The 112,720-nt window shown below is 69.7% G+C and carries 107 protein-coding genes, 1 tRNA gene and 1 riboswitch (1 of these 109 cut by a window edge); of the genes, 49 read left to right on the top strand and 59 right to left on the bottom strand.

Translation table 11 applies throughout. The annotated features are described in order from the left end of the window. A protein-coding gene (locus GXW71_RS04530; RefSeq protein ID WP_211851210.1) for a protein-L-isoaspartate O-methyltransferase family protein crosses the window boundary here: on the top strand, positions 1-158 show its final stretch. It extends 829 nt beyond the left edge of the window; the window shows 158 of its 987 coding nt (coding positions 830-987); its start codon lies beyond the left edge, outside the window; the stop codon is at positions 156-158. Positions 159-364: 206 nt separating this feature from the next. Here the strand turns inward: GXW71_RS04530 and GXW71_RS04525 are convergent, their stop codons facing one another. Together GXW71_RS04525 and GXW71_RS04520 are read right to left on the bottom strand one after the other, a co-directional pair. Further along, complete coding sequence (locus GXW71_RS04525; protein WP_211851209.1) at positions 365-1,009, bottom strand: S24 family peptidase; 645 nt, start codon at positions 1,007-1,009, stop codon at positions 365-367. A 53-nt stretch (positions 1,010-1,062) separates the two neighbouring features. Beyond that, the gene (locus tag GXW71_RS04520) at positions 1,063-1,287 is read right to left on the bottom strand and encodes a hypothetical protein (protein ID WP_211851208.1); all 225 of its coding nucleotides are present in this window, start codon (positions 1,285-1,287) and stop codon (positions 1,063-1,065) included. A 222-nt stretch (positions 1,288-1,509) separates the two neighbouring features. Here GXW71_RS04520 and GXW71_RS04515 point away from each other — a divergent pair, with 222 nt between their 5' ends. Beyond that, positions 1,510-1,917 carry a methylglyoxal synthase gene (locus GXW71_RS04515; RefSeq protein WP_211851207.1) on the top strand — a complete coding sequence of 136 codons (408 nt, stop codon included), beginning with the start codon at positions 1,510-1,512 and terminating at the stop codon, positions 1,915-1,917. 22 nt (positions 1,918-1,939) lie between these two features. Then, complete coding sequence (locus tag GXW71_RS04510) at positions 1,940-3,013, top strand: tartrate dehydrogenase (RefSeq protein WP_211851206.1); 1,074 nt, start codon at positions 1,940-1,942, stop codon at positions 3,011-3,013. Positions 3,014-3,161: 148 nt separating this feature from the next. Here the strand turns inward: GXW71_RS04510 and GXW71_RS04505 are convergent, their stop codons facing one another. The 11 genes from GXW71_RS04505 to GXW71_RS04455 all read right to left on the bottom strand — a co-directional run bounded on the left by GXW71_RS04505 (position 3,162) and on the right by GXW71_RS04455 (position 16,758). After that, a complete protein-coding gene (locus GXW71_RS04505) occupies positions 3,162-4,031 on the bottom strand; it encodes an ABC transporter permease (RefSeq protein WP_211851205.1) in 870 nt (289 codons plus the stop codon). Positions 4,032-4,034: 3 nt separating this feature from the next. Next, positions 4,035-4,970, bottom strand: coding sequence for an ABC transporter permease (locus GXW71_RS04500; protein WP_211851204.1), 936 nt, complete (start codon positions 4,968-4,970; stop codon positions 4,035-4,037). 18 nt (positions 4,971-4,988) lie between these two features. Continuing rightward, positions 4,989-5,987: an ABC transporter ATP-binding protein gene (locus tag GXW71_RS04495; protein ID WP_246526272.1), complete on the bottom strand. Its 999-nt coding sequence runs from the start codon at positions 5,985-5,987 to the stop codon at positions 4,989-4,991. After that, positions 5,984-6,949 (bottom strand): ABC transporter ATP-binding protein, encoded by a 966-nt coding sequence (locus GXW71_RS04490; RefSeq protein WP_211851203.1) that lies wholly within the window; start codon positions 6,947-6,949, stop codon positions 5,984-5,986. Before GXW71_RS04490 ends, GXW71_RS04495 begins: the two co-directional genes overlap by 4 nt. Then, a complete protein-coding gene (locus GXW71_RS04485; RefSeq protein ID WP_211851202.1) occupies positions 6,946-8,565 on the bottom strand; it encodes an ABC transporter substrate-binding protein in 1,620 nt (539 codons plus the stop codon). The genes GXW71_RS04490 and GXW71_RS04485 overlap by 4 nt, the downstream gene beginning before the upstream one ends. A 4-nt stretch (positions 8,566-8,569) precedes the next feature. Continuing rightward, complete coding sequence (locus GXW71_RS04480; protein WP_211851201.1) at positions 8,570-10,192, bottom strand: ABC transporter substrate-binding protein; 1,623 nt, start codon at positions 10,190-10,192, stop codon at positions 8,570-8,572. Next, complete coding sequence (pehA, locus tag GXW71_RS04475; protein WP_211851200.1) at positions 10,192-11,745, bottom strand: phosphoric/sulfuric ester hydrolase PehA; 1,554 nt, start codon at positions 11,743-11,745, stop codon at positions 10,192-10,194. The genes GXW71_RS04480 and pehA overlap by 1 nt, the downstream gene beginning before the upstream one ends. Positions 11,746-11,882: 137 nt before the next feature. After that, entirely contained in the window at positions 11,883-13,082 is a 1,200-nt protein-coding gene (locus tag GXW71_RS04470) for an LLM class flavin-dependent oxidoreductase (protein ID WP_211851199.1), read from the bottom strand. A gap of 37 nt (positions 13,083-13,119) precedes the next feature. Further along, positions 13,120-14,790 (bottom strand): M3 family oligoendopeptidase, encoded by a 1,671-nt coding sequence (locus GXW71_RS04465; protein WP_211851198.1) that lies wholly within the window; start codon positions 14,788-14,790, stop codon positions 13,120-13,122. A gap of 47 nt (positions 14,791-14,837) precedes the next feature. Further along, complete coding sequence (locus tag GXW71_RS04460; RefSeq protein WP_246526271.1) at positions 14,838-16,016, bottom strand: DUF3734 domain-containing protein; 1,179 nt, start codon at positions 16,014-16,016, stop codon at positions 14,838-14,840. Between the two features lie 202 nt (positions 16,017-16,218). Next, the gene (locus GXW71_RS04455; RefSeq protein WP_211851197.1) at positions 16,219-16,758 is read right to left on the bottom strand and encodes a hypothetical protein; all 540 of its coding nucleotides are present in this window, start codon (positions 16,756-16,758) and stop codon (positions 16,219-16,221) included. 109 nt (positions 16,759-16,867) lie between these two features. Here GXW71_RS04455 and GXW71_RS04450 point away from each other — a divergent pair, with 109 nt between their 5' ends. Continuing rightward, on the top strand, positions 16,868-17,098 hold the full coding sequence (locus tag GXW71_RS04450; RefSeq protein WP_211851196.1) for a hypothetical protein: 231 nt from the start codon (positions 16,868-16,870) through the stop codon (positions 17,096-17,098). A 15-nt stretch (positions 17,099-17,113) separates the two neighbouring features. On the opposite strand, the gene GXW71_RS04445 is transcribed toward GXW71_RS04450, so the two are convergent. Genes GXW71_RS04445 through GXW71_RS04435 form a run of 3 tightly spaced genes read right to left on the bottom strand, consistent with a single transcriptional unit; the run spans position 17,114 to position 19,607 of the window. Then, positions 17,114-17,785, bottom strand: coding sequence for a DsbA family oxidoreductase (locus GXW71_RS04445; protein WP_211851195.1), 672 nt, complete (start codon positions 17,783-17,785; stop codon positions 17,114-17,116). A 19-nt stretch (positions 17,786-17,804) separates the two neighbouring features. Next, the gene (locus GXW71_RS04440) at positions 17,805-18,389 is read right to left on the bottom strand and encodes an amino acid synthesis family protein (RefSeq protein WP_211851194.1); all 585 of its coding nucleotides are present in this window, start codon (positions 18,387-18,389) and stop codon (positions 17,805-17,807) included. 21 nt (positions 18,390-18,410) lie between these two features. Next, positions 18,411-19,607, bottom strand: a complete 1,197-nt coding sequence (locus GXW71_RS04435) for an amidohydrolase family protein (protein ID WP_211851193.1) — start codon at positions 19,605-19,607, stop codon at positions 18,411-18,413. Positions 19,608-19,694: 87 nt separating this feature from the next. Between GXW71_RS04435 and GXW71_RS04430 the strand changes: the two genes are divergently transcribed. From GXW71_RS04430 to GXW71_RS04400, 7 genes are all read left to right on the top strand, one after another. After that, positions 19,695-20,138, top strand: coding sequence for a MarR family winged helix-turn-helix transcriptional regulator (locus tag GXW71_RS04430; protein WP_211851192.1), 444 nt, complete (start codon positions 19,695-19,697; stop codon positions 20,136-20,138). A 67-nt stretch (positions 20,139-20,205) separates the two neighbouring features. Next, a complete protein-coding gene (locus GXW71_RS04425) occupies positions 20,206-21,069 on the top strand; it encodes an FAD binding domain-containing protein (protein ID WP_211851191.1) in 864 nt (287 codons plus the stop codon). Continuing rightward, a complete protein-coding gene (locus GXW71_RS04420; RefSeq protein ID WP_211851190.1) occupies positions 21,066-23,741 on the top strand; it encodes a molybdopterin-dependent oxidoreductase in 2,676 nt (891 codons plus the stop codon). Before GXW71_RS04425 ends, GXW71_RS04420 begins: the two co-directional genes overlap by 4 nt. Further along, positions 23,738-25,216 (top strand): 6-hydroxynicotinate reductase, encoded by a 1,479-nt coding sequence (locus GXW71_RS04415; protein ID WP_211851189.1) that lies wholly within the window; start codon positions 23,738-23,740, stop codon positions 25,214-25,216. The genes GXW71_RS04420 and GXW71_RS04415 overlap by 4 nt, the downstream gene beginning before the upstream one ends. Further along, positions 25,201-26,073, top strand: coding sequence for a UPF0280 family protein (locus GXW71_RS04410; RefSeq protein WP_367617248.1), 873 nt, complete (start codon positions 25,201-25,203; stop codon positions 26,071-26,073). Before GXW71_RS04415 ends, GXW71_RS04410 begins: the two co-directional genes overlap by 16 nt. A gap of 1,567 nt (positions 26,074-27,640) precedes the next feature. Further along, positions 27,641-28,741 (top strand): DUF3658 domain-containing protein, encoded by a 1,101-nt coding sequence (locus GXW71_RS04405; protein ID WP_211851188.1) that lies wholly within the window; start codon positions 27,641-27,643, stop codon positions 28,739-28,741. 153 nt (positions 28,742-28,894) lie between these two features. Next, positions 28,895-29,986 carry a DUF3658 domain-containing protein gene (locus tag GXW71_RS04400; protein WP_211851187.1) on the top strand — a complete coding sequence of 364 codons (1,092 nt, stop codon included), beginning with the start codon at positions 28,895-28,897 and terminating at the stop codon, positions 29,984-29,986. A gap of 53 nt (positions 29,987-30,039) precedes the next feature. Here GXW71_RS04400 and GXW71_RS04395 read toward each other — a convergent pair whose 3' ends face one another. The 8 genes from GXW71_RS04395 to GXW71_RS04360 form a co-directional block, all read right to left on the bottom strand. Beyond that, positions 30,040-30,177, bottom strand: coding sequence for a hypothetical protein (locus GXW71_RS04395; RefSeq protein ID WP_211851186.1), 138 nt, complete (start codon positions 30,175-30,177; stop codon positions 30,040-30,042). A gap of 2 nt (positions 30,178-30,179) precedes the next feature. After that, positions 30,180-30,320, bottom strand: a complete 141-nt coding sequence (locus tag GXW71_RS04390) for a hypothetical protein (protein ID WP_211851185.1) — start codon at positions 30,318-30,320, stop codon at positions 30,180-30,182. Positions 30,321-30,576: 256 nt separating this feature from the next. Continuing rightward, entirely contained in the window at positions 30,577-31,278 is a 702-nt protein-coding gene (locus tag GXW71_RS04385; protein ID WP_211851184.1) for an ABC transporter ATP-binding protein, read from the bottom strand. Next, a complete protein-coding gene (locus tag GXW71_RS04380) occupies positions 31,278-32,033 on the bottom strand; it encodes an ABC transporter ATP-binding protein (RefSeq protein ID WP_211851183.1) in 756 nt (251 codons plus the stop codon). The genes GXW71_RS04385 and GXW71_RS04380 overlap by 1 nt, the downstream gene beginning before the upstream one ends. Beyond that, positions 32,030-33,883, bottom strand: coding sequence for an ABC transporter permease (locus tag GXW71_RS04375; RefSeq protein WP_211851182.1), 1,854 nt, complete (start codon positions 33,881-33,883; stop codon positions 32,030-32,032). The genes GXW71_RS04380 and GXW71_RS04375 overlap by 4 nt, the downstream gene beginning before the upstream one ends. Positions 33,884-33,932: 49 nt before the next feature. Then, positions 33,933-35,150 (bottom strand): ABC transporter substrate-binding protein, encoded by a 1,218-nt coding sequence (locus GXW71_RS04370; RefSeq protein WP_211851181.1) that lies wholly within the window; start codon positions 35,148-35,150, stop codon positions 33,933-33,935. A 57-nt stretch (positions 35,151-35,207) separates the two neighbouring features. Then, positions 35,208-36,134, bottom strand: coding sequence for an allantoinase PuuE (locus tag GXW71_RS04365; protein ID WP_211851180.1), 927 nt, complete (start codon positions 36,132-36,134; stop codon positions 35,208-35,210). 11 nt (positions 36,135-36,145) lie between these two features. Next, positions 36,146-36,619 carry an ureidoglycolate lyase gene (locus GXW71_RS04360; protein ID WP_211851179.1) on the bottom strand — a complete coding sequence of 158 codons (474 nt, stop codon included), beginning with the start codon at positions 36,617-36,619 and terminating at the stop codon, positions 36,146-36,148. Positions 36,620-36,801: 182 nt separating this feature from the next. Here GXW71_RS04360 and GXW71_RS04355 point away from each other — a divergent pair, with 182 nt between their 5' ends. The 9 genes from GXW71_RS04355 (at position 36,802) to pcaF (ending at position 44,634) form a co-directional block, all read left to right on the top strand. Further along, positions 36,802-37,617, top strand: a complete 816-nt coding sequence (locus GXW71_RS04355; protein WP_211851178.1) for an urease accessory protein UreD — start codon at positions 36,802-36,804, stop codon at positions 37,615-37,617. Positions 37,618-37,867: 250 nt separating this feature from the next. After that, positions 37,868-38,170, top strand: coding sequence for an urease subunit gamma (locus tag GXW71_RS04350; RefSeq protein WP_211851177.1), 303 nt, complete (start codon positions 37,868-37,870; stop codon positions 38,168-38,170). Between the two features lie 84 nt (positions 38,171-38,254). After that, positions 38,255-38,560 (top strand): urease subunit beta, encoded by a 306-nt coding sequence (locus GXW71_RS04345; protein ID WP_211851176.1) that lies wholly within the window; start codon positions 38,255-38,257, stop codon positions 38,558-38,560. Then, the gene (gene ureC, locus GXW71_RS04340) at positions 38,560-40,272 is read left to right on the top strand and encodes an urease subunit alpha (RefSeq protein WP_211851175.1); all 1,713 of its coding nucleotides are present in this window, start codon (positions 38,560-38,562) and stop codon (positions 40,270-40,272) included. The genes GXW71_RS04345 and ureC overlap by 1 nt, the downstream gene beginning before the upstream one ends. 9 nt (positions 40,273-40,281) lie before the next feature. Further along, entirely contained in the window at positions 40,282-40,836 is a 555-nt protein-coding gene (locus GXW71_RS04335; protein WP_211851174.1) for an urease accessory protein UreE, read from the top strand. Beyond that, positions 40,775-41,506 carry an urease accessory protein UreF gene (locus GXW71_RS04330; protein WP_408901987.1) on the top strand — a complete coding sequence of 244 codons (732 nt, stop codon included), beginning with the start codon at positions 40,775-40,777 and terminating at the stop codon, positions 41,504-41,506. The genes GXW71_RS04335 and GXW71_RS04330 overlap by 62 nt, the downstream gene beginning before the upstream one ends. Continuing rightward, positions 41,503-42,177 (top strand): urease accessory protein UreG, encoded by a 675-nt coding sequence (gene ureG / locus GXW71_RS04325; RefSeq protein WP_211851173.1) that lies wholly within the window; start codon positions 41,503-41,505, stop codon positions 42,175-42,177. Before GXW71_RS04330 ends, ureG begins: the two co-directional genes overlap by 4 nt. Before the next feature lie 58 nt (positions 42,178-42,235). After that, positions 42,236-43,345: a serine hydrolase domain-containing protein gene (locus GXW71_RS04320; protein ID WP_211851172.1), complete on the top strand. Its 1,110-nt coding sequence runs from the start codon at positions 42,236-42,238 to the stop codon at positions 43,343-43,345. Between the two features lie 80 nt (positions 43,346-43,425). Beyond that, complete coding sequence (gene pcaF / locus GXW71_RS04315) at positions 43,426-44,634, top strand: 3-oxoadipyl-CoA thiolase (protein ID WP_211851171.1); 1,209 nt, start codon at positions 43,426-43,428, stop codon at positions 44,632-44,634. An 83-nt stretch (positions 44,635-44,717) separates the two neighbouring features. Here the strand turns inward: pcaF and GXW71_RS04310 are convergent, their stop codons facing one another. Next, positions 44,718-44,942 (bottom strand): DUF1127 domain-containing protein, encoded by a 225-nt coding sequence (locus GXW71_RS04310; RefSeq protein ID WP_211851170.1) that lies wholly within the window; start codon positions 44,940-44,942, stop codon positions 44,718-44,720. A 105-nt stretch (positions 44,943-45,047) separates the two neighbouring features. Between GXW71_RS04310 and GXW71_RS04305 the strand changes: the two genes are divergently transcribed. Next, positions 45,048-45,929 (top strand): LysR substrate-binding domain-containing protein, encoded by an 882-nt coding sequence (locus GXW71_RS04305; protein WP_211851169.1) that lies wholly within the window; start codon positions 45,048-45,050, stop codon positions 45,927-45,929. Positions 45,930-45,938: 9 nt separating this feature from the next. On the opposite strand, the gene GXW71_RS04300 is transcribed toward GXW71_RS04305, so the two are convergent. After that, positions 45,939-47,183: a serine hydrolase domain-containing protein gene (locus tag GXW71_RS04300; RefSeq protein ID WP_211851168.1), complete on the bottom strand. Its 1,245-nt coding sequence runs from the start codon at positions 47,181-47,183 to the stop codon at positions 45,939-45,941. Between the two features lie 418 nt (positions 47,184-47,601). On the opposite strand from GXW71_RS04300, the gene GXW71_RS04295 reads away from it, so the two are divergent. Then, the gene (locus GXW71_RS04295; RefSeq protein ID WP_211851167.1) at positions 47,602-48,405 is read left to right on the top strand and encodes an amidohydrolase family protein; all 804 of its coding nucleotides are present in this window, start codon (positions 47,602-47,604) and stop codon (positions 48,403-48,405) included. Between the two features lie 178 nt (positions 48,406-48,583). Here GXW71_RS04295 and GXW71_RS04290 read toward each other — a convergent pair whose 3' ends face one another. Genes GXW71_RS04290 through GXW71_RS04270 form a run of 5 tightly spaced genes read right to left on the bottom strand, consistent with a single transcriptional unit; the run spans position 48,584 to position 53,236 of the window. Further along, entirely contained in the window at positions 48,584-49,480 is an 897-nt protein-coding gene (locus GXW71_RS04290; protein ID WP_211851166.1) for an amidohydrolase family protein, read from the bottom strand. Positions 49,481-49,484: 4 nt separating this feature from the next. Next, entirely contained in the window at positions 49,485-50,459 is a 975-nt protein-coding gene (locus tag GXW71_RS04285) for a Bug family tripartite tricarboxylate transporter substrate binding protein (RefSeq protein WP_211851165.1), read from the bottom strand. A 28-nt stretch (positions 50,460-50,487) separates the two neighbouring features. Further along, a complete protein-coding gene (locus tag GXW71_RS04280; RefSeq protein ID WP_211851164.1) occupies positions 50,488-51,495 on the bottom strand; it encodes a Bug family tripartite tricarboxylate transporter substrate binding protein in 1,008 nt (335 codons plus the stop codon). Between the two features lie 56 nt (positions 51,496-51,551). Beyond that, on the bottom strand, positions 51,552-52,559 hold the full coding sequence (locus GXW71_RS04275) for a LysR substrate-binding domain-containing protein (protein ID WP_211851163.1): 1,008 nt from the start codon (positions 52,557-52,559) through the stop codon (positions 51,552-51,554). A 23-nt stretch (positions 52,560-52,582) separates the two neighbouring features. Next, a complete protein-coding gene (locus GXW71_RS04270; protein ID WP_211851162.1) occupies positions 52,583-53,236 on the bottom strand; it encodes an MBL fold metallo-hydrolase in 654 nt (217 codons plus the stop codon). Between the two features lie 162 nt (positions 53,237-53,398). Between GXW71_RS04270 and msrA the strand changes: the two genes are divergently transcribed. From msrA to GXW71_RS04235, 7 genes are all read left to right on the top strand, one after another. Then, positions 53,399-53,959 carry a peptide-methionine (S)-S-oxide reductase MsrA gene (gene msrA / locus GXW71_RS04265; RefSeq protein WP_211851161.1) on the top strand — a complete coding sequence of 187 codons (561 nt, stop codon included), beginning with the start codon at positions 53,399-53,401 and terminating at the stop codon, positions 53,957-53,959. Between the two features lie 20 nt (positions 53,960-53,979). Next, positions 53,980-54,396 carry a peptide-methionine (R)-S-oxide reductase MsrB gene (gene msrB / locus GXW71_RS04260; protein WP_211851160.1) on the top strand — a complete coding sequence of 139 codons (417 nt, stop codon included), beginning with the start codon at positions 53,980-53,982 and terminating at the stop codon, positions 54,394-54,396. Positions 54,397-54,520: 124 nt separating this feature from the next. Then, positions 54,521-55,528, top strand: coding sequence for a YncE family protein (locus GXW71_RS04255; RefSeq protein WP_246526269.1), 1,008 nt, complete (start codon positions 54,521-54,523; stop codon positions 55,526-55,528). Beyond that, the gene (locus tag GXW71_RS04250; RefSeq protein ID WP_367617243.1) at positions 55,521-56,276 is read left to right on the top strand and encodes a polysaccharide deacetylase family protein; all 756 of its coding nucleotides are present in this window, start codon (positions 55,521-55,523) and stop codon (positions 56,274-56,276) included. The genes GXW71_RS04255 and GXW71_RS04250 overlap by 8 nt, the downstream gene beginning before the upstream one ends. Before the next feature lie 9 nt (positions 56,277-56,285). Beyond that, positions 56,286-57,230 carry a sterol desaturase family protein gene (locus GXW71_RS04245; RefSeq protein ID WP_211851158.1) on the top strand — a complete coding sequence of 315 codons (945 nt, stop codon included), beginning with the start codon at positions 56,286-56,288 and terminating at the stop codon, positions 57,228-57,230. Between the two features lie 548 nt (positions 57,231-57,778). Beyond that, a complete protein-coding gene (locus GXW71_RS04240) occupies positions 57,779-58,570 on the top strand; it encodes a lysozyme family protein (RefSeq protein ID WP_246526268.1) in 792 nt (263 codons plus the stop codon). 99 nt (positions 58,571-58,669) lie between these two features. Further along, positions 58,670-59,635 carry a Bug family tripartite tricarboxylate transporter substrate binding protein gene (locus GXW71_RS04235; RefSeq protein WP_211851157.1) on the top strand — a complete coding sequence of 322 codons (966 nt, stop codon included), beginning with the start codon at positions 58,670-58,672 and terminating at the stop codon, positions 59,633-59,635. Between the two features lie 94 nt (positions 59,636-59,729). Here the strand turns inward: GXW71_RS04235 and GXW71_RS04230 are convergent, their stop codons facing one another. Further along, complete coding sequence (locus tag GXW71_RS04230) at positions 59,730-60,842, bottom strand: S-(hydroxymethyl)glutathione dehydrogenase/class III alcohol dehydrogenase (protein WP_211851156.1); 1,113 nt, start codon at positions 60,840-60,842, stop codon at positions 59,730-59,732. A gap of 230 nt (positions 60,843-61,072) precedes the next feature. Between GXW71_RS04230 and GXW71_RS04225 the strand changes: the two genes are divergently transcribed. Further along, positions 61,073-61,432: a hypothetical protein gene (locus GXW71_RS04225; RefSeq protein ID WP_211851155.1), complete on the top strand. Its 360-nt coding sequence runs from the start codon at positions 61,073-61,075 to the stop codon at positions 61,430-61,432. Between the two features lie 264 nt (positions 61,433-61,696). On the opposite strand, the gene GXW71_RS04220 is transcribed toward GXW71_RS04225, so the two are convergent. The 12 genes from GXW71_RS04220 to GXW71_RS04165 form a co-directional block, all read right to left on the bottom strand. After that, positions 61,697-63,019 carry a TRAP transporter large permease gene (locus GXW71_RS04220; RefSeq protein ID WP_211851154.1) on the bottom strand — a complete coding sequence of 441 codons (1,323 nt, stop codon included), beginning with the start codon at positions 63,017-63,019 and terminating at the stop codon, positions 61,697-61,699. After that, positions 63,019-63,495 (bottom strand): TRAP transporter small permease, encoded by a 477-nt coding sequence (locus GXW71_RS04215; protein WP_211851153.1) that lies wholly within the window; start codon positions 63,493-63,495, stop codon positions 63,019-63,021. The genes GXW71_RS04220 and GXW71_RS04215 overlap by 1 nt, the downstream gene beginning before the upstream one ends. Next, positions 63,492-64,517, bottom strand: coding sequence for a TRAP transporter substrate-binding protein (locus tag GXW71_RS04210; RefSeq protein WP_246526267.1), 1,026 nt, complete (start codon positions 64,515-64,517; stop codon positions 63,492-63,494). Before GXW71_RS04210 ends, GXW71_RS04215 begins: the two co-directional genes overlap by 4 nt. A gap of 116 nt (positions 64,518-64,633) precedes the next feature. Then, complete coding sequence (locus GXW71_RS04205; protein ID WP_211851151.1) at positions 64,634-65,248, bottom strand: 2-dehydro-3-deoxy-6-phosphogalactonate aldolase; 615 nt, start codon at positions 65,246-65,248, stop codon at positions 64,634-64,636. Further along, positions 65,245-66,147, bottom strand: a complete 903-nt coding sequence (locus GXW71_RS04200) for a 2-dehydro-3-deoxygalactonokinase (protein WP_211851150.1) — start codon at positions 66,145-66,147, stop codon at positions 65,245-65,247. Before GXW71_RS04200 ends, GXW71_RS04205 begins: the two co-directional genes overlap by 4 nt. Before the next feature lie 121 nt (positions 66,148-66,268). Then, a complete protein-coding gene (gene hisD, locus GXW71_RS04195; protein WP_211851149.1) occupies positions 66,269-67,558 on the bottom strand; it encodes a histidinol dehydrogenase in 1,290 nt (429 codons plus the stop codon). Next, positions 67,555-68,259, bottom strand: a complete 705-nt coding sequence (gene hisG, locus GXW71_RS04190; RefSeq protein WP_211851148.1) for an ATP phosphoribosyltransferase — start codon at positions 68,257-68,259, stop codon at positions 67,555-67,557. Before hisG ends, hisD begins: the two co-directional genes overlap by 4 nt. A gap of 3 nt (positions 68,260-68,262) precedes the next feature. Beyond that, a complete protein-coding gene (gene murA, locus GXW71_RS04185) occupies positions 68,263-69,525 on the bottom strand; it encodes a UDP-N-acetylglucosamine 1-carboxyvinyltransferase (protein WP_211851147.1) in 1,263 nt (420 codons plus the stop codon). Between the two features lie 9 nt (positions 69,526-69,534). Next, positions 69,535-70,089 carry a dCTP deaminase gene (dcd, locus tag GXW71_RS04180; RefSeq protein WP_211851146.1) on the bottom strand — a complete coding sequence of 185 codons (555 nt, stop codon included), beginning with the start codon at positions 70,087-70,089 and terminating at the stop codon, positions 69,535-69,537. Between the two features lie 39 nt (positions 70,090-70,128). Continuing rightward, positions 70,129-70,317 carry a hypothetical protein gene (locus tag GXW71_RS04175; protein ID WP_211851145.1) on the bottom strand — a complete coding sequence of 63 codons (189 nt, stop codon included), beginning with the start codon at positions 70,315-70,317 and terminating at the stop codon, positions 70,129-70,131. A gap of 79 nt (positions 70,318-70,396) precedes the next feature. Further along, positions 70,397-70,807, bottom strand: coding sequence for a hypothetical protein (locus GXW71_RS04170; protein WP_211851144.1), 411 nt, complete (start codon positions 70,805-70,807; stop codon positions 70,397-70,399). Positions 70,808-71,067: 260 nt separating this feature from the next. After that, positions 71,068-71,142 (bottom strand) — tRNA-Thr (locus tag GXW71_RS04165). 387 nt (positions 71,143-71,529) lie between these two features. Between GXW71_RS04165 and GXW71_RS04160 the strand changes: the two genes are divergently transcribed. From GXW71_RS04160 to GXW71_RS04135, 6 genes are all read left to right on the top strand, one after another. Then, positions 71,530-71,808, top strand: coding sequence for a hypothetical protein (locus tag GXW71_RS04160; RefSeq protein ID WP_211851143.1), 279 nt, complete (start codon positions 71,530-71,532; stop codon positions 71,806-71,808). A 150-nt stretch (positions 71,809-71,958) separates the two neighbouring features. Beyond that, positions 71,959-72,252: a FeoA family protein gene (locus GXW71_RS04155; protein ID WP_246526266.1), complete on the top strand. Its 294-nt coding sequence runs from the start codon at positions 71,959-71,961 to the stop codon at positions 72,250-72,252. Further along, positions 72,252-74,129 (top strand): ferrous iron transport protein B, encoded by a 1,878-nt coding sequence (feoB, locus tag GXW71_RS04150; RefSeq protein WP_211851142.1) that lies wholly within the window; start codon positions 72,252-72,254, stop codon positions 74,127-74,129. Before GXW71_RS04155 ends, feoB begins: the two co-directional genes overlap by 1 nt. Positions 74,130-74,131: 2 nt before the next feature. Next, positions 74,132-74,281, top strand: a complete 150-nt coding sequence (locus GXW71_RS04145; RefSeq protein WP_211851141.1) for a hypothetical protein — start codon at positions 74,132-74,134, stop codon at positions 74,279-74,281. Positions 74,282-74,519: 238 nt separating this feature from the next. Continuing rightward, positions 74,520-75,215, top strand: coding sequence for a CBS domain-containing protein (locus GXW71_RS04140; protein ID WP_211851140.1), 696 nt, complete (start codon positions 74,520-74,522; stop codon positions 75,213-75,215). Positions 75,216-75,273: 58 nt separating this feature from the next. Further along, positions 75,274-75,819 (top strand): ImmA/IrrE family metallo-endopeptidase, encoded by a 546-nt coding sequence (locus GXW71_RS04135; protein WP_211851139.1) that lies wholly within the window; start codon positions 75,274-75,276, stop codon positions 75,817-75,819. Positions 75,820-76,015: 196 nt separating this feature from the next. Here the strand turns inward: GXW71_RS04135 and GXW71_RS04130 are convergent, their stop codons facing one another. The 10 genes from GXW71_RS04130 to GXW71_RS04085 form a co-directional block, all read right to left on the bottom strand. Then, complete coding sequence (locus GXW71_RS04130) at positions 76,016-78,037, bottom strand: ABC transporter substrate-binding protein (protein WP_211851138.1); 2,022 nt, start codon at positions 78,035-78,037, stop codon at positions 76,016-76,018. A 27-nt stretch (positions 78,038-78,064) separates the two neighbouring features. Then, on the bottom strand, positions 78,065-79,066 hold the full coding sequence (locus GXW71_RS04125; RefSeq protein ID WP_211851137.1) for an ABC transporter ATP-binding protein: 1,002 nt from the start codon (positions 79,064-79,066) through the stop codon (positions 78,065-78,067). After that, positions 79,063-80,073: an ABC transporter ATP-binding protein gene (locus GXW71_RS04120; protein WP_246526265.1), complete on the bottom strand. Its 1,011-nt coding sequence runs from the start codon at positions 80,071-80,073 to the stop codon at positions 79,063-79,065. Before GXW71_RS04120 ends, GXW71_RS04125 begins: the two co-directional genes overlap by 4 nt. Beyond that, on the bottom strand, positions 80,066-81,223 hold the full coding sequence (locus GXW71_RS04115) for an ABC transporter permease (RefSeq protein ID WP_211851135.1): 1,158 nt from the start codon (positions 81,221-81,223) through the stop codon (positions 80,066-80,068). Before GXW71_RS04115 ends, GXW71_RS04120 begins: the two co-directional genes overlap by 8 nt. Positions 81,224-81,226: 3 nt before the next feature. Next, entirely contained in the window at positions 81,227-82,216 is a 990-nt protein-coding gene (locus tag GXW71_RS04110) for an ABC transporter permease (protein WP_211851134.1), read from the bottom strand. A 176-nt stretch (positions 82,217-82,392) separates the two neighbouring features. Further along, a complete protein-coding gene (locus tag GXW71_RS04105; protein ID WP_211851133.1) occupies positions 82,393-83,019 on the bottom strand; it encodes a hypothetical protein in 627 nt (208 codons plus the stop codon). Positions 83,020-83,044: 25 nt separating this feature from the next. Then, positions 83,045-84,439 (bottom strand): selenium-binding family protein, encoded by a 1,395-nt coding sequence (locus GXW71_RS04100; protein WP_211851132.1) that lies wholly within the window; start codon positions 84,437-84,439, stop codon positions 83,045-83,047. A gap of 191 nt (positions 84,440-84,630) precedes the next feature. Further along, entirely contained in the window at positions 84,631-85,191 is a 561-nt protein-coding gene (locus tag GXW71_RS04095) for a peptidoglycan-binding domain-containing protein (protein WP_211851131.1), read from the bottom strand. A 204-nt stretch (positions 85,192-85,395) separates the two neighbouring features. Continuing rightward, positions 85,396-86,976, bottom strand: coding sequence for an ABC transporter substrate-binding protein (locus GXW71_RS04090; protein WP_211851130.1), 1,581 nt, complete (start codon positions 86,974-86,976; stop codon positions 85,396-85,398). A gap of 132 nt (positions 86,977-87,108) precedes the next feature. After that, complete coding sequence (locus tag GXW71_RS04085; protein ID WP_211851129.1) at positions 87,109-87,552, bottom strand: nuclear transport factor 2 family protein; 444 nt, start codon at positions 87,550-87,552, stop codon at positions 87,109-87,111. 497 nt (positions 87,553-88,049) lie between these two features. On the opposite strand from GXW71_RS04085, the gene GXW71_RS04080 reads away from it, so the two are divergent. From GXW71_RS04080 to GXW71_RS04070, 3 genes are all read left to right on the top strand, one after another. Then, a complete protein-coding gene (locus GXW71_RS04080) occupies positions 88,050-88,187 on the top strand; it encodes a hypothetical protein (protein ID WP_211851128.1) in 138 nt (45 codons plus the stop codon). Between the two features lie 208 nt (positions 88,188-88,395). After that, complete coding sequence (locus tag GXW71_RS04075) at positions 88,396-88,590, top strand: hypothetical protein (RefSeq protein ID WP_211851127.1); 195 nt, start codon at positions 88,396-88,398, stop codon at positions 88,588-88,590. A 143-nt stretch (positions 88,591-88,733) separates the two neighbouring features. Then, complete coding sequence (locus GXW71_RS04070; RefSeq protein ID WP_211851126.1) at positions 88,734-89,654, top strand: homoserine O-succinyltransferase; 921 nt, start codon at positions 88,734-88,736, stop codon at positions 89,652-89,654. A 39-nt stretch (positions 89,655-89,693) separates the two neighbouring features. Here the strand turns inward: GXW71_RS04070 and GXW71_RS04065 are convergent, their stop codons facing one another. Both GXW71_RS04065 and GXW71_RS04060 read right to left on the bottom strand, forming a co-directional pair. After that, positions 89,694-91,892, bottom strand: a complete 2,199-nt coding sequence (locus GXW71_RS04065; protein ID WP_211851125.1) for a xanthine dehydrogenase family protein molybdopterin-binding subunit — start codon at positions 91,890-91,892, stop codon at positions 89,694-89,696. An 11-nt stretch (positions 91,893-91,903) separates the two neighbouring features. Further along, positions 91,904-92,368 (bottom strand): (2Fe-2S)-binding protein, encoded by a 465-nt coding sequence (locus GXW71_RS04060; RefSeq protein ID WP_211851124.1) that lies wholly within the window; start codon positions 92,366-92,368, stop codon positions 91,904-91,906. Positions 92,369-92,489: 121 nt separating this feature from the next. Beyond that, positions 92,490-92,630, top strand: a riboswitch (TPP riboswitch). Between the two features lie 59 nt (positions 92,631-92,689). On the opposite strand from GXW71_RS04060, the gene thiC reads away from it, so the two are divergent. Both thiC and GXW71_RS04050 read left to right on the top strand, forming a co-directional pair. Continuing rightward, positions 92,690-94,522 carry a phosphomethylpyrimidine synthase ThiC gene (gene thiC / locus GXW71_RS04055; protein ID WP_246526264.1) on the top strand — a complete coding sequence of 611 codons (1,833 nt, stop codon included), beginning with the start codon at positions 92,690-92,692 and terminating at the stop codon, positions 94,520-94,522. A gap of 130 nt (positions 94,523-94,652) precedes the next feature. Continuing rightward, positions 94,653-95,849 (top strand): M20 aminoacylase family protein, encoded by a 1,197-nt coding sequence (locus GXW71_RS04050; RefSeq protein ID WP_211851123.1) that lies wholly within the window; start codon positions 94,653-94,655, stop codon positions 95,847-95,849. Between the two features lie 175 nt (positions 95,850-96,024). On the opposite strand, the gene GXW71_RS04045 is transcribed toward GXW71_RS04050, so the two are convergent. The 3 genes from GXW71_RS04045 to GXW71_RS04035 form a co-directional block, all read right to left on the bottom strand. After that, positions 96,025-97,608, bottom strand: a complete 1,584-nt coding sequence (locus tag GXW71_RS04045; protein ID WP_211851122.1) for an ABC transporter substrate-binding protein — start codon at positions 97,606-97,608, stop codon at positions 96,025-96,027. A 93-nt stretch (positions 97,609-97,701) separates the two neighbouring features. After that, the gene (gene dapA, locus GXW71_RS04040) at positions 97,702-99,117 is read right to left on the bottom strand and encodes a 4-hydroxy-tetrahydrodipicolinate synthase (protein WP_211851121.1); all 1,416 of its coding nucleotides are present in this window, start codon (positions 99,115-99,117) and stop codon (positions 97,702-97,704) included. A gap of 204 nt (positions 99,118-99,321) precedes the next feature. Continuing rightward, the gene (locus GXW71_RS04035; protein WP_211851120.1) at positions 99,322-100,851 is read right to left on the bottom strand and encodes a bifunctional metallophosphatase/5'-nucleotidase; all 1,530 of its coding nucleotides are present in this window, start codon (positions 100,849-100,851) and stop codon (positions 99,322-99,324) included. A gap of 100 nt (positions 100,852-100,951) precedes the next feature. Between GXW71_RS04035 and GXW71_RS04030 the strand changes: the two genes are divergently transcribed. The 8 genes from GXW71_RS04030 (at position 100,952) to tssK (ending at position 112,560) form a co-directional block, all read left to right on the top strand. Next, on the top strand, positions 100,952-101,812 hold the full coding sequence (locus GXW71_RS04030) for an isocitrate lyase/PEP mutase family protein (protein ID WP_211851119.1): 861 nt from the start codon (positions 100,952-100,954) through the stop codon (positions 101,810-101,812). A gap of 62 nt (positions 101,813-101,874) precedes the next feature. Then, the gene (locus tag GXW71_RS04025) at positions 101,875-102,966 is read left to right on the top strand and encodes an alpha-hydroxy acid oxidase (RefSeq protein WP_211851118.1); all 1,092 of its coding nucleotides are present in this window, start codon (positions 101,875-101,877) and stop codon (positions 102,964-102,966) included. Positions 102,967-103,443: 477 nt separating this feature from the next. Then, positions 103,444-105,999, top strand: coding sequence for an HWE histidine kinase domain-containing protein (locus tag GXW71_RS04020; protein ID WP_211851117.1), 2,556 nt, complete (start codon positions 103,444-103,446; stop codon positions 105,997-105,999). After that, on the top strand, positions 105,996-106,373 hold the full coding sequence (locus tag GXW71_RS04015; protein ID WP_367615817.1) for a response regulator: 378 nt from the start codon (positions 105,996-105,998) through the stop codon (positions 106,371-106,373). The genes GXW71_RS04020 and GXW71_RS04015 overlap by 4 nt, the downstream gene beginning before the upstream one ends. A 290-nt stretch (positions 106,374-106,663) precedes the next feature. After that, positions 106,664-108,769 carry a type VI secretion system Vgr family protein gene (locus GXW71_RS04010; protein WP_211851116.1) on the top strand — a complete coding sequence of 702 codons (2,106 nt, stop codon included), beginning with the start codon at positions 106,664-106,666 and terminating at the stop codon, positions 108,767-108,769. Position 108,770: 1 nt separating this feature from the next. Continuing rightward, a complete protein-coding gene (locus GXW71_RS04005; RefSeq protein ID WP_211851115.1) occupies positions 108,771-109,361 on the top strand; it encodes a DUF6931 family protein in 591 nt (196 codons plus the stop codon). 45 nt (positions 109,362-109,406) lie between these two features. After that, positions 109,407-111,176, top strand: coding sequence for a type VI secretion system-associated FHA domain protein TagH (gene tagH, locus GXW71_RS04000; protein ID WP_211851114.1), 1,770 nt, complete (start codon positions 109,407-109,409; stop codon positions 111,174-111,176). A 46-nt stretch (positions 111,177-111,222) separates the two neighbouring features. Then, positions 111,223-112,560: a type VI secretion system baseplate subunit TssK gene (tssK, locus tag GXW71_RS03995; RefSeq protein ID WP_211851113.1), complete on the top strand. Its 1,338-nt coding sequence runs from the start codon at positions 111,223-111,225 to the stop codon at positions 112,558-112,560. The last annotated feature ends 160 nt before the right edge of the window (positions 112,561-112,720 follow it).

Genomic DNA, 112,720 nt, shown 5'->3' with positions numbered 1-112,720 from the left:
TGCAGCGCCGCCCGGCCCCGCCGGCCCCCCAGACCCCAACCGCCGCGCGCCCGCAGCCGGGCGCCACGCCGGCCTCCACCAGCACGGCACCGGCGCCTGCCGCGGCCGACCCGACGCCCGCCGCGGAGCCGGCGGCCGAGACCGCGCCACCGACCTGATCGGAAAGGAGTGCGGCCGAAGGCCGCCGTTGGTTTCTGCGGAGCGAGGCGGAGCCGATGCTCCGGGGCCGCGAATGCGGCCCCGCGCGCGACCGACAGATGTCGCCAATGCCGCCCTGACAGCGTGTAAGCCAAGGCCGCGGATGCGGCCGCCGGCGTCTGAGGACAATGAAAGCTAACGCGCCGGCACTTGAGGCCTCAAAAAACTACTGACTCAACCACACCACCCGGTGCATCCAGGTGATGTCCCCGAGGTCGAAGGTGTAGTTCGGATGCGCCGGGTTGAGGCTCTTCAGCTCGATCCGGCGAGCGGATTGCCGCGCCAACTCCTTGGCCATCACCTCACTCTTGGCGGTGCGCACCACCACGCGGTCGCCGCGGCGGACCGGGGCGGCGGGGGAGACGATGATGGTGTCGCCGTCGCGCAGCACCGGCTCCATGGAATCGCCGGAGATCTCGAGCGCGTAGGCATGAGGGTCGGCGACCTCGGGCATCGAGATCTCGTCCCAGCCGCCGCCGACGGGAAAGCCGCCTTCGTCGAAATAGCCGTCGCTACTGGCCTGCGCGAAGCCGATCAGGGGGAGGTGCCGCCGTGCCGGCGCGCGGCCGCTGGGCAGCGCCCGCTGGCCGGTGACGAGGTCGGCGAAGGCTTCGATACCGGTGCTGGTGGCGTCGAGGACCTTGGCGATGCTTTCGGTCGAAGGCCAGCGGGCGCGGCCGTCAGCCCCGGCACGCTTGGACGGGTTGAAGGCGGTGGGATCGAGCCCCGCTTTGCGGGCGAGGCCGGAGGCCGAAAGCCCATTCTCGGCCGCCAAGGCGTCGAGGGCCCGCCAGATGTCGTCATGGCGCATGGGTATAATATCCTAGGTTCGCGGGCCGAGCACAATGGGAGGGCCTGGATGTCCTAGGCGGCGCTGCTCCGGCGCAGGATCTCAATGGCGTGCCGTGCGCGGCCGGCATCGGTGATCTCGAAGCGGCCATCCGCGCGGGGACGCGCCAGGCCCATGCCGGTCAGCCGATCCAGGCAGGGGCCGTCCTTCAGCCCGGGCGGCCTGCCATGCGTCGCGACCAGGGTCAGCCGGTGCAGCGCCGAGCGGCAGCAGGTCTCGAGATAGGGCTCGTTCCACATTGTCCGCGTCAGCCTTTCACCAGGGCGCATCCCGTCCGGATGGCATCACCCGAGTGGGTGAAGATGCCCCCCAGAACGAAGGACGACCTGGCCACTCAGGGTGGGGCCAAGGGCGTTCCGCTTCAAGCCTTTCGGGCAGGGCGGCGCCGATCAGCCCTGCACCCTTGGCCGCCCACCGCTCCGCCTGCTACCCCTCCCGGTGCAATGCAGCGGGAGGCGAGGATGGCCAGTCAGGCGAAAGGCGGCGCACGGGTCGCGCTCGTCGCGCATGATCGGCTGAAACCCGCCATGACCGTCTGGGTGGCGCGCCATCGCGCGACGCTCACCACCTGCGAGGTCGTCGCCACCGCGACCACCGGCAGCATGGTCCAGCGCGAATGTCCCGATGTCGCGGTATGCACGGTGCTGAGCGGCCCGCTCGGCGGTGACCAGCAGATCGGCGCGCTGATCGCGGAAGGGCGCATCGACGCGCTGATCTTCTTCGTCGACCCGCTGACGCCGATGCCCCACGACGTCGATGTGAAGGCCTTGCTGCGCGTCGCGCTGGTGCATGACGTCGCCTGCGCCTTCAGCGAGCGTTCCGCCGATTTCCTCGTGGCCGGTGGCGCGCTTGCCAGCCGGCGTTCCTGACCCACTGCCAGAGGCCATCTCCATGCGTCGCCATCGTATCGCCGCCATTCCCGCCGACGGCATCGGCAAGGAAGTGATTCCCGCCGGGCTCGAAGTCTTGCGCGCGCTCGCCGAACGCGACGGCGGCTTCGCGCTGGATGTCGAGGATTTCCCCTGGGGCAGCGACTACTACCGTGCCACTGGCCGGATGATGCCGGAGGATGGGCTGGAGACGTTGAAGGGGTTCGATGCGATCTTCTTCGGCGCGGTCGGCGACAAGGACCTGCCGGACGACATCACCCTCTGGGGCCTCAGGCTGAAGATCTGCCAGGGCTTCGACCAATACGCGAATATCCGCCCGACCCGCGTGTTGCCGGGCCTCACCAGCCCGCTGCGCGCCGTGAACCCGGGCGATATCGACTGGGTGATCGTGCGCGAGAACAGCGAGGGGGAATATGCCGGCCATGGCGGTCGCGCCCATCGCGGTCACCCCGAGGAGATCGCGACCGAGACCGCGATCTTCACCCGCGTCGGCGTCACCCGCATTATGCGCACCGCCTTCCGCATCGCGGCCTCCCGCCCGCGCAAGCTGCTGACCGTCGTCACAAAGTCCAATGCCCAGCGCCATGGCATGGTGTTCTGGGACGAGATCGCCGCCGAGGTCGCGCGCGACTTCCCTGACGTGACCTGGGACAAGGAACTGGTGGACGCCATGGCCGCACGCATGGTGCGCAAGCCCGGCAGCATCGACACGGTCGTCGCGACCAACCTGCACGCTGATATCCTGAGCGACCTGGCAGGCGCGGTCGCCGGCTCGCTCGGCGTCGCGCCGACCGCCAATCTCGACCCCGAGCGCCGGCACCCTTCGATGTTCGAGCCGATCCATGGCTCGGCCTTCGACATCGCGGGCAAAGGGATCGCCAATCCAGTCGCCACCTTCTGGACGGCGGCGATGATGCTGGAGCATTTGGGCGAGGCGCCGGCGGCGCGGCGTCTGATGACCGCGGTGGAGCAGGTCTGCGCCGATGGCGTGCTGACCGCCGATGTGGGCGGAAAGGCCATGACGGCGGAGGTAACCGCGGCGGTTGTTGCGGCGATCAAGGGCGCGAACGCCTGAAGAGCTGGGGAAATGAATTTCCCCGCCGGACGTATACGTCCGACCCCCATTCTTTCCTTTTTATCAATTGGTGCTGGCCGCCGTGGCCGGCGCCAATTGGCAAAAATAGAAGAAGGGGGTGCGGGGGAATTCATTCCCCCGTAGTCCGTCAACGCAAGGTCGGATCCAGCCTGTCCCGCAGCCAATCCCCCAGCACCGACACCGAGAAGGTGGTGAACACGATTACCGCCGCCGGCGACAGCAGGATCCAGGGCGCGCGGGTCAGGTATTCGCGCCCGTAGCCGACCATGGAGCCGAGCGAGGTCTCCGGCGGCTGCACGCCGAGGCCGAGGAAGGACAGGCCGCTTTCCAACAGGATGATCTCCGGGAAGGCGAGGGTCATCGAGACGATGAGCGTGGAGGCAATGTTCGGCAGGACGTGGCGGCCATAGATGCGCCAGGGCGTGGCACCGAGCTGGCGCACCGCCGCCGCATAGCCCTGGGATCCCGCGCTGATCGCGAGGCCGCGGGCAATGCGGGCATAGCGCTCCCAGGCGTGCAGCCCGAGCAGGCAGATGAAGAGCGTCAGGGAGTTGCCGAAGAAGGCGAGCACGGCAAGGGCCAGGATCAAGAAGGGGATCGAGGCCGAGAAATCGACCAGCGCCATCACTGCCTGTTCGACGATGCCGCGGAAATGCGCCGCCAGGAAGCCGAGCGAGGTACCGAGCGCGGCGCCGATGATGGTGGCGCCGAAAGCGATCAGCAACGACATGCGGATGGAATAGATCAGTCGCGACAGCACATCGCGCCCGAGCTCGTCGGTGCCGAGGCCATGGATCCAGACGCCGCCGAAGCCGATCGGCGGCGACAGGCGGTTGCGCAGGTCGAGTGCGGTGTAGCTATAGGGCGCGATGACGTCGGCCAGCAGCGCGATGCCGAGCATCAGCACCACCCAGCCGATCGCGAACATCACCAATGGCGGCGGCAGGCGCGGCGTCGCATGGCGGCGGGTGGGCGTGGCGAGGGCGGCGTCACTCATCGTTCAACCTCCCGCGCCGCGCGGCGCGTTGCGCAGCCGCGGATCGAGCAGGCCATAGAGCAGATCCACGATCATGTTGGCGGTCACCATGGTCGCAGCCACCAGCAGCAGGATGCATTGCACGACGGCCAGGTCGCGGTTGGCGACGGCGACCACCAGCAGCCGGCCGACACCGGGCCAGGAGAAGACGCTCTCCACCACCACCGCGCCGGCGATCAGGCTGCCGACCATGAAGCCGATGATGGTGACCGTCGGGATCGCGGCGTTCGGCAGTGCATGGCCGCGCACCACTTGGCGCCAGGGCACACCCTTGGCACTGGCGGTGCGAATATAGGGCTGGCCCAGCACCTCCAGCATCGCGCTGCGGGTGAAGCGCGCCAGCACCGCAGCGCCGCCGATGCCGAGCGTGACCACCGGCAGGATGGCATGCCGCCAGCTCTCCTGCCCGCCCGAGGGCAGCCAGCCGAGCTGCACGGCAAAGAGCAGCACCAGCAGCAGCCCGAGCACGAAGGACGGCACCGTGAAGCCGGCGACGGCCAGCGCCATTACGGTACGATCGAGCAGCGAGTTCCGGTGCAGCGCCGCGGTGATGCCGGCAGGGATGCCGAGGCCGAGCTTGATGAAAAGTGCCGGGATGGTGAGTGCGAGCGTCGCCGGGATGCGCTCCACCACCAGATCGAGCGCCGGCCGGCCATCGCGCATCGAACGGCCGAGATCGCCTTCGAAGATTGCCGCGAAATACCTCACATATTGCACCCAGAGCGGCTCATCGAGGCCCCAGGAGGTGCGGAAGGCCGCGACCGCCTCCGGCGGCGCATCGACCGACATGATGAGCAGCGCCGGATCGCCGGAGAGGCGGAGCACGACGAAGGCGAAGGTCACGACCATCACGATGGTGATCGCGGCGCGCAGCGCGCGGAAGCCGAAGAAGCGGAACATCAGAGATAGGCTCTCATCTCAGGCAGCCTTCGCGAGTGGCGTGTCATGCGCCAGGTGGCACGCGACCAGGCGGCCATCGCCGCGCCTCTTCAGCTCGGGCGCCTCCCGTGCGCAGAGGGCGGTGGCGACCGGGCAGCGCGGATGGAAGGCGCAGCCGGAGGGGCGGTCGGCCGGGTTCGGCGGATCGCCCTGCAGCAGGACGCGGTTGCCGCGGCGCCCGGGATGCGGAATGGCGGAGACCAGCGCCTGCGCATAGGGGTGCGCCGGCGCGTGCAGCACCTCGTCCGGCTCGCCCTCCTCGACGATGCGGCCGAGATACATGACCGCCACGCGGTGGCTGACCTGGCGCACCGCGCGCAGGTCGTGGCTGATGAACAGGATGGCGGTGCCGAAGCGCTGCTGCAGCTCGACCAGCAGGTTCATCACCTGCGCCTGGATGGAGACGTCGAGCGCGCTGATCGGCTCGTCGCAGACCAGCAGCGCGGGGTCGGTGGCGAGCGCACGCGCCAGCACCGCGCGCTGGCGCTGGCCGCCGGAGAGCTCATGCGGATAGCGCTCGGCATGCTCCGGGCGCAGGCCGGTGGCGCGCAGCAGTTCCATCACCCGGGCGTCCCGCGCGCCGGCGTCGCCGACGGCATGGATGTCGAGCGGTTCCCGTACCTGGGCGCCGATTGGCAGGCGACGGTCCAGCGCGCCGAGCGGATCCTGGAACACCATCTGCATGCGCGCGCGTTGCGCCCGCCAGGCGCGGCTGCCGGGTGCCGGCAGGGCGCTGCCCTGGAAGGCGACACGACCTTCGTCCGGCGTCTCCAGCCCCAGCACCAGCCGCCCGGTGGTCGACTTGCCGCAGCCGGATTCGCCGACCAGGCCCAGCGTGCGGCCACGTTCCAGGGTCAGCGATACCCCATCGACCGCGCGCACCTCGGCGGGACGGCCGAAGAGGCCGCGGCGCATCCAGTAGCGGCGGACCAGCCCTTCGGCTTGAAGCAGCGGCGCATCCATGGGGCCGGCCCTCATGCCAATACCCTTTCCATGGCGCCCGCCCTGAGGCAGGCGGCGCGATGGCCCTCGGCGACGGCGCGGCCTTCGGGCATGGCCGCTGCGCAGGCGTCGAGGCGCACCGCGCAGCGCGGCGCGAAGGCGCAGCCGGGCGGCATGGCGCGGGGATCCGGCACCTGGCCGGGGATTGCGGCCAGCGGCTGCCGCTCGCCATCGATCGGCGGCAGCGCACCCAGCAGCCCCTGGGTATAGGGATGCGCCGGTGCCGCGAAGATGCGCGCGATCGGTGCCTCCTCCACGATGCGGCCGGCATACATCACGGCGACCCGCTCACAGGCTTCCGCGATCACGCCGAGATCGTGCGAGATCAGCACCAGCGCCATGTTCATCTCCCGCCGCAGGGTGCCGAGCAGGTCGAGGATCTGCGCCTGGATCGTCACGTCCAGCGCCGTCGTCGGCTCGTCCGCCACCAGCAGCTCCGGCTGGCCGGCAAGCGCGATCGCGATCATCACGCGCTGGTTCTGCCCGCCCGAGAGCTCGTGCGGATAGGCGTCCAGCCGCCGCGCCGCGTCGGGAATGCCGACCAGGTCCAGCAGCCGCCTGGCCTCCGCCCGCGCCGCCGCGCCGCGCAGCCCGCGGTGCAGGCTCAGCGCCTCGCTCACCTGCTTGCCGATGCGGTGCACCGGGTTGAGGCTGCTGGCCGGGTCCTGGAAGATCATGGCGACGCGGCCGCCGCGCACCCGGTCGAGCGTCGCGGGTGTCGCACCCAGGATCTCCTGCCCCTCCAGCCGCACGCTGCCGGAAATGCGGGCCTTGCCCGGCAATAGGCCGAGGGCGGCGAGCCAGGTCACCGACTTGCCGCAGCCGGATTCACCGACCATGCCGAGGGCTTCGCCGCTGTTGATCTCGACATCGATGCCGCGCAATGCCGGCGCGCCGTCGAAGCTGACGGCGAGATCGCGGATGGCAACCAGACTCACGCCGCACCACCCCAGTTGCGGGCGCGGAAATCCATGCTGAAGGACTGGCCCGGCGCCCAGCGCAGGTCGCGGCGCTTCGCGGTCAGGTTCACGGTCTGGTGCAGCACCGTATAGGCCGGGTCCTCACGCTCCGCGATCTCCAGCATGCGGCGGAAGGCGCGACGGCGCTCCTCGAGGTCGACGCTCGATTCCAGCAGGCGGGAGAGAGAGCCGAACTCCTCGTTCCGCCATTCGTTGATCTGCCACTGCTGGCCGTCCGGCCCGTGCTGGGCGGAGAGCGAGGCGACCGGGTCGTTGTAGGCGGCACTGTTCGACCAGTCGCGCACGCCGCGCTGGCCATCGCGGGACAGCACCTGCGGGAAGTTCTCCCGCATCTCGATCTGCACGTTGAGCCCGGCGGCGCGCCAGCCCTCGACCAGGATCTGCGCGGTCGGCGTCTGGTTGGTGTAGTAGTTGTTCAGCAAGCGATAGGGGATGGGCGCACCGCGATAGCCGGCCTCGCGCAGCAGGCGGCGGGCTTCGGCGAGGTCGAAGCGCGGTGCTTCCCAGTCCTGCTGCAGCATGGCGCCGTAGAAGTCGAACTGCAGGCCCTTCGGCACCCGTGTGCGGCCGCCCCAGAGCGCATCGACGATCGCCTGCCGGTCGATCGCGTGGGTGAAGGCGCGGCGGATCAGCGGGTTCGCGAGCTGCGGGTGGTTCTTGTCGAACACCGTCAGCCGGTGGTTCATGATGTGGCCGCCGACCACCTGGTGCCGCGCCGAGCGCTCCACCGTGCTGACCTGGTCGGGCGGCATGTCACAGGCGAAGTCCACCTCGCCGGAGAGCAGCGCGTTGATGCGGGACGCGACTTCCGGCACTTCGATGAAGCGGATGCGGCGGAGCGGCGGCCGCCCGCCCCAGTAGTCGTCGAAGGCTTCGAGGGTCAGCGACTGGTCGGGCCGGAACTCCGCCACGCGATAGGGACCGGTGCCGACGGGTTTGCGCGCGTGATCGAGCCAGGTGGCCGCGTTGCCGAAAGCGGCCTGGCTCAGGATCATGCCGGTGTTGCGGGTCAGCCGGCCTTCCAGGGTCGCGTCCGGCGTGCGGTTGACGAAGCGCACCGTGCACGCGTCCACGATCTCGATCTTCTCGAAGCCCGGATAGGTGCGGCGCGCGATGGCGAGCACCTCGGGCGGTGCGGCGCGGCCCTGGCCCTGGCCGGGCACGCCGCCGAACAGGTTGCGCGCCTGCTCGGTCGACATCTCCCAGCCCATGCGTTCCGGGCCGAAGGAAAAGGCGACATCTTCCGCCGTCATGCGGCGGCCGTCATGGAACAGCACGCCGTCGCGCAAGGTCAGTTCCAGCGACCGCGCATCGATCCGCCGCCAGCTCTCGGCCAACGACGGCAGCAGACCGAGATCGCCGAGCCAGTCGACGTCGATCAGCGTCTCGGCATAGCTGTTCCAGGTGCGGGAGCCGACATTGGATTGCTCGCGCAGCGTCTCCAGCGTGTTGGTGTTGGCGATCTTCTGCACGGCGATGGTGACGCTCGGCCGCTGGTCGGCCTGGGCGATGGCGAAACGGGGCAGGGCGCCCGCCGCGGCGGCGGTGGCGAGCAATGCGCGGCGGGCGATCATCCGCTCAGGCTCCCCAGTTCTGGGCGCGGAAATCCATTGCGAAGGCCGGCGCCGCCTGCCAGCGGATCTCTTTGCGCTTCGCGGTGAAGGTCGCGTTCTGGTGCAGCACGGTGTAGGCGGGGTCCTCGCGCTCGCCGATCTCCAGCAGGCGGCGGAAGGCGGCGCGGCGCCGGGCACGGTCGGTGCTGGTCTCCAGCTCGACGCAGAGGCGGTTGTATTCCTCGTTGGCGTATTCGCCGACCTGCTGCTGCTGGCCGTTTGGACCATGCTGGTTGACCAGCGAGGAGACGGGGTCGCTGAACAGGCCGGAATTCGACCAGTCGCGCACCGCGCGGGTCGGCGAACGCTCCAGGATCTGCGACCAGTTTTCCTTCATCTCGATCTGGACGTTGAGCCCGACGGCGCGCCACATCTCGACCAGCACCTGTGCGGTCGGTGTCTGGTTGGTGTAGTAGTTGTTCAGCAGGCGATAGGGGATCGGCTCCCCGCGATAGCCGGCCTCGCGCAGCAGTCGGCGGGCTTCGGCCTGGTCGAAGCGCGGCACCGCCCAATCGGCGATGTACATGTCGCCGTAGAATTCCCACTGCAACCCCTTCGGGATCACGGTGCGCCCTGCCCAGAGGCTGTCGACGATCGCCTGGCGGTCGATCGAATGCGTGAAGGCACGGCGCACCAGCGGGTTGCGCAGCACGGCATGGGTCTTGTCGAAGACCGTCAGGCGGTGGTTCGGGATGGTGCCGCCCACCACCTCGAAGGCGCTGTTGCGCTCGACGCCGGTGATCTGGTCGGGCGGGATGTCGCAGGCGAAGTGGTATTCGCCGGAGAGCAGACCGTTGATACGCGACGACACCTCCGGCACCTCGACGAAGCGGAGCTGGCGCAGCGGCGGGCGGCCGCCCCAGTACTCGTCATGTGCGGCCAAGGTCAGCGAGGTGTCGGGGCGGAACTCCAGCACCTTGTAGGGGCCGGTGGTGACGGGCTTGCGCGCCCAGTCGAGCCAGGTCGCGGCCTCGGCATAACCGCGGCGACTGCCGATCTCGCTGGCGTAGCGCGCGAGGCGGCCCTCCAGGGTCACGTCCGGGGTGCGGTTGATCCAGCGCACCGTGTGACGGTCGACGATCTCGATCCGCTCGAGCCCCGGGAAGGAGCGGTTGGCGACGGCGGGCACCTCGGCCGGCAGCTCCTTGCCGCCGCGGGTCGGGTTCGCCTCGCCGACGCGGATGGTGCCGCTGCTGTTCGGGCCGCCGGGGCCGAACATGCGGTCATTGCCGAAGGAGAAGGCGACGTCCTCGGCGGTGAACTCGTCGCCATTGTGGAACTTCACGCCCTGGCGGAGCTTGAATTCGACCACGCTGTCGCTGATGCGGCGCACCTCGGTCGCCAGCACCGGCACGGTCTGGAGCTGCCCCTGGTAGTTGCGGCCGAGCAGGCCCTCCCAGAGCGAGGTCAGGCAAACGCGCTCGCCGACATTGGACTGTTCGCGCAGCGGCTCCAGCACATTGGCATTGCTGATCTTCTGCACCGCGACAGTGATGGACGGCCGCTGGTCGGCCTGGGCGATCGCGAAGCGCGGCAGCGCCAGCGCGGCGCCCGCCGCAAACGTGGCACGGCGGGTGATCCGGGTCATCATTCGCTCTCCTCGGGCGCGCGGACGCTGCGGGTCTCAAGCCCCTGCGGCGTCGCGCGGTGATGCGTCAGGGTGCGTTCCGCATGGCGCAGCCGCCAGGACAGCGCCTTCTGCGCGTAATTCTTCACGAGCCCTGCATAGGCGGGTTCTTCGGCCAGGTTGCGGAACTGGTGCGGGTCGTCGCGCAGGTCGAAGAACAGCGGCGGCAGGGCCGCGAAGTGCACGTACTTGTAGTGCTCGTCCTGGATGACGCAGAGGCTGCTCTCATCCATGCCGAGGCCGATCGTGCTTTCCGGCCGACTGTAGTGCACGTCGCGGAAGTCGTATTCGTAGTGCAGCGCATCGCGCCAATCGGCGGGCTTCGACCCATGCACCAGCGGCAGCAGGGACGCGCCGTCGGCGGCGCGCGGGATCTCGCCGCCGAGCCAGTCGAGGATGGTCGGCATCACGTCGACGCTTTCGGTGAAGGCGCTCTCGATGCTGCCGGCGCGGGCCGGCGCGTTCGGGTCCTTCACTACCAGCGGGATGCGGAAGCTCTCGTCGTGGTAGCCGATCTTGCCGAGCAGGTAATGGTCGCCGAGCTGCTCGCCATGGTCGCTGGTGAAGACCACGAGCGTGTCCTCCCATTGCTTGGTCTCGTCGAGGTAGTCGAAGACGCGGCCGAGACAGTCGTCGATCTCGGTGATCAGGCCGGCATAGGTGGCCCGCATCTGCAGGATCGCAGCTTCGTCGAGCGACGCCGCGTCGCCATCGGCGCCGTGGAAGAAGCTGCCGCGGCGGATGTTGCGCAGATAGAAATCGAGCAGCGGGTGCTGCGCCGCCTCCTGCTCCCAGCTCGGCGCGCGCACCGGGCGGGGCATGTCCTCCGGCCGATACATGGCGTGGTAAGGCGCCGGCGCCACGAAGGGCGGATGCGGGCGGTAGTAGCCGAGATGCAGGAACCAGCTCTTGTCACCCTTGCCCTTCAGATAGGTCAGGGCGCGTTCGGTGAAGAAGCTGCTGTCGGAGAATTCCTTCGGGATGCGGGACGGGCGGTCGGTGGCGCCGGGCACCGCGTCGACGCCTTCCGGCAGCCAGATATCCTCGCGCTTCGGCGGCAGGGTGAAGCCGTTCTGCGCGATCCAGCCGAAATACCCGTCCATATTCGGCTCGAAAGCGCCGACCGAGCGGAAGCCCTCCATGATGTCGCCGAGCACCAGGAAGCGCGGGTCGCGCGGGCCGGTGGTGCGCGGGTCGGGCGTCGTCGTGGTGTAGCCGATCAGCGCCGGGTCATAGCCGATCAGCCGCAGCGCCTTGGCCAGGTTGAAGTGGCGCTGATCCAGCGGGATGGTGTTCTGCACCGCCCGGTGATTCATCAGATAGAGGCCGGTCAGCAGGCTGGCGCGCGCCGGGCCGCAGGGGACCGTGGTGGTGACGTGGTGGCGGAAGGTCACGCCTTCGCGGCAGAGCCGGTCCAGGTTCGGCGTGCGGATGAAGCCCGCCCCCAGCGCCGGCACGAAATCCGCGCGCCACTGGTCCACCACGATCAACAGCACGTTGCGGCGTTTGCCCATCAACCCCTCCATCGTCGGGTCGAGGGGTTAAGCACGCTGCGATGCAGCGGGATGACGGGTCAGTGACGAAACGATGACATGGGCAGACCGTCAGGCTGCGGCGCTGCGCAAACTCGCGACTTGTCTGTCGGGGCTGCTCAGTCCTTCGGCGTCTGTCCCGCATGCAGGCGCAGCCGCACGCTATCCGGCACCGATTGGCCGGCATCGACGAAGGCCTGCTTCAGCGCCGCGATGTTCGGCGCGAAGATGGTGCCCCTGTTCTCGCTGACCCATTCGCGGGAGGCGTGGGTGGTGACGGTCGAGCCCTGGAAGCGCGGCATCACCCAGCGCGCGAACAGCTCGTAGCTGCGGAGCGTCTGCTCCCGGTTCGCCCAATCATGGCTGCGGAACAGCACGCAGCCGGCGCCGCCCTCGGTGAAGGCCAGCAGCCGCTCGATGCCCTTTGCGACCGTCTCCGGCGAACCTACCAGGGTGGTGCCGGCCTCCAGCCCTTCCTTCAGCGGGTTCTCGGAGCGCATCGGCGGCCGGCCCAGCACCTCGGAGAAATAGTCGTTGGTCTCCAGCCGTTCGCCCAGGCGCACCTCGCGCATCGCCTGCTCGTCGTCTTCGGCGACATGCAAGTTCACGACCAGGCGCCAATTGGCGCGGTCCATGGTCTTGCCGTGCTCGGCCGCCGTCGCTTCGCCGAGGCGCCATTGCTCCGCGAGCTTCGTCGGTCCGCCCGGCAGCCCGGCGCCGAGCGAGATCAGCCCGACGCCGTGCTTCGCCGCCGCCAGCACGCCCGATGGCGTGGTGCTGCTGGCGACCGCGATCGGGAAGCAGGGATGGGTATAGGGTGCGAGGTGCAGCCGCGCCTCGCGCAGCTCGAACCAATCGGTCTTCATGGTCACCGGCTCTTCGCAGGCGAGCAGGCGCATGATGGCCGAGAGGCTTTCTTCCATGCGGCGGCGCTGGTCGCCGGCCTCGATCCCCATCATCCAGGCATCCGAGACCAGCGCGCCCGGCCCGCAGCCCAGCATGGTGCGCCCGCGCGTCATGTGGTCGAGTTGGACGAAGCGCTGCGCGACCAGCAGCGGATGGTGATAGGGCAGGCTGGTGACGCCGGAGCCGAGGCGGATGTGACGGGTGCGCTCGGCGGCGGCGGCGATGAAGATCTCGGGGGAAGCGATGGTCTCCCAGCCCGCCGAGTGATGCTCCCCGATCCAGGCCTCGTCGAAGCCGAGCTGGTCGATCCAGGCGACCAGCTCCAGGTCGCGCTGGAAGGCGAGCGTCGGGTTGTCACCCACGCGATGGAAGGGGGCCAGGAAGATGCCGAAGCGCAAGCCGGCATGGGCCATGGTCGTGTCTCTCCCGTTTCGCGGTGAGCTTGGCCTATCAGCCCGCGCCTAGGAAGCCCTCCGCCTCGCGCACCACCTCGGCGAGGGCGCCTTCCGCGAAGGGCGAGATCAGCCCGGCGGAGGCGACGAGACCGCTGAAGGGCATCGACCCGCCGCGGCCGCAGAGCGCGACATAGGCATCGAGCGCCGCTTTCGGATCGTGGCGGCTCTTCACCCAGAACTGCAGCGCGCAGCAGAGCGCCAGCGTGTAGTCGATGTAGTAGAAGGGGCTGGCGTAGATGTGCTGCTTCGCCTGCCAGCGGCCGCCGGTCGCGACATGCGGCAGGTCGCCGTAGTCGGTCCAGGGCATGTAGAGGCGTTCCAGCCGCTGCCAGATCGCGTGCCGCTCAGCCGGCGTTGCGCCCGGATTGGCGTAGACCTCGTGCTGGAAGTGATCGACGCAGACGCCATAGGGCAGGAAAGCGAGCGAGCCGATCAGGTGCATGCGCCGGAAGCGGTCGGCGGCGGCGTCGCCGACCAGGAGCCCCATCTGCGGATGGGTCAGGAATTCGAGGCCCATGGAATGGATCTCGGCCGCTTCCATCGTCGGCCAAAGCTGGTCGATGCCGGGCAGCGCGCGGCTTTCCCAGCACTGGAAGGCATGCCCCATCTCGTGGGTGAAGACGCCGATGTCGTGATGCGTGCCGTTGAAATTGGCGAAGATGAAGGGCACCCCCTGCTTCGGGAAGGCGGTGCAGAAGCCGCCGCCCGCCTTGGAGGGGCGGTTCTTCAGGTCCATGAAGCCGCCATCGCGCAGCATCCGGTAGAAATCCGCGAGCCGCGGATCCATGCGGTCGAACATGGTCTCGGCCGCGGCGACCAGGGTGTCGTGGTCGCCGACCGGCTTTGGATTGCCGGCGGGGTCGATCAACGCCTCATCCCAATAGCGCAGCCGGTCCCAACCCTGCTCGGTGCGCCGCTGTTCCAGCAGCCTGGCGACCAGCGGCACGACATGGCGCAGCACCTGCTCGCGATAGCGCGCGACCTCCTGCGGGCCATAGTCCAGCCGCCGCAGGCGGCGGTAGCCGAGGGTGGTGAAGTCGCGGTCGCCGAGCTTCACCGCCATGCCGTGGCGCAGCTTCACCAGCGCATCGTAGATGCCGTCGAGGGCTTCGCGGTTCGCGGCGAAGAAGCTCCAGCGCAGCCTCTCCGCCTCATGGCGCAGCGCACGGTCCGCATCCTCGGCGAAAGGCGCGAGGCCCGAGAGGTTCACGCTCTCGCCGCCGATCGTGAAGTGCGCCGAGGCGAGCAGCTCTGTGTAGCGCGCCGAGAGCTTCGACTCCTCCTCGAGATCGGCTGATATCGCCGGGTCGAAGGTGGTGACGTCGTTTTCCCAGAGCCGCACCGTATGGGCGCCGACCAGGGCTTCCAGCCCGGCGCGATCGGGGTCGGCGAGCAGGCGCTGCTTGATCGCGGTTTCGTGCTGCGTCGCCTCCGGCGCCAGCGCATCGGCATATTCGCGCGCCGCCTTGGCGGCGGGATCGGCGGTGTCCTGGGAGAAGCGCAGATGCACCAGTGCGCTCCAGCCCTCGTAATCGCGCCGCGCCTTGTCCCAGGCGGCGATCGCCGCCGATCGGTCGGCCAGCTTGGCCTCGATGGCGGCATGGCCCTGGGCCAGGCTTTCCCGGCTGGGCGTGGGATAGGCGATGTCGGCGAAGCGAAGGGTCATGCGGGAAGCAGACGCCGCTCCCTTTGGAGCGTCAAGCGTCGGCCGGATCAGACATGCGCGCCCACGGCCGCAGCCTTCTTGCGCGCCAGCAGGTCGAAACGCCGCACGCCGACACCGGGCGGGAAGGGCGCGGTCCAGGGCGCCTGGTGCAGCACGAAGGCGGCATCCTCCCGGCCCTGGACCCAGCGTTCCCGCATGGTGCCGCGGCTGAAGGCGTAGTCCTTGCTCTGCCCCTGGACCTCGGCGGGGCGGTAGATCAGCTCCACCACATCCATGGTGGTGGCACAGCCGAGGCTGCGCAGGTACTGCGCCTCCGGCGTCGCGCGCAGTTCTTCCGGCAGCTTTTCCCAGAGTGCGCTGATGTTCACGCGGACGTCGTGCATGCGCTTGAAGCTGTCAACGCCGGCGCGGGTGCGGCTGGAATAACGGATGTCCTTCTCGCGCTCCTGCGATTCCGGCAGCGTGGCCGGCACCGGGCCGCGCGCCGGGAACAGGTCGACCTCGAAGGCGATCCGGCTCTCGCGCGGCTCCGTGTCCAGCACGTATTGCAGCGGAGTGTTGGAGACGAGACCGCCATCCCAATAGTGCTGCCCATCGATCTCGATCGGCGGGAAACCCGGTGGCAGCGCACCCGAGGCCATCACGTGCTCGGCGCGGATATGCGTCGCCGGCTTCGCCTGCGCCGGGGTGTTGTCGAAATAGATGAAGTTGCCGCTGCGCACGTTGACCGCGCCGACGCTGAAGCGCGTCTCCCGGGCATTGATGCGGTCGAAATCGACCAGCCGCTCCAGCGTGCTCTTCAGTGCGGCGGTGTCGTAGAAGCTCACCGGCAGCGGGCGCCGGAACCATTCCAGCAGCGGGCGCGGGGCGAAGAAGCCGGGCTGGCCGAAGAGCAGGGCGGAAAGCGCGCCGGCTTCCCGGCTTTCCGGGAAGAAGGGCGCGAGGCCGCCTTCGGCCACCGGCCAGAAGGCGGGCGGATCGGTGATCCCTTCCCAGAAGGCGGTCAGGCGCTCGACCCGGCGCTCCCGCGCATTGCCGGCGATAATCGCGGCGTTGATGGCACCGATTGAAATCCCCGCCACCCAGTCCGGCTGCCAGGGGGTGTCCGCCAGCGCCTCATAGACCCCGGCCTGGTAGCTGCCGAGCGCTCCACCGCCCTGCAGCAGCAGCGCCACGGATCGCCGCCCCGATGGCTGCGGGCGTGGCATCGAGGTCATGTCGTCCATGAAGCAGCATCTCCACCGGAGCCGAGGGGTCGGTAGCGCCGATGGGGCGCGCCGCGCAATCCTCCGCGCCGGGACTGCGGAGGTGGCGTGCCTTGCTCAACTGCCGGCGGCCACGTCGCGTGGCCGCGCGGCGAGATATGGGAACGCGCGCTCGCGGCGGTAAGCGAGCCACCGTGGAGGAACGGCGCCGCCTGCGCGCCGTTCAGGTCTTGGTCGGCCGGCCGCTGCGGCTGCCGCGGCCCTGGCCGGGCGGGTCGTTCGGGTCGTTGTCGCTCGGGCCACTCGGCTGCACCGGATTGCGGCCGGTGCCGCTGCCCGGCGGGTCGTTCGGGTCGGCATCGGTCGGCCCGCGCCCGAAGGTGCCGCGGCCCTGGCCCGGCGGATCATTCGGGTCGGAATCGGAGACCCCGCCGCCGCCCTGGCGCGGTCCGCGGCCGGGGCCGCCGCGGCCCTGGCCGGGTGGGTCATTGGGATCGGAATCGGAGACGCCGGTGCCCTGCCCGCGTCCACCACCACTGCCGCCACGGCCTTGGCCGGGCTGGTCGCCGGGATCGGAATCGGTCAGGCCGGAGCGCGGCGGCGGCGGTGCCGGCGCAGGGCCGGGGCCGCCACCCCCTTTCACCCCTTGCGCCCCGGCGATGCCGGGCAGGGCCGTCGCGCCGCCCGCGGCGCCGACGCGAAGGATCATCAGGCGCCGGGACAGGCGGGGCTTGGCTGGCGTGTCGGCTGGCTCGTCGCTCATCGCGGGGCTCCGTGAATGGACCTGCATCTTCGGACGTTACGCACCCGGCGACAAGCGTGGCCGCGCTTTTTAGCTTGCATGCATGTTCGCTATTTGTTCTTATCCTCGCATGAGCCGCTTCGACCCCGACCTGCCCCGTCATCTGCTGGATGCGCGCCACGGCCTGGCCGGTTGCGCGAGTTCCTGGGGGGATGACATCGCCATCCCACCGCCGCCGGCCCGGCCTCGGCCGCAGCCTCGGCGCCCTTCCGCGCTCCGCATCGTGATGCGCGACTTCGCCTGGGGCCTGGTGCTGGCCTGGGCGACGGTCGAGGTGCTGCTCTGGTTCGGCGGCGCCTGACGCGCCAAGCGGCGCTCAGCCGGCGGCGCGTTCCGTCAGCACCTGATGGGCGTGGCGGAAGGCGGCCGCCATCCGTTCTGCCGGCATGGCGCCGGAGAACAGCAGGTGCCGGTCCATGACGAAGCTCGGCACGCCGGAAAGACCGGCGCCGCGCAGCGCGGCATCCTCGGCCTGTACCTCCTTCCGCGCCGCGTCGCCCGCCTCGAATTCTGCGATGACGGGTTCCGGCAGGCCGGCGGCGCGGCCGATCGCTGCCAGCGCCTCCGGTCGCGCCACATCCACGCCCTCCTGGAAATAGGCGCGGAAGATCGCCTCGACGACGGCGTCCTGCAGCCCGGCCGGCGTCGCCAGCCGCACCAGCCGGTGTGCCTCGAGCGTGTTCGGCGTGCGCTGCATCAGGTCATGGCGGAAGCTCAGCCCCGCCGCTTTCCCCGCTGCCGCGACCTCTGCGTCACGCTGGCGGGACCGCTCGAGGGAGCCAAACTTGGCGGCCCGGTACGCGTCCCGCGCCACGCCCTCGGGCGGGAGGTCGGGGTTGAGCTGGTAGGGCCGCCAGCCCCGGGTGAAATGCAGCCCCTCCTCGGCCAGCATCGCCAGCGCGGTATCGGCGTGACGCTTGCCGATCCAGCACCAGGGGCAGATGGCGTCGGAGACGATGTCGATATGGCCGGCAATGGCGTTGGTCATCGCGTTTCTCCTACCGTGCTCAGCGGAGCCCGTCCTTGCCTTCGATCTGTTCGAGCGTCAGCCCGCCGATGCGCGGCAGCGGCCGGCCGCCGGCGGTGACCGCGACGAAGACCGCGATTTCCCCGGCGCGCGGGGCGTCGGGCACCCGCGCCTCGACGGCATCGAAATGGCTGCGCACGAAGGCCGCGTCCTTGTGGCCGAGCGGCACGTCGATCGCGGTGCCGGGGCCGCCGGATTTCTTGGCGGACGGGATCAGCGCCGCGCCGGTGCCGAGCACCCGGCGGATCGGCGCGCCCATCTTCGGGTGCAGCAGGGCGGCGGCGTGCTCCAGCTCGCCGGCCTCGCCGACGATCGCCGCCTTGCCGTAGGAATGCGTCTCCGGCCCCGAGATGCCGAGGGCGGCGACGCAGCGTTCCGCCAAAACTCCGCCGAGTGTCTCGCCCTCCGCGATCAGCTCGGCGAGGTCTTCCACATAGCGGCCTGCGAAGGGGTTCTCGATCACCGCGCCAGCGACCACGCGGCGGATCGGCGGCGCGACCGGCCGCCCCATCTCGCGATGCGTCTCGTCCAGCAGCAGCACGAATTTGCGGATGACGGCGGGCATGGCGGTCTCCTCAATGGCCGATCAATGTCCCAGCAATTCGGGAACGCGCTCGGCCGGTGGGGTGTTGCGGCTGCGGCCGGCGCGGATGGCGCCGTCGATCATCACCATGCCGATGCCGGGGATGTCACCGAGCTCCACCGAATGCAGCAGGTCCCGTCCGGCACTGTGCTGGGCGCGGTCGAGGAAGACCAGGTCGGCGGCGCGCCCCACCTCGACGATGCCGCTGTCGAGGCCGCGCAGCCGCGCCGTGTTGCCGGTCGCCATGCAGAAGGCGAGCTCCGGGCGTATGCCGCCGAGGGAGGCCAGCAGCGAGATCATGCGCAGGATGCCAAGTGGCTGCACCCCCGATCCCGCCGGGCTGTCGGTGCCGAGGATGAGGCGGTGGAGCTGGCCGAGGTCGCGCGCCGCCTGGGCGGCGGCGATCGCCACGCGCTCATTGCCGTTGTGCACCAGCTCGATGGCGCGGCTGCTGCGCTCGCAGAGCTCGCAGACATGCGCCTCCGGCAGCGCGGTGTGGCCGCCATTGATATGGCCGATGATGTCGGCATCCGCCTCCAGCACCGTGTCCTTGTCGATCAAGCCGCTGCCGGGAATGGACGGGCCGCCGGTATGGATCGTGCTCTGGATGCCGTGCTTGCGCGCCCATGCGACCATCTCCCGCGCCTCGTAGCCGGCCTTCACCGAGCCGAGGCCGACCTCGCCCAGCAGGGTCACGCCGGCGGCGGCGAGCTCGGCGAAGTCGCTTTCGACCATGCCCTTCTCCAGCACCGGCGCGCCGGCCAGCACCTTCACCCCGGCGGGGCGCGCATTGGCGAAGCTCCGCTGCGCGGCGATCGCCAGCGCCTTGAGGCCGACGATGTCCTTGGGGCGGCCGGGCAGATGCACCTCGCCCGCCGAGATCATGGTGGTGACGCCGCCATGGAGGAAGCTCTCCACCCAGCCAATCTGGTTCTGGCGCGGCGTCCAGTCGCCGAAGACCGGGTGGACATGGCTGTCGATCAGCCCGGGCGCCACGGCGCCGCCGCCGGCGTCGATCACCGCGGCGCCGGGCGCCTCGGGCAGATCCTTGAGGCGTCCGACCGCGGCGATGCGGCCATCGGTGACCAGGATCGCATCCGCCGCCAGCACCGGCTGCGCGAGGTCGCCCGAGAGCAGCAGGCCGATATTGCGGATGATGGTGCTGCCCTGCGTGGGGCCTGAAGCTGCCTCGACCGCCATCGCGATGCTCCCTCTGCTCACCGAAGCCTAGCGCCGCTCCCGCTCGTGAGCCTAGAAACGAATTACGGCGCCAGGAAAGGGCAGGGGATGTCGCGGCGTAAGCAGCCGGAGCCGCCGGAGGATTACGTGCTGGAGGACCAAGCCGGCCATCTGCTGCGCCGCGCCCAGCAGCGGCATCTGGCGCTGTTCCAGGGCATCTTCGGCGAGGACCAGCCGACCGCCATGCAGTTCGCCGCCCTCTTCACGCTGTGGCGGAACGGGCCCCTGTCGCAGAACCTGCTCGGGCGCCTGCTGGCCATGGATCCGCCAACGGTGAAGGGCGTCGTCGCCCGGCTGGAAGCGCGCGGCTATGTCACGCGCAAGCGCGATGCCGGCGATGCCCGGCTGCTGCGCATCACGCTCACGCCGGCGGCATTGCACGACCTGCCGGGGCTGGTCGAGCGCGCCCGCGCGGTGACCGCGGCGACCCTCGCACCGCTCTCGCGGGAGGAGCAGGCGCGCTTCGTCGCCCTGCTGCGGCGGCTTGGTTGACGATTGGCGTTGAACCGGGCGCTGGCAGTCCCTAGCATCGTTAGCCTGACAACGATCGAGGCGGGTCATGGGACGCTGGCTGCGGCCGCGAAGCATGCAGGAGGCGCTGGCGCTGCTGGCCGCCGATCCGGCCCTGATGCCCTTCGCCGGCGGCACCGACCTCTACCCCACCCAGGCCGCCCGCTTCGCCTGGGGGCAGGAATTCCCGGATGCGATGCTGGATCTCGGCGCCCTGCCGGGCCTCGCGGCGATCGAGGAGGCATCGGACCACTGGCGCATCGGCGCCCGTGTCACCTGGGCGGCGCTGCGCGACGCCGCGCTGCCGCCGGAATTCGACGCGCTCCGCGCCGCGGCGCGGGAGGTGGGCGGGGCGCAGATCCAGAACCGCGGCACCATCGCCGGCAACCTCTGCAATGCGAGCCCAGCCGCCGACGGCGTGCCGCCGCTGCTGGCGCTCGATGCCGAGGTCGAGCTGGCGAGCCTGCGCGGCCTGCGGCGTCTCTGCCTTCCGGACTTCATCCTTGGCAACCGCCGCACCGCCCGCGCGGCGGATGAGCTGGTGACGGCGGTGCTGGTGCCAAAGCAGGGCGACGCGCGCCGCAGCGGCTTCGAGAAGCTGGGGGCGCGGCGCTACCTCGTCATTTCCATCGTCATGGCAGCGGCCACGCTGCGGCTGGAGCAGGGCCGCATCGCGGCGGCGGCGGTCGCGGTCGGTGCCTGCTCCCCGGTCGCGCGGCGGCTGCCGGCCCTGGAAGCGGCGCTGCGCGGCACCCGGCCCGGCGAGCTCGTGGTGACACCGACGCATCTCGCGGGCCTGGCGCCGATCGACGACCCACGCGCCTCGGCTGCCTATCGGGAGGAGGCGGCGCTGGTCGTGCTGCAGCGCCTGCTGGCTCGGCTCGGCGATGCAGCAGGGGTACAGGCGGCATGATCCTCACTGTCAACGGCGTCGAGACGCGCTGCGACAGCCCGCCCGAGACGCGGCTCTCCGCGGTGCTGCGCGACACGCTGGGCCTGACGGGGACCAAAATCGGCTGCGATGCCGGCGATTGCGGCGCCTGCACCGTGCTGCTCGACGGCGCCCAGGTCTGCGCCTGCCTGGTGCCCGCGGCGCAGGCGGAAGGCTGCGCGGTCCGGACCGTGGAGGGGCTGGCGGAGGATCCGCTTGGTGCCGCCCTGCAGCGCGCCTTCCTCCATCACGGCGCGGCGCAATGCGGCATCTGCACGCCCGGCATGCTGATGGCGGCAATGGAATTGCTGGCGCGCGATCCCACGCCGTCCCGGGCGGCGGTGCAGGATGCGATCGGTGGCGTGCTCTGCCGCTGCACCGGCTACCTCAAGATCATCGATGCGATCTGCGACGCGCATCGCTTCCGCGCGCCCGTCGCGGCGCCGGGGGACGCGGTCGGGGCGCGGCTGCCGCGGCTGGATGGTGCCGCCAAGGTCGCGGGCTTCGACCGCTACGGCGCCGATGCCGCGCCAGCGGATGCGCTCTGGCTGCGGCCGGTGCGCTCCCCGCATGCGCATGCGCGCTTCACGCTCGGCGATGTGACGCCGCTGCTCGCCGCCCATCCCGGGCTGCTCCGCGTGCTGACCGCGCGCGACGTGCCGGGCGCCAACAGCTTCGGCATCTACCCTGATATCAAGGACCAGCCGGTCTTCGCCGATGGCTATGTGCGCTATCGCGGCGACTGCCTGCTGGCGTTGCTCGGCACGCGGGAGGCGGTGGAAGCAGTGCGCTTCAACGCGCTGCCGATCGCCTGGGAAATGCTGCCGCCGCTCGATGTCGCCGCGGCGCTGGCACCGGGGGCGCCGGACCTGCACGGCTTCCGCCCCGGCAATGTGCTGACCACCGGCCGCCTCCATTGCGAGCGCGCGGCGCCGGCGGAGGTGCATGTCGCGGCCGGCGCTTTCGAGACCGGCTTCGTCGAGCATGCCTATATCGAGCCTGAGGCCGGCTATGCCGCGCGCATCGGCGATGCCATCGAGGTCTTCGCCTGCACCCAGGCGCCCTATATGGACCGGGAGGAAGTGGCGCGCGTGCTCGGCCTGCCGCAGGAGAGCGTACGCATCATCCCCTCGGCCTGCGGTGGCGGCTTCGGCGGCAAGCTCGATGTCTCGATCCAGCCGATGATTGCGATTGCCGCCTGGATCACCGGGCAGCCGGTGCGCGCTATCTGGACCCGCACCGAGAGCATGGCGAGCAGCACCAAACGCCACCCTGCACGCATCGCGGCACGCGCCGCCTGCGATGCGGAGGGGCGGCTGGTCAGCCTCGATTTCGATGGTGACTTCGACACCGGGGCCTATGCGAGCTGGGGCCCGACCGTCGCCGGCCGCGTGCCGGTGCATGCGAGCGGCCCCTATCGCGTGCCGCGCGTCCGCGCCGTCGCGCGGGCGGTCTATACCAACAACCCGCCCTCCGGCGCCTTCCGCGGCTTCGGCGTGCCGCAGGCGGCGATCGCGCAGGAAGCGCTCTATGACGCGCTGGCCGACCAGGCCGGCATCGACAGGCTGGAGTTCCGGGCGCTGAACGCGCTTCGCGCCGGCGACACGACCGCGACCGGCCAGGTGATCGCGCATTCGGCAGGGCTGTCCGCCTGCCTCGATGCGCTGCGGCCGCATTGGCGTACGCTGCGGACGGAAGCGGCGGCGTTCAACGCGCAGGGTGGCGCCATCCGCCGCGGCACCGGCATTGCCTGCATGTGGTACGGCATCGGCAATACCGGCATGTCGAACCCGTCCACCATGCGTATCAGCCTCGACCCCGACGGGCGGCTCACCTTCTGGAACGGCGCCGTCGATATCGGCCAGGGCAGTACCACGGTGTTGGCGCAGATCGCGGCGGAGGCGCTCGGCCTGCCGGTCGCGGTTTTCGCCCTGGTGCTCGGCGACACCGCGCTGACCGCGGATGCCGGCAAGACCAGCGCCAGCCGGCAGACCTTTGTGAGTGGCCGCGCAGCGCAGGAAGCCGGCGCCGCGCTCCGCGCCACCATCCTGCGGCTGACCAATGCGGGGGCCGATGCAAGGCTGGCGCTGGAGGGCGGGCAGCTCTTCGTCGATGGCGCGCCGGTGGTGCTGAAGGAAGCCTTGGAGGGCATCGGGCAGTTCGATCCGCCGACCGTGCCGCTCGACGCCGATGGGCAGGGCATCCCCTACGCCACCTATGGCTTCGCGGCGCAGATCGCCTCCCTCGATGTCGACACCCGGCTCGGCACTGTGGCGCTGCGGCGGATCGTCGCTGCGCATGATGTGGGACGGGCGGTGAACCCGACCCTGGTCGAAGGCCAGATCCATGGCGGTATCGCCCAGGGCATCGGGCTCGCGCTCATGGAGGAATACATCCCCGGCCGCACCGAGAATCTGCATGACTACCTGATTCCGACCGCCGGCGACGTGCCGCCGATCGACTGCATCCTGATCGAAGATCCGGAGCCGCTCGGCCCCTTCGGCGCCAAGGGCATCGGCGAGCCGGCGCTGGTGCCGACTGCGCCCGCCATCCTCTCCGCGATCCATGACGCGACCGGCGCCCGGCTGCACCGCGTGCCGGCCCTGCCGCACCGTGTGCTGGAGGCGCTGAACCGGCGGGAGATGGACCGATGAACGACCGCACCAGCGTCTTCGGTGCGCGGGAGGAGAACGGCATCGTCCGCTGCGATGCCTGTCCCGTGCTCTGCCGCATCCGCCCCGGCCGCAGCGGCGCCTGCAGCCGCTATGCGAATGAGAACGGCACCCTGGTGCGCACCGATCCGTTGGTGCTGGTGACCCGGACGGCGGAGGCCGGCGGCGCGCTGGTGCCCTTCGCCGCCGGGGCGGAGGATTGGGCTGGCAGCCTGGCGCCAGCGGAGGAGACCTTCGTCACCGCGATCGGCGCCGGCACCACCTATCCGGACTACAAGCCGGCGCCCTTCATCGTGGCGTCGGAGCATGAAGGCGTCGACACCGTCACCGTGGTGACCGAGGGGATCTTCAGCTATTGCGGCCTCAAGGTGAAGATTGACACCGACCGGCATCTGGGGCCGGAGACCGCTGCGGTGCGCCACCACGGCGAGCAGATCGGCCATGTCACCACCGCCGAATACGGCAGCCAGATGCTGAGCCTCGGCGGCGTCAGGCACCTGACCGGCGGATCGAAGAAGGAAGGCAGCACCACCTGCGCGGCGATGCTGGCGCTCTGCGACAAGCAGGCGATCGAGGTGACGATCGATGGCGGCGCGACGCTGACGATCCAGGCCGGTGCCGCGCCGATCGTGAACGGAAGGCCGGAGGAGCGGATGCGGGTCGGCTGCGGCAGCGCGACCGTCGGTATTTTTGCCCAGCAGTGGCAGGGGCATGTGGATGAGGTGATCGTGGTCGACGACCATATCACCGGTGTGCTGAGCGAGCACCAGGCCGGCGCCTGCCTCGACATGCGCCGCACCGGCATCAGGGTGCGTGGCCGCCGCTCCACCCCCGGCCGCTATTTCCAGGTGGCGCATCCCGGCACCGGCTGGGGCGGCACCGACATCAGTGACCCGCTCTCGATCATCGAGAGTGTCGACCCCAAGCTCGCCTGGCCTGGGCTCCGGCTGCTGCTGACCAGCACGACGGGGGAGGACGCGCTCTATTGCGTACTGGACGAGGAACTGCGGCCAGTCCCGGTGCCGATGCCGGCGGCGGTCGCCGCGACCATTGCCCGCATCGGGGAGAATTGTGAGCCGGCGCTGACCTCCATCCTGTTCATGGCCGGCGCCGGCGGGTCCTTGCGCGCCGGCGTTACCGAGAACCCGATTCTGCTGACCCGCGGCGTGCGCGACGCGCTGGTGCGGGTGACCATGGGCGGCGCGCCCTGCATGCTCTGGCCAGGCGGGGGCATCACCATCATGGCCGATGTGCTGCGCCTGCCGGCGCGCGCTTTCGGTTATGTGCCGACGCCGGCGCTGGTGGCGCCGATCGAATTCACCATGCGCGCCGATCTCTATGCTATGCTCGGCGGGCATGTGGAGCAGGCGATTCCGCTGGCGCGGCTCTTGGCTGAGCATGGCGGCGGCGCCCGGCGAGAGGCTCCGCATCCGGAGAACCCCTGGCCCAGGCCCTGATCCTTTCCGACGGCCGGCTGCACCTGAGCGACGGGCCGAGTGATCTGGTCATCGGCGTCGATGCACCGGAGGCGGCGCGGCAGGCTGCCTATGCGCGGGCGGAGCGCGCCTTCACCGGCCTGATCGCGGCCCTGGCGGAGGAGTTACCGGCGCTCCGCGCGCCGGCGGGCACCGCCGAGCTGCAGCACCCGGTGGCGCAGCGCATGGCGCAGGCGGTGCGGCCGCATGCGTCCGTCTTCATCACGCCCATGGCCGCCGTGGCCGGCGCGGTCGCGGAACATGTGCTGGCCGCCATCGCGGAGGATCCGGCGATCCGACGCGCGCATGTGAACAATGGCGGCGACATCGCCCTGCATCTCGCGGAGGGCGAGAGCCTGCGGATCGGGCTGGTGCGTTCCCTTTCGCGCGCCACGCCGGAGGGCAGCGTGACCATCGCCAGCCACATGCCGGTGCGCGGCATCGCGACCAGCGGCTGGCCGGGGCGCAGCTTCTCCCGCGGCATTGCCGATGCGGTGACGGTGTTGGCGGCACGCGCCGCCGACGCCGATGCGGCGGCGACCGTCATCGCCAATGCCGTGGATGTGGATCATCCCGCGATCCGGCGCGCCCCGGCGCGCAGCCTCGATCCCGACAGCGACCTCGGCGACATCCTGGTCACGACCGGTGTCGGGCCGCTGCCGGATGCGGTGGTGGCGGAGGCGCTGAAGGCGGGCGCGGCGGTCGCGGCGCGGCTCCGGCGGGAAGGGCTGATCACCGCGGCGCTGCTGGCGATAGGGGATGAGATCCGCGTGGTGTCAGACGGAAAGATATTGCTCCCGCATTTCGGCCGCCCCCATCAGCGCGGCGAGGGTGCCTGACCCGCGGATCCGCCCCTTCTCGATAATCACGGCGCCAGCCCTTCCGAGGGCTCGCATGATCCGTAGCGAATAACCTGCACAATCTCCGCACCACGCCTGCACCTTTCGGCTTGCATGCCTTCCATCAGCTCTGGATAGCCGCTGACATGAAGGGCCCGAAGGTAGGCGCTGCCGACAGTCTCTCTACGGATACCGAGGTCGTCGGTGCACCGAACTGCATCGGTGCAGTGCGGCGGATTCCTGCCTGACACCCGGACCCTTCGCCACAATTCGGAGTCCGGAGATGCGCATTCCCAGTGAACCCGCCGGCCTGCCGTCCGGCGAGGACGACGACGCTCGCCTGTTGCGTCGAATAGAGCAGGAAGCGGACGCGAGTAGCGGCGCGAGCGCCCGCTTGCTGCGAAGGGCCAGGTCGCATGCGCTGCACCAAATCTCCGGCCTGAGTGAACCATCCTCATTCTTCTTGAGTCAGCCTACCCAACGGCGCGAGACCGAATGGGAGTTGGGCCAATGAAGGGCCTGCTGTCGGAGGACGCCTTCGAAGAGCCGCGCCGCACCCCCTTCGATGATTGGGATGATGGGCTGCTGGCGCGATGGTTGCCAAGGCCAGCGGTATACCTCACTCCGATGATCGGGCGTCTCGGTAGCTCCGCTATGCAGGTGCTGCTCGAGCCCCCCTCTTCGCCTGTCAGTCAGGTCAATGGCCGACGCCGTCTGCCGCAAGGACCGGGCGGGGCCATCGTCGGGGGAGGCGAGGCCGCCGCGACGCAAGCTGGAGACGCGGCGACGTCTGCGGCGGGCAGGGTGCCAGCCGCACTCCAGCAGGCAGGCGAGGCTGCAACGGAACTGGCGCGGGCGGCTCCTGCCGGAGCCAGAGCAACGGTGCCCACGGAAGCGGTGCGATTTACCGGATGGCAGCCGGCGGAGGCGGCACCTCAGAGAGTCCAGCAAAGTGGCAATGAAGACATCATCCCCGCCGCAGCGGGGGAACTGAGATGTCAGGGATGTGGTGCCAGTCGTCATCGTAACGGTATGACGGGAGCGTTCTCTGTGGAAGGCAGAACACTTTGCCGGGATTGTGCTGTAAAAGCGTTGGAAATCCTAGGTCGGCCGGGGGCTGTGCAGGCTCGTCGTCTCCGGGAGCACGAGCTGGAGCCACTGCGGCCACTGCGGTGACAATAGCCGCCGTCTCATGATCGCCGCCTCGCGCGGAGGTTCGGCCGCGTAAGCCGTCTGCCGCGGCCGATCGAGCGGCTCGGCGACAACAGCAGCCCTATGTCGCCTCCAATACAAGGACCTTCGCCCAGACTATCGGCTTGCTGTCGAAGCCCGCTCCGCTCGAGGCCCGCGAAGCAATGGCATGGCCGAGGCGTTCCAAGCACGGCTATGTCCGCCTCCGCGGGGCTGCGCCCGGACTGTGCTCCGCCCATAGCCACCTGGTTCACCCACGACAATAAGGTCCGCCCCATCGCGCCGCGGGATACAGGCCCCTCCGGCAATTCTTCCGTGCTATACTGCCAGTCTGACTTGCCCGATTTTCGGGGGCAAGAACAACGGGATCAAGGGCATGCCGAGAGAGGATTTCGTCGGTCGCTGGATTGCCGGAAGCGACTGGAACTGGGGCGAAACAGAAACGATTGAGATCGAGATCGTCGGCGGGCTCCTGGTCGTCCGTGCCATCGACGACTCCAATGGCGAGTTGGCCGATATCCGGGATCTGCAATATGGCGAGGACGAGGTCCGTTTCGCTGCCCATTGGCTATCCAGGCAACCCACCCTCTATCACCTGTTGCGGTCCGACGAACGGCTCGTCGTCCATCGCAAGTTTTCCGAGACCGAGTGTCTCACGCGGGATGTGAACGCCGACGGGACGCAGAAATGGTGCAGCGGCGTGCTGCATATCGCGCCCGGCCCCTCGGCCGCCGGGGCGCTGCGCGCGGCGGTTCGTTCGAGCGGACGCACTGATCGGGTGCTCGGCTTCCAGGACGACCTCAGCTGCGGCCCCATCGATTCCGAGGATGACTCGCAGCGGGCGCGCTGGTGGGCGTCGGTACACGATGACCCCGACATCGAAAGCGATATCGACGACTTCTGGGGGCGGGTTGCGTCGACCCCCGACCGGCTCATCGTCTGGTTCGCACGCCACAGCGCCTCCGAGCACGCCTTCTTCCTGGCGCTGGCGGATCGGCTCGGCGACCGCCCCTACGACATCATCGACGTCACCGGGCTGCGGATACCCATAACGCGACCCGGCAGCGAACCGGAATTGTCACCCCCGAAACAGGCCGTCGCCCTCATGGCCGTGGAGGAGCTTGCTTCGCTTTTCGGCACGGAACGCGCGATGACGAGCGAGGATCGGGAAGACGCCGCGCAGCGCTGGCGCCGGCTGCAATCCGAGAACGCGCCGTTCCGCATCGTCACGGATGCAGGTCTCGCATCGGCACCTGCGGATGTCTTCGATGCGTGGATTCTGGAGCAGGCGACCAAGGATTGGCGCGGATCTCTGCGGGTCGTTCACGACGCCATGGGGTACAATGCGGAGCCATATTTCCAGGTCGGAGACGTCATGCTGAGGCGCCGGCTCGCCGCCCTTTGCGAACAGGGCAGGCTCCTGGCCCATGGTGATACCTCGAACATGTGGAGTTGCGAGGTGAGGCTGCCGGATTAGGCAAGGCCGGGCCGCAGAGTCCAACGACATCAGGCTTGCACACGGACAGGGACTGCGCCCGCACCTCGGCGGCCTCCATACCAGGCATCGCAGGCTAGATTGGTAACGGGGCCACATGAACCCGTGACGGGCAACAACAGTGGGATCGAGGGCATGCCGAGAGAGGATTTCGTCGGCCGTTGGATTGCCGAAGACAAATGGCCGAGGACGGCGACGATCGAGATCGAGATCGAGATCGCCGGCGGGCTCCTCGTCGTCCGTGCCATCGATGATTCCACCGGCGAGTTGGCCGATATCCGGGATCTGCAATATGGCGAGGACGGGGTCCGTTTCGCCGCCCATTGGCCATCCAGGCAAGCCACCCTCTATCACCTGCTGCGGTCGGACGAAGGGCTCGCCGTCCATCGCACGCTTTCCGACACCAACTATCTCAGGCGGGATGTGAACGCGGACGGGACGCAGAAATGGCGCAGCGGCGTGCTGCATATCGTGCCCGGCCATGCGGCGACCTGGAGGCTGCGCGCTGCGGTTCGTTCGAGCGGACGCACCGACCAGGTGCTCGGCTTCCTGGACGACCTGAGCGGTGGCCCCATCGATTCCGAAGATGGATCGCAGCGGGCACGCTGGTGGGCGTCGATGCATGATGAGAGCGACATCGATATCGACGATTTCTGGCGGCAGGTTGCGTCGACCCCCGACCGGCTCATCGTCTGGTTCGGGCGCCACAGCGCCTCCGAGCACGCCTTCTTCCTGGCGCTGGCAGACCGGCTCGGCGACCGTCCCTACGACGTCATCGACGTCACCGGGCTGCGGATACCCATGACGCGACCCGGCAGCGAACCGGAATTGTCGCCCCCGGAGCGAGCCGTTTCGCGGATGGGCGGGGAGGCGCTTGCTTCGCTTTTCGGCACGGAACGCGCGATGACGCGCGAGGACCGGAAAGACGCCGCGCAGCGCTGGCGCCGGCTGAAATCCGAGAACGCGCCGTTCCGTATCGTCACGGATGCAGGTCTTGTGTCGGCGCCTGCTGATGTCTTCGATGCGTGGATTCTGGAGCGGGTGACCAAGGATTGGCGTAGATCTGCGCTGGTCGTTTCCGACACCATGTCACACGACGCGGAGCCTTACATCCAGGCTGGAGACGTCATGCTGAGGAGTCGGATCGCTGCCCTTTGCGAACAGGGCAGGCTCCTGGCCCATGGTGACCCCCGCCGGTGGAATTGCGACGTGAGGCTGCCGGATTAGGTGGGCTTCTTCGATGCGGAGGCGCGTCAGTGCGGCCTATTGGCGCCCCCCCCTCAGCCCTTCTTCTTCCTGGCCTCGGCCTGGCTCTGCGCATCCGCCAGCCCCTTGCCCATCATCAGCCCCAACTCGCCCGGGCGGTCGCTGTAGCTGCGCATGGTGCGGTAGGGGATGGCGGTGATCTCGGCGATCACGTTCAGCTTCGAGGCGACGTCGAGTCCGCTGAACCGGCCGGCGCCGGCCGGCGCTCGAACAGCGCGGCGACCGCCTGCACGGTGCGCGGCGGGATGACGCCCAGCACCCGGACATGCTCCGGGGTGATCTCGGTGGCGCGCAACGCCCGCTCCGCCATCGGATCGGGGCTTGCCGCCGCAGCCTGCGCGACGTCGCGGTCAGGTCGCGGGCATCGAAATCCAGCTCGGCGCCATTGTCCTGCTCGATGAAGACCCGGTCGCCGTCGCATTCCACGACCCGGCCGCTGCGGCGGCCATCCCGGTGGTAAACCCGCTGCCCGACCGAAAACATGGGCCTGGCCCTCCATCCGGGGCCTCTATGGCACGAAAGCCCGGCGGCGGATGTGACATCGCGTGGACTCAAACGGAGAGGTACTGCTCTCGCACTTCGGCTGCGTCCATCAACGCCGCCAGGCTGCCGGACCAGCGGATGCGGCCCTTTTCGATAATCACGGCGCGGTCGGAGACCAGGCGCGCGAAGTGCAGGTTCTGCTCCGACAGCAGGATGGAGAGACCCTCCGACTTCAGGGCGCGGATCGCATGCGCCATGCGTTCGATGATCACCGGCGCCAGCCCCTCGGAGGGCTCGTCGAGCAGCACCAGGCGCGGATTGCCCATCAGGGTGCGCGCGATGGTCAGCATCTGCTGTTCGCCGCCGCTCATGCGCCCGCCCGGCCGGTCGCGCATCGCACCGAGGCTCGGGAAGAGCTCGAACAGCCGCTCCGGTGTCCAGGGTGCCAGGCCCTCCCGCGGCTTCTGCCGCCCGACCTCGAGATTCTCCAAGACCGTCAGCTCGGTGAAGATCCGCCGCTCCTCCGGCACATAGCCGAGGCCCGCGCGGGCGATGCGGAAGGGCGGCTGTCCCACGACCTCGGCGTCGAGGAAGCGCACGCTGCCGGCGCTGGGCGGCACCAGCCCCATCACCGCCTTCATCGTCGTGCTCTTGCCGGCGCCATTGCGCCCGAGCAGCACCACCACCTCGCCGGCCCCGACCGTGAAGCCGACATCGTCGAGGATATGCGCGCGGCCGTAATGCGCGGAGAGGCCGGCGACCTGCAGCATCACCCGTGCACCAGCCCGGCGCCGAGATAGACCGCCTGAACCTCCGGATTGGCGCGCACCGCGGGTGGGGCGCCCTCGGCGATCAGCCGGCCACGGTCGAGCACGATGATGCGGTCGGCATGGGCGAAGACCACGTCCATGTCATGCTCCGTGAACAGCACCGCAATGCCGCTCTCCCGCGCGATGCCTGCGGTGAGTTCCATCAGTGCCACGCGCTCGCGCGGCGCCATGCCGGCGGTCGGCTCATCCATCAACAGCAGCCGCGGCGCGTTGGCGAGCGCGATCGCGAGCTCCAGCCGCTTGAGGTCGCCATAGGCGAGGATGGCCGAGACGCGGTCGGCCTGCTCCGCCATGCCGACCCGGGCGAGCAGCGCATCGGCCTCGGCCACGAAAGCATCGGTCGCGGGGCGCCAGAGGTGCAGCAGGCGGCCCGCGTGGGAGAGCAGCGCCATCTGCACATTCTCCCGCACCGTCATCGATCCGAAGGTCGCGGTGATCTGGAAGGTCCGCCCGACGCCCAGGCGCCAGACGCGGCGCGGGACCATGCCGGTGATGTCCCGCCCCAGCAGCCGGACCCGTCCGGCATCGGGGCGGAGCTGGCCGTTCAGCATGTTGAAGCAGGTGCTCTTGCCGGCGCCGTTCGGGCCGATCAGTGCCAGCATTTCCCCGGCATCGACCGCGAAACCCACCCCCTGCACGGCGCGCACGCCACCGAAGGATTTGGCCAGCCCTTCGACCTCCAGCACCACGCTCATGCGCGGCGCCCTTCCCAGAGGCGGCGCACCGCGCCGGCGAGCCCCTGCGGGAAGAACAGCACCAGCGCGATGATCACGCCGCCCATGATCAGCCGCCAGAGATCGCTCGCGCGCATGAGCTGTTCCTGCATGCCGGCGAAGCCGATGGCGCCGAGGATCGGGCCGCTCAACGTCTGCACGCCGCCGAGGAGGACCATCAGCAGCGCGTCGACGCTGCGCGAGATCGCGAGATAGGTCGGGAAGACGCTGCCCTTGGCATAGGCAAAAAGGCCGCCGGCGATCCCTGCCATTGCTGCGGCGAGGGCGAAGGCCAGCCAGCGGATGCGGAAGCCGTCGATGCCGATCGCTTCCGCGCGCAGCGTCGAATCCCGCTGCGCGCGCAGCGCCATGCCGAAGGGCGCCCGCACCACGCGGCGGAGCAGCAAGGTGCCGCCGAGACAGAGCGCGAGCGTCAGGTAGAAATACACCAGCTTCGTATTGGCCCAGGCTGCGGGCCAGACACCGAGGATCCCGTTGTCGCCGCCCGTCACCTCCACCCATTGGAAAGCGACCGACCAGGCGATCTGCGCGAAGGCCAAGGTCAGCATGGCGGCATAGACGCCGGAGAGCCGGACGCAGAACCAGCCGAAAGCGAGGCCGAGCAGCCCGGCGGCCAGCGGCGCGGCCGCGAGCCCGATCCCCATCGGCGCCGCGAGATGCTTGACCAGCAGCGCCGCGCCATAGGCGCCGGCGCCGAAATAGGCGGCGTGCCCGAAGCTCGCCATGCCACCCGGGCCCATGATGAAATGGAGGCTCGCCGCGAAGAGTACGAAGACCGCGAGGTCGACCAGGATCGAGACCTCGTAATCCCGCAGGAAGGGGGGCACCACGATCAGCAGCGCGAGCGCGGCGAAGCCGGCGATGACGAGTGGCCTCGGCGTTGGGCCGACCGGCGGATCGGGCGCGGCGGCGGCCCCGCGCACCGGCGCAGAAGCGCGGCCGAGCAGCCCGTGCGGGCGCACCACCAGCACCACCGCCATCACCAGGAAGACCAGCACCAGGGTGATCTTGGGCAGGATCAGGATGCCGAAGGCGTGCAGCTCCCCGATCAGCAGCGCCGCGAGGAAGGCGCCGCCGAGGGAACCGAGGCCGCCCACCACCACCACCACAAAGGCTTCGGTGATGATCGCGAGGTCCATGTGCAGGTTCACGCTCTCGCGCGGCAATTGCAGCGCGCCGCCGAGGCCGGCGAGCAGGGAGCCCAGGAAGAACACGCCGGTGAACAGCCGCCGCTGGTCGATGCCGAGCGCGCTCACCATTTCCCGATCCTGAGTCGCGGCGCGCACCAGCCTTCCCCAGCGGGTGCGGTGGAACAGCAGCCAGAGCAGGCCGAGCACGACGGGACCGACGCAGATCAGGAACAGCTCGTAGCGCGGGAAGCGCAGGCCCAGCAGGTCCGTGCTGCCGCGCAGCAGCGGTGCGCGGGGACCGAGCAGATCCTGCGGCCCCCAGGCCATCAGCGCCAGGTCCTGCACCACCAGCACGACGCCGAAGGTCGCCAGCAACTGGAACAGCTCCGGCGAGCCGTAGATGCGGCGCAGCAGCAGCATCTCCACGACCATGCCGATCAAGCCGGTGATCAGCGCCGCCAGCAGCACGCCGCCCCAGAAGCCGAACGGCGTGCCCGCCAGCCCTTCCGGCAGCCGCGTCACCAGCGTCCAGCCGAGATAGGCGCCCAGCATGTAGAAGCTGCCATGGGCGAAGTTGACGATGCGGCTGACACCGAAGATCACAGTCAGCCCCGACGCCACCAGGAACAGGGAGGACGCGCTCGCCAGGCCGTTGAGGGCCTGGATCAGCAGATCTTCCATCAGGTCCGCGCGCCCATCTGGCTCGAACCTTCGTCAGTCCGTGCATCCGTCACCCTTGCGGACGCAGGCCCCGCACCACCTCGTCGGCGGGCAGGTAGCGCGCGCCGTCGGCATAGCGCCAGTCGACCATCGTGCCGCGGCCGTTGCGCAGCGCGGTGCGGCCGACATAGGCGCCGAGCGTCGACTGGTGATCGACTGCGCGGAAGGTCACGTCGCCGGTGCCGAAGGCAGTCGGGAAGGAGAGGCCGCGCATCGCCTCCACCATGCCCTCGGTCTCGGTATTCGCGCCGGTCTTGCGCAGCATCGCGGCAATCGCCGAGACCGTGTCATAGGCGACGACGGAGCCGAGGCGCGGCGCCTCGTTCCAGCGTTGGCGGTAGGCGTCGCGGAAGGTGACATGGCCCGGGGTGTTCAGGTCCTCCCAGGGATAGCCGGTGACGATCCAGTTCTCCGGCGCCTCGTCGCCGAGCGGCAGCAGGTACTCCGGCTCCCCGGTCAGCACGGACACCACGCGGCGGCGTTCGAACAGCCCGCGGGTATTGCCCTGGCGCACGAAATTCGTGAGGTCGGCGCCGAAGGTCACGTTGAAGATCGCATCCGGCGTGGTGCTGGCCAGCGCCTGCACGGTGGCGCCGGCATCGATGCGGCCGAGGGCCGGGAACTGATCGCCGACGAACTGCACATCCGGCTTGGCGCGGGTCAGCAGCTCCTTGAACCAGCGCACGGCGCTCTGGCCGTATTCGTAGTTGGGGGCGACGGTCGCCCAGCGCCGTGCCGGGAGCTTGGCCGCCTCCTCCACCAGCATCGCCGCCTGCATGTAGGTCGAGGGGCGGAGGCGGAAGGTGTAGCGGTTGCCCTGCGCCCAGACGAGCGCATCGGTCAGCGGTTCGGACGCGACAAACAGGCGCCGGTTCTGCCTTGCGAAATCGCCGATCGCGAGGCCGACATTGGACAGGAAGCCGCCGGCCAGCAGATGCACGCGTTCGGCGTTCACCAGTTCCCCGGCGTGGCGCACCGCATCCTCGGGACGGCCGGCATCGTCGCGGAACACCGTCTCCAGCCGCCGCCCGTTGATGCCGCCGGCGGCGTTGACCTGCTCGACCGCCAGCACCCAGGCATTGCGGTAGGGCGCGAGGAAGGCCGGCTGCGCGGTGTAGGAGTTGATCTCGCCGATGCGGATCGCCTCGCCCTGCGCGCGGACCAGGCCTGGCGTCGCGAGCAGCGTCGCCCCTGCCAGAATGCCGCGCCGCCCGATCTCCGTCGCCATGAAAGCCCCCGACTGTTGACGCCGCATCGAAACCCGACGCGGCGCAGCATGCAACGCCTATTCGTTGAGTCCAGCGCCGGGATAGGGATGTGTCGCCATCCAGTGCCGTGCGATCTGGGCGCGGCGGCAGATCCAGACATCCTTCTGCGCCATGACATGGTCCAGCAGGCGCTTCAGCCCCATCGCCCGCGCCGGGTGACCGATCAGGCGCATATGCAATCCGACCGACATCATCTTCGGCCGTCCGCGCCGCCCTTCCTCGAGCAACATGTCGAAGGCGTCGCGGATGAAGGAGAACCACTGGTCAGCGGTGCCCATCCATCCCGCATACTTCCCGTCATTGTTGGTCAGGGAATAGGGGATGACGAGTTGCTTCCTGCCCTCGACCGTCAGCCAGAAGGGCAGCTCATCGCCGTAATAGTCGCTGTCGTAGAGGAAGCCGCCTTCCTCCGCCACCAGGCGGCGGGTGTTCTGGGACGGGCCGTAGCGGCAGTACCAGCCATCCGGGCGATGGCCGACCGTCTTCTGCAGGCTCTCGACCGCGCGGCGGATATGTTCGCGTTCCTCGGCCTCGGGCAGCTCGAAATGCTTCACCCAGCGCCAGCCATGGCAGCAGACGTCATAACCCGCGGCACGGATCGCGGCCGCGGCCTCCGGGTTGCGCTCGAGCGCGAGCGCACAACCGAAGACCGTCATCGGCAACCCGCGTTCGGCGAACAGGTCGTGCAGGCGCCAGAAGCCGACCCGGCTGCCATACTCGAACATGCCCTCGGCCGCGAGGTCCCGCCCGGACTTCACCTGGTTGAGGCCATGCGCCTCCGTCAGCCCGTTTTCGGTCACGCCGTCGCCGAGCTCGAAGGAAGGCTCCGAGCCTTCCTCGTAGTTCATCACGAAATTGACCGCGAGCTTCGCGCCGCCCGGCCATTGCGGGTCCGGCGGGTTGCGGCCGTAGCCGATGAAGTCGCGCTTCACCTCATAGGGCATGGGTCCGGTCCTCAAGCCTTGTCGATGACGAATTCAGGCACGGTGACGAATTCCTCGTCGCCCTTGCTGCCGTCGAGCCACATGGCGACAGCGTAGCAGGCCGGGCGCTCCAGCACCGTGAAGGGATGGTGCCAGACATTGGGCGCATAGGTGACACCCTGGCCCGGGGCAGCGAGGAAGGCGCGGGCCCTCGTCATGTCCGGCCCGCCGGCCTCGGCATGGGGTGCCACCACCACGATGCAGGTGCCGCCATCCATCGGGATGAAGGATTGGGCTGAGAATTCATGCCGTTCCAGCAGGTGGGAGGTGATGGGAAGCCGAGCGGGCGCCTTGCGCGTGAAGGAGAGGCTTGGTCGAGCCCCGGACCTGAGGCTGCGATAGGCGCCGTCGATATAGATGCGATCGGGCTCGGCGGGCGCGGCGAGCACATCGCCATAGGGCGCGAAGGCCTCGGCGGTCAGTGGTTCGAGCGTGAGCTTCATCATCACTTCATCCCCGCGTGTCGGCCCGGTCGGACCTGTCGCCGCCAGCATCTCCGTCCTGGCGGAGAAGAGGAAGAGGGAGCAAGCCTGAGAAGGATCGCGCCCACGCACGGAGCAGGTGAGATAGCGCAATGCCTGTTCGGAGGGCGTTTTGTGTCCGGATCGGGTTGTGGCAGCTTCGCCGCGTGCCACCGAACGACGCCCCGACTACGCCATCGCATCAGCGCGCCGCCGGCGAGCTAGAGATCGGCATCGGCCGTGACGGGCTACGCCATCTGTTCCAGGCCGCGCCGCTGCGTGCGCTGTTCCCGACGCCGGAGCCGGGTGAGACGCCGGCCATCGCGATCGTGAACACCGCGGGCGGCCTCGCCGGCGGCGATTCGCTGCGCATCGCGGTCAGTGCGGGGCAGGGGGCGCGGTTCACGCTCAGCACGCCCGCCGCTGAGAAGGTCTATCGCAGCCTCGGCCCCGACAGCAGGCTGCACTGCACGCTCGCGGTGGAGGATGGCGCGGCGCTGGAATGGATCCCGCAGGAGACGATCCTGTTCGACGGCGCCCGCTTCACCCGGCGCATCGATGCGGAACTCGGCCGCGATGCCCGGCTGCTCGCGGCCGAGGCCGTCGTGTTCGGCCGTCCCGCACGTGGCGAGAGCTTCACCCGCGGCCTCTACCGTGATGCCTGGCGCATCCGGCGGCAGGGGCGGCTGCTCTGGGCGGATGGTGTCGCGCTCGACGGCCCGGAGGCGCTCGAGAATCCCTTCGGCTTCGGGGGCGCGCAGGCGATGGCGACGCTGCTGCTGGTGGATGATCGCGCGGAGGCGCTGCTGCCGGCGCTGCGCGAGGCCGGCTGCCCGGTGACCTTGCCGCGTCCCGGCCTGCTGCTGTTGCGCTGGCTCGGCGGCGCCGCTTCGGTACGCGGCTTGCTGGGGGAGGCGATCTGCCGGCTGCGCGCCGTGGCGCTCGGCCTGCCACCGCGACTGCCGCGCCTGTGGACGACATGAGGTTGAGAGCCCGTTTGGAAATGGCCGCGGGGGCTCTGGCGGTCCTTTTCCGCCCCCGCCGCGCCGGCCAGCTTGGTTTGCCGAGCAGCTTCACCCTTGCGGGATCTGCTCGGGCCGATGCCACCAGCATCGGCTGCGTCACCCGACACGACAGGAACGAAAAATGCCTCGCCAGCCCGCCACCACGCCATTCCCAAACGGGCTCTGAGCGCGACATGATGCACCCCCGCACCCCGCAACGGACGCCGCCATGCATCTGACGCCCCGAGAGAAGGACAAGCTGCTGATCGCCATGGCGGCGGAGGTGGCCCGCAAGCGCCTGGCGCGCGGCGTGAAGCTCAATCATCCCGAGGCGATCGCGCTGATCAGCGATTTCGTGGTGGAGGGCGCGCGCGACGGGCGCAGCGTGGCGGAGCTGATGCGCGACGGCGGCACCGTGCTCACGCGGGCCCAGGTGATGGAAGGCATTCCCGAGATGATCCACGACATTCAGGTCGAGGCCACCTTCCCGGACGGCACCAAGCTCGTCACTGTCCACAACCCGATCCGCTGAGCGTCCAATGACCGGAGGGGTCCGACGTATAGGTCGGACGGCCCGAAGGTCTGAATCGGACGCTCCATTCAGAAGGAGGCGCACATGATCCCGGGCGAAATCATCACCGCCGCCGGCGAGATCGAGCTGAACGCCGGCGCCGTCGCGGTGGAGCTGGAGGTCGCGAACACCGGCGACCGCCCGATCCAGATCGGCAGCCACTACCACTTCTTCGAGACCAATCCGGCGCTCACCTTCGATCGCGCCAAGGCGCGCGGCCATCGCCTCGACATCGCGGCCGGCACGGCGGTGCGGTTCGAGCCGGGGCAGACGCGCGTGGTGCGTCTAGTGCCCATCGCGGGGGCCCGCATCGTGCATGGCTTTCGCGGCCTCGTGGAAGGGCGGCTCTGATGCCCGCCAGGATTTCGCGTGCCGCCTATGCCGGCATGTATGGCCCGACGGTCGGTGACAAGGTGCGGCTTGCCGATACCGAGCTCTTCATCGAGGTGGAGAAGGACTTCACCATCCATGGCGAGGAGGTGAAGTTCGGCGGCGGCAAGGTGATCCGCGACGGCATGGGCCAGTCGCAGCGATCGCGCGCCGAGGGCGCGATGGACACCGTCATCACCAATGCCCTGATCCTCGATCACTGGGGCGTGGTGAAGGCGGATGTCGGCCTGCGCGACGGGCGGATCGCCGCTATCGGCAAGGCTGGCAATCCCGATACCCAGCCCGGCGTCACCATCGTGATCGGCCCGGGCACCGAGATCATCGCGGGCGAGGGGCGCATCCTGACCGCCGGCGGGCTCGACGTGCACATCCACTTCATCTGCCCCCAGCAGGTGGAGGAGGCGCTGGCTGCCGGCGTCACCACGATGTTCGGCGGCGGCACCGGGCCCGCGCATGGCAGCCTCGCCACCACCTCGACACCGGGGCCCTGGCACATGGCGCGGATGCTGCAGGCGGCCGAGGGGCTGCCGGTCAATCTTGGCTTCCTCGGCAAGGGCAATGCCGCGATGCCGGCCGCGCTGGCGGAGCAGATCGCCGCCGGCGCCGCCGGCCTCAAGCTGCATGAGGATTGGGGCACCACGCCGAAGGCGATCGACACCTGCCTCGCGGTCGCCGACCGCACCGACGTGCAGGTCGCGATCCACACCGACACCTTGAACGAGAGCGGCTTCGTCGAGGAGACGATCAAGGCGATCGCCGGCCGCACCATCCAGGCCTTCCACACCGAAGGCGCCGGCGGCGGCCATGCGCCGGACATCCTGCGCCTGGTCGGCGAGCCGAACGTGCTGCCAAGCAGCACCAACCCGACCATGCCCTACACCGTGAACACGCTGGACGAGCATCTCGACATGCTCATGGTCTGCCATCACCTCGACCCCCGCATCCCCGAGGATGTGGCCTTCGCCGAGAGCCGCATCCGGCGCGAGACCATCGCGGCCGAGGACATCCTGCACGATATCGGCGCCATCAGCATGATGAGCAGCGACAGCCAGGCCATGGGCCGCGTCGGCGAGGTGATCATCCGCACCTGGCAGACCGCACACAAGATGAAGGTCCAGCGCGGGCGGCTGCCGGGCGAGAGCGGCGACAACGACAATCTGCGCGCCCGCCGCTACATCGCGAAATACACGATCAACCCGGCGATCTCGCAGGGGATCAGCCCCCATGTCGGCAGCATCGAGGTTGGCAAGCTCGCGGATCTGGTGCTCTGGTCGCCGGCCTTCTTCGGCGTGAAGCCGGAGATGGTGCTGAAATGCGGCAGCATCGCCATGGCGGCGATGGGCGATCCCAACGCCTCTATTCCGACACCGCAGCCGGTGCATTACCGGCCGATGTTCGCGGGCTTCGGCAAGGCCATGGCGGCATCCGCCGTCACCTTCGTCTCGAAGGCGGCGATCGATACCGGTGTCGCTGAAAGGCTCGGGCTGGCGCGCGAGGTGCTGCCGGTCGCGAACACGCGGAGCGGCATCTCGAAGCGTGATATGGTGCTGAACAGCGCGCTGCCGAAGATCGAGGTCGATGCCGAGACCTATGAGGTGCGCGCCGATGGCGAGCTGCTGATCTGCGAGCCCGCGAAGCTGCTGCCGATGGCGCAGCGCTACTTCCTGTTTTGAGAGTCGAACATGGATGCCGAGCTTCCCCGCGCCACACAGGTGCTCCGCGCCGGGCATTGGATCGAGCGCACCGCGCGTGACACGGTCACGCTCGACTTCGACGACCGATTCCGCCGGCGCCGCCGCTATGTCGGCGCCAAGGGCCTGGCCTTCCTGCTCGACCTCGAGGAGGCAACGGCGCTGCGCGACGGCGACGGGCTGCTGCTCGAAGGCGGCGGCGTGATCCTGGTACGTGCGGCGCCCGAGCCGCTGGTGGAGGTCACCGCGGATACGCCGGAGAAGCTGATGCGCCTCGCCTGGCATCTTGGCAACCGGCATCTGCCGGCACAGATCGAAGGCAGCCGCATCCTGATCCGGGACGATCATGTGATCGTCGCGATGCTGAAGGGGCTGGGTGCGACGCTCGCCAAGGTCGATGCGCCCTTTGATCCCGAAGGCGGTGCCTATGGCGAGCACAACCGCAACCCGGACCATCACCACGGCCATCATCATCATCAAGGCCATGACCACGATCACGGCCATCATCACCACGATCACGACCATGACCACGAACATGATCACTGACACCGGGGCGCTCTCGCGCCTGCTCGCCTGGTCCTCTCCCGCTTATCCGGTCGGCGCCTATACCTACAGCCACGGCCTGGAAACGGCGGTGGAGGAGGGGGCGGTGCGTGATGTCGCGGCGCTCGCCGCCTATGTACGGACGGCGCTCCGCGATGGTGCCGGACGCATCGACGGCGCGCTCGCTGCCGCGGCGATCGCGGCCGCCGGCGACGACGCGGCGCTCGATGCCGTGGCGGAGCTCGGCTTCGCCTGGCGCGGCACGGCGGAGACGGCACTGGAGGCGACGCAACAGGGCAATGCCTTTGCCGCCGTCACCGTCGCGGCTTGGCCGGATACGCGCTTCGAAGCCTTCTGCGCCCGGCATCCACGGCGCCTCGCGCATGCCGTCACTTTCGGCGCGGCCTGCGGCTTCGCCGGCATCGCGGCGCGGGATACGGTCTTCGCCTTCCTCTCGGCCTTCGCGGCCAATCTCGTCTCGGCCGGCGTGCGGCTGGTGCCACTCGGCCAGACCGATGGCCAACGCACGACCGCCGCGCTGCTGCCGGACATCACCGCGGCGACCGAGGCGGCGCTGACGGCCGACCTCGACACACTCGGCACCGCGGCGCCGATGCTCGACCTGTTTTCCCTGCGTCACGAGACGCAATACACGAGGCTTTTTCGGTCATGAACGCATCCGAGGTCGCCCGGCCGATTCAGCCCTCCCCGCGCGATGCGCGCTCCGGCCATCGGACGGGCGGACCCTTCCGCGTCGGCGTCGGTGGCCCCGTCGGCTCCGGCAAGACCGCGCTGGTCGATCGGCTCTGCAAGCATCTGCGCGACGGCCACGACATCGCGGCCATCACCAACGACATCTACACCAAGGAGGATGCGGAGTTCCTGACCCGCTCCGGCGCACTGGAGCCGGCGCGCATCATGGGGGTGGAGACCGGCGGCTGCCCGCACACCGCGATCCGTGAGGATGCCTCCATCAACCTCGCCGCCGTGCAGGAGATGGTGGAGCGCTTCCCGAAGCTCGAGGTGCTGTTCATCGAAAGCGGCGGCGACAACCTGGCCGCGACCTTCAGCCCGGAGCTCGCGGACCTCACGCTCTACGTTATCGACGTCTCGGCCGGCGACAAGATCCCGCGCAAGGGCGGGCCGGGGATCACCCGCAGCGACCTGCTGATCATCAACAAGATCGACCTCGCGCCGCTGGTCGGCGCCGATCTCTCGGTCATGGATCGCGATACCAGGAAGATGCGAGGACAGCGGCCCTTCCTGTTCACGAACCTCAAGGAGAACCAGGGCGTCGCCGAGATCGCAGCCTTCATCCTGGAACAAGGCGGCATCGCGCCTTGAGTGCCGGACCGCACGGCCCCATTCTGCGGCTCCTATTTCGTAAGACCGACAGGATCCTATGACCAGCATCGCGCTGCCGCCGCCTTCCCCCGCCGCCTGGCCGGCGCAACCGGCCGACGCGCTCGGCTTCGACGCCGCGAAGCTCGGGGCGGCGGTCGATTTCGCGGCGTCGCGGGAGACGCCCTGGCCGAACGACATCGCCGCCCATATCGCCGGCGGCTTCTTCGAGGCGCCGCCGGACAACGAGATTCTCGGCACCGTCAGCCCACGCGGGGCGCCGAACGGCCTGATCACGCGCAACGGCGTGCTGGTTGCCTCCTGGGGCGACACGCGCCAGGTCGACATGACCTTCTCGGTCGCGAAGTCCTATCTCTCGCTGCTCGCCGGCATCGCCCACGCGGATGGGCTGATCCGCGGCCTCGATGAGCCGATCGGCGAGACGGTGCGCGATGGCGGCTTCGACAGCGCGCAGAACGCGCCGATCACCTGGCGGCACATCCTGACCAATACCTCCGAATGGGAAGGCACGCTGTTCGGCAAGTCGGAGATGATCGATCGCGGCCGCGACCTGACCGTGGAAGGGCAGGGGAAGAAGGGCCAGCCGCGGCCGATGCGCAAGGCCGGCACGCATTGGGAATACAACGACGTGCGTGTGAACCGCCTGGCGCTCTCGCTGCTGCGGCGCTTCGGACAGCCGCTGCCGGAGGTCTTCGCGGAGCGGATCATGCGACCGCTCGGCGCTTCGGCCGATTGGCGTTGGGAAGGCTATCGCACGAGCTGGGTCGAGATCGGCGGGCGGCTGATACAGTCGGTCTCCGGCGGTGGGCATTGGGGCGGCGGCTGCTTCATCCATGCCGAGGACCAGGCGCGGATCGGGCTGATGATGTTGCAGAAGGGCGCCTGGGGCGGCACGCGCATCCTGCCCGAACGCTGGATCGCCGAGAGCACCACGCCCTGCGCCCTGAACCCGAGCTACGGCTTCCTCTGGTGGCTGAATTCCACCCGTGCGCGGGTGCCGAGTGCCGCGGCCGATGCGGTCTTCGCCTTCGGTGCCGGCGGCAATGCCACCTGGATCGATCCGGGGACCGGCATCGTCGCGGTGTGGCGCTGGATGGATCCGGCGGCGGTCGACGGCTTCGTGGGCCAGGTCCTCGCCGCGCTGCGCTAAGCACCGCTAAGCCAGGCTTTACGGGACAGGGCGGACGGGTGTAGGCGCGAACTCAGGAAAGACGCCTGGAGGACACGCCGATGACCGACGCCCTGATCTGCGATGCCGCGCGCACGCCCATCGGCCGCTATGCCGGGGCCCTGGCGCCGGTGCGCACCGACGATCTCGGCGCCATCCCGCTCAGGGCGCTGAGAGAACGGAATGCCGGCGTCGATTGGGATGCGGTCGAGGATGTGATCTTCGGCTGCGCTAACCAGGCGGGCGAGGACAATCGCAATGTCGCCCGCATGGCGCTGCTGCTGGCCGGCCTGCCGGAGGGCATTCCCGGCAGCACGGTCAACCGGCTCTGCGGCTCCGGCATGGATGCGGTCGGCATCGCGGCGCGCGCCATCAAGGCGGGCGAGACGGATCTGATGATTGCTGGCGGCGTCGAGAGCATGACCCGCGCCCCCTTCGTGATGGGCAAGCAGAGCGAGGCCTTCGGCCGCAGCGCCGAGATCTTCGACACCACCATCGGCTGGCGCTTCGTCAACCCGAAGATGAAGGCACAACACGGCATCGATTCCATGCCGGAGACCGCGGAGAACGTGGCGCAGGACTTCCAGGTCAACCGCGCCGACCAGGATGCCTTCGCCTGGCGCTCGCAGCAGCGCGCCGGCCGCGCCATCGCCTCCGGCCGCTTCGCGGAGGAGATCGTCCCGGTCTCCATCCCGCGTCGCAAGGGCGACCCGATCCTGGTCGACACCGACGAGCATCCGCGCCCGGAGACGACGCTGGAAGCGCTGGCGAAGCTGCCGACGCCCTTCCGGAAGGAAGGCGGCAGCGTCACTGCCGGCAATGCCTCCGGCGTGAACGACGGCGCCTGTGCGATGCTGATCGCCTCCGCCGCCGGTGCGGCGAAGCATGGGCTCACGCCGCGCGCGCGGGTGATCGCGGTGGCGACCGCCGGCGTCGCGCCGCGCATCATGGGCTTCGGTCCAGCGCCGGCGGTGCGCAAGGTGCTGGCCAAGGCCGGGCTCAGCCTCTCCGACATCGACGTGATCGAGCTGAACGAGGCCTTCGCGGCCCAGGCCCTGGCGGTGACCCGCGATCTCGGCCTGCCAGATGACGCCGAGCATGTGAACCCGAATGGCGGCGCCATCGCGCTCGGCCATCCCCTCGGCATGAGCGGCGCGCGGCTGGTGCAGACCGCGGTCGCCGAGCTTCACCGGCGCCGCGCGCGCTATGCGCTGACCACCATGTGCATCGGCGTCGGCCAGGGCATCGCCATGGTGATCGAACGCGTCTGACCGACCGCGCCGCGCTGCAAACGAAAAGGCCCTGTCCGCGACGCGGACAGGGCCTTTTGCTGGAGGCAGGATCGCGGCCGCGGTCAGTGCGGGCGGCGCAGCCCGTTGTCCCAGGGCGCGCGCGCGGCCTCGCGCAGCGCTTCGGCGCGGGTGACGCCGATGTCTTTCAGCATACGCTCATCCATTTCGAGGAGCTGACGACGGGTGGTGATCGCCTGAAACGCCCCCGCGACCGCGGCCAAGACGGCGCGGACAACACCCCGGGGACGCCGGGCGGCGAGGGGAGAGGAGAGGACGAAGCCGGACATCGGGAAGAACTCCTTGGGGTTCGATGCAGCGATATCCTCGTGTACGGCTTGGAATAAGGGAAATGCTTTGTCTTGAAGCGAAGCATCAGCTAAATTGATAGGGCCATGCTCGCTCTGCCCCCGGGCCTCGATCCCGACCTGCTGCGCGCCTTCGTGCTGATTGCCGAAGGCGGCAGCGTCACGCGTGCCGCCGAGCGGGTTGGCCGCACGCAATCCGCCGTCTCCATGCAGATGAAGCGGCTGGAGGAGACGCTAGGCCGCACCCTGCTGACCCGCACCCCGAAAGGACTGACGCCGACCCCGCATGGGGCGTGGCTGCTCTGCCGGGCACGCATGGTGCTGGCGCTGAACGATGAGATCGTCAGCGGCTTCCGCGACCCGCCGCTGGTCGGCCAGGTGAAGCTCGGCACGCCCGACGACTACGCGCTGCGCTGGCTGCCCGGCATCCTCGCGCGCTTCGCGGAGACCCACCCGTCGGTCGAGGTCGAGGTGATCTGCCTGAACTCGGACATCCTGGCCCGGCACTTCGCCGAAGGCGCGATGGACCTGACCCTGCTCACCGAAGGCCATGTGCAGTCCGGCTGGGCGGCGGAGGAGGTCTGGCGCGGGCCGCTGCAATGGGTGGGCAGCGCGCGCCATGCTGCTCATCGGCGCGATCCACTGCCGCTGGCTCTCGCGCATGACGGTTGCACCTGGCGCGCGGCCGCGCTGGGCGCGCTGGAGCAGGTCGGGCGCAGCGCCCGCGTCACCTACAACAGCGCCACCCAGACCGGCTGCTTCGCCCTGGCGCTGGCCGGGCTCGCGGTCACCGTCAGCACCCCGGCGCCGCTGCCGGAGGGGCTGATCTGGCTCGGCGAGACGGATGGGATGCCGAAGCTGCCCTCCATGGGCATCGAGCTGGTGCAGAGCCGCGCGGCGCTCGGCACCCCCGCGGCGCGGGCCCTGGCGGAAGGGATCCGCCAGGGCTTCGCGCTGATGGACGGCTGACGCCGCCGCCTACTCTTCCAGCGCCTGGTAGACCAGCATGTTGACCAGCCGGCGATAGCGCTTGCGCAACTCGCCCGGCGCCTGAGCCATGAAGACGACGGCGAGGCCGGCCGCCGGATCCACCCAGAAATTCGTGCCGTAGACGCCGCTCCAGGTGAACAGGCCGGGATTGCCCAGCAGCCCCGCGACGCCCGGCCGGGTGCGTACCGCGACCGTCAGTCCGAAGCCGTAGCCGGCGAGCGAGGCGTCGAAGGATCCCAGTGTATTGCGGATGCCATCGCCCAGATGGTCGCTCACCATCCAGTCCACGATGCGTGGCGCCAGCACCTGCTCCTTTCCCCAGCGGCCGCGGTCGAGCAGCATCTGCGCGAAGCGGAGATAGTCGCTCGCGGTCGAGGTGAGGCCGGTGCCGCCGGGGTCCATGGCGGCCTGGGTGGTGAAGACCGGCACCGACTGCGCCCCACCACCGAGCGGATCCTGCGCGAAGGGCTTGGCCATGCGCGCGAGCCGCGCCTCGGTCACCACCTGGCCGGTCTCCGTCATGCCGAGGGGCGCCAGGATCCGCTCCCGCATCGCATCGCCGAGCCGCGCTCCGGCCGCGCGCTCGACGACCAGGCCGAGCACGTCGGTCGAGAAGCCGTACTCCCAGACGGTCCCCGGTTCATGCCGGAGCGGCAGCCCCGCCAGCAGCGCCTCGGCCTGTTCGGAGGTGGTCTTCTCCTGCAGCCAGCCGGAACCGCCGGGATAGGCGGCATGCACCGCGGTGCTGCCGCGGCCGGGGCCGCCATAGACGAAGCCTGTGGTATGGCGCATCGCATCCTGCACCGTCATCACGGCGGCGGCGGGTCGGGTCTCGAGCGGGCCGGTGCCGGAGAGCATGGCCTGACTTTCCACGCCGACGCGCATCCTGGCGAAGGCCGGCAGCCAGTCGGCGACCGGGTCGCTCGGCAGCAGCCGGCCTTCCTGCATGAGCGAGAGCGCGGTCGCGCCGGTGACCGGCTTGGTCATCGAGGCGATGGCGAAGATCGCGTCGGCGCGCATGGCGCTCCCGGTCGCAGGGTCGAGCTGGCCGACGGCTTCGGCATGCACCAGGCGGCCATGGCGGGCGATGGCGATGACGGCGCCGGGGAGGCGCCCGGCCTCCACTTCCCGGTTCAGCGCCGCGCCGAGGCGGGCGAGGCGGGGCGCGGAGAAGCCGAGCGAGCTAGGCTCCGCGGTCGGCAGCGGCGGATCGACGAAGGCGATGGTGGCCATGGGGGCTCCTTCCTGAGGGCTCGTGGGCCGAGGCTCACGATGGCGGGGCGCTTTCGCTCGTCACGCCGGAATTGGCCGGCGACGGGACGCGCCCGAGGGTGCCCCCGGCATCCCGTCCCGTGAAGAGGGCGCGCTGCCGCTTCGCATGCCGCGGCCGAAAGGCGTGCTCCTGGTCCTATCGCTTTTCCGCGCCGATGCATGAGCCACGGTTATAGCGGGCCTGTGGCATGCCGGCCGGCCAGACCGAAAGCGCCGCGATTCCAGGATCATGCCTGTGATGTCGGGGGCTCGCTGACGCGATCGGCCGGCGCGATCGCGATCGGTGCCGCCGCCTTGCCGCTTCCGGGCCTTGCTGGTTGAGTTCCGCTGGTGCGCGTCCTGCGGCGCCATGAAGGGAGGGGCGGCAAGCCCGACACAGATGACCGTCCATCCCATCGTCGACTGCCATTTCCACCTCTACACCGCTGATATGCCCAGCGTCGCGAATGCCTGGCACCAGCCGCCCTTTGACGCGACGCCAGAAGGCTTCCTCCAGACCATGGACGCGCATGGTGTGACCTTCGGCGTGATCGCCGCCGCCAGCATGTATGGTGAGTACAACGACTACACGATCCGTGCGACGCGGCGGCACAAGCGCCTGCGCGGCACCGTCATCCTGCCGCCGGACGCCGATTTCTACCGGATGGAGAAGATGAAGGAGGATGGCATCGTCGGCGTGCGCATCTTCTACCGCCATGTCGAGAGCCCGCCCGACCTGACCTCGCCCGAATACCGCCGGCTGCTGCGCCGGGTGCGCGACCTCGACTGGCACGTCCATGTGCTGGCCGAGAGCACCGACCTGCCCCGCATCATCGAGGGGACGGAGGCCGCCGGCGTGAAGCTGGTGATCGACCATTTCGGCCGACCCGACCCGGCGCAGGGCGTGAACGCGCCGGGCTTCAAGGCGATGCTGGCGGCGATCGAGCGCGGCCTGACCTGGGTGAAGATCTCTGCCGGCTACCGCATGCCCTCGCCGGACGCCGCCCGCGAATACGCGGCCGCGCTGGTCCGCGTCGCCGGCGGCGAGCGCCTGGTCTGGGGCAGCGACTGGCCCTTCGCCGCCTTCGAGGATCGCGTCACCTATGCCGAGGCCGTCGCGACCTTGACCGATTGGGTGCCGGACGAACGGATCCGTCAGCAGATTGCCGGCGAGACGCCCTTGCGACTTTATTTCGGCGACTGACGTCGCCCTCAGTCGCCGGCGCACGCATCCGCGTGCTTGGCTTTCGCGCTGTCAGAGCGCATTGGCAGCTGCTGTTGGTCGCGCGCGGGGCCGCATTCGCGGCCCCGGGGCATCGCTTCGCTTGCCCCGCAGGCACCGGTGGCGGCCTGTGGCCGCATGGGAGAGCGGGGGCGGGGCGTTAGCCCTCCGAAGCCTTGGCGCAGGAGGGCGCCGGGAAATCGTACAGTTCGCGCGCCTGGTCGGAGAGGATGCGGTTGCGCACCGCCTCGTCCGGGGCCCAGTCGAGCAGCAGGTCGAGCAGGTCGCCGTCATTCGGCATGACGCGGCCCTGCATGTTCACATGCGGCCAGTCCGAGCCCCAGACCATGCGCTCAGGCGCATGCGCGACCAGCGCCCGAGCAATCGGCGTGACGGACGGGTAGGGGAACTCCTCCTGCGTGCAGCGCATCGGGCCCGAGAGGCGTACCCAGACGCGGCCGCTGTCGAGCATGCGGAGCAGCGCGCGGAAGGCGGGCTGGTCGATGCCGCTTCTGGCATCCAGCGCTGCGAAATGATCGAGCACGATGCGGCCCGGCAGCGCCAGCAAGCGATCCGCGAATTCCTCGAGCTCGCCGCGGCCGGGATAGAACTGGATCACCCAGCCGAGCTCGGCCGCTATCGCGGCGACCCGCTCCGAGATCTGCGGCAGATGCAGGCCGTGGCGCGGCGCGACGAAGCGCGTGCCGCGCACGCCGAGCCCATGCAGCCGCTCCATTTCCGCCTGCGTCGTGTCGCCGGGCAGCAAAGCGACGCCGCGGAAGCGGTCGGGGAAACGCCGCAGCGTGTCGCATAGATGGCGCGTGTCCATCCCGTAGCCGCCGCCGCTGACGATCACCGCGTGATCGAGGCCGAGGATGTCCTGGATGCGGATGGACTCCTCCGGCAGCATATCGGCGGAGATGTATTTGCTGCCGGGATCGAAGGGGTATTCGGTGGCCGGGCCGAAGAGATGGATCTGGCAATCCACCGAACCCGGTGGGCAGCGTAGCTTCGGGGTGCGCGGGTTCGGGTCGGGCGGCAGGGTCAGCGGCGGCATCGGGCTACTCCGGACGGATATTGGCGGCGCGGATCACCTCGCGCCATTGCGGGATCTCGCGCGCGATCTGCGCAGCGAAGGCCGCGGGCGTGCTGCCAACCGGCTCGGCGCCTTGCTGGGCCAGGCGCTCGGCGACGGCGGGCGATTTCACCGCGTCCTGAACGGATGTCGCGATCCGCGTGATCACCTCCACCGGTGTGCCCGCGGGCGCGAGGAAGCCCATCCAGAGGATGCCTTCGAAGCCAGGCAGGCCCATCTCCGCGATGGTCGGCAGATCCGGCGCGACCGGGGATCGCGCGGCGCTGGCGATCGCCAGCACGCGGATCGCGCCGGCATCGATCTGCGCCCGCGAGGTCGCGAAGGAATCGAGCTTGAGCTGCACGCGGCCGGCGACGAGGTCGGTGAAGGCCGGCGCCGCGCCGCGATAGGGCACATGCAGCACCTCGAGCCCCAGCCGATGCAGCAGCAGCTCCATCGTGACATGCGGGTGCGAGCCGATGCCGGCGGAGGAATAGGTCAGCACGCGCGGATGGGCGCGCGCATAGGCGACGAATTCCGCAAAACTCCGGAAGGGCGCGTCGCGGTGGCAGACCAGGATCTCCGGGATCTGCGCGCAGAGCGAGATCGGTACGAAGTCGCGCTCGGCGTCGAAGCCGGGATTGGGGATCAGGCCGGGGTTGATCGTGTGGTTCGGTGCGGTGAAGAGCAGCGTGTGGCCATCCGGCGCGGATCGGGCGACGCGCTGTGCGCCGAGATTGCCGCCCACGCCGGGCAGGTTGTCGACGATGATCGGCTGGCCCAGCAGCTCCGCCATCGCCGCGGCGACCGGGCGCGCGGTGACGTCCACCGTGCCGCCCGGTGGGAAGGGCACGATCAGCCGGATTGGCCGGTCCGGATAGGCCGCGAAGGCCGGCCGCCCCGCGATAGCGACGCCGGCGGCGCCCATCAGTCCGCGCCGCGTGATCCTGGACGTCACCATTGATCCTGTCTCCTCCACACGTGCTGCTTCACTGCCGCTGGATGTCCGCGCGTTCGATGACGCTGGCCCAGGTCGCGACGTCCTTCCGCAGCAAGGCGCCCAACGCTTCCGGCGTATCCGCCGCTGGCTCGACGCCGAGGCCGAGCAGCCGCGATCGCATCTCCGGGGTGGCCAGGATCTCCCGCAGATGGCGGTTCAGCAGCGTGATCACCGGGCGCGGCGTGCGGGCTGGCGCGAACAGCGCGTTCCAGCCCACCACGGCGTAGTCGGCGAGGCCGCTTTCGCGCAGCGTCGGCACCTCCGGCAGCAGGCTGGAGCGCCGTGCGCCGGTGCTGCCGACGGCGCGGAGCTGGCCTGCCTCCAGCAGGCTGCGTGACGCGGCGAAGGATTCGAACCCGACCTGCACATCGTCGCGCTGCACCGCGGTCAGCACCTCCGGCGTGCTGCGATAGGGCACGACGGTCGCATCGATCCCAGCGGCGACGCGCAGCCATTGCGCGGCGAGGTTCTGCGTGCTGCCAGGGCTGATCGTGCCAAAGGCGATACCGCCGCCGCGTCCGGCCGCCAGCACATCCGCGACGCTGCGGAAGCGCGAGCCGGCCGCGACGAGTAGCAGGAGGTCGAAATTCACCAGGGCGGAGATCGGGGCAAAATCCGCGACCGGATCATAGGGCAGGTTGCGGAGCAGCGTCCGGTTGATGGCATTGCCGGTGCTGAGCACGGCCAGCGTATGCCCATCGGCCGGCGCCGAGACGGCGGCCGTCGCGGCCGGCGTGCCACCGCCACCGGGGCGGTTGTCGACCACCACCTGCTGGCCAAGCCGCTGCGACAGCGCCTCGCCCATCAGGCGCACCGTGATGTCGGCGAGCCCGCCGGCCGCGAAGCCGACGACGATGCGGATGGGGCGCGAGGGGTAGTCAGCCGTCGGCTGCGCGTGGGCGATGGCCGGCACTGCCAGCCCCGTGGCCCCGGCCAGCAGGAACCGGCGGGACAGCAATCCTGGGGGCGGGGCAGGTCCGCTGTCGCGATCCCGCATGGGGCGTCCTCCTGCCCCCTGGTGCTGATCGCGCGTGCTGGAGGCTTGGGTCTCCCCTAAGCCCTGGCCGCGCTGCCTGTCCTATCGCTTTCCCCGACCGAGCCATAACCGACGGTGATAGTGGCGAGCCCCCGCTGACCGATCTCGGCGACATGGGCGCGCAGGCAGGCGACGAAGGCGAGACCGGCCGGGGGCAGCGGCCGGTCGCGCGGCAGGATCAGCCCGGCGGGACGGGGCGGTGCCGGGACCGGCAGCGGCACGACGCGCAGCGTGCCCCGCAGCAGGTCACCCGCCATCATCAGCCGGGGCATGACCGAGATGAGGTCCGTCGCGTGCAGCATTTCCCGGATGAAGCCGTAAGAGCTGGAGCGCAGGGACCCGGTCGGTGCCATGTCCATCAGGGACAGGACACCCTCGATCTCCTGCCCGACGCGCTGACTGACGGTGGGTAGGACCAGGTCGTAGCGGCGCAGCGCCGCGGCCGTGATCTCCGCCAGGTGGAAGACCGGGTGGCCGGTCCGGGCCAGGATGGAGATCGGCTCCTCCCACAGCGGCTCGCGCGAGAAGCCGTCCGGCATGGCAGGGTCGTAGAGCCGGCCGACGATCAGGTCGATCTCGCCGGCGGCCAGCTTGGGCAGCAGTTCCTCGGTCCGGCCCTGGTCCAGGCGCGCATGCAGGCCGGGATGGTCCGCGGTCAGACGGGTCAGGGCGCCCGGCAGCACGCCGGTGGCCGCGACGGGAAGGGTGCCGATCGCGACCGTCCCGCCCCCGAGCTCGGAGAGGCGGTCGAAGGTCTCGTCGAGCCGGCGCAGCTCGGCCAGGATGCGGCGCGCGGATTCCGCCAGCAGGGTGCCGGCTTCGGTAGGGCGCACGCCGCGGGGCAACCGGGTGAACAGGCGCTGTCCGGTGATCTCCTCCAGCTCGTGCAGGGTCTTGGTCAGGGCGGGCTGGCTGAGACTGAGCATGGTTGATGCGCGCATCAGGCTGCGCTGGGCGACGATGGCGTCCACCGCCCGCAGATGGTGCAGCTTCAGGCGCTGGTCGAGGTAGCGACGCAGCGTCATGGCGGCCCGATCATGGGGCGCCCCTAACCATCCTGGGCGCCGTCCCCCGCGAAGGGGTTGCCGCGGCGCTCGGCGCCGAAGGTCGAGCCGGGGCCATGGCCGCAGATGAAGGCGATCTCGTCGCCGAGGGGGAAGAGCTTGCCGCGGATCCCCGCGATCAACGCCGCCCCATCGCCATAGGGGAAATCGGTGCGGCCGACCGAGCCCTGGAACAGCACGTCGCCGACGATCGCGAAGCCCGCCGCGGCATTGGTGAAGACGACGTGGCCGGGGGTATGGCCCGGGCAGTGCAGCACGCCGAAATCATGGCCACCGATGCCGACCGTCTCGCCCTCGGTCAGCCAGCGATCCGGCGTTACCGCACGCACGCCCTCGAAACCGAAGCGGGCACCCTGGGCGGGCAGGTCGTCGAGCAGGAAGGCATCCTCCCGCGACGGGCCGACGATCGGCACGGCCAGCGCCTCGGCCAGCGCCGCGGCGCCGCCGGCATGGTCGATATGGCCATGGGTCAGCAGGATGGTTTCGATCGTGAGGCCGAGCTCGGCGATCGCGGCCTGGATGCGGTCCACGTCGCCGCCGGGGTCGATCACCGCGCCGCGCTTGCTCTCCTCGTCCCAGACCAGGGCGCAATTCTGCTGGAAGGGCGTCACCGGGATGATGGCGGCGGCAAGCGGCATGCGGCGGGGTTCCATTCGGGCGAGAGGCGAAAGGTGGACCGGCCGTGCGGCGCGGCCAAGCCGCTTTCGGCCCCGGCGCCTCGAGGCTTCATCGACGGGGGCTTCATCTTCCAGCCGTTGTCGGGCATCCCCATATCGGTCTCCCAAGACAAGGAGGGTGGAATGGCGGAGCAGGAGCGCGAGGCCGCGGTGCTGGGCGGCGGCTGTTTCTGGTGCCTCGACGCGGTCTACCGGGAGCTGCGCGGCGTGACGGAGGTGGTCTCCGGCTATGCCGGCGGGCATGTGCCGAACCCGAGCTATGAGGCGGTCTGCGGCAAGGAAACCGGGCATGCCGAGGTGGTCCGGGTCAGCTTCGACCCCGACCAGATCTCCTATGCCGATATCCTCCGGGTCTTCTTCGCGATCCACGATCCCACCACGAAGGACCGTCAGGGTGCCGATGTCGGCCCGCAATACCGCTCGGTGATCTTCTACGAGGATGCAGGGCAGGAGGCGACGGCGCGCGCTGTCATGGCCGAGATCGAGGCCGCCGGCATCTGGGACGCGAAGCTCGTCACCGAACTGGCGCCGGCCGCGACCTTCTGGCCGGCCGAGCCCGAGCACCAGGACTACTTCGCCCGCAATCCCTGGTCCGGCTATTGCCGCGCCGTGGTCGGGCCGAAGGTCGCGAAGTTCCGCAAGCAGTTCTCGGGCCTTTTCGTGCCCCGCAGCAGCGCGGCCTGACGGCCGGTAAGGAGGAAGCCATGACCCTGAAGCACGCGCCGGCGCAGGATCCCGTCGCGAAGACCGATCCCGAGTGGCGGGCGGAGCTGCCGGCCGATGCCTATAGGGTGCTCCGCGAGCACGGCACCGAACGGCCGGGCAGCTCGCCGCTCAATACCGAGAAACGGCCCGGCACCTTCTATTGCGCCGGCTGTGGCACCGCGCTGTTCGGATCGGACACGAAATACGAGAGCGGCAGCGGCTGGCCGAGCTTCTACGCCCCGATCGAGGGCAGCGTCGGCACCACCACCGACCGCAGTCACTTCATGGTGCGGACCGAGGTGCATTGCGCCCGCTGCGGCGGCCATCTCGGCCATGTCTTCCCGGACGGGCCGCAGCCGACCGGCCAGCGGTATTGCATGAACGGCGCCGCGCTCCGGTTCGAGCCGGCGGGCTGAGCCTCGCCCGGGCGGCGCCCTCCGCCCGGCCAGGCTCGCGCCGCCTCGCGCATCTATTCCTCTTGCGCGGGCGGCGGCCTGCGTGCATGCGTCGGCCAATATCGCCAGCCTGGACCACGCGACCATGTGCACCGCATCCCGGCGGGCCACCCTGTTCCTTCCTCTGTTGCTCGCCCCCGCGGCACACGCCCAGACCGCGGCGCCGGCGGCCGCGCAGCCATCGGCCCAGCCGGTGCCGGCGCTGCCCGACCGGTCCGACATCGTCTATGTCCTGAATTCCGGCGACGCCACCATCTCGATCCTCGATGCGGGGACCCGGAGCGAGCTCCGCCGCTTCCCGGCGCTGCGCGAGCCGCACCACCTGTCGCTGACGCCGGACGGGAAGGAACTGGTCATCGCCGATTCCGGTGGCAACGAGTTCTTCTTTCTCGACCCCGCGACCGCCGAGGTGAAGCGCCGGGTCCGCATCAGCAACCCCTATCACCTCTGCTACTCGCCGGATGGGAAGTACCTGGTGGTGGCCTCGCTGCGCCGCGACCAGGTGGATATCTACGACGCCCGGGACCTGTCGCTGCTGCAGCGGCTGCGCGTCGGCGACAAGCCGAGCCATATCTGCTTCGACCCTGGCGCCACCACCGCCTTCGTGACGCTCCAGGGCGTGCGCAGCGTGCTGGCGATCAGCCTCGAGACGCGCCAGCCGGTCTGGCAGGCCGAGGTCGGGCGGGAGCCGGCGGGGGTCTACTGGAACCGCGGCAAGATCATCTGCGGCGTGATGGGGGAGGCGCATTTCGTGGTGCTGAACCCCGAGACCCGCCAGGTCGAGCGCCAGATCCCGATCGGGCGTGGCGCCCATACCATCTTCCCCTCGCCCGATGGGCGGGTGCTCTATGGCGCCAGCCGGGTGGACAGCCGCATCGTCGCGATCGATCCGGAGAGCCTGGAGGTGACCCGCGTCTATGAGGTGCCGGGCGGGCCGGACTGCATCGCCTTCGATTCCGACGGCCGGCTCTGGGCGACGCTGCGCTGGGTGCAGCGGGTCGGCATCCTCGATGTCCATAGCGGCGCGCTCGACACCATTCGGGTCGGCCGCAGCCCGCATGGCATCTTCGTGCAGCCGCGGCGCGGTGAATAGGCGGGGGTTCGGCGCCGCGCTTGCCGGGCTGGCGCTGGCGCCGCTCGCCGCGCAGCCGCAACCGGCCTGCCGCGACCGGGTCTATCTGACGATCGACACCGGCTGGGGGCGGGAGGCGGAGCAGATCGCCGCCATCCTGCGCCGCCACCAGATCCGCGCGACCCTGTTCCTGGCCGATGAGCCGACCCATACCGGGGAGCGCAGCCTTTCCGACGCCTGGGCGCCTTTCTGGCGCGCGCGCGCGGCGGAAGGGCATGTCTTTGCCTCCCACACCTGGCGGCACTGGTATTTCCGGGGCGACCCAGCGCCCGGCCGGGTGCGCTATGTCCAGCGCGGCGGGCCGGGGGCGGAGGTGCTGGACCAGGCAGGCCTCTGTGCGGAGCTGGCGCGGCCGGTCGAACGGCTGCGCGCGATGGTGCCGGACGCGACCGTGCTCCCGCTCTGGCGGGCGCCCGGCGGCTTCACGACGCCTGGCGCGCTGCGGATGGCGGAGGCCTGCGGCCTGCACCATCAGGGCTGGACGCGCAACGGCTTCCTCGGCGACGAGCTCGACAGCGCCCAGCATCCGAATGCGGCATTGTTGGCGCGCTCGCTCCGCGACATCCGCGATGGCGAGGTGCTGGTCATGCACTGGGGCGTCCGCAGCCGGCGCGAGCCCTATGCCGGCGTGCTGGAGGCGCTGGTCGCGGGATTACGGGAACGTGGATTCTGCTTCGAGACCCTGCCGCCCGGCGGCATCCGGGGATAGGCTCGGCGTATGTTCGGCCATCTCGACACCGCCTATTCCCAGCTCACCGGCTGGCTCTACACGGAGGCGCTGCAGCCCGCCCTCTATGCGCTCGGGCTGATGGACTACGCCGACGACCTCTATCAATGGCTCGATTTCGCGATCTTCGGGCTAATTGGCATCGTCATCTCCTACGTGGTCTGCCGGCCGCTGGAGGCGGCGATGCCGGTGGAGCGCTGGCCGGGGCGCGGGCCGGTCTATACCGACATGATCTACACGCTGCTGGCCCGCGTCGGCGTGCTGCCGCTGCTCGCCTTCGTGCTGCTGAACGGGGCGCAGAGCCGGCTCGACGGGCTGATCGCCGATACTGGCTTCGTGCCGCCGACGCTCGAGACGATCTTCCCGGTGCTGCGCGAGTACCCGCTGCTGGCGCTCGCCGCCTATGTCGTGGTGCTGGATTTCGGGGAGTACTGGCGCCACCGCTTCCAGCACCGCTTCGGCTGGTGGTGGGCGCTGCATTCGGTGCATCACGCGCAGCGCCAGATGACCTTCTGGACCGACGACCGCAACCACATCCTGGACGATGTCATCGCCGCCCTCTGGTTCGGCGCGCTGGCGCTGCTGATCGGCGTGCCGCTCGGGCAGTTCCCGGTGATCCTTCTGATCCTGCGCATCGCGGAGGCGATGAGCCACGCCAATGTGCGGCTGTCCTATGGCAGCGTGGGGGAGCGGCTGATCGTCTCGCCGCGATTCCACCGGGTGCATCACGGGGTGCTCTCGGTCGGGCAGTCGGGCAAGAACTACGCGGTGCTGCTGCCGGTCTGGGACTGGATCTTCGGCACTGCCGACTTCCGGCGGGACGTCTATCCCGAAACCGGGGACCCGGACGCGCCGGAGGGGCTGGTGACCGGGGGCTGGTTCCGCCAGCAGGCGCTGGGGCTGAAGCGGCTCGCCCTGGCCCTGGCAGGGCGCTGAGGACACCTCCAGTCCTCCCACCATGCCAACGGGCCGGAGCTTCCCGACCGCCGGTCCGGGCGCCGGGTGGCTCCGGTGGCTCGGCCGCGCTGAGCGCACATCCGGCAGAGGCCGCAACCCTTCCTGCACAGGGCCGGCGCGAAGCTCCTGGCGGTGTCAACCTGGCTGCCCGATTGTGCCGACCAGAAAAAAAGCCGCCGGAATCGGCGCTTTGGCCAGGGCGCCGATCTTACTGAAAAACAGGTGGCGAAAACTGAAAGAACAGGCCGGAAGTCCCGTCAGTATAAGTATTCAATACTTCCGGAGACTTTGCCCCAATCCTGCCACAACCTCCAAATCCGAGTGAGTGACTGGGGGTTTCACCTCTTCGCTGTTTGACAGTTCCGTGCGCCGTGTTTACGGGCCACGCCATGACGAGCGCGAGCGGTACGCTGAAGCCCCCCCGGCGACGGCACGTGGCGACGTCCCAGCGCGCAATGCGGCGGGGCAGCCAGCACCTCGGATCCTGTGGCCTCGGGCTGAGGCCAACCGCGAGGACGGCGCGCGCGATGCGACGCCGGATGACATTGAACCGCTTCGGGGGGCTCGCCAGGGGCTTTCACGACCGCCTGCACGGCCTGGCTGCCCTCTTCGGCATTGGACTGCTGGCGATCGGCCTGACCGCCGGCACCGCCCACGCCTCCGGCGCCGCGCGGCGCCCTGCCGCGACTACTGGCGCCGCTCGCCCTGCCCAGACGCCCGCCGCCGCTGAGACCCCCCCCTGGGCGGCGATGCCGACTATCCCGGCCCTGACCGATGAGGCGGTGGCCCCCGCCGGCACCCCGCGCGCCGCCTGCCTCGACGCGCTCCGCACCACCGAGGCGCGCTACGGCCTGCCGCCCGGGCTGCTGGTCGCGATCGGGCTGAACGAATCCGGGCTGCATGCCCATGCGCTCAATATCAATGGCCGCGCGAGCTTCCCGGAGAGCCGGCAGGAGGCCGAGCGCCTGCTGCGCGGCGCCGCCAACCGCAGCTACGTCATGGCCGGCTGCCTGCAGATCAACGCCCGCGTGCATGCGCGGGGCGAGGTCTGGCCGCTCGATCCCTGGGCGGCGGCGGACTGGGCCGCGCAGTTCCTGCGCACCAATTACGAGCGGAGCGGCGACTGGGCGGAGGTGCTGCGGCGCTGGCACGGCGCCTCACCGAGCAATGTCGCGACCTATGTCTGCCGCGTGCGCGGCAAGATCGAGGCGGTGGAGCCCAACAGCACCATCTTCGCCAATCGCGGCTGCGGCACCTCTCAGCTCGCGCGGCTGCGCCGCAACGGCGCCCAGCACCTGGAGCTGGCCGAGGCTCGCTGATCCGTTCCTGCGCCGCGCTTGCTGCGCGGCGCGGCGCTCCGGCAAGCTCATGGCCGAGCCGGCGCCGCCGCGAGGGCAGGCGCGGCCGGAGGGAGCGCCATGATTCATCGCCGCGGGCTTTTGGCCCTGCCTGCCGCCCTGGCCGCTGCGCCCGTCCTGGCGCAGGGCGGCTTTCCCGACCGCCCGCTGCGTTACATCGTGCCCTTCCCACCCGGTGGCCTCACCGACATCATGGCCCGCCTGGTCGCGGAGCGGCTCGCCGCCCATTGGGACCGGCCGGTGGTCGTGGAGAACCGCGCCGGCGGCAATGCCATGATCGGCGCCGAGGCGGTGGCTCGCGCCGCACCTGACGGGCACACGCTGCTCGCCATGACCATGACCCATACGGTCAATGTCGCGCTGTTCCCGAACGCCCCCTATGACCTGCTGCGCGACCTCGCCGCGGTCTCCGTCATCGGCTCGCTGCCGCTCGTGGTCTGCGTCGGGGCGGAGAGCCCGGCGCGCGACCTCGCGGGGTTGGCCGCCATGGCGCGGACGCAGCGGGTCAGCGCCGCCTCCTCCGGCAATGGCACGCCGCCGCATCTCGGGCTCGAGCTGTTCCGCCGCGCGGCCGCGGCCGGGGAGGGGCTTTTGCATGTGCCCTATCGCGGCGGCGCGCCGGCGATCACCGACCTGGTCGCGGGCCATGTGCAGATGGTGGTCGGCAACCTGCCGGAGGTGCTGGCGCAGATCCGTGCTGGACGGCTGCGGGCTCTGGCCGTCACCGCGGAACGGCGCCACGGGCTGATCCCCGAGGTGCCGACGACGGCCGAGGCAGGCATGCCGGCGCTGGTGATCGGCAACTGGACCGGGATGATGGTGCCGGCCGCGACGCCGGCGCCGGTGCGCGGCGCGATCGCCGGCGCCGTGCAGGCGGCACTCCGCGATCCAGGGCTGCGCGCCCGCGCCGAAGATGGCGGATTCGAGCTGCTCGGCTGGGACGAGCAGCGCAGCGCCCGCTTCATGCAGGACGAGGTTCGACGCTGGGCGACGCTGGTGACGGAGGCCGGAATCCGGCCGGATTAATTCGCGCCGTCATGACCGCGAGCGGTATCCAGGCGCAGTAGCGCAGGCCGTTTCCCCGGGGCAGGCATCGTCTGCCCCGGGATTGGGGCCCGCTTCAGTAGACCACGACGGAGCGGATGCTTTCGCCCTTCTCCATCAGCTCGAACCCGCGGTTGATCTCCTCGAGCGGCATGGTGTGGGTGATCAGGCTGTCGATCTCGATCTTCCCCTCCATGTACCAGTCAACGATCCGCGGCACGTCGGTGCGGCCGCGCGCGCCGCCGAAGGCGGTGCCGCGCCAGTTGCGGCCGGTGACGAGCTGGAAGGGGCGGGTGCTGATCTCCTGCCCGGCCGCCGCGACGCCGATGATGATGCTCTCGCCCCAGCCGCGATGGGTGCATTCCAGCGCTTGGCGCATGACGTTCACATTGCCGATGCATTCGAAGGAGAAGTCGGCGCCGCCGCCCGTGAGGTCGACGATCGCCTGCACCACCTTGTCCACGCCGATCTCGCTCGGATTGATGAAGTCGGTCATGCCGAATTTTTTCGCCATCGGCACGCGGGCGGGGTTGAGGTCGACGCCGATGATCTTGTCGGCGCCGACCATGCGCGCCGCTTGCAAGACATTGAGGCCGATGCCGCCGAGCCCGAAGACCGCGACATTGGCGCCGGGCCAGACCTTGGCGGTGTTGATGACGGCGCCGATACCGGTCGTCACCCCGCAGCCGATATAGCAGATCTTGTCGAAGGGCGCGTCTTCGCGGACTTTCGCCAGCGCGATCTCCGGCAGGATGGTGAAGTTCGCGAAGGTCGAGCAGCCCATGTAGTGGAAGACGGTGCCCTGATCGCAGGAGAAGCGGCTGGTGCCGTCCGGCATCACGCCGCGGCCCTGCGTCGCGCGGATCGCGGTGCAGAGGTTGGAGCGGCGGGAGAGGCAGGTTTTGCATTGCCGGCATTCCGGCGTGTAGAGCGGGATCACGTGGTCGCCCGGCTTCAGCGAGGTGACGCCGGCGCCGACCTCCCGCACCACGCCGGCGCCTTCATGGCCGAGGATCGCGGGGAAGATGCCCTCGGGGTCCTTGCCGGAGAGGGTGTACTGGTCGGTGTGGCAGATGCCGGTCGCCATCACCTCGACCAGCACCTCGCCCGGCTGCGGCCCACCGATCTCGATGGTCTCGACGGAAAGCGGCTTGCCGGCGGCCCAGGCGACGGCGGCGCGTGTCTTCATGGCGGATCCCTCTTGTCGGTCTGGCGACTGCACGCGGAGCGCGACCTTCGCCGCATCCCGCATACTTGCGTCGGGTATGAACGACGTCGGGGATCCCGATCAAGCATGTGCCGAACGTCACTCGACGCGGATCGCGGTCCGTTCGTCGGCGCACGGCACTATTGCGGTGCAGGCATCGCGGCAGTACGTTGCCGTTGCGTTCCAATAAGGCGCATTCAGGAGACGTTCCCATGCTGCTTCCCTCCCGCCGCCTCCTCGGTGCGGCCCTGGCCGTCGCCGCGATTGCGCCTGCCTCCGCGCAGTCGCCGGCTGTCACGCTGTTCCAGGTGGTCGGCCCGCGCGACACCGTGACCATCGGCCTGACCACGGCCGAGCTCGATGCGCTGGGCCAGGGCCCGACCGTGGACCGCATCGGCCGTGCCCTGGCGGCGAACGGCCAGATCAGCGCGTGGCGCTACACGGTCGGCCGCGCGCAGGACGGCAGCACCCGCTACGCCGCCAATGGCCGCGTCTCCATCATGCGCAACGACACACTGCGCATCGAAGCTTATACGGCGGCGCTGCCAGTGGTTCCACCGGCAGCGCAGTAGTCTTGTCCTCAGGCGCCGGCGTGCGCATCCGTGCGCTTGGCTTGCGCGCTGTCAGGGCGCCGGCGCGGCTGTTGGTCGCGCGCGGGCCGTATTCGCGGCTCGGTCTGGATCGGCTGCGCCTCGCAGCCCGGCCTTTCTGGTGGCGGCCTGCGGCCGCGTGGCTAGAGCGTGACGACCTGAGGCGGAATCGCCGAAAGGTCTGAATCACGCGATCGAACAAGGTCCTGGAGCATGATGCGTGAGCACTTGCGAACGCATCATGCTCTAGGTCAGCAATCTGACCAGCCAAAGTGATAATCCCGGCGCCATCACGCAGATCATCAAGCGGATCAGGTCTGCGACGAGGAATGGCAACACGCCGCGATAGGTGGCGGCGATCGGCACGTCGCGCGCCAGGCCGGAGACGACGAAGACGTTCAGCCCGATCGGCGGCGCCGTCAGGCCGATGCCGACCACGGCCAGCACCAGGATGCCGAACCAGATCGCCGTCTCCTCCGGCGTCAGGCCGAAATCGAGCGCGGTGATCACCGGGAAGAACACCGGCAAAGTCAGCAGGATCATCGCCAACTCGTCCATGACGGCGCCGAGCACGATGTAAGCGAACAGCAGCAGCGCCAGCACGCCATAGGCGGGGTAGCCCTGCTCGGTGATCCAGACCGCCAGCAGGTCCGGTGCCTGGGACAGCGCCAGGAAGGCATTGAACACTTCGGCGCCCAGCAGGATTGCGAAGATCATCGCGGTGGTCTCGGCTGTCGCCAGCAGCGCCTCCCGGATCGCACTGCCGGGAAGCGTCCGGCGCGCGAGACCGACCGCGAGCACCGCGACGCAGCCGATGCCGGCACTCTCGGTCGGCGTGAAGACGCCGCCATAGATGCCGCCGACCACGACCAGCGCAATCAGCAGCACCGGGATCACGTTGCGGAACGCGGCGCGCCGCTCGGCGGCGTCGATCGGCGCGGCCGGCGGCATGTCCCCAGGCCGCAGCCGCGACAGGATCGCGATCGTCGCGATGTAGAGCGCGGTCGCGAGCAGGCCCGGCAGCAGCGCCGCCATGAACAGCTTGGCGATGTTCTGCTCGGTGCTGATCGCATAGACGACCAAGATCACCGAAGGTGGGATCAGGATGCCGAGCGTGCCGCCGACCGCGATGACGCCGGAGGCGAAGCCCGGCGCGTAGCGATGGCGGCGAAGCTCCGGCAGCGCGGCACGGCCGAAGGTCGCGGTGGTCGCGACCGAGCTGCCGCAGACCGCGCCGAAGCAGGCGCAGGCGCCGATCACCCCCATCGCGAGCCCGCCGCGCCGGTGGCCGATCAAGGCGCTTGCCGCCGTGAACAGGTCCCGCGCCAGGCCGCCGCGCTCCGCCAGCGCACCCATGAGGATAAACAGCGGAATGACCGAGAGCGTGTAGTTCGCGAACAGGAAATAGGGCGTGCTCTTCAGGTACTGCAGCAGCGCCGCGGTATCGAGGATGTGGACATAGCCGGCGGCGCCGGCGAGCAGCATCGCGAGGCCGATCGGCGCGCGCAGCGCGATCAGTCCGAGCAGCACGGCGAAGCCGGTGCTGGCGACCAGGAATTCATCGGCCATTAGGCGCGCCCGCGCAGCAGGCGCCCGGCCCAGAGCAGGGCCGCGAGCGCGGTCACCGCGAAGCAGAGCGCGCCGAAGCCGACCGCCCAGAAGATCGGTACTCCGAGCATACCCATGGTCAGGCTGTGGTCGCGCAGCGCCTCCTTCGCGCCGACCGCGCCGCGCCAGGCGAGAAGCGCGATGGTCGCGGCCCAGGCGAGGGACCAGAAGGCGTCGAGCAGCTCATTCGCGCGCCGCGGCAGCCAGGTGGTGACGCTGTCCACGATGATGTTGGCGCGCGCGAAGGTGCCATGGGCGAAGAAGCCGAACACCGCGACACCGGCACCGAGCGAGACCAGCTCCACGTCGCCACGCACCGGCTGTGAGGTGAGCCAGCGCAGCAGTACCGAGACCAGCGTCAGCACTGCGACAGCGACCAGCACCGCTCCGCCGGCGAGCGCCAGCGCCCGGGAGGCACGCGCGATGCCGCCGCTCACGCGCCGCGCGCGAGCGCGGTGCGCGCTTCCTCCAGCAAGGCGCCACCATCGATGCCGCGTTCGCGCATCTGCGCGAGCCAGGTGTCGATGACAGGTTGCGTCGCGCGCTGCCAGCGCGCGCGTTCCTCGGTCGTGATCTCGATGATGGCATTGCCGCGGCGGCGCGCCGCCTCCGCCACCACCGGCCCCTGCTCGTCCCAGACCCGCGCCGCGAGCTGGGAGCCGACATCGCCGCTATTGGCGTCGAGCGCCCGCTTCGCCTCCGGCGACAGCGCCGCATATTTCGCGGGGTTCATCACGAGCAGCATGGAAGCGACATAGAGGGTCGGGCTGCCCGGGATCTCCGTGTGGTGGCGCACCATTTCCTGCAGGCGGATCGAGGGCACCACCTCCCACGGCACCACGGCGCCGTCGATGACGCCCTGGCTGAGGGCTTCCGGCACCTGCGGCACCGGCAGGCCGACCGGCGCGGCGCCGAGGGCGCGCAGCGCCTCCCCCGCCTGGCGTGTCGGGAAGCGGAGCTTGAGGCCACGCAGGTCCTCGAGCGTCTTCACCTCGCGCTTGGCATGAATGAGGCCGCCGTCATGGCTCCAGGCGCAGATCACATGGACGTCACGGAACTCCTCCGCGATCGGGCCGGAGACCAGCGCCTGGGTCGCGCGGGCATTCGGCGCGGCACGGCGGTCCGCGACGAAGGGCAGCTCGAATACCTCGATGCGCGGGAAGCGGCCGGGGGTATAGCCAGGCAGGGTCCAGGCGATGTCCACGACCCCATCCCGTGCCTGGTCATAGAGCTGCGGCGGCGCGCCGCCCAACTGCATTGCGGGAAAGATCTGGATGCGGATGCGGTTGCCGCTGTCATCCTGCACCTTGCGCGCCCATGGCTGCAGGAAATGCCGGTGCACATTGGAGACGGCGGGAAGGAAGTGATGCAGCCTGAGCGTCACCTCCTGCGCACGCAGCGCGGCAGGACGCAGCAGCACCGGCGCCGCGAGCGCGGAGCCGAGCAGGGTGCGGCGCATGGTCATCATGTTTCCCCCAGGAAGCCGTCCGGCGGAGGGTAATGCAAACCCGCAGGTGGATGCGAGGGCGCCGTCCCTTCCGCTCCCTACCGGGGCTACGCCCCCGGAACCGGTGGCTACAGGGCGTCCAGCAGGGTGGCCGCCTTTGCCGCCACCACCTGCGGCGTATCGCCCGGCTTGTAGAGCGCGGAGCCGATGCCGAAGCCGGCAGCGCCGGCGGCGCGCCAGGCCGGGATCGTCATCGCGTCCATGCCGCCGACCGGCAGCACCGGCGTGCCCTTCGGCAGCACCGCCAGCAGCGCGCGCAGCACGGCGGGCGAGGCGGCCTCAGCCGGGAAGAGCTTCAGCCCATCGGCGCCGGCGGCGAGCAGTGCGAAGGCCTCGCCGGGGGTGAAGAAGCCGGGAACGGCGATGAGGCCCTGCGCCTTGGCAGCGCGGACGATGGCGGGGTCGGCATGCGGGGTGACGATCAAGCGGCCCCCGGCCGCCGCGACCGCCGCCACCTCCTGCTCCGTCGTCACGGTGCCGGCGCCGATCAGCGCGCGGTCGCCATAGCGCCGGGCGAGGGTCGCGATGCTCGCCATCGGGTTCGGGGAATTGAGCGGCACCTCGATGACGCTGAAGCCGCCGCCGGCCAGCGCGGCACCGACACCCTCCGCCTCCTCCGGATGGATGCCACGCAGGATGGCGACCAGCGGGCAGCGCGCCAGCGCTTCAACGAGCGCGCTCATGCCGGCAGCATGCCGAGCTGACGGCCGATCACGGTGAGCCCCTCCGCCGCCAGGTCGGCGCCGGCGCTTTCATTCGGTATGTCCCAGGAATCGAGGGCTGCGGCGTATAGCCGGGCAAGATGGTCGGCGCCGGCAATGACAATCGGCGGCGCAACGCCCAGCTCCAGCACCGCGGTCACCTCGCGCCCGATCAGCAGGCCGGAGAGGAAGCCCGCCCCCTCCCGCTGCTCGATCTCGCCCATCAGGCTGCGGGTCCGCAGGCCGAAGATCTGGTGCAGCAGCCCGCCCGAGCGCTTCGACTGCGCGAGGCCTGCGGCGAAGCCGGGCGGGATGCCTTGGCCGAGCGGCGCATCCTCCAGGCTGTGGCGCAGGATGGTGTGGCGGGAGAGGGCGGCGAAGACCTCCCCCGTCATGTGGGTCGCGAAGCCCTGGATGCGTCCGTCGGCGACGCGGGCCCATTTCGCATGGGTGCCGGGGGAGCAGAGCGTCGCCTCCCGTGCGCCGATGCGGGCCAGCAGCGCGACCAGCTTCGTCTCCTCGCCCCGCATCACCTCCGGCACGCCATCGGCATCGCGGCAGGTGAGGCCCGGGACCAGCATGGCGCTGATACCCGTGATCGGCAGCGGCACGGCGGCGGCGGCGATCTCGGCGGGGCCAGCCGGGCAGGGGAGGTAGGGCGCTTCCACCCAGCCCTGGCGGCTGCCGACCATGCCGCAGAGCAAGGCCTGCTTCTCTCCATCCGCGACCCAGTCGCCGGTCGCGGCGGCGAAGGCAGCCTGGAAGCCGCCTTCCGGCAGGGCGGTGATGCCATGCGGCGTCTCCCGCCGCGCCAGCACGCCGCCATCGGGCGCGAAGCGCCAGGCACGCAGGCTGGAGGTGCCCCAGTCGAGACCGATCATGGCGCCGTCTCCCGTTGCGATCCGCGTCCGGCTGGCTCATCCGTGCCGGACCCAGCCTCAGATTGTCCGCGAAGACGATGCCGAGGCAACGGCGGAGCGCTGGAAGCCGCCGCTTGTCGCTTCACCGCAAGCGGAGCGCGACGCTTTCCGCATGCGCAGTCAGGCCCTCGGCACGGGCGAGCGCGACCGCGGCCGGCCCGACCTTGCCGAGCGCGGCCCGGTCGGCCTCGACCCAGGTGGTGCGCTTCAGGAAGTCGAAGACCGAAAGGCCCGAGGCGAAGCGCGCGGTGCGGCCGGTCGGCAGCACGTGATTCGGGCCGGCGACATAGTCGCCGACCGCCTCCGGGCAGAAACGGCCGAGGAAGGCGGCGCCGGCATGGCGGATCCGGGCAAAGAGCGCCTGCGGATCCGCGGTCATGATCTGCAGGTGCTCGGGCGACAGCAGGTTCGCGAGTGCTGCGGCCTCCGCCATGTCGCGGACCAGGATGACGGCGCCGTGGCGGCGCCAGCTCTCGCCCGCGATCGGGGCCCGGGGCAGCGTCGGCAGCGCGGCGGTGACCGCAGCGGCCACGGCATCGGCGAAGCCGGCGTCATTGGTGATCAGGATCGACTGCGCGCTTTCGTCATGCTCGGCCTGGGCGAGCAGGTCCATCGCCACATGCGCGGGGTCGTTCGCCGCATCGGCGATGACAACCACCTCCGATGGGCCGGCGATGGAATCGATGCCGACCCTGCCGAAGACCTGGCGCTTGGCTTCCGCGACATAGGCATTGCCGGGGCCGGCCACGCGATCGACAGGGGCGATGCTCTCGGTGCCCCAGGCCAGCGCCGCAATCGCCTGGGCGCCGCCGACGCGCCAGATCTCGCTGACACCAGCGCGCTGCGCGGCGGCGAGCACCAGCGGGTTGAGTTCGCCGTCCGGGGTCGGCACGCAGATCGCGACCCGCCCGACGCCGGCGACGCGGGCCGGGATGGCGTTCATCAGCACGGAGGACGGGTAGCTCGCCTTGCCGCCGGGCACATAGAGCCCGACGGCGTCGAGCGCGCCCCATCGCAGGCCGAGCTTCAGCCCCGCCGCGTCGTGCAACGCGATGTCCTTCGGCATCTGGGCGGCATGGAAGGCCTCGATGCGGCTGGCCGCGAGGTCCAGAGCCTCCATCAAATCGGGCGCGACCGCGGCGGTGCCCGCGGCGATCTCGGCCTCGGTGACGTGCAGTGCCCCCGCATCGCGCGGCGTCCAGCGGTCGAAGCGGGTGGTGAGTTCCACCAGCGCCGCGTCGCCACGTGCGCGGACATCCGCGATGATGGCGGCGACGGCGGCATCGACGCGCGCGGTCGTCTCCCGTGCATCATCGAGCAGCGCGGCGAAATCAGCCTCGAAATCACCCGCGCTGGTGTCGAGGCGCTTCATAGCCCGGCGGTCTCGGCGAGCGCGGCGCGGAAGCGCGCGATCCAGGCGCCGATAGCCTCTGGCCGCGTCTTGAGCGCGGTGCGGTTGACGATGAGGCGGGAGGTGACGGGTGCGATCACCTCGGTCTCCACCAGGCCATTCGCCTTGAGCGTGGAGCCGGTCTGCACGAGGTCGACGATCAGCTTCGCGAGGCCAAGCGAGGGGGCGAGCTCCATCGCGCCGTTCAGGTGCACGATCTCCGCCTGGATGCCGCGCTGGGCGAAATGGCGCTGGGCGATGTTCGGGTACTTGGTTGCGACGGTGACGCGCGACCAGCGGGCGGTGTCCTCGTCCGGCTCGCGCGGCGTCGGTTCCGCGATCGAGACGCGGCAGCGGCCGATGCCGAGGTCGAGCGGTGCGTAGATCTCCGCGTAGTCGAATTCCATCAGCACGTCGGCGCCGCAGATGCCGATCTGCGCCGCGCCATGGGCCACGAAGGTCGCGACGTCGAAAGGCCGCACGCGGACCACGTCGAGCGCGGGATCATTGGTCGGGAAGCGCAGCCGCCGGCTGTCCTCATCGGCGTAGTCGGTGGCCGGCACGATGCCGGCGCGGTCCAGCACCGGGCCGACCTCGGAGAGGATGCGGCCCTTGGGCAAGGCGAGGATGACCGGCGCGGCATCGGCCGGCGTCGCAGGGGTGAGGGGGCTCGGCATATCCATGGGTCAGCCCGAAAGCCGCGCCACGTCGGCGCCGACGGCGGCCAGCTTCGCCTCGATCCGCTCATAACCGCGGTCAAGGTGGTAGACGCGGTTGACGACGGTATCGCCCTTCGCCGCCAGCCCCGCGAGGATGAGCGAGACCGAGGCGCGGAGGTCGGTCGCCATCACCGGCGCGCCCGAGAGCCGGGCCACGCCGCGCACGATCGCGGAGGAGCCGTGCACGTTGATGCGGGCGCCCATGCGGTTGAGCTCCGGCACATGCATGAAGCGGTTCTCGAAGATCGTCTCGGTGAGCATCGCCGCACCCTCGGCCACGCACATCAGCGCCATGAACTGCGCCTGCATGTCGGTGGCGAAGCCGGGGAAAGGCTCGGTCGAGACGTCGGTGCCGTGCAGGCCGTTGAGGCGGCTGACCATCAGGCCATCGGCATGCTCGCGCACATCGACGCCGGCATCGCGCAGCACCCGGGTGACGGCACCGAGATGATCGAGCCTGGCGCCTTCCAGGATCAGCGAACCGCCGGTGATGGCGGCGGCACAGGCGAAGGTGCCGGCCTCGATGCGGTCGGGGATGATGCCGTGCGTCGCGCCGGAGAGGCGGGTGCTGCCGCGGATGCGCAGCCGATCGCTGCCGATGCCCTCGACATCGGCGCCCATCGCCATCAGGCAGCGCGCGAGGTCGCCGATCTCGGGCTCGCGCGCGGCGTTGACCAGCTCGGTCTCGCCATCGGCGAGCGCTGCCGCCATCAGCAGGTTCTCGGTGGCCCCGACCGAGACCTGCGGGAAGATGATGCGCGTGCCCTTGAGGCCGCCATCGGGGGCCTCGGCCTCGATATAGCCGCTCTCGACCGTGATGGTGGCGCCCATCGCCTCCAGCCCCTTCAGGTGCAGGTCAACGGGACGGGTGCCGATGGCGCAGCCACCGGGCAGCGAGACGCGGGCGCGGCCGTATTTCGCGGTGAGCGGGCCGAGCACGAGGACCGAGGCCCGCATCTTGCGCACCAGATCATAGGGCGCTTCGAGGTTGGTGGCGCGGCCGGCGAGCGTCAGGGTCCGGCGCGCCTTGTCATGCTCGACGGTCAGGCCGTGCTGGGCGATCAGCTTGCCCATGGTCTCGACATCGGCGAGGTCGGGCGTGTTGGTCAGCACCAGCGGCTCATCGGTGAGCAGCGCGCAGGCGATCAGCGGCAGCGCGGCGTTCTTGGCGCCGGAGACCGGGATGCGCCCTTCGAGGCGGCGGCCGCCGCGGATGCGGATGCGGTCCATCGGTCGGTCCTAGAGCTTGGGCAGCGACACGCCGCGCTGCCCCATGTATTTGCCGGCGCGGTCCGCGTAGCTGACCTCGGGCGGGCTCTCGCCCTTGAGGAACAGGAACTGGCAGATGCCTTCGTTGGCATAGACCTTGGCGGGCAGCGGCGTGGTGTTGCTGATCTCGATCGTCACCTGGCCTTCCCATTCCGGCTCCAGCGGCGTGACGTTCACGATCAGGCCGCAGCGGGCATAGGTGGATTTGCCGAGGCAGATGACCAGCACGTCCCGCGGGATGCGGAAATACTCGACGGTATGGGCCAGCGCGAAGGAGTTGGGCGGGATGATGCAGACCGGGCCCTGGCGGGTGACGAATCCGGCGTCCGAGAACTGCTTCGGGTCGACGACGGCGTTGTCGACATTGGTGAAGATCTTGAACTCGTCGGCGACCCGGCTGTCATAGCCATAGGAGGAGAGGCCGTAGCTGATCACCCCTTCGCGCCGCTGGCTTTCGACGAAGGGGTCGATCATGCCGTGATCCTTCGCCATGCGGCGGATCCAGCTGTCGGGCATGATGGCCATGGGGCGCCTCGGGCAAGCCGTGTTGCGGTGCGGCCGGGCTTAGCCGGTCGGGTCGCGTGGGGCAACCGGCACGGAGGGCGGGGCGGGGTCGCCTTCGGCGGAGGGGGCTGGGGCGGCCGCGCGGGCGCGGGCCTGGGCCTTGCGTTTGCGCAGATTCTCACGAAGCGCGGCGGCCTCGCGCGCGGCGCGCTCGGCCTCGCTGGCGGTGCGGGGCTTGTCCTGGGTCATGGCGGGGTTCTGCACCCGGGCCGGGGAAGGGGCAATCGCATTGAGGCAGCGGGCGGGCTGAACCAGCCCGGCCGGGACTCTATCGGCTGGCCCAGACCAGGGCCACGCCGACCACCGCGCCGAACCAGCCGAGGACGAGCAGGGCATCGTTCAGGCGCGACCATGACAGCACGCGGCGTTGCAACTCCTGGCCCTGTGCGTCGGGCGAGGCGTCGTAGCCGATGAACCGGAAGGCCCGGAGGACCCATGGCCGATCGAGGCCCAGCTTGCGCAGCCCCCACCCCAGCCAGGCCCCGATGAGCAGGTCCCGCAGAAGGCTGGTGATTCGCTGCAGGCCGCTGATCTTCATCGCACACGAGCTGACGACCGCGAGGATGAGCCCGGACCAGAAGAGCCAGGATCTCGAGGCATCACTCGGCGCATCACCCAGCATGGCGCCTGCCCCGTAGGCGACCGCGATGAAGAGTCCCACGCTGACGAGCCAATGCATGATTCCACCACCCCGCCGATGAGCCAGCATGAGGCTGCGCGCCGGGCGCCCATCCTCACCTTCCGTGCGCGGAAGCCGCGGACGCGCCACCGGTCAGCCTCGATGGTTACGGTATGATTTTGAATTGATCGACTGTCGAGAGTGCCACTTGCGCGATGGCGTCCCGCTGACGTGCGTCCTGCCGGTCCAGCCCGGTCTGGACGGCGTGGATCATCGGCGAAAGGGAGGCACCGGAGAGCCCGGTCGATGCCGGGGAAGGATGGTGCTGCCAGAGAGGATTGAACTCTCGACCTCTCCCTTACCAAGGGAGTGCTCTACCACTGAGCTACGGCAGCGTCCTGGTGCGGCGCGCTTCCTACCCGCTCCCCCAGGCCCCCGCAACCCCTTCCGCCGTCCGCCTGCGCCGTCCCGGGAAGAGGCCGATGCGTGGTGCTGGCGTCGGCTTTCAATGCTCTTGATTTGTTCTTATACTTGGGCGAGTTGCCCGGACGGGAGAGGAGTACCGGGAAGCTCTGCCCCAGGACATGCCGGTTTCCGAGTGAAGGCAGGGTGGCGAGACACGCGGCACCAAAGTCACGCCAACCTGACGAGCCTTGGCACCTGTTCGGGTGATTCCCATCCGAACATCATCTGCTCTAGCCTGGCCAAACGGCATCTCGACCCTTGATCCCGGAAAACTGCCAGCGGCTCGCCGTGAGTGCAGGATGGCGAAGGGGCCAGCCATGACGCGGCGTATCGACCCGTCCTGGGTCGTCTTCGTGAGCATCGAGAATCCCGAGCACGACCGCTGTGTCGATCTGTTCCGCCGGTCGGATGCGAGTTTCGGCTTCGAGGAATTCCGGCGCGATGCCGAGGACGCCGGGCGCTGGACGCCGGTGGGGTCCTTCGCCGGCGCTGCCTATGGCAGCGCCGATCTGGCCTATGCGGCCGCCGAGCGCGTGGTGCCCTGGCTGGCCGAGGTGCTCGCCGCCGATCCCTCTCTGCGGAAACGACCCATCTGACGCCCGCCGCCACTGGGTGGCCGGGTGCAGGGCCGCGCCAGTTATCCCCGGCCATACAATGCGTTCATCTTACGCTTCGGCGGGCCTGCGGCCTCGACATGCGAATGCGTTGCAACTACATCCGCGCCGCACCGCACGCAGGAGAGGCCCATGGCCCAGGACCCGCCTGGCACTGAGGATGGGCTTTGCCGGCTGAGCGAGATGGGGCGCGGCCAGCGCGGCATCGTCGCTGGGTTGCACCCGGACGGTCATGAGGATCACGGCGTCGGCGCCGAGGAGATGGAACGGCGGCTGCTGGAGATGGGCTTTGTCGAAGGCGCGCGCCTCGCGGTGCTGATGGAGGGGCTGATCGGCCGCGACCCGATCGCGGTGTCGCTTGACGAGATGCGGGTCGCGCTCCGCCGGCGGGAGGCGCGGGCGGTGCTGGTGCGGCGGGACCGCTGATGGACGCGCTCGCGCCCCGCACCCGGCCGTTGCGCCTGGCGCTGCTCGGCAATCCCAATTGCGGCAAGACCGCGCTGTTCAATGCGCTGACCGGCGCGCGGCAGAAGGTCGCGAACTATGCCGGCGTGACGGTCGAGCGGAAGACCGGCGCCGTCGCGCTGCCCTCTGGCGCGCGTGCCCTGCTGGTCGACCTGCCCGGTACCTACAGCCTGCGCGCCCGCAGCCCGGATGAGGAGGTGACGCGCGACGTGGTGCTGGGTGCCAGGGCGGACGAGCCCGCGCCCGACGCGCTGATCGCGGTCGCGGACGCGACCAACCTGCGCATGGCGCTGCGCCTGCTGCTGGAGCTGAAGGCGACCGGCCGGCCACTCGTGCTGGCGCTCAACATGGTGGATATCGCCGAACGGCAGGGCCTGCGCATCGATCGCGCGGCACTGTCGCGGGAACTCGGCATGCCCGTGGTGGACACGGTCGCGGTCAGGCGCCGTGGCCTCGATGCGCTGCTGGAGGCGGCGGAGCAGGCGGCGCTTGCCGCGCCGGCGCCGGCCGGCTGGCGGCCGGCCTCGGCCGAGGCTCTGCGCAGCCTGCACGCCGAGGCGGCGCGCATCCATCGCCTGGCGGTGCGGCCGCCGGAGCGGCCGGACACCTGGACCGGGCGGATCGACGCGGTGCTGCTGCACCCGGTCGCCGGCACCTTGATCCTGCTCGTCATCCTGTTCCTGATGTTCCAGGCGGTCTTCGCCTGGGCCCAGCCGCTGATGGACGCGATCGATGCCGGCTTCGGCGCGCTTGGCGGGCTGGTGAAGGCCACCCTGCCAGACGGGCTGCTGCGCAGCCTGATCGCCGACGGGATCATCGCCGGCGTCGGCTCCGTGCTGGTCTTCCTGCCGCAGATCGTCATCCTCTTCCTGTTCATCATCCTGCTCGAAGACTTCGGCTACATGGCGCGTGCGGCCTTCCTGATGGACCGCATGCTCGGCGTCGCTGGGCTGCACGGGCGCGCCTTCATCCCGCTGCTGTCGAGCTTCGCCTGCGCCATTCCGGGCATCATGTCGGCGCGCGTGATCGACAGCCGGCACGATCGCCTGACGACGATCCTGGTCGCGCCGCTGATGACCTGCTCCGCGCGCATCCCGGTCTACACGCTGATCATCGCGGCCTTCATCCCGGACCGGCAGGTCTGGGGCGTCATCGGCCTGCAGGGGCTGGTGATGTTCGGCCTCTACGCCGCCGGCATTGCCTTCGCGCTGATCGCGGCCACGGTCATCCGGCGCGTCTTCTGGCGGAGCGCGGCGCAGCCCTTCCTGATGGAACTGCCCTCCTACAAGCTGCCGAGCCTGCGCAACGTCGCGCAGAACGTGCTGCTGCGGGCGCAGATCTTCCTCCGCCGTGCCGGCACCATCATCCTCGCGATGATGATCCTGATCTGGTTCCTCTCCTCCTTCCCCGGCGCGCCGGAAGGGGCCACGGACCCGGCCATCGACTACAGCATCGCCGGGCGCATCGGCCATGCGATCGAGCCGGTGCTGGCGCCGATCGGCTTCAACTGGCAGATCGGCGTCGCGCTGATCCCGGGGATGGCGGCGCGCGAGGTCTCGGTCGGCGCGCTCGGCACCGTCTATGCCGTGGCGGCGGAAGGCGATGAGGTCGCGGCCGCGCTTTCTCCGACGCTCGCTTCGCATTGGTCGATGGCGACGGCGCTCGCTTTCCTCGCCTGGTTCGTCTTCGCGCCGCAATGCGCCTCGACGCTCGCGGTGGTGAAGCGGGAGACCAATAGCTGGCTGTGGCCCGGGGTGATGTTCGCCTACATGATCACGCTCGCTTATCTGGCGGCGCTGATCACCTATCGCGTGGCGCTGGCGCTTGGGGGCGGGTGAGGATGGGTGCGGTCCTGCAGGGCGCGGTCGTCGCGCTGGCGGTGGCGGGTGCCGGCGCCTTCCTGCTGCGCCGCTACTGGCCGAAGCGCCCGGGCTGCGGCCCTGCCGAGGGCGGCGGCTGCCATTGCGGCCGGGATGACCGATCGGCGTGAGCCGCCCTCCGGCCCGTCGCGGGGGCGTGATGCGCTGCCGACGTGGCGCGAACCCATATTCACAGCGGCGAGGCGGACCGCCTCGGCACCCGTCCCGGCAGGGGCGGGCGTCGTCGGCGCCATCCTCCGGATGCGCGGGGCGCCTGCTGTCCCGGACCCCTCATCGCCGCGCTCCCCGGCACGCTCCCGACCGGCGCGCGGCGCGGCGCCACGGGAGCGTCGGATCAGGAGATGTGCCGTGCTTGTCCGCGACCTCATGACCACGAGCAACATTTCGGTCGCGCCCTCCGTCCCGGTTGCCGACATCGTGCGGCTGCTGGCTGATCGCGGCCTGTCCGGTGTGCCGGTCCTCGATGCCGACGGCGCCCTGCTCGGCATGGTCACGGAGACCGACCTGCTCAGACGGCTCGCGATCGCCGACGAACCGAAGCCCGGCTGGTTCCGGCGGCTGTTCGCCGATCAGGACGAGGCGGCCGAGCGCTATGCGCGCGCCCATGGCGCGACGGCGGGGGATGTGATGACCACCGAGCTCATCACCGTCGAGGAGGACAGCAGCGTCGAGCACGCCGCCCATCTGCTCGAGGAGCACAAGGTGCGGCGCCTGCCGGTGCTGCGCGAGGGACGGCTGGTGGGCATGGTCTCGCGCGGCGACCTGCTACGCGCCCTGTTCCCGCCCGCGGTGGCCACGGCGGCCGCCCCATCATCGGATGACGCGATCCGGACGGCGATCGAGGCCGAGATGCGGCGTCAGGCCTGGGCCGACACGCCATTCCTGTCGATCGGCGTCCAGGACGGGGTGGTGGAGCTGCATGGCTTCCACCGCTCGCCCGCCACGCGCCGGGCCCTGTCCGCCCTGATCGCAGAAATCCCCGGCGTCGTCCGTATTGACGATCGCGCCGTGGAGCGGCCGCCGGTCGGTATGATGGCGCGCTGAGCGCGCGGCGGCGCGCCCGTCGGGACAGGGAGCGCCGCCAGCGCCGCCGGGGTGGTTCTTGATCTGTTCGGCCGGCCCCGCCACTTTGGTCGCGATGACCATCCCCTATACCGGCAGCCTTTTCGCGCCGCGGTCGGACATGCCGGCGGAGGCGATCATCCGGCCTTTCCTGCAACGTGCCCCGGTCGACCTGGCCGGCATGGTGGCGGCGCTCGGCATGGGCCTGCGCCTGCAGGCCCGGCTGCCGAAGGCGACCTGGGGGCAGATCAGCCGCGAGATCCGGGGCGGCCGCGAGATCTTCACCATCGAGATCAGCGCCCGCTGCCCGCCGGCGGCACGGCGCTACACCCTGGCGCATGAGCTGGCGCATGCCCTGCTGCACCGATCCATGTTCGAGGATGACGCAGAATACGAGGCCTATCAGGGCAGCGCCCATAAGCGCATGGAACGTCAGGCGGACCGTTTCGCGGCCGATCTCGTGATGCCGGCGCCGTTGGTGCGCGAGGAATTCCGCGCCAACCCATCGCTCGCGCACCTCGTCCGCACCTTCGACGTCTCGGAAGCCGCAATGCGCATCCGGTTGGAGGAGCTCGGCCTTGGGTGAGCGTCCGATGATCGGAGGGCCGAAAGGCCCGGAGATCTGAATCGGACGCTCCACCAAGGCACCCGATGATCGGAGGGCCGAAAGGCCCGGAGATCTGAATCGGACGCTCCACCAAAGCACCCGATGATCGGAGGGCCGAAAGGCCCGGAGATCTGAATCGGACGCTCCACTGACGAGGCTGAGCTTCATCGGTGCTTCAGCTCTTAAAATACCACTGCTCCGGATGCGCGCCCCAGGGCGTGCGGCAATGCTGGGAGATGCCGGTGCGGCCCGGCACATTCTCCAGCCGCTCGCTCACCACCCGCACCCCCATGAAGGCGGGCGAGAGGCCGACCAGGCCGATGCCCCATTGCTGGTCGACCGCGATCTTCCAGACCTCCTTCGCGGTCTCGTTGCGCTGCGCCTGCTGCTGGCCGGTCGCCGCCCGCATCAGCGTGTAGGCGCGCATCATCTCGGGGTCCGGCGGCGGCGAACCGCGCGCCCCGTTCGAGGCGTACCAGGCCGCATAGACATTGCTCATGACGCCGCCGATCGGATCGACTGGCAGCACATAGCGCGGATAGAGATACAGGCTCTCGGTGCCGTTGTTGGTCCAGAGCGCGATCTGGTGCTGGTCGGTCAAGGCGCGGGTGGTCCAGAGGCTGCGCTCCATCACCTTCACATCGGCCGCGATGCCGATGCCGCGCCAGTGTTGCACGATCATTTCGGCCTGCTGCGGCCAGGTTGCTGACAATGTCTGCCCGACCGCGATCTCGATCCTGAGGCGCTGGCCATTGTCACGGCGCAGCCGGAAGCCTTCGCGATCGCGGCGATTGAGCCCGATGCCGTCGAGCAGCCGGTTCGCCTGCGCCGGGTCATGCGTCGACCATCTGCGCCGCCACTCGCCGCCCGGGCTTTCCGGCAGGGTGTCATCCGGGATCACCGAACCCGGTGTTCCGAGCCCGAGCCAGAAGGCCTCGTTGAGCTGCTCGCGCTCGATGCCGAGCGACAGCGCGCGGCGGAAATTCACATTGCGCAGCAGCTCGCCGATCTCGCGGTCCTCGGTATAGGTGAGCGTCGGGAACAGCACGGAATCGGCGCCATTGAAGCCGGGATCGAGATGCACCTTGTAGCGGCTGCGCTGCTGGTTCTCGATGATCACCGGCAGCTTGCCGAGATCGATGAAGCGCTCCTGGTAGTCGTATTCGCCGGCGATCGCGCGCAGGTTCACGACCTCCGGATTCTCGGCCAGGCTCATCTGCACGCGGTCGATATAGGGAAGCTGCTGCCCTTCGATGTCGACCGCGTAGTAGTAGGGGTTGCGCTCCAGCACCCAGAGCTGGGTGTTGATCGGCTGCACCATCCGCCAGGCGCTGAGCGTCGGCAGGTCGCGGTTCAGCCGCCAGTCCGACTTGAACTTGAACAGCTCCACCCAATTGCCGAAGCCCGCCGCGCGCGCCTGCTGGGTCAGCGTCTCGACCGGCGTGTATTTGGGCAGGAAGGGCTTCAGATAGGCGGCCGGCGCGTAGAGGCCGTAGGTCTGGCCCTGGGACTGCAGCCGCGTGCTGCCGCCGCCCACCAGCGTGTCGCCGGCCAGCAGTTGCGGGAACAGGAAATACGGCTCCTCGAACTCGAAGGCGACGGTATGGTCGTCGACCTTCACCATGCGGCCCGGCTTGCCGTTGGAGGCGAGCTCCGGCGCTGGCGCCGGCACCAGGTCGCGATTGGTGTAGAGGTCCTGGAACCAGAACAGCCAGTCATCGGCGGTATGTGGAGATCCATCCGACCAGCGCAGCCCGCGCCGCAGATGCAGCGTGGTGCGCTTGCCATCCTCGCTGACCTCCCAGCCGCGGGCGAGGCAGGGGCGCAGCTGCGTGCCGCTCTCGTCGAAGAAAAGCGGTTTGTCGGCCGACATGATGCGGTTGCCGTTCTCGCTGTCGCCCGGGCCGATGAAGCCGCGCCGCCAGGTGCCGCCATACTTGCCGATGCTGCGCAGCGGCCGGATCACCATCACATCCTGCGGCAGGCGCTGCTCGACCGGCGGCAGGCGGCCGGCGCGCACCTGCTCCGCCAGCATCGGGGCTTCCTTGAATTGCGCGGGCCGCGGCGCGTCGGTCAGGATGGTCGGGCCTTCCAAGGTGCCGATCAGCCCCGAATCCTGGAAGCCGCCGGATGTCTGCGCGGCTGCCGCGCCAGCCCATCCGGCCAGCGCCACAATGCCAAGCTCCCTGCGCCGCATGGCGTTCCCTCCCTTGTGCTTCTTGGGTCAACGGACGCCAGCGAGCTCCAGCTCCCCGGCGCGATGGCAGCTCACGGCGCGCCCATTGCCAGCCGGCATCAGCTCCGGCCGCTCCTGGCGGCAGCGCTCGACGGCGTAGGGGCAGCGCGGGTGGAAAGCGCAGCCGGGCGGCGGGTTCGCGGGATCCGCGACCTCCCCCTGTGCGACCCGGCGGCGGCTCCGCCGCGTCGGATCCGGCGCCGGCACCGCGGCCAACAGCGCTTCGGTATAGGGGTGCAGCGGCGCGCGGTAGAGCGCGTCGGTCGGCGCCACCTCCACGATGCGCCCGACATACATCACGGCCACCCGATCGCTGACATGGCGCACCACGCTGAGGTCATGCGCCACGAACAGCATGGAGAGGCCAAGCCGGTCCTGCAGGTCGAGCAACAGGTTGATGATCTGGGCCTGCACCGAGACATCGAGCGCCGAGACCGGCTCATCCGCCACCACGAGCTTCGGGTTGAGCGCCAGCGCGCGCGCGATGCCGACGCGCTGGCGCTGCCCGCCGGAGAAGGCATGCGGGAAGCGGGTGCGCGCACCCGGCGGCATCTGCACCAGCTCCAGCAGCTCCAGCACCCGATCGCGCCGCTCGGCGGCGGGGACGCCATTGACCTTCAGTGGTTCCGCGATGATGTCGCCCACCATCATGCGCGGGTTGAGCGACGCGTAGGGATCCTGGAAGATCATCTGCATGTGCCGCCTCAGCGGCCGAATTTGCCGCTTCGGCAGCGTCGCGAGATCGACCGCAGCTTCGCCGTCGCCGGTCGCGAAGCGAATGGCGCCGGAAGTCACCGGCAAGGCGCGCAGGATGCAGCGGGAGACGGTGGTCTTGCCGCAGCCGCTCTCGCCGACCAGCGCCAGCGTCTCGCCCTTGGCGATGTGGAAACTGACGCCATCGACCGCGCGCACCCGCCCGACCTCGCGCCGCAACAGCCCCGCGCGGATCGGGTAGTGCTTCTTGAGGTCTTCGACTTCGAGCAGGTTCATGCCGCCTGCTCCCGCGCCTCATCCTTGAAGCAGCTTGCGCCGGCTTCGCCCGATGGCACCGGCCGCGGCCGCTGCTCCATGCAGATGGCGCCGATCCGTTCCGAACAGCGCGGATGATAGGCGCAGCCCGTGGGCCGCGAGCCCGGATGCGGCACCGCGCCGCCGATGGTCGAGAGGCGCTGGCGCGGCGTCGCCAGGATGCTCGGCACCGCGCGCAACAGGGCGCGGGTATAGGGATGGCGCGGGGCCGCGAAGACCTGCTGCACCGGCGCGAATTCCACGACCCGGCCGAGATACATCACCGCGACCTCGTCCGCCATTTCGGCGATCACCCCCATGTCATGGGTGATGAGCATCAGCGCGATGTTTTTCTCCGCTTGCAGGCGCCGCAGCAGCGCCAGGATCTGCGCCTGGGTGGTGACGTCGAGCGCGGTGGTCGGCTCATCGGCGATGACGATCTCGGGATCGCCGGCCAGCGCCATGGCGATGCCGACCCGCTGGCGGAGGCCGCCCGACAGCTCGAAGGGATAGGCGGAGATGCGCGTCTCCGGGCGCGGGATGCCGACCTCGCGCAGCAGCTCGATGGCGCGGTTGCGGGCTTCCTCCTTGGAGACGTCGCTGTGCTGGCGCACCGCTTCGATGATCTGGTTGCCGACGGTGTAGTGGACGCTGAGCGCGGTCATCGGTTCCTGGAAGATCAGTCCGATGCGGCCGCCGCGCACCTCGCGCATGCGCTTCGATTCCGGGTCGAGTGCTGCGAGGTCCACCTCCTGCGGCGTGCCAGGGTCGAGCAGCATGTGCCCGCCGGTGATGCGGCCGGGCCGGTCGACGATGCGCAGGATCGACCGCGCGGTGACGCTCTTGCCGCAACCGCTTTCGCCGACGATGCCGAGGGTGCGGCCGGCGTGCAGGTCGAAGCTGACACCGTCCAGCGCGCGCACCACGCCTTGCTCGCTCTCGAACTGCACGGCGAGGTCGCGGATCGCGAGAGCTGTGCGTTCAGCCATAGGGGTCTGCTGCATCACGCAGCCCGTCTCCGAGGAAGTTGAAGGCCAGGATCACCAGGGTGACCGGCACCGCGGCCGAGAGCAGCCAGGGGGCACCGGCCAGCACCTGGATGTTCTGCGCGTCCTGCAGCAGGATCCCCCAGCTCACCGCCGGCGGCCGCAGCCCGAGGCCGAGGAAGCTCAGTGAGGTCTCGCTGATGATCATCGCCGGCAGCGCAAGGCTAGTCGCGGCGATGACGTGGCTCGCGAAGGAAGGCAGCATGTGGCGGAAGATGATCCGCCCCTGACTGGCGCCGGAGAGTTCGGCCGCGACCACGAAATCTTCCTCCCGCAAGGCCAGGAACCGCCCGCGCACGACGCGCGCCAGGTCGGTCCAGCCAATCAGGGAGATGATGATGGTGATCGCGAAATAGACCTCGATCACGCTCCAGGTGCGGGGCAGCGCGGCGGCCAGGCCCATCCAGAGCGGGATGGTCGGCACCGACCGCAGCAGCTCGATCAAGCGCTGGATCAGGAGGTCCACCCAGCCGCCATAAAGGCCGGAGATGCCGCCCAGCAGCACGCCGAGGAACAGGCTCAAGGTCACGCCGGCGAGGCCGATCGAGAGCGAGACGCGGGTCGCCACCATCATGCGCGAATAGAGGTCGCGCCCGAGCTGGTCGGTGCCGAGCAGGAAGATGCCCTCGCCGGGCCGGCCTCCCTCGATGCCGAAGAGATGGATGTCGGTCTCGATCAGCCCGAGCAGGTTGTAGGTGTAGCCGCGCGTGAAGAGCCGCACCGGCAGCTTGCGCGCGGGATCGGGCGAGTAGCTGAGCTGGAAGGTGCGCGGGTTGCGTACGCCGCGCAGCCCATAGACATGCGGATTGAAGCCGTTCTCGTCGAAGAGGTGGATGCCCTGCGGCGGGATGAAGCTGCGCCGCGCATCGGTCGCGTGCGGATCGCTCGCGGCGAGGAAGTCGGCGAAGATCGCGATGCCGTAGAAGAGGGCGATGACGAAGAGGCTCACCACCGCGAGCTTGTGGCGACGGAATCGCCACCAGGTGAGCTGGAGCTGGGTCGCCTCCGCATAGCGCGCCTCGGCGGCCGCGGCTTTGGGGTCGGAGGCCCGCGGGTCGCTGGCTGGCGGATCGCTGGCGGTGCTGACGCTCATGGATCAGCGTCCCTCCAGCCGGATGCGCGGGTCGATCCACATCAGCAGCAGGTCGGAGATCAGCGTGCCGATGACGGTCATGATGCCGAGCAGCAACACGATGGTGCCGGCCAGGAACATGTCCTGGGCAACCAGCGCCTGCAGCAGCAGCGGCCCCACCGTCGGCAGCCCCAGCACGAGCGAGACGATGATGCTGCCGGAGACGAGATAGGGGAACAGGTAGGCGAGCGAGCTCGCGAAGGGGTTCAGCGCCGCGCGCACCGGGTATTTCAGGATGGCGCGCCGCTCCGTCAGTCCCTTGGCGCGGGCGGTGATGACGTAGGGCTTGCGCAGCTCATCGAGCAGATTGGCGCGCATGATGCGGATGAGCTGCGCGGTGCCGGCCATCGCCAGCACCGCCGCCGGCAGCGGCAGGTGCTTCGCGAGGTCCCAGACGCGCGCCCAGCTCCAGGGCGCCTGCACATATTCGGCCGAGAACAGCCCGCCGACATTGAGCCCGAGATAGCGGAAGCCGAGATACATCAGGATCAGCGCCAGCAGGAAATTCGGGATGGCGAGGCCGATGAAGCCGAGCGTCGTGAACAGATAGTCGCCGAAGGAGTATTGCCGCATCGCGGAGTAGATGCCGATCGGCAGCGCGATCATCCAGGTGAGGAACAACGCCGCGACCGAGACCACCATGGTGAGCCAGAGCCGGTCGCCGATCACCTCCGTCACCGGCCGGCGCCACATCATGGAGACGCCGAAATCCCCTTGCAGGACGCGCCCGATCCAGAAGGCGTATTGCACCACCACGGGCCGGTCGAACCCGTATTCCTGGCGCATCGCCTGGGCCTGCTCGACGGAGACCGAGCTGCCGCTGGCCGCGAGGTTGGCGATATAGGCGTCGACGAAATCGCCCGGCGGCAGGCGGATGATGATGAAGGTGAGCACGGAAATGAACACGCAGGTGAGCAGCGCCAGGCCGAGGCGGCGCAGCAGATAGATCACCATGGGCGTGGGCCGTCCTGCGGCATCACGACGTTTCCTCCGGCCGGTTCGGTCGATGCCGTCCCGTGTCCTTGAGGCATTAGGCCAGCCGATGCCCGGCAAGGCAAGCGGGTGTCCCGCGCGTCGCGCTGCCTTTGCCGTGCTTGGTTGCCACCATTCGTGCGCCGCCCCGTCGCCCGTCACAGGATGAGGAGGAGACCGGTCACCGCCAGTGCCGCGATCCAGATCAGATCGAGATTGATCCATCCGCGACGCAGGAACGCCAATCCCAACCATTCATGGACCAGCCCTGCCACCGCCGCGGTCACGGCCAGCATGGCGCCCGTATGCACGGCCACGGCCGCGAGAGAGACCGGCGCGATGTCCATCGCGGAGGCGCCCTGCGCCGGCGATGTCGGAAGGCACAACGGGATGATGACGGGGATGAGCATCAGGCCGGCGCCATGGCCCGTCGCCATCAGGAAGGACCACAGCCCAAGGCCGACCATGCCGGTCCGCATGCCGACGCGCACGCGATGGCGATGCCCGTAGAGAGCGTAATAGGCGGCCCAGCCCAGCAGCGCGGTCCCGGCGAGCGCATCCAGGACGCGTCGATCCATGACGAGCCCGAGCGTCACGACCGCGACCACGACGGCGGCGATCGAAGCCGCATGCCCGACCGCGATCGGGACAAGGGACAGCCACATGACCCGCCGGCTCTGCCGATGCAGCCCGAGTGCCACCGCGAACAGCCATCCCATGGCGGGGTTGGCGCCATGGAACGCGCCCAGGCCCGCGAGCACGAGCCAGGGCGAGATCTCCGTCATCGGCCGCGCCCGCGCCCTTCACCGGCTACGGGTAGCAATAGGAATCAGATGAGCAATCACCGCCCTCCAGGCGGACCTGATGCGGGCGATGCCCTTTCGGCCAGTCGATGAAGAAGCGCTCGTCGAACTGGATGCCGCCATTCTCGGCGACGTCGAGCTTCACCATCCAGCCATCGATCCCGTCCGGATAAAATTGCGGGTCGATGGCGCCATAGAGCGAGTTGGTGAAATAGACGCGCTTGCCGTCCCGGCTGATCTCGACCATCTGGGGGCCGCCATTGAGCGCGCCATTCGCGGCCTTCGGGTGCGGCGCCCGCGACACGATGCCGCCGATGCGGACCTTGCCGGTGAGCTTCGGGCTCACCGGATCCGACACATCGTATTGCAGCATCTCGCCGGTGCCCCAGCACGATACGTAGAGGAAGCGATCGTCCATCGACAGGTCGATGTCGGTCACCAGCGGCGGTACCGCCTTGAACCCCTTCAGCAGAGGTGGCAGGTCGGCGGGATCGGCAGGCTCGGCCGGGATGTCGATGATCTTCTTGACGGCCCATTTGTCGCCGTCGCGGTACCAGGTCCAGATGGAAGAGGAGAGGTCCTTAAGGCTGATCACGCAGCCGACGAAGCCATAGGCTTTGGTCGGGTCATGCGCAGGACGCAGCTCGAAGACGAGCTGGTACTCCTCGCCGAAGTCGATCTCCTGCAGATGCCGGCGCTTGTGCAGGTCCCAGAAGTGCAGCCGGCGTCCATACTTGCCGCCGAGCAGGATCTCTGGGACCAGGCCGCTCTCGAAGGTATCAGGCGTTCCCCATTCGCTGGTCACCATGGTGTCCTGGCCGAGGTGCCACCAGAAATCATAGGCCAGCTCCTGAGGACCGCGATGCAGCTCCCATTGGCCGAGAACATCGAAGCTTTCGGGGTCCAGCAGGAAGATCCCGCCGGGCCGCTTGCCCTCGGCATTGCCGAGCGCGTTGACGTAGATGCCTTCCGGTCCGCAGTGGATGGTGTGCAGCCGGGAATAGCCGGCTTTCCTGGCGATCTCCTCCGGCTCGATCACCTTGATGATCTTCGGGTTCCGCGGGTCGGGCCTGGTGTCGATGATGTGCAGGCGCGATGAGCGAAGGCCCGGGACCACGAGATAGCGCCGCTCCATATGCGGGTGCGGTGCATTCGGGCAGAGACAGGACGAGCAGGCGTTCCAGCCGAAGTGATGCAATTCGTCGCCGATGTTCGGCATGCCGACCTGCCCGACGATCCGCGAGTAGTCGGCGGAGCCCGGGTCGACATCGACCACGGCGATCGCGTCGGGCTTCTTCCGGTCGGGATCGAAGGCCGCCACATAGGCCAGGCGCTCCGCAGGCGCCTGGGCCGCCATTCTCGGTGAAGGATAGAATGAAGGATCGGGTTGCCACGTTGCCATAGTGAACCTCCCTGGTTGCGCAGCGTTTGGCCGCGCCTGGATCGAGGGAAAAGTCCGCAACAGAAACCAACATCCCGAACATTCACCACCGATCGCGGCGGTGCAAGCAAATCAGCATTGCCCGGCGATGGCATGATCGCCGGGCGTCCCATGTCCTGTCCGTATTGGCGGCGGCCCGAAGCCGCGGCGGCTCAGCCCGGCGGGGCGTCCAGATTGTTCAGATCGAGGCCCAGCGCCTGCGCCGTCTCAGGGTTGAGCTGGCCAGTCGGCTGCAGCCCGCGGCCGAGTTGGAAGCGCTCGATGGCCGCCTGCGTGCCGGGCCCCCAAATCCCATCGATGCCGCCGCGATAGAAGCCGAACACGCGCAGTTGCGCCTGGATCTTCTGCACCGCCAGGATGCTGAGCGGACGGGGCGCCTGGTCCGCCGCCGGGCCGGCCGACAGCAGCTCGGCGGTGTTGATGCCGAGCATCATGGCCGTCGCCTGATTGAGCTGGCCGGTCGCCTGCAGGCCGTTGCGCTGTTGGAAGCGCTCCAGCGCCTCCTGGCTCTCGGGGCTCCAGGCGCCATCCGCGCGGCCGGTGTAGTCGCCGGCTTGGCGCAGCCTCTCCTGCAGCCGCGCCAGGGCAGGCGGGGCGAGCGGCTGCACATAGCTCAGCCCCGACGCCGGCGCCTGCTGCGCCGCGGCCGGCAGCGCCAGGGGCGCGGCGAGGGCCAGGCTCAGCACGGCGGTTCGGACGAGCGTCGTCATCATATTTGCTTTCCTCGACAAGGTTCGGCGTCAACACCGCAGCCGGTCCCGGGTTGTCCGCCGGACAAAGGTCCTAGGGCATGATTGCGGCAGCTTGAGGCAACCACGCTCCAGGCCAGATCACGCTTGGGAAAGCTGCCCTCGGTGATCGTCCGCGGCGTCGAGCCCGTACGTGGGCCCGCATTCCTCCAGCCTTGTCGCGGGTGCCTATTCGACCGCCTTGGAGATATTCCAGTAGACTGGCACCGGCGCGTCCAGGATGCCCCTGAGACGCGCCGAATAGCCGCGCACCAGGCTGAACTGGCCGAGCGGCATGTAGGGAACCGTCTCCGTGGCGCGGCGGTGATATGCCTCCGCCGCCTCGCGGCGCTGCGCGTCATTGGTCGCGGCGACGAAGGCGTTGCGCAGCCGCTCCATCTCGGCATCGCAGGGCCAGCCGGGAAGGGCGGTGCGCTCGCAGGCGGAGCGCATGGCGTTGTGGCCGGAGGGATCCATGCCGTCGAGCCCGGTCGGCGCCGAGACGAAGAGGCCCCAGCCATTCGGACCCGGGCTGCGCGACAGGCGGCGCTGGATCAGCGTCGCCCAATCCATCGCCTGCACATCGACGGTCATGCCGGCGCGGCGAAGCATGTCGGCGGCGACGAGCGCGAAGGTATGGGAGATCGTGGAATCCTGCGCGTCCAGCACCACGACCGGCGTGCCGTCATAGCCGCTCTCCGCGACCGCGCGTCGCGCCGCCTCGAGGTTCGGCGCGACCCAGCCGGCCTGCGTCGCGTAGGGCGAGGTGCAGGTGTAGAAGGACCGGCAGTCGCGCCACAGCGCCGGGTCGGTCATATAGGCCGGCATCGCATGGGCGGGATCGACCAGCAGCCGCATCGCCTGGCGCAGCCGCGGATTGTCGAAGGGCGGCACCGCCTGGTTCATGCGGAAGATCGCCTGGACGCCGACGCTGTCCTGCGGCCCGAGCCGCAGGTTGCGGTTGCGCTGCACGATGGGGAAGAGGTCGGGCGGCAGCTCCTCGAAGATGTCGATCTCGCCGGCGACCAGCGCGTTCAGCGCCGTCTGCGCGTCCGGCAGATAAACCCATTCGACGCGCTCTATGCCCGCCCGCCTGCCGCCCGCGAGCCCGTCCGGCGGCTCGGCACGCGGCACATAGGCCGGGTTGCGACGATAGGTGACGCGGTCGCCGACCCGCCAATCCGCCGGCCGCAGCGTGAAGGGGCCGGAGCCGGTCGGGTCGGTGACCGCGGTTTCGGGCGGCGTCGCGGCGACCCGGGCCGGCATGATGAAGGGCGGTTGGCCGGAAGGCTTTGCCAATGCCTGCAGCATCAGGCCGAAGGGCTGACGCAATACGACGCGGAAGCTCTTGGCATCGATCGGCTCGATGGCACTCGCCAGCGCCATGATCTGCTGGCCGAGCCCGTCGCGCACCGCCCAGCGGCGGAGGCTCGCGATCACGTCGGCGGGCGTGACCGGCTGCCCGTCGTGGAAGGCAAGGCCGTCACGCAGCGTGAAGCTCCAGGTGAGCTGATCTTCGCTGACGCTCCAGCGCTCCACCATCTGCGGCCGCGGCTGCAACCGCGCATCGAGTGCGAAGAGGGTATCGTAGACCATGTAGCCATGGTTGCGGGCCATGTACTCCGGGCTGATGAAGGGATCGAGCGAACGCAGATCCCCGAACAGCCGGATGCGCAGTGCCTGAGGGTCGCCGCGCTGGGCGGCGGCCTCGGACCCGGCAAGGCCGAGCGCCAGCAACGCGGCGCCAAGCGCCGTGGCAAAGCGGTTCATGACGTTTCCCCAATTGTGTTGGGGCTGACGATCCGTCGTGCCGCGGCTGCGGGCAAGCGGGAATTCCGGTGCCGAACCGAAGGGGCGGCCCCCGTCAAGGGCCGCCCCGTCCTGGCTCGCTGCCGGAAGTGGCTACAGCCGGTACGCCTGGCGTGCGTAGAGCTTCCAGTCCGCTCCCTGCTTGGTCCAGACCTGCAGCACACCGATGCGCACGCTGCTCGGCGTCGCACCGCCGAGCTCGCTCGAGAAGATGTGGCGCACGATGGCATTCTGCCCGGTCACCGCGACCGTCTGCTCCGAGAGGCTGATGCTGCGGAAGGAAGAGCGGCCTTCGGCAATCGCCGCGACGAACTGCGCCTTGGTCTCGATGCGCCCTGCCGAATGGCCATAGCTAAGCGCATCGGCCGAAAGCGCCTCCAGCTTCGCCCGGTCGGCCGCGAGCATCGCCTGGGTCAGCGCCTCGACCTGGCGCCCGACCGCAGCAGCCTCGTCGCCCTGCGCCGACACTTCCCCGAGGCCGGCCGCCATGATCGCCCCGGCCCCTGCCAGGGCCAGCCCACGCCGTGTCTTGGACATCGTCTTCTCCCTCGCCACGCCTGCTGTGGCGGGCCGAGCTTCGGATGGGGCGTGACCGGCTTCAAGGGCGTCGACTGAACTGACCCGTTCAGTCCAATCGCATATTGAAGGGGCGCAGACCTGAAAAATATGCATAGCTGTCGCGAGGAGTGCCCCGATTGCGGCTGGGGCGCGCCATGACATATGCATGACGCATCGGCGGCAGCGATTAGTCGTCGGTTCGTTGACCATCTGCGAGGTTGAGTACGCTTTCTTGTTGGCCGGAAAAGATACCCGGGTGAGGCGGTAACGCTTCCGGGAGTTCTCCAGGGCCTGCAGTGAAATGGAAAATGCCTTCTTCCCCGACGAGCCCCTATAGGACGGCGCCGGGAAAGGAGGTTTGTGCCCAACTTTGCCAATCTCGACGTCCGGGCGCTGAATGTTGCTGGACGAAGAGGGAAAGATGGCCGTCCTGCGCGCGAGGCCCACCGCCCGCGCCACTGAGAAGGATGAGTGTCATGAAGCGTCTTCTGATCGCGGCCGTGCTGGCCGTTTCCACCCTGAGCTTCGCCGGCGTCGCCATGGCCGCAAGCGACTCCGACAACTCCTGGATCAAGCAGCAGAACCAGCAGTACAACCAGGACAACGGCGAGTAACAGCGTCGTCTTCTTGGCGTGGAAGGGGCGAGTCCGTCAGGGCTCGCCCTTTTTCCATTCCATCATCATCTCCAATATTCAGTCACCATAGGTTACAGTTCGAATCGCTTCTGAATCGTCATGCCGCCTGAGCTGCCACCATATCGCCGCCACCCGGTTCCTCACGGCGCGACTACCGGGCGTGCCGCTTCATGGAAGGATGACTGTGATGAAGCGTCTTCTGATCGCGACCGTTCTGGCCGCTTCGACCCTCGGTCTGGCCAATATCGCCATGGCCGCACACACCACCAACCACCAGGACGTGGAGCAGAGCCAGGCCACCCATACCCGGTGGGGCGGCGCCTCCAGCGGCTCCTTCGGCGCGCAGTCCGCGGCGCAGTACAACACCGGCAACGGCGAGTGACACCTGGCACCTGACGCTGGCGGCAGGGCGGGCCAAGCGGCCCGCCCTTTTTCGTCCCGCGCGGTTTTCGTGTCAGATGCAGGTCCCGGCCCGGCGGAATCGCCGGAGGGCAAGATATCCGGCACCCGGCAGAGCGAGACACGATGCCCATCAAGATCCCCGATGACCTTCCCGCCCGGGCCACGCTCGACGCCGAAGGGGTCATGGTGATGCGCGAGGCGGATGCGGTCCGCCAGGATATCCGGCCGCTCCGCATCGGCCTGCTCAACCTGATGCCGAACAAGATCAGGACCGAGACGCAGCTTGCGCGGCTGCTCGGCGCGACGCCGCTGCAGGTGGAGCTGACCCTGGTCAAGATCACCAACCACGTCGCCCGCAACACGCCGAGCGAGCACATCATCTCCTTCTACCGCGACTGGGAGGATGTGCGCTCCGAGCGCTTCGACGGCTTCATCGTCACCGGGGCCCCGGTGGAGACGATACCCTTCGAGCAGGTGACTTATTGGGACGAGCTGCGCCGCATCTTCGACTGGACGCAGACTCATGCCCATGCCTGCTTCAACATCTGCTGGGGCGCGCAGGCGGCAGTGCACCACTTCCACGGCATGCCGAAATACCTGCTGCCCGAGAAGGCCTTCGGCGTCTACCGCCACCGCAACCTCTCGCCCACCTCGCCCTATCTGCGCGGCTTCTCCGACGATTTCGCGATCCCGGTGTCGCGCTGGACCGAGGTGCGACGGGAAGACATCCCGGCGGGGAGCGGCATGACCGTGCTGATGGATTCGGATGAAGCGGGCCTCTGTCTGCTGGACGATCCGGCCCACCGGTCACTGCACATGTTCAACCACATCGAGTATGATTCAAGCTCGCTCGGCGAGGAGTATGTCCGCGACCGCGCGGCCGAGAAGCCGATCGCGATCCCGCGCGACTACTTCCCGAAAGACGACCCCGCCCACCAGCCGGAGAATCGCTGGCGCAGCCACGCGCATCTGCTGTTCGGCAATTGGATCAACCAGATCTATCAGACCACGCCCTTCGACATCGCGGCGATCGGCAGTCGATGACCGCAAGGGGCGGGCGCGACACCCACCCCCTGCTTCTCTTCAGGCGCCACGCAACGCCGCCAGCAGCTTGGCGGGCGTGAAAGGCACGCTGCGCATCCGCACCCCGGTCGCGTCATAGATCGCGTTCGAGACCGCGGAGGGCACGATCGCCGCCGCCGGCTCGCCCGCGCCCCAGGGGCGTTCGGCGGGGCGGTCGATCAGCTCGATGGTCATCGGCGGCACCTCCGGGAAGGTGATCACCGGGTAGCTCGCCCAGTCGAGGCTGGTGACCGCGCGGCGGTCATAGGTCAGCTCCTCCTTCAGCACCCGGGAGAGGGTGTGCACGATATTGCCCTCGACCTGCGCGCGGACGCCGTCCGGGTTGATCATCTGCCCGCAGTCATGGGTGCAGAAGAAGCGCGTCACTCGGATCGCGCCGGTGCCGCGGGTGACCTCCACCTCGGCCACCGCCGCGACATAGGTGCGCACCAGCTCGTACTTCACATAGGTGACGCCGCGGCCGCGCAGCACCGCACCGGCGCGGTCGCGTTGCGGGCTGGCGCGGGTCTGCCAATCGGCCAGCCGCGCCACGCGCTCCAGTGCCTCCCGCCCGCGCGTCTCCTCGGCGGGCAGCAGGCGCAGCCGGTACTCGACCGGATCCGCCCCGGCCTCGGCGGCGCATTCATCGAGGAAGGCCTCGGTCGCGAAGGTGTTCTGCATCCGCCCGGGCGTGCGGATCCAGGACGGGCGGAAGGGCGTCGTCTCCAGCCGGTGGCAGGTGGTCTTCACCGCCGGCATCGCATAGCCATGCGCCAGGTTGTGGACGATGTTGCCCGGGCTCAGGATCTGCTCGCGCGGCAGGCTCGCGAGCTCGGCGGCGGTCAGGTCGACATTGCCGCCGGCGCCCTTCGGGATATAGGCATCCGCCAGCCAGCCCGTGATGTTGCCCTGGGTATCGATCCCGGCGCGCAGGTCCACCAGATGCGGTGGACCCTTCGGGTCCCAGCCATGCTCGTCCGCCCGCATCCATTGCACGCGAACGGGGCGGCCGACCGCCTTGGCCAGCAGCGCCGCATCGGCCGCCGCGTCCTCATGCCCGTTGCGGCCGTAGCAGCCCGCACCCTCCATATAGACGCAGCGGACCTTCTCCGCCTCGACGCCGAGCATCATCGCGAGCTGCTTGCGCAGATTGTGCGTTGCCTGGCTCGCGCTCCAGACCGTCAGCCGGTCGCCCTGGAATTCCGCGACCGCGCAGGACGGGCCCATCGAGGCATGGCTGTGGATCGCGAAGTCATAGGTGGCCGCGAGCTGCTTTGGTGCACCCTCAATCGCCCGCCGCGCATCGCCGCGCTCGGAGGTGACCTGCACCTGCGCGACCGGCGTCGCACGCACATGCTCCCAGATCTTCGCCTGCTCCGGCAGGCCAGCCCAGTCGGACCAGCGCACGCGCAGCGCCTGGGCGGCGCGGATCGCCGACCATTCGCTCTCCGCGACCACGCCGACGAAGCCGCCCTGATGCACGACGCGAACGACGCCGGGGATGTCGCGCAGGCTCGCTTCATCCACGGCCTCAGCGATGGCGCCCATCGCCGGCGGGCGCACCGGGCGGCCGTGCAGCATGCCCGGGCGCTTCAGATCATGAACATAGTGGAAGCGGCCGAAGACCTTCTCCGGGATATCGACGCGCGGCGCCGAGCGCCCCACAACGCGCCGCGCCTCCGGCGGCTTGATCGGGGCATTGGCATCGACCTTCAGATTGATGGCGCGTCCGCCGACCAGCTCCGCATAGGTCACGCGGCGGCTGCCGGCGATGATCGCGCCATCCTCGACGCGGAGCTCGGCCGGCGGCGTGTTCAGCCGTTCGCCCGCCAGGCGCAGGAACTCGCGACGCGCCGTCGCGGCCGCGGCACGCAGCGCGACGCCGCCATTCTGGATTGAGAGCGAGCCATAAGTCGCGCCCTGGTCCGGCGTCAGCGCCGTGTCGCCCTCGACGACAGTGACGCGCGCCATCGGCACGTCCAGCTCCTCGGCGGCGATCTGCATGAAGGCGGTGCGGACGCCGGTGCCGAGATCGACCTTGCCGACATAGACGGTGACCGCCCCCTGGGCGTCGATCGACAGGAAGGCGCCGACCTCGTCGGCGGCGACCGGCTTCTCCGCCCAGGCGGCGGCGGCGCGCGGGCGCAGCCCGACCGAGAAGGCGACGGTCAGCGCGGCGCCTGCCTGCAGGAAGCCACGGCGGTTCGTGATCGCGTTCATCGCTGCCTCCCTCAGCCGCGCGCCGCGCGCATCACCGCCGCGACCACACGCGGATGCGTGCCGCAGCGGCAGATGTTGTTGACAAGCTCCTCCCGCACCTGGTCCTCGGTGGGGCGCGGGGTCTTCGCCAGGAAGGCGGCGGATTGCATGATCATGCCGCTGGCGCAGTAGCCGCATTGCACCGCCTGTTCGGCGATGAAGGCAGCCTGCACCGGGTGCGGGCGCTCCGGCGTGCCGAGGCCTTCCAGCGTGGTGATGCGCTTGCCGGCCGCGGAGGCGGTCGGCAGCATGCAGGACCGGGCCGCTTCGCCATCTACATGCACCGTGCAGGCGCCGCACTGGCCGAGGCCGCAGCCGAAATGCAGCCCGGTCAGGCCGAGCTCGTTGCGCAGCGCGTAGAGCAGCGGCATGTCGGGATCGGCGACCTCGACGCGCGCCTCCCGCCCGTTCACCGTCATGGTGATCGTCTGGGTCATCGGCTGTTTCCTCCCCTCCGGCACCGGCAGGCGCCATTGACGGCTCGTAATGCGGGAGTAGAGGCCCCGGGCGCGGGCTGCGGCAAGCGGATTGACGCGGCAGCCCTGCGCGGCCAACGTGGCCCAGTTCCAGGGGGGCGCCGCGAGGGCGCTGAGAGTCCATCCCGGCCGCGAGGAGCCTGCCAGGCTCCCGGGGCCCCGATGGTGACCCTTCGAACCTGATCCGGGTCATGCCGGCGAAGGGACGGACGAAGCGCCACGCGCAGCCGCCACACAGCCAATTCCCGGATCTCCTGTCGCTGCTTCGGAGGAGGTCCTGTCTTGAATCAGATCAATGCCCGCCCGCCGGTCCCCGAGACCGTCACCACCGGCCCCATCCAGGGCAGCCGCAAGGCCTATGCCGCCTGGCCCGGCCGCCCGGACATCCGCGTGCCCTTCCGGGAGGTGGCGCTCGCTCCCTCCGCGAAGGAGGAGCCGGTCCGCATCTACGACACCTCCGGCCCCTATACCGACCTTGCACACGCAGTCGATCTCGGCGCCGGCCTGCCGGCCATCCGTGAGTCCTGGATCGCCCGCCGCGGCTTCGCGCCGGCGACGCCGCGCGCCGTGCAGCCGGTCGATAACGGCAACCTGCCGGCAGACCGGGTCCTACCGCCATGTCCCGCCGGCCGGGCGCTGATCGAAGCCGGCACCGCGCCGCATGTGACCCAGTACGAGTTCGCCCGCGCCGGGATCGTCACCGAGGAGATGATCTATGTCGCGCATCGGGAGAATCTCGGCCGTGCGGCGATGCTGGAGGGGGCGGAGGCGCGCCTGGCCGATGGTGAGAGCTTCGGCGCCGCGCTGCCGGCCTTCATCACCCCGGAATTCGTCCGTGACGAGATCGCGCGCGGCCGCGCCATCATCCCGGCCAACATCAACCATCCCGAAGTCGAGCCGATGGCGATCGGCCGCAACTTCCTGGTGAAGGTGAACGCGAATATTGGCAATTCCGCCGTCACCTCCTCCGCCGCGGAGGAAGTCGAGAAGCTGGTCTGGGCGATCCGCTGGGGTGCGGACACGGTGATGGACCTCTCGACCGGCCGCAACATCCACAACATCCGCGGCTGGATCCTGCGCAACTCGCCGGTGCCGATCGGCACGGTGCCGATCTACCAGGCGCTGGAGAAGGTGGGCGGCGACCCCGCGAAGCTCGACTGGGAGGTGTTCAAGGACACGCTGATCGAGCAGGCGGAACAGGGCGTCGATTACTTCACCATCCATGCCGGCGTGCGGCTGGCCTATGTGCCGCTGACCGCGCGCCGCGTCACCGGCATCGTCTCCCGCGGCGGCTCGATCATGGCGCGCTGGTGCCTGTCGCACCACCGCGAGAGCTTCCTCTATGAGCGCTTCGGCGAGATCTGCGACATCATGCGCAAGTACGACGTCTCCTTCTCATTGGGCGACGGCCTTCGCCCCGGCTCCATCGCGGATGCCAATGACGCTGCGCAGTTCGGCGAGCTGGAGACGCTCGGGGAATTGACCAAGGTGGCCTGGGAGAAAGGATGCCAGGTGATGATCGAAGGCCCGGGTCATGTGCCCATGCACAAGATCAAGGAGAACATGGACAAGCAGCTCCGCGAATGCGGGGAGGCGCCGTTCTACACGCTCGGGCCGCTCACCACCGACATCGCGCCGGGCTATGACCACATCACCAGCGGCATCGGTGCGGCGATGATCGGCTGGTTCGGCTGCGCCATGCTGTGCTACGTGACGCCGAAGGAGCATCTCGGCCTGCCGAACCGGGACGACGTGAAGACCGGCGTCATCACCTATCGCATCGCCGCCCATGCCGCCGACCTGGCGAAGGGCCATCCGGCGGCGAAGCTGCGCGATGACGCACTGTCCCGCGCGCGCTTCGACTTCCGCTGGGAGGACCAGTTCAACCTCGGCCTCGACCCTGATACGGCGCGCGCTTATCACGACGAGACCTTGCCCAAGGACGCGCACAAGGTGGCGCATTTCTGCTCCATGTGCGGGCCGAAATTCTGCTCCATGAAGATCACCCAGGACCTGCGCGCGGAAGCCGAGCGCATGACCGGGATGGAGGAGAAGGCGACGGAGTTCGCTCAGAAGGGCGGGCAGATCTACCTGCCGGAGCAGGCGGCGGAATAGGCTAGCAACGGCTGGTGGGCCTTCCCGCCAGCCGCCCTCTCTTCCGACCTGCGGGTTGCCCCCTGCGTGCAGTGGCGTCAGGATTTGCCGGTCCAATCGCGCTTCACCGCATTCGGGGAACTCGCAGCTCATGAACGACGCCACCAAAGCCCGCCTCCAGGCATTGCAGCCGGAGCTGGTCGCGATCCGGCGCGACATCCACGCGCACCCTGAAATCGGAATGGAAGAAGTGCGGACCTCCGCGCTGGTGGCGGAGACGCTCAAGGGCTGGGGCTTGCAGGTGACGGAGGGCGTTGGGAAATACGGCGTCGTCGCCACGCTGAAAGGCAGGCGGCCGGGGCAGCGGGCGATCGGGCTGCGCGCGGACATGGATGCGCTGGCCATCACGGAAGCGACCGGCCTGCCGCATGCCTCCCGGAATCCCGGCCTGATGCATGCCTGCGGCCATGACGGGCATACGACCATGCTGCTCGGTGCCGCGAAGATGCTGGTGGACGATCCGGATTTTGGCGGGACCGTGCATTTCATTTTCCAGCCCGCCGAGGAAGGCCGCGGCGGGGCCAAGGCCATGATCGCGGACGGGTTGTTCGAGCGCTTCCCGGTGGATGCCGTCTACGGGCTGCACAACCAGCCGGGACGGCCGCTCGGCAGCTTCTCGATCCGGCCTGGCCCGGCCATGGCCGCCGGCGACCGCTGGGTGGTGACCTTCCGCGGCACCGGCGGACATGGCGGCGCCTCCCCGCATCTGGCGACGGATGTGACCGTGCTGCAGGCCCAGTTCATCCTGGCGCTGCAAACGGTGGTGGCGCGCAATGTCGCGGCGGTGGATGCCGCGGTGATCAGCGTCGGTGCGATCCATGGCGGCTCCCTGCTATCGACCAACGTCATGCCGTCCGAGATGGTGATCGGCGGTACCGCGCGCTCCTTCACGGAAGCGGTGCGCGACACGATGGAACGTCGGATGCGGGAGCTCGCTACCGGGCTGGCGGCGTCCTTCGGCTGCACGGCGGAGGTGGAGTATAATCGGCGCGGCACGGCGCTCGCCAATCACGCCGAACAGACCGAGGTCGCGGTCCAGGCCGCGACGGCGGTGGCAGGGCCGGAACGCGTCGACGGCCATGCCGGGCTGATCACCGGCGGGGAGGATTTCTCGCTGATGCTGCAGGCGCGGCCGGGGGCCTTCATGTTCATGGGCATCGGCGCCGGCGGGCCGAGCTCCGAAGCGCTGCACACGCCGACCTACGACTTCAACGACGACGCGATCCCTCTCGGCATCGCCTATTGGCTGAGCCTGGTCGAACAGGAACTCGCGCCAGCGGCCGGGTGACGCAGCCCCACGGCCGCAGGCCGCCACCCATTCCAACGGGCTGTTAGGCGAAGCCGATACGGACCGGGGCCGCACATGCGGCCTCGCGCGCGACCATCAGTCGCCGCCAATGCGCCCTGACAGCGCGCAAGCCAAGGCCGGCGGATGCCGGCCGCCCGGCGTTTGAGGGCTGATATCACGCCGGGCGCACGTCCTGCGCCAAGGTCATCTCGTCCGCGCGGGCGGCATGGGCGAGGCCCCTGCGCATGGCCCAGATGTTCTTCTGGACATGCAGGGGGATCCAGGCGACGTCGCGCGCGGCGATGCGCGTCGCCTCCTGGAACAGCTTCTCGCGATCCTCGTCATCGGCGGTCGCCAGCGCCCGGGTCAGCGTCGCGTCATAGGCCTGGCTGGAATAGCCGGAGCGGTTCACCGTGCCCCATCCCCGTGCCACGTCGCGGGTACCGAGCAGGCCGCGCAGCCCGGCGGAGGGCTCGCCGCTGGAATTCGCCCAGCCACCAAAGGGGATCGAGGTGTCGCTGCGGGCGTTGCGCTGGGCATAGGCCGCATAGGGCATCGTGTCGATGCGCGCCTTCACGCCGATGCGCGCCCACATCTGCCCGATGCTCTGGGCGATCTGCGCGTCATTCACGTAGCGGTCGTTCGGGCCGTGCAGCGTGATGGTGAAGCCTTGCGGATAACCCGCCTCGGCCAGCAGGCGGCGGGCGCCATCCGGATCGAAGGCGGGCGCGGACAGGTCCGGCACATGGCCATAGGTGCCGGGCGGCATGAACTGGCCGGTCGGAATGGCGGCACCGGCCATGATGCGCTCGGCGATGGCGGCGCGGTTGATGGCGGTCGACAGCGCCTGTCGCACGCGCAGGTCGCGCAGCGGATTGACGCTGAGCGGCTCGCCATTAGGCCCGGCGACATAGGCCGTCCGCTCGCGGAAATCGGGGCGGAGATAGACGGAACGCAGGCTGACGGTTTCGGAAATCACGAAGCGCGGCTCGCTGCGTACCCGGGCAAGATCCGCCGTCGGCACGGCATCGATGAAGGCAATGTCGCCGGCGCGGAGCGCCGCCACGCGGGCACCGTCGTTCGGGATGAAGCGGTAGCTCACGCGCGACCAGGCAGGCGCCTCGCCCCAGTAGCTGGGGTTGCGCTCCATCTCCGCGCGCTCCCCGTGGCGATAGGCGGTGAGCCGGAAGGGGCCGGTGCCGATGGCGGCGCGACCGGTGTTGAAGTCGCCGGTCTGGCTATAGTCCGCGACGCCGTGCCAGATGATGGACACCTGCGACAGATCGGCTGGCAGCAGCGGATAGATGCTGTCCGTGCGGAAGTGGAGCGTATGGCGATCGATCGCCTCGGCACTCTTGATGGCCCGGGTGAAGACCCCAAAGGAGCCGGGGCTGTTCACGACCTGTGGCACGCGGTCCAACGTGTAGAGCACGTCGCGCGCGGTGAAGGGCTCGCCATTGTGGAAGGTGACGCCCCGGCGGAGGCGGAACTCCCATGTCGTCTCGTCGATCAGCCGCCAGGATTCCGCGAGCGCCGGCACCAGGCGGGCCTGCGCGTCGCGATGCACCAGATTGTCGAAGAAGTGCTGCGCCAGCGCATTGTTGGGCGTGAGCGTGTGGTAGTGCGGATCGAGCGAGGTGGGCACCGCGCCCACGGCCATCTGCAGCGTGGCATCCGCCTCCGCCGCGCGCGCCGTCCGCGCGGCAATGGGCAGCATGGCGGCGGAGAGAAGCAGTGAGCGTCTGGAAGCCTGCAGCATCAAAGGATCCCCTTTTGTCGCTCGCTGGCGCAGCAAGAACTGCGCCAGCGAGCGAGGGGCGATGTCAAGCACGCGATTCCGTCTGCGGCGCCTTCACCCCAGCAACCGGGAAAAATACCGCACCGTCTTGTCCCCACCGTGGATCGCGGCGCGGCCCACCTCGACGAAGCCGAGTGCTGCATGGAATGCGTCGGAGGCCGGGTTGGGCGGCTCGGCATTCACTTCGCAGACGACGCGATCATGCCCCGCCGCCGCGGCGGTGGCGAACAGCGCTTCATAGAGCCGCCGCGCATGCCCGCGGCCGCGCGCGGCCGCGGCGGTGACGATGCGATCGATATAGACGAAGCGCCGGTAGCGGTCCCGGAACCACAGGAAATTCGGACTGTCGTAATCGGCGCCCTGGTCGAAGGCCAGCAGGAAGGCATCGGCTGCGCCGATCCGCCGCGCCAGGAAAGCCTGCTCCACCAGGTGCCGCAGCCGCGCCGGCTCCAGCCAGGACAGCTCCTTGGCATGCGCATTGTTGAGCGCGAGCAGCGCCGCGCCGGTCGCCGCGAGATCCGCCGGCGTGATCGGCACCGGCGTATCCGCATCCGGGGCAGGGGCCGCCTGTCCCTGCCGCGCTGCGATCGCGCGGTCGATGCGAGCGGCGAGGGCATCCGTCACCGGCGTCATCGGCAGGCGCACCTCAGGGCTGTCGATCAGGCCCAGGCGCCACAGCCAGTGCTTGATCGGCGCCGGGCTCGGCTCGATGAAGAGCAGCCGCGGCACCTCGCAAAGCCGGCGCCAATCCGCCAGCGCCCCGGCCTGGTCGCCGGCGAGCAGCCGCGTCCGGATCGCGGCGAAGGCCCGCGTCTCGACATGCGCGGACGCCAGGATGCCGCCATCCGCCCCCTGGGTCAGCGCACCATAGTAAAGCGCGTCCTCACCGGTCAGCACCGCGAAGCCCGGCGGCCGGCGGCGCAGCAGCTCGAAGGATTGCGCCGCATCGGCCGAACACTCCTTGACGCCGACGATGTTGGTGCGGCCCGCCAGTTCCAGCATCGCTTCGTTGCCGAGGTTCACGCCGGTCCGGTAGGGGATGTTGTAGATCAGGATCGGCCGCGCGGTGGCATCCGCCAGCGCTGCGAAATGCTGCAGCAGCCCCTGCTGCGACGGCCGCGTGTAGTAGGGGCAGGCGATCAGATAGCCATCGACGCCCCAGGACGCAGTGCGCGCCAGCGTCTTCATCAGCTTGCGCGTGTCGCTGCCCGAGAGCCCGAGCCAGAGCGGCAGCCGCCGGCCGGCTGCGGCCAGCGCCTCCCCGGTGATCGCGACCAGACGCTCCGCCTCGTCATCGTCCAGCGTCAGGCCTTCACCGGTCGTGGCAGCGAGGATCAGCCCCTCGACCGGTTCCGCGGCATAGTGCCGGACCAGCCGCCGCAGCGAGACCGCGTCCAGCGCGCCGTCGCGGAACGGCGTGACGAGCGGCAGCCAGAGCCCCTGTGGGGCTGGATGTTGATCGGGGGTCACGATGCTCCGTCTCCTTCATGATGCCGGAGGCGGGATGCAACGGACAGGACCCCGACCGAACCGGCGGGGTCCAAGGTGATCCTGCGGTGCCGCGCCTAGGGCGCGCGCAGAGCCTCGCTCCCCGAAGCGGGGAGTTTTTTCGACGCCTGGAGCTTGAGGCTGCCGCGGATCATGGCGCCATCATTCGGGTGGCCATCACCGCCGTCAAGGCCGCAGCCGTCCCTCCACCCGCGCAGTGACCGCGCCGGCGCGCTCGATCGCTTCGGCGACGACATTGACCAGCAGCGGCCCGGCCGCGGCATCGATCAGCACCCGGGCGCCGCGCAGCCCCGCATAGCCGTCGCCGCCACGCGCCAGGAAATCGACGGTCGCGAGGCGGTAGCGCCGCGCGGGGTCGAGCGACGCGCCACCCACCTGCACCTCCCGCAGGCGCGACCCGGCCGGCGCAGCCGGGTCATAGGTGAGGGCGATGCCGGAGACCTGCGGGAAGCGGCCGGCGCCGAGTTCGACCGCTGAGAGGCCATGTTCCAGCACGCCGAGCAGCTCGGCGCCGGTCAGCTCCAGCAGCATGCCGACATTGCCGAAGGGCATCTCGGTCAGCAGGTCGCGGCGGGTGAAGTCATGGCCCGTGCGGTACTCCCGGTTGCCGCGCAGCCCGCCGCCATTGATCAGCGCGGCGTCGGCATTGAAATGCGCACGCAGCGCATCGGCGACCAGGTTGCCGATCGCGGCCTCCCGAGCGCGCACCACAGCGGTACGGCTGTCGAGCGGCGCAGTGAGCTGCGCGATGCTGCGCGCCAGGCTGCGGTCGAGCTCGGCGTCGATCGCGCCGACGGCGGCGGCGAGGCGCGGCTCGGCCGGCGTGTTCACATTCGGGACGAAGCGCCAGCCGAGGCTCGCGACGGTGGCGCGTTCGCCGGGACGGCGCGCGAGCTCCATCTCGACGACGCCGAGCCAGAGCGCGTCCTGCCCGGCCTTCAGGACCAGCGGACCCTCGTCCAGCAGGCTCATGGGGTCATGGTCGTGCCCGCCGAGGATCAGGTCGATCCCGGGGACCTCGCGCGCGATGCGGCGGTCATCGGCGATGTCGAGATGGGTCAGCGCGACCACGAGCTCTGCACCCTGGGCGCGGAGCTGTGCCGCGCCCGTGCGCAGCGCCGCGTCGGGTGGCGTGAATGTAATGCCGGCGGCGTTCGACATCTGCGCCGTCGCGGGCGTCAGCACGCCCACGAAGCCGATCTTCGGCCCGCCTTCGACGTCATGCGTGGCCGTGGCGACTGCGCCGCCGAACGGCCGGCCATCGGCGCCCAGTACATTGGCGCCGAGCCAGGGGAAGCGGGAGGCGCGAATGTTCTTCTCTGCCTCTTCCGGCCCGAAATCGAACTCATGGTTGCCGAGCACCGCGGCAGCCGGTGCCAGCACGTTGAACAGCTCCACCATGTGCCGGCCATGCGTGATCGAGGAGGCGAGGGAGGGGGAGAACAGGTCGCCGCCGAAGGTGAAGATCACGGGTCCCGGTGCCGCGGCGCGCACGCGCGCGATCAGTGTCTGCAGCTCCGCGAGGCCGCCGCGGCCGTTGCGCGGCCCATGCAGGTAGATGTCGTTCACGTGCAGGAAGGTGATGCGCTGGCCGGCGGGCACCTGCGCTGCCGCAGGCAAGGCGGCGCCCGCCGCGACCGGCAAGGCGAGCAGGCCGCCGAAGACGGTACGGCGGGAAGCATGCGGGACGGGCATCGCGTCATATCCCTGGTGTCGGGGGTGGCGCGCATCCTACCCCCCCTCCACGGCGCCCCCAAGCTGGTCCAGACTGCACCGGAACGCGAGGGGGATGTCCATGACCGCGAGTGAACGACGGGCGCGACTGCGCGCCATCCTGGCGGGCGATGCCTGCTACCATCCCGCTTCGCTGCATGACCCGGTCTCGGCCCGCATCGCGAGCGACCTCGGCTTCGAGCTCGGGATGTTCGCGGGCTCGGTCGCCTCGCTCGCGGTGCTGGGCGCGCCCGATCTCATCGTGCTGACGCTGACCGAATTCGCGGACCAGGCGCGGCGCATCGTGCGCGCTGGCGCGCCGCCGCTGCTCTGCGATGCCGACCATGGCTATGGCAACGCGCTGAACGTGATGCGCACCGTCGAGGAGCTCGAGAATGCCGGCGTCGCCGGCTTCTCGCTGGAGGACACCGAGCTGCCGCGCCCCTTCGGCGATGGCAGCACGCGGCTGATCAGTCTGGCGGAAGGGCTTGGCAAGGTCCGCGCGGGCCTCGCGGCGCGGCAGGATCCAGGCCTTGTCATCATGGCGCGTACCGGCGCGCCCTCGGTGACCGGCATGGCGGACGCGATCGAGCGGGCCCGCGCCTATGACGCCTGCGGCGCCGATGCGCTGTTCTTCACCGGCATCACCGAGCGCGCGCAGCTCGAGGCGCTGTCGGCGGCGACGACGCTGCCGATCATGCTGGGCGGCCTGCCGGAGGCGATGCAGGACAAAGCGTGGCTCGCCAGCCAGCGGGTGAAGATCGCGCTGCAGGGCCATCAGCCCTTCGCGGCCGCCTCGGCGGCTGTGCATGCGACGCTGAAGCAGCTCCGCGACGGCGTGGCGCCGGGCAAGCTCACCGGCGTGCCGCCGGCCGCCTTCATGAAGGGCGCGACGCGGGAAGCCGAATACGCGCGCTGGACCAGGGATTTTTTGGAGGGCTGAGGGACAGCCCGGCGCGCTGCTGCGCGCCGCAAGAACGCAGCATGAGAAGAGAGGGTAGAGAGATGGTCAGCCAGACCGAAGGGCAGTTCCTGACGCTCCATGAATACGTCAAGTTCGCGCGCAACAAGGTCACTCCGGACATCTGGGACTACCTGATCGGCGGTACCGAGACGGAGACGTCGGTGCGCCGCAACCGCCTCGGCATCGAGACCCTGGCCTTCCGGCCGCGCGTGCTGCGCGACGTCTCCAAGATCGACGCCACCGGCCGCTTCCTCGGCCGTTCCATCCGGCTGCCGGTGGCCCTCGCCCCGGTCGGCTCGCTCGAATCCCTCTCCCCGGGCGGTGCGGCGACGGCGGCGAAGGCGGCCGAGGCCTTCAACGTGCCGACCATCGTCAGCAGCGTGACGCCGCAGCCGATCCTGGACGACGTGGCGAAGAGCAAGGGGCCACGCGTCTTCCAGCTCTATGTGCGCGGCGACCAGGCTTGGCAGGACGAGCAGGTGCGGAAGGCCGAGGATGCCGGCTACGACATGTTCTGCCTGACTGTCGACACCGCGATCTACAGCCGGCGCGAGCGCGACATTGCCAAGCGCTTCATCAAGCCCTGGCGGCAGCGCGCGATCGGCATGGATTTCCAGGCGGCGCTGAACTGGAGCCATGTCGCCCACTACAAAAAGCATCACCGCTTGCCGCTGATCCTGAAGGGCATCGCGACCGCGGAGGATGCGCTGATGGCGGTCGAGCATGGGGTCGACACTGTCTATGTCTCGAACCATGGCGGCCGGCAGCTCGACCATGGCCGCGGCTCGATCGAGGTGCTGCCGGAGGTGGTCTCGGCGGTCGCCGGCCGGGCCAAGGTCTGGGTCGATGGCGGCTTCTATCGCGGCAGCGATGTGGTGAAGGCGGTGGCATTGGGGGCGGAGCTGGTGGCGCTCGGCCGGCTCTATTGCTACGGGCTCGCCGCCGATGGCGAGGCAGGGGTCGAGGGCGTGCTGGCGCTGCTCGAGAACGAGATGATCTCGGCGATGGGGCTGCTCGGCGTGCCGAGCCTCGCGCAACTCGGGCCGCATTGCCTGCACACGGCGGCGCCGACCAACCTGCCCGGCGTGCACAGCGCCTTCCCGCTGCTGAACCTCGCCGATCCCGGATATTGAAGGCAGAAGGCGAGGGTGATCCAAGCAATCCCCCGCCTGCCGCCGCCACGTGCTGTTGACCTTCTCCCGCGGCAAGGTAGTCATGAGACTATTCACCCTCTCCTGCTTGGCTGCACTGCCGGAATCGGCCTTGGCGGGGCTGGACGGGGAAGGGTGATGGGATCGCGGGGGCGGTCGAGTTCATGACGATAGTCTGTCTGACGGAACGGGCATTGCCATCCGGTTGTCCCGGTAGGCTATCGGGTTCTCCCGCTGCCATCCGGCCTCATGAGACACGGAGGAATGCGGTCGCACGCGCAATCTTGAGCGGCGTCCCGGTAGGTGGAACGCTAGAGGGAGAGGGCACGGGCGTCCGTGCTTGATCCGCCCCCGGATTCCCCGATCCATCGACGCCTGACCGGTTTGGCGCCACCGCGCCGTGACGGCCAGGCCTCGCCGGCATCCGCGACCGGGGCGGATCGGTTTGCGGGGCATCGCTTGGACGGGTTTCGCGAGTTCCAGGCTGGCGGCGAGGTATCGGCTCCCGCCGTGCCCGGCCAGGCGGAGGCGGCCAGGCGCGGCATCCGCAGCCGCCTGGCGGTGCTGGTCCTTGTCCTGCTGCTCCCGGTCTGGAGCTTCGCCGGGCTCGTCGCTTGGCGCATGGCCGAGGCGGAGCGCGCCGCGATCAGCCGCGACGGCACAGAGGCGGCGCGAGCGGTCGCAGCGGCCGTCGAGCGTGACCTGACGGCGCTCAGCGCCGCTCTGACTGCGCTCGGCACCGCTGCCCCCGGCGCGGTCCGCGATCCGCAGGCATTGCGAGCCCAGGCGGAGGCGCTCGGCGCGCTCATGGGCGTGGGCTTCAGCATGGAGCCTGCGAACCCGCGTGCGGTGCCAGGCAGCGTCACGGTCGGCCGCTTCGAGATCGATTCCGGGACCGGCGCCGGGCGCGTGCCGCTGATCCTGGCGCTGCCTGGTTCCGGCGGCCAGCAACTCGTGCTGCATTCGGACGCCATCGGCGTCTGGTCGGCCGCCCTTGGCCGGGTGGCGCTGCCGCCCGGCTGGGTCGCCGACGTCGCCGATGGGGAAGGCCGTATCCTGGCGCGCGTCCCCAATCCCGAACGCTTCGTCGGCCAGTTCGTCCATCCGGAGACACGCTTCGTGCTCGGTGCCGCCACCTCCGGCTGGCGGCGCGGCCTCAGCCGGGAGGGAGCGCCCGTCGATGTCGCTTGGCGCCGGATCGCCGCGACCGGCTGGACGGTGATGGTCGGCGTGCCGGCCGAGGCTGTGGACGGCGCCTTCGCCCGGGCGCTGTGGCCGGTGCTGGCGGGCGGTGGCCTCTTTGCCCTGCTGGTGCCGTTGACGATCTCGATCTGGGGCGCCCGGCGCATCGTCCGTCCGCTCTCGGCGCTGGAGCGGAGCGCGACGGCGCTCGGCGTCCGCGGCGCGACGGTGCCGCTGCCGCGTTCGGACATCCGGGAGATCGACGCGGTGTGCCGCGCCATCGCAGCCGCCGCCGCCGAGCGCGACGAGCGCGAAGCGGCGCGGGAAGCGAGCGAGGCGCGGCTGCTCAGCGTGCTCGATCACCTGACCGTCGGCGTGGCGCTGACCGATGCCGGAAGCGGCCGGCTGCTGTTCATCAACCGCCGCATGGTCGAGATCCTGGGCCAGCCGATCCCGATTGGCTCGGTGCTCGCCGACCGGGCCGAGGAATGGCCCGCCTATACCGCGGAAGGCCGGCGGCTCGCGACCGAGGAACGGCCGCTCGCGCGCGCCATCCGCACGGAACGGCCGGCCAATGCCGACTATCGCCTGCGGCGGGCGGACGGGAAGATGGTCTGGCTCAGGGTCGCCGCGGTGCCGATGCGCGAGCGGCCGGAGGCACCGCCGAACGCCATCGCCTCCGTCCTCGTCGATGTCGGCGATGAATATGCCGCCGCCCAGGCGCTCGGCGAGCAGGTGGAGGCGGAGGCGGCCGCCCGGCGGGAGGCGATGGCCGCCGCCGCTGCTCTCGCCGCCTCGGAGGAGCGATTCCGCCGCTTCGCGGAGGCGAGCCCGGACGCGGTCTGGATCCAGTCGCCGGCCGCCCGCACCGCCATCTACGTGAGCCCGGCCGCGGCGCAGCTCTCCGGCCTGCCGCTGGCGCAGCTCGTCGCCGATCCCGGCGCCTGGATGGCGCAGGTGGCCCCCGAGGACCGGGAGAAGCTGCAGCAGGCGATGGTCGCCGCGGCCGCCGGCCGCTCCTCCGAGATCGAGTACCGGATGCGCCGCGCGGATGGGGTGACCATCTGGCTGCGCGATGCCGCCTTCCCGATTCGCGACACCACGCGCACCCCGTCCCCCCTACGCATCGGCAGGCTGGCGCGCGACGTGACCAGCCAGAAGGAAGCCGAGACCCGGCAGGCGCTGCTGATCGCCGAGCTGAACCACCGGGTGAAGAACACGCTGGCGACGGTGCTGTCGATCGCCCAGCAGACGGCGCGCGGCAATGCCGACCCGGATGGCGGGCTCGCCGCCTTCCTGCCGGTGTTCCGCGCCCGCATCCAGGCGCTGGCGCGGGGCCACGACCTGCTGACCGCCAGCACCTGGCAGGGGGCGCAGCTCGATGCCTTGGCCGAGGCGGTGCTCTCGCCCTGGCGGGCGGGGCAGGTGCCGCGTATCGCTCTCGATGGGCCGGCGCTCTGGCTCGGACCCAGGCAGGCCCTGGCGCTCGCGCTCGCGCTGCACGAGCTTGCGACCAATGCCGCGAAGCACGGGGCGCTGTCGCCCGAGAGCACCGGCCAGGCCGAGCTGACGTGGCGGATCGCCGCTGAAGGCCGGGCGGAGATGTGCTGGCGCGAGAGCGGCGGCCCTCCCGTGACACCGCCCCGGCATGAGGGCTTCGGGTCGCGGCTCCTGGGGAGGGGGCTGGCGGCCGAGCTTGGCCGGGGGGCGAGTGTCGTGCTTCGCTACCAAGTAGACGGGCTGGTGGCGGCCTTGGAATTCCCGATCGCTGCCGCGGCTGGCGAGGACGCGGCTGGCATGGACGCGGTTGGCAAGGAGAAGAGCGAATCGTGAGCCATCCCGACGAAGCCCTGCTGCGGGGGCGCCGGATCCTCATCGTCGAGGACGAGGCGCTGGTTGCCATGCTGGTCGAGGATGCGCTGCTCGATGCCGGCTGCCGGATCATCGGCCCGGCCGCGACGGTGGCCGAGGCCCTGGCGCTGCTGGAGGCCGAGCTGCCGGAGGCGGCGGTGCTCGACCTCAACCTCTCGGGCGAGGCATCGACGCCGGTTGCCGATGCGCTGGTCCAGCAGGGCGTGCCCTTCCTGGTCGCCAGCGGATATGGCGCCGCCGGGTTGCCGGAGGGGCACCGCGGGGTCCCGGTGCTCGCCAAGCCCTATGACCCCGGCGAGTTGACCGCCGCGCTGGCCCGGTTGTGTGGGGCCTAGAGAAGATCCCATTCAGGTGGAAGCGCCCGAATGGATGGAGACGCTCGCCAAAACAAGGGGCTAGAGCGGTTGCAACGAGCGCAGCGAAGTGGAAACCGCTCTAGCGCTGATCCTTCATGGATGAAATGATCCGGCGGCGGACAACCCTCCCGGCCTGCCGGTCCGCGCCAATTCCGTTGAAGACATCGCGAGCGCTCCGCCCCCCGGCAAGAGCGGGATTGAGAACTAGATCGTAATGTTCCACTTTGTGCCTGATGTCGCCTGGATGATGGCGACGAGGAGAGCGGGAAATGCCTATTGTTCAGGCCGGGCGGCTGCTGGTCGCGAAGACGCCGCTGGGCGCGGATGCCCTGGTGCTGCGCAGCCTTCGCGTGCAGGAGGCGATTTCCCGGCCCTACTTGATCCAGGCCGAGTTGATCGGCCCCTCTATGGGGCACAAGCCTGCTGACCTGATCGGCAAGCCTGTCGGCTTCACGGTGGGGGTCCCCGGGGGCAAGACCAGAACCTTCCACGGCATCTGCCGCGGTTTCGGCAAGGTCGGACAGCTCGATGCCGAGCTTGCGGTCTATCGGCTGGAGGCGGTGCCGAAATTCTGGCTGATGTCGCGCACCCTCGATTGCCGGGCCTGGCAGCAGAAATCGGTCAAGGACATCGCCCAGGAGCTGATCGGGGAGGGCGGCGCGACGCCGGTCCGCTTCGGCGGCAGCGTGCCGACGGTGCTCCGGCCCTACACCATCCAGTACAACGAGACCGACATGGATTTCGTCCAGCGCCTGCTGGACGAGGTGGGCGCAGGCTACTGGTTCGACCAGAAGGAGTCGGACCACGAGATGATGGTCTGCGGCAGCAATGCCGAATACCCGCTGCTGTCCGGAGAACTGGTGGTGCGCGGCGAGGGCGATTTCGAGGAGGGCCTGACCTCCTGGTCGCTCGAGAGCACGCATCCCCCGGCCAAGGTCACGACCGTCGACTACGACCTGATCAAGCCTTCCGGCCCCTTGCAGAAGCAGGCGGCGAGCGTGCTGCCGACGGCGGGCTCGGCCAGTTTCGAGATGTTCGCCTGGCCCGGTGGCATCCATGGCCATCCGGACGTCGACCCCGCCAAGCTCTTCATGGAGCAGCTCGAAGCGCGGGCGGAGGTGGCGCATGCGACCAGCACCGACCAGCGCATCCATGCCGGCATGCGCGTCAAGGTGTCGGACCGGCTCGGCGGCACGTCCGCGACCTGGCTGGTCACCGAGGTGGTCCACAGTGCCTATGACGAGACCCAGATCAGTGAGGGCGGCGGCCACCATTATTCCGCGGCGTTGACCCTGATCCCGGCCGACCGGACCTTCCGGGTCTCCAACCCCCGCCCGCGCCCGGTGGTGCCCGGGCTGCAATCGGCGATCGTGGTCGGGCAGGGCGAGATCGACACCGACGACAAGGGCCGTGTGCTGGTGCGCTTCCTCTGGGACCGCAAGAAGCAGTACCAGGGCGGCACCTCGATCCGGGTGCGCATGGTGCACCCCTATGCGGGCGCCTGGGGCGGCGGCTTCTTCCTGCCGCGTGTCGGCGACGAGGTGCTGATGGGCTTCGTCGACGGCGATCCGGACAAGCCGGTGATCGTCGGCACCCTCTACAATTCCGACGGTCCGCCTCCCTGGCCTTTACCAGCCAATAAGACCGTCGCCGGCATGCTCTCGCGCTCGTCGGAAGGCGGCATGGCCGGGGATGGCTTCGTCAGCCCGACGGCGGCGGATGCCCTCACCTCGGACCACACCAAGCAGGCGAACATCATCCGCTTCAATGACAAGAAGGGCAGCGAGGAGCTGTACCTTCAGGCACAGAAGGATCAGCGGTCCAACGTTAAGAATGACCGCATGGAGTATGTCGGCCACGACCATAAGGAAGAGATCAAGAACGACCGCACCATCACCGTGCGGAAGGGCAATGACGTCTTCCTGGTCGATACCGGCACCCAGACCACGACGATCGAGGGCAACCACAGCACCACGATCCGCACCGGCAATCAGGAAAACACCGTCAACACCGGCAACCAGACCAACACGGTGAAGACCGGCAACCAGACCAACACCGTCGAGAAGGGCGATCAGACCAACACGGTCACGCTCGGCAAGCAGACGGTCGAGGTGATGGGCGACACCTCGCTCACGGTGAAGACCGGCGACCGTAAGGTAAAGGTTAACGCCGGCAGCTACACCCTGGAGGCTATGCAGAAGATCACGCTCAAGGTCGGGTCGAACAAGATCGAGATCAGCCAGATGGGGATCAAGATCGAAGGGCTGATGGTGACCGTGAAGGGCAGCATCATGACCAAGGTCTCGGCGCCCATGACGACGGTCGAGGGCAGCGGTATGCTGACCCTCAAGGGCGGCGTGGTGTCGATCAACTGATATGAGCCAGCAGATCAATCCCAAGCTCGCCGTCCCGTTGCCGCCGCTCCTGCCTCGGCTCGAGCTGGAGCCGGAAGGCGAGGAGGCCCTGAACGGCGCGGAAAACGCGCTCCAGGGTATCGAGCGCCTGGTCGATGCCGGCCTTCTGGTGGAGGCGGCGCGTCTCACGGCGCATGCGCTGCCGAAGCGTGAAGCGGTGTGGTGGGCCTGCATGTGCGCCCGCTCGGTGCCCGACCCGGCGCTGAAGCCCGAGGACATCGTGGCGCTGGAGGCGGCCGAGGCCTGGGTGCGCCGGCCCGAGGAAGCGATACGCCGCGCGGCGGCGGAGGCGGCGGAGCGGACGAGCTTCCAGTCAGCCGAAGCCTGGGCGGCGATGGGCGCCTTCTGGTCGGGCGGCAGCCTGGCCCCGGAGGGCATGGCCGAAGTGCCGCCGGGTGAACATTTGACGGGCGTCGCGATCGCTGGTGCGGTGGTGCTTGCGTCCGTGCGTGTGAAGCCCGAACGTCAGGCCGGGCGGATCGAGAAATTCCTCGACAGCGCGCGCGCCATCGCCGCCGGCGGTGCCGGTCGCGTCGAGGTGGAGGAGGGCTGACGACCATGCGGGCGACGATCAGAACGACCCAGCCGGGTTAAAGCCATGGAACTGACCCTTACTGTGCTGCGCTGCCCCGACAGCGTGGTGCCTGAGCAGCGCCGCGTGCCCGGTGGCGATTACCGCATCGGTCGCGGCGCCGATTGCGACTGGGTGCTGCCGGATCCGGATCGGTTGCTGTCCAAGCAGCATTGCGTGCTGGAGTTCCGGTCCGGCGGATGGGAGGTGCGCGACACCTCCACCAACGGCGTTTTCGTGAACCACGCCGCGGCGCCGGTCGGGCGCGAGCAATCGGCGGTGCTGCACGATGGCGACCGCATCCGCCTTGGCGCCTACGAGATCGAGATCCGGGTGGAACAGGCCGCCGCGGGCTCCTGGCAGGGCGGGAGCGCCATGCCGATGGCCCCGGCGGCACCGGGCTGGGAGGATCCGCCGCCACCGCGTCCCGAATGGAATGCCGAGCCGCCGCCCCGCCAGGCCGGTGAGGCCTGGCAGGTGAGCGGCTGGGAGCAATCCGCGCAGCCGACGCGCCAGCAGGATCCGATGGCGCCGCGCATCGCGGGCGACCCGTTCGCGATGCCGGGGCTGGAGTCACCGGGCGCGAACTACGGCGGCGGCGGCGCGGGCGGGATGCCGGGCGGCGGTGGCCTGCCGGGTGCCGACCCCTTCGCGAACCCGGCTGCCGACCCCTTCGCCAATGAGTCGATGCCGGATCATCGGCCATCGACCTCGGATGCTTTTCTGCCGCCGCGCCCGATGCAGCAGGTCTCCGGGATCCCGGACGACTGGGATCTCGATCTTTCGCCGAAGCCGGCACAGAACCAGGGACCGCCGCCGCCCGCCCCGCCGCCACCGCCGAGCGCGATCCCGGACGATTGGGATCTGGACCTGACGCCGCGGCCCGCTCCGCCGCCCGCGCCATCGCCCCGGCCGGTGGCGCCACCGCCGCCGCCGCGTCCGGTGCCCGAGGCTTATGCGCCGCCGGCCCAGGTTGCGCCGTCGCCGGGTGCATTGCCGGCTGAATTCAGCCTGGCGCCGGAACCGCCCTCGCCGCTTGCGGCACCGGTTCCGCCCGCGCTGCCCGTCGCGCCGCCGGCAACGTCACAGTTTGTGGCCGATGACACCGATCCCTTCCATGAGGATGTGCCGGCGGAGCAGCACGTTGCGCCGCCGCCGGCCCCGGTCGTGGTCGCGGCGGTGCCGCACACGCCGGCGCCGATGCCGGCCGTCGCCGTGGCCAATCTCGGTGGCGGTGATGCCGCCGCCGGCCTCGCGGCCTTCCTCGCCGGTGCGGGCCTGCCGCCGCAGCCGCTCCGTGCCGGCGCGGAGGAGACCTTGCAGGCGCTCGGCGCCGCTTTCGCCGCCGCCGTCTCCGGCATGCGCGCGTTGCTGATCGCGCGGGCGGACGTGAAGCGCGAATTCCGCATCGAGCAGACCATGCTGCGCGCCGGTGCCAACAACCCGGTGAAGTTCGCCGCGACCGATGAGGCGGCCATGGCCGGCCTGATCGCGGCCGGTGCGCGGCAGGGGCCGGCCGCGGTCGCCGAGACGGTCGCCGATCTCACCGCGCACCAGGTGGCGACACTCGCCGCCACCCAGGCGGCGGCGCGCGCGCTGCTCGAGAAGCTGGCGCCGGCGCTGCTCGAGAGTGGCGACCAGGGTGGCGGCGGGTTGTTCGGCGCCAGCCGCGAGAAGAAGCTCTGGGACGCCTACAAGAAGCTGCACCAGCAGGTCAGCGACCAGTTCGACGACGATTTCGACAGCGCCTTCGGGAAAGAGTTCGCGCGCGCATACGAACAGGCATCGAAACGATAGCCAAATCCCGGTAGGTTGCTCGGCAGCGTAAAGAGGACGGGCCCGTATGGCGTGGAACGACAAGGTCGTGTGGCAGGAGGGCATGTTCCTCCGGTCGCAGCATTTCCAGCAGGCGGACCGCTACGCAGAGCACCTGGTGCAGATGCGGGCTGCGCCGCTGCGCCCGCATCCCTGGGGTGTCACGGACCTGGCGCTCGACCGCGACCTACTGGCGGCGGGCAAGTTCGCCATCGCCTCCTGCGCCGGCATCATGGAGGACGGCACGCCTTTCGCGGTGCCGGGTGACGCCGATCAGCCGCCGCCGCTCGACCTGCCCGAGGGCCTCCGCAACTGCATCGTCTATTTGGCGCTGCCGGTGCGCCAGCCGGGTGCCGCCGAGGTGACCACCGGGGAAGGGCCGGACGCGCTGACGGCGCGCTATGGCCTGCGCAGCTTCGAAGCCTATGACACGCATTCCGGTTCCACCCTGCCGGCTGAGGTCCAGGTCGGCCGCCCGCGCCTGCGCTTCATGCTGGAGACGGAGGAGCGCCCGGGCTTCTCCTGCATCGGCCTCGCGCGCGTCGTCGAGGTGCAGGCCGACCGCCGGGTGGTGGTCGATGACCGCTTCATCCCGCCCTGCCTCCGCGCCTCCGCGGCGCCGCCGCTTGCCAACCTGATCGGGGAGCTGGTCGGCATGCTCGGGCAGCGCGCCGAGGCGCTGGCGGCGCGGCTGACCCAGCCGGGATCGCGCGGCGTCGCCGAGGTCGCCGACTTCATGCTGCTGCAGACGGTGAACCGCTGCCAGCCGCTGCTCGCACACTGGGCGGATGCGGCGAATGTGCATCCTGAGACGCTCTACGCGGCGCTGGTGCAGATCGCGGGCGAGCTCGCCACCTTCACGGCGCCGGACAAGCGCGCCAGCGCCTACCCCGCCTATCGTCACGACGACATCCAGCGCAGCTTCGCCCCGGTGGTCGCCGATATCCGCCGCAGCCTCTCTGCGGTGCTGGAGACCAATGCGGTCGCGATCCCGCTGCAGGATCGCAAGTTCGGCGTGCGCGTCGGCCCGATCGTCGACCGCAACCTGCTCCGCGCCTCCTCCTTCGTGCTCACGGTGCAGGCGGACATGCCGGGCGAGCAGCTCCGCCGCCTCTTCCCGAACCAGGTGAAGATCGGCGCCGTCGAGCATATCCGGGAGCTGGTGAACGTGGCGCTGCCCGGCATCGCCATTCGGCCCTTGCCGGTGGCGCCGCGCCAGATCCCCTTCACCGCCGGCGCGACCTATTTCGAGCTGGACCGTGGCTCGCCGCACTGGGCGCAGATGCAGAATTCCGGCGCCTTCGCGCTCCACGTCTCCGGTGACTTCCCGAACCTGCGCATGGAACTCTGGGCGATCCGCGGATGAGCGACAATCCTTTCGCTGAACCGGACGACAGCGACAAGACGCTCGTCCGAGGTCCTGGCGGGGCCGCGAGGCCGACACCAGCCCCGATGCCCGCCGCGCCGCGGCCGACAGCGGCCGGCGGTTATGCCGGCGGCGCGACGCCTGCAGGGCCGGCGCCGGG

Origin of the sequence: Plastoroseomonas hellenica (genome assembly GCF_018129085.1) — a bacterium.
Classification (GTDB): domain Bacteria; phylum Pseudomonadota; class Alphaproteobacteria; order Acetobacterales; family Acetobacteraceae; genus Plastoroseomonas; species Plastoroseomonas hellenica.
The sequence above is the reverse complement of the archived record's forward strand: the minus strand, read 5'-3'. Positions and strand labels throughout refer to the sequence as shown.

Coding starts and splice junctions, on each gene's coding strand:
- GXW71_RS04525 (WP_211851209.1), bottom strand. CDS start 1,009: ATGCGCCATGACGACATCTGGCGGGCCCTCGACGCCTTGGCGGCCGAG.
- GXW71_RS04520 (WP_211851208.1), bottom strand. CDS start 1,287: ATGTGGAACGAGCCCTATCTCGAGACCTGCTGCCGCTCGGCGCTGCAC.
- GXW71_RS04515 (WP_211851207.1), top strand. CDS start 1,510: ATGGCCAGTCAGGCGAAAGGCGGCGCACGGGTCGCGCTCGTCGCGCAT.
- GXW71_RS04510 (WP_211851206.1), top strand. CDS start 1,940: ATGCGTCGCCATCGTATCGCCGCCATTCCCGCCGACGGCATCGGCAAG.
- GXW71_RS04505 (WP_211851205.1), bottom strand. CDS start 4,031: ATGAGTGACGCCGCCCTCGCCACGCCCACCCGCCGCCATGCGACGCCG.
- GXW71_RS04500 (WP_211851204.1), bottom strand. CDS start 4,970: ATGTTCCGCTTCTTCGGCTTCCGCGCGCTGCGCGCCGCGATCACCATC.
- GXW71_RS04495 (WP_246526272.1), bottom strand. CDS start 5,987: ATGAGGGCCGGCCCCATGGATGCGCCGCTGCTTCAAGCCGAAGGGCTG.
- GXW71_RS04485 (WP_211851202.1), bottom strand. CDS start 8,565: ATGATCGCCCGCCGCGCATTGCTCGCCACCGCCGCCGCGGCGGGCGCC.
- GXW71_RS04480 (WP_211851201.1), bottom strand. CDS start 10,192: ATGACCCGGATCACCCGCCGTGCCACGTTTGCGGCGGGCGCCGCGCTG.
- pehA (WP_211851200.1), bottom strand. CDS start 11,745: ATGGGCAAACGCCGCAACGTGCTGTTGATCGTGGTGGACCAGTGGCGC.
- GXW71_RS04470 (WP_211851199.1), bottom strand. CDS start 13,082: ATGGCCCATGCCGGCTTGCGCTTCGGCATCTTCCTGGCCCCCTTCCAT.
- GXW71_RS04465 (WP_211851198.1), bottom strand. CDS start 14,790: ATGACCCTTCGCTTCGCCGACATCGCCTATCCCACGCCCAGCCGGGAA.
- GXW71_RS04460 (WP_246526271.1), bottom strand. CDS start 16,016: ATGGACGACATGACCTCGATGCCACGCCCGCAGCCATCGGGGCGGCGA.
- GXW71_RS04455 (WP_211851197.1), bottom strand. CDS start 16,758: ATGAGCGACGAGCCAGCCGACACGCCAGCCAAGCCCCGCCTGTCCCGG.
- GXW71_RS04450 (WP_211851196.1), top strand. CDS start 16,868: ATGAGCCGCTTCGACCCCGACCTGCCCCGTCATCTGCTGGATGCGCGC.
- GXW71_RS04445 (WP_211851195.1), bottom strand. CDS start 17,785: ATGACCAACGCCATTGCCGGCCATATCGACATCGTCTCCGACGCCATC.
- GXW71_RS04440 (WP_211851194.1), bottom strand. CDS start 18,389: ATGCCCGCCGTCATCCGCAAATTCGTGCTGCTGCTGGACGAGACGCAT.
- GXW71_RS04435 (WP_211851193.1), bottom strand. CDS start 19,607: ATGGCGGTCGAGGCAGCTTCAGGCCCCACGCAGGGCAGCACCATCATC.
- GXW71_RS04430 (WP_211851192.1), top strand. CDS start 19,695: ATGTCGCGGCGTAAGCAGCCGGAGCCGCCGGAGGATTACGTGCTGGAG.
- GXW71_RS04425 (WP_211851191.1), top strand. CDS start 20,206: ATGGGACGCTGGCTGCGGCCGCGAAGCATGCAGGAGGCGCTGGCGCTG.
- GXW71_RS04420 (WP_211851190.1), top strand. CDS start 21,066: ATGATCCTCACTGTCAACGGCGTCGAGACGCGCTGCGACAGCCCGCCC.
- GXW71_RS04415 (WP_211851189.1), top strand. CDS start 23,738: ATGAACGACCGCACCAGCGTCTTCGGTGCGCGGGAGGAGAACGGCATC.
- GXW71_RS04405 (WP_211851188.1), top strand. CDS start 27,641: ATGCCGAGAGAGGATTTCGTCGGTCGCTGGATTGCCGGAAGCGACTGG.
- GXW71_RS04400 (WP_211851187.1), top strand. CDS start 28,895: ATGCCGAGAGAGGATTTCGTCGGCCGTTGGATTGCCGAAGACAAATGG.
- GXW71_RS04385 (WP_211851184.1), bottom strand. CDS start 31,278: ATGCTGCAGGTCGCCGGCCTCTCCGCGCATTACGGCCGCGCGCATATC.
- GXW71_RS04380 (WP_211851183.1), bottom strand. CDS start 32,033: ATGAGCGTGGTGCTGGAGGTCGAAGGGCTGGCCAAATCCTTCGGTGGC.
- GXW71_RS04375 (WP_211851182.1), bottom strand. CDS start 33,883: ATGGAAGATCTGCTGATCCAGGCCCTCAACGGCCTGGCGAGCGCGTCC.
- GXW71_RS04370 (WP_211851181.1), bottom strand. CDS start 35,150: ATGGCGACGGAGATCGGGCGGCGCGGCATTCTGGCAGGGGCGACGCTG.
- GXW71_RS04365 (WP_211851180.1), bottom strand. CDS start 36,134: ATGCCCTATGAGGTGAAGCGCGACTTCATCGGCTACGGCCGCAACCCG.
- GXW71_RS04360 (WP_211851179.1), bottom strand. CDS start 36,619: ATGATGAAGCTCACGCTCGAACCACTGACCGCCGAGGCCTTCGCGCCC.
- GXW71_RS04350 (WP_211851177.1), top strand. CDS start 37,868: ATGCATCTGACGCCCCGAGAGAAGGACAAGCTGCTGATCGCCATGGCG.
- GXW71_RS04345 (WP_211851176.1), top strand. CDS start 38,255: ATGATCCCGGGCGAAATCATCACCGCCGCCGGCGAGATCGAGCTGAAC.
- ureC (WP_211851175.1), top strand. CDS start 38,560: ATGCCCGCCAGGATTTCGCGTGCCGCCTATGCCGGCATGTATGGCCCG.
- GXW71_RS04335 (WP_211851174.1), top strand. CDS start 40,282: ATGGATGCCGAGCTTCCCCGCGCCACACAGGTGCTCCGCGCCGGGCAT.
- GXW71_RS04330 (WP_408901987.1), top strand. CDS start 40,775: ATGACCACGATCACGGCCATCATCACCACGATCACGACCATGACCACG.
- ureG (WP_211851173.1), top strand. CDS start 41,503: ATGAACGCATCCGAGGTCGCCCGGCCGATTCAGCCCTCCCCGCGCGAT.
- GXW71_RS04320 (WP_211851172.1), top strand. CDS start 42,236: ATGACCAGCATCGCGCTGCCGCCGCCTTCCCCCGCCGCCTGGCCGGCG.
- pcaF (WP_211851171.1), top strand. CDS start 43,426: ATGACCGACGCCCTGATCTGCGATGCCGCGCGCACGCCCATCGGCCGC.
- GXW71_RS04310 (WP_211851170.1), bottom strand. CDS start 44,942: ATGTCCGGCTTCGTCCTCTCCTCTCCCCTCGCCGCCCGGCGTCCCCGG.
- GXW71_RS04305 (WP_211851169.1), top strand. CDS start 45,048: ATGCTCGCTCTGCCCCCGGGCCTCGATCCCGACCTGCTGCGCGCCTTC.
- GXW71_RS04300 (WP_211851168.1), bottom strand. CDS start 47,183: ATGGCCACCATCGCCTTCGTCGATCCGCCGCTGCCGACCGCGGAGCCT.
- GXW71_RS04295 (WP_211851167.1), top strand. CDS start 47,602: ATGACCGTCCATCCCATCGTCGACTGCCATTTCCACCTCTACACCGCT.
- GXW71_RS04290 (WP_211851166.1), bottom strand. CDS start 49,480: ATGCCGCCGCTGACCCTGCCGCCCGACCCGAACCCGCGCACCCCGAAG.
- GXW71_RS04285 (WP_211851165.1), bottom strand. CDS start 50,459: ATGGTGACGTCCAGGATCACGCGGCGCGGACTGATGGGCGCCGCCGGC.
- GXW71_RS04280 (WP_211851164.1), bottom strand. CDS start 51,495: ATGCGGGATCGCGACAGCGGACCTGCCCCGCCCCCAGGATTGCTGTCC.
- GXW71_RS04275 (WP_211851163.1), bottom strand. CDS start 52,559: ATGACGCTGCGTCGCTACCTCGACCAGCGCCTGAAGCTGCACCATCTG.
- GXW71_RS04270 (WP_211851162.1), bottom strand. CDS start 53,236: ATGCCGCTTGCCGCCGCCATCATCCCGGTGACGCCCTTCCAGCAGAAT.
- msrA (WP_211851161.1), top strand. CDS start 53,399: ATGGCGGAGCAGGAGCGCGAGGCCGCGGTGCTGGGCGGCGGCTGTTTC.
- msrB (WP_211851160.1), top strand. CDS start 53,980: ATGACCCTGAAGCACGCGCCGGCGCAGGATCCCGTCGCGAAGACCGAT.
- GXW71_RS04255 (WP_246526269.1), top strand. CDS start 54,521: ATGTGCACCGCATCCCGGCGGGCCACCCTGTTCCTTCCTCTGTTGCTC.
- GXW71_RS04245 (WP_211851158.1), top strand. CDS start 56,286: ATGTTCGGCCATCTCGACACCGCCTATTCCCAGCTCACCGGCTGGCTC.
- GXW71_RS04240 (WP_246526268.1), top strand. CDS start 57,779: ATGCGACGCCGGATGACATTGAACCGCTTCGGGGGGCTCGCCAGGGGC.
- GXW71_RS04235 (WP_211851157.1), top strand. CDS start 58,670: ATGATTCATCGCCGCGGGCTTTTGGCCCTGCCTGCCGCCCTGGCCGCT.
- GXW71_RS04230 (WP_211851156.1), bottom strand. CDS start 60,842: ATGAAGACACGCGCCGCCGTCGCCTGGGCCGCCGGCAAGCCGCTTTCC.
- GXW71_RS04225 (WP_211851155.1), top strand. CDS start 61,073: ATGCTGCTTCCCTCCCGCCGCCTCCTCGGTGCGGCCCTGGCCGTCGCC.
- GXW71_RS04220 (WP_211851154.1), bottom strand. CDS start 63,019: ATGGCCGATGAATTCCTGGTCGCCAGCACCGGCTTCGCCGTGCTGCTC.
- GXW71_RS04210 (WP_246526267.1), bottom strand. CDS start 64,517: ATGCGCCGCACCCTGCTCGGCTCCGCGCTCGCGGCGCCGGTGCTGCTG.
- GXW71_RS04205 (WP_211851151.1), bottom strand. CDS start 65,248: ATGAGCGCGCTCGTTGAAGCGCTGGCGCGCTGCCCGCTGGTCGCCATC.
- GXW71_RS04200 (WP_211851150.1), bottom strand. CDS start 66,147: ATGATCGGTCTCGACTGGGGCACCTCCAGCCTGCGTGCCTGGCGCTTC.
- hisD (WP_211851149.1), bottom strand. CDS start 67,558: ATGAAGCGCCTCGACACCAGCGCGGGTGATTTCGAGGCTGATTTCGCC.
- hisG (WP_211851148.1), bottom strand. CDS start 68,259: ATGGATATGCCGAGCCCCCTCACCCCTGCGACGCCGGCCGATGCCGCG.
- murA (WP_211851147.1), bottom strand. CDS start 69,525: ATGGACCGCATCCGCATCCGCGGCGGCCGCCGCCTCGAAGGGCGCATC.
- dcd (WP_211851146.1), bottom strand. CDS start 70,089: ATGGCCATCATGCCCGACAGCTGGATCCGCCGCATGGCGAAGGATCAC.
- GXW71_RS04175 (WP_211851145.1), bottom strand. CDS start 70,317: ATGACCCAGGACAAGCCCCGCACCGCCAGCGAGGCCGAGCGCGCCGCG.
- GXW71_RS04170 (WP_211851144.1), bottom strand. CDS start 70,807: ATGCATTGGCTCGTCAGCGTGGGACTCTTCATCGCGGTCGCCTACGGG.
- GXW71_RS04160 (WP_211851143.1), top strand. CDS start 71,530: ATGACGCGGCGTATCGACCCGTCCTGGGTCGTCTTCGTGAGCATCGAG.
- GXW71_RS04155 (WP_246526266.1), top strand. CDS start 71,959: ATGGCCCAGGACCCGCCTGGCACTGAGGATGGGCTTTGCCGGCTGAGC.
- feoB (WP_211851142.1), top strand. CDS start 72,252: ATGGACGCGCTCGCGCCCCGCACCCGGCCGTTGCGCCTGGCGCTGCTC.
- GXW71_RS04145 (WP_211851141.1), top strand. CDS start 74,132: ATGGGTGCGGTCCTGCAGGGCGCGGTCGTCGCGCTGGCGGTGGCGGGT.
- GXW71_RS04130 (WP_211851138.1), bottom strand. CDS start 78,037: ATGCGGCGCAGGGAGCTTGGCATTGTGGCGCTGGCCGGATGGGCTGGC.
- GXW71_RS04125 (WP_211851137.1), bottom strand. CDS start 79,066: ATGAACCTGCTCGAAGTCGAAGACCTCAAGAAGCACTACCCGATCCGC.
- GXW71_RS04120 (WP_246526265.1), bottom strand. CDS start 80,073: ATGGCTGAACGCACAGCTCTCGCGATCCGCGACCTCGCCGTGCAGTTC.
- GXW71_RS04115 (WP_211851135.1), bottom strand. CDS start 81,223: ATGAGCGTCAGCACCGCCAGCGATCCGCCAGCCAGCGACCCGCGGGCC.
- GXW71_RS04110 (WP_211851134.1), bottom strand. CDS start 82,216: ATGGTGATCTATCTGCTGCGCCGCCTCGGCCTGGCGCTGCTCACCTGC.
- GXW71_RS04105 (WP_211851133.1), bottom strand. CDS start 83,019: ATGACGGAGATCTCGCCCTGGCTCGTGCTCGCGGGCCTGGGCGCGTTC.
- GXW71_RS04100 (WP_211851132.1), bottom strand. CDS start 84,439: ATGGCAACGTGGCAACCCGATCCTTCATTCTATCCTTCACCGAGAATG.
- GXW71_RS04095 (WP_211851131.1), bottom strand. CDS start 85,191: ATGATGACGACGCTCGTCCGAACCGCCGTGCTGAGCCTGGCCCTCGCC.
- GXW71_RS04090 (WP_211851130.1), bottom strand. CDS start 86,976: ATGAACCGCTTTGCCACGGCGCTTGGCGCCGCGTTGCTGGCGCTCGGC.
- GXW71_RS04085 (WP_211851129.1), bottom strand. CDS start 87,552: ATGTCCAAGACACGGCGTGGGCTGGCCCTGGCAGGGGCCGGGGCGATC.
- GXW71_RS04080 (WP_211851128.1), top strand. CDS start 88,050: ATGAAGCGTCTTCTGATCGCGGCCGTGCTGGCCGTTTCCACCCTGAGC.
- GXW71_RS04075 (WP_211851127.1), top strand. CDS start 88,396: ATGAAGCGTCTTCTGATCGCGACCGTTCTGGCCGCTTCGACCCTCGGT.
- GXW71_RS04070 (WP_211851126.1), top strand. CDS start 88,734: ATGCCCATCAAGATCCCCGATGACCTTCCCGCCCGGGCCACGCTCGAC.
- GXW71_RS04065 (WP_211851125.1), bottom strand. CDS start 91,892: ATGAACGCGATCACGAACCGCCGTGGCTTCCTGCAGGCAGGCGCCGCG.
- GXW71_RS04060 (WP_211851124.1), bottom strand. CDS start 92,368: ATGACCCAGACGATCACCATGACGGTGAACGGGCGGGAGGCGCGCGTC.
- GXW71_RS04050 (WP_211851123.1), top strand. CDS start 94,653: ATGAACGACGCCACCAAAGCCCGCCTCCAGGCATTGCAGCCGGAGCTG.
- GXW71_RS04045 (WP_211851122.1), bottom strand. CDS start 97,608: ATGCTGCAGGCTTCCAGACGCTCACTGCTTCTCTCCGCCGCCATGCTG.
- GXW71_RS04035 (WP_211851120.1), bottom strand. CDS start 100,851: ATGCCCGTCCCGCATGCTTCCCGCCGTACCGTCTTCGGCGGCCTGCTC.
- GXW71_RS04030 (WP_211851119.1), top strand. CDS start 100,952: ATGACCGCGAGTGAACGACGGGCGCGACTGCGCGCCATCCTGGCGGGC.
- GXW71_RS04025 (WP_211851118.1), top strand. CDS start 101,875: ATGGTCAGCCAGACCGAAGGGCAGTTCCTGACGCTCCATGAATACGTC.
- GXW71_RS04010 (WP_211851116.1), top strand. CDS start 106,664: ATGCCTATTGTTCAGGCCGGGCGGCTGCTGGTCGCGAAGACGCCGCTG.
- GXW71_RS04005 (WP_211851115.1), top strand. CDS start 108,771: ATGAGCCAGCAGATCAATCCCAAGCTCGCCGTCCCGTTGCCGCCGCTC.
- tagH (WP_211851114.1), top strand. CDS start 109,407: ATGGAACTGACCCTTACTGTGCTGCGCTGCCCCGACAGCGTGGTGCCT.
- tssK (WP_211851113.1), top strand. CDS start 111,223: ATGGCGTGGAACGACAAGGTCGTGTGGCAGGAGGGCATGTTCCTCCGG.